The 111,172-nt window shown below is 69.2% G+C and carries 111 protein-coding genes and 1 tRNA gene (2 of these 112 cut by a window edge); 62 read left to right on the top strand and 50 right to left on the bottom strand.

All coding sequences use genetic code 11. From position 1 onward, the window contains the following. Both AXA68_RS03210 and AXA68_RS03205 read right to left on the bottom strand, forming a co-directional pair. Nucleotides 1-768, bottom strand: partial view of a DoxX family protein gene (locus AXA68_RS03210; protein ID WP_066412739.1) — the 5' portion only. Its footprint begins 336 nt before the window's first position; only the first 768 of its 1,104 coding nucleotides appear in the window; it begins with the start codon at nt 766-768; its stop codon lies off the left edge, out of view. Nucleotides 769-838: 70 nt separating this feature from the next. Continuing rightward, complete coding sequence (locus AXA68_RS03205) at nt 839-1,351, bottom strand: DUF5809 family protein (protein WP_066412733.1); 513 nt, start codon at nt 1,349-1,351, stop codon at nt 839-841. Between the two features lie 258 nt (nt 1,352-1,609). On the opposite strand from AXA68_RS03205, the gene AXA68_RS03200 reads away from it, so the two are divergent. Further along, nucleotides 1,610-2,035, top strand: coding sequence for a hypothetical protein (locus tag AXA68_RS03200; RefSeq protein WP_066412731.1), 426 nt, complete (start codon nt 1,610-1,612; stop codon nt 2,033-2,035). Between the two features lie 148 nt (nt 2,036-2,183). Here the strand turns inward: AXA68_RS03200 and AXA68_RS03195 are convergent, their stop codons facing one another. Beyond that, on the bottom strand, nt 2,184-2,663 hold the full coding sequence (locus tag AXA68_RS03195) for a DUF5810 domain-containing protein (RefSeq protein WP_066412729.1): 480 nt from the start codon (nt 2,661-2,663) through the stop codon (nt 2,184-2,186). 224 nt (nt 2,664-2,887) lie between these two features. Between AXA68_RS03195 and AXA68_RS03190 the strand changes: the two genes are divergently transcribed. From AXA68_RS03190 to AXA68_RS03150, 9 genes are all read left to right on the top strand, one after another. Further along, nucleotides 2,888-4,132 carry a translation initiation factor IF-2 subunit gamma gene (locus AXA68_RS03190; protein ID WP_066412727.1) on the top strand — a complete coding sequence of 415 codons (1,245 nt, stop codon included), beginning with the start codon at nt 2,888-2,890 and terminating at the stop codon, nt 4,130-4,132. A gap of 1 nt (nt 4,133) precedes the next feature. Then, nucleotides 4,134-4,607: a PIN domain-containing protein gene (locus tag AXA68_RS03185; RefSeq protein ID WP_269799183.1), complete on the top strand. Its 474-nt coding sequence runs from the start codon at nt 4,134-4,136 to the stop codon at nt 4,605-4,607. Nucleotides 4,608-4,720: 113 nt separating this feature from the next. Further along, on the top strand, nt 4,721-5,302 hold the full coding sequence (locus tag AXA68_RS03180; protein ID WP_066412724.1) for a DNA-directed RNA polymerase: 582 nt from the start codon (nt 4,721-4,723) through the stop codon (nt 5,300-5,302). Further along, entirely contained in the window at nt 5,302-5,499 is a 198-nt protein-coding gene (gene spt4, locus AXA68_RS03175) for a transcription elongation factor subunit Spt4 (RefSeq protein ID WP_066412722.1), read from the top strand. The genes AXA68_RS03180 and spt4 overlap by 1 nt, the downstream gene beginning before the upstream one ends. Nucleotides 5,500-5,650: 151 nt before the next feature. Further along, entirely contained in the window at nt 5,651-6,217 is a 567-nt protein-coding gene (locus AXA68_RS03170) for a GTP-dependent dephospho-CoA kinase family protein (protein ID WP_066418328.1), read from the top strand. Nucleotides 6,218-6,532: 315 nt separating this feature from the next. Then, nucleotides 6,533-6,838 carry a 30S ribosomal protein S24e gene (locus tag AXA68_RS03165; protein WP_066412720.1) on the top strand — a complete coding sequence of 102 codons (306 nt, stop codon included), beginning with the start codon at nt 6,533-6,535 and terminating at the stop codon, nt 6,836-6,838. A 12-nt stretch (nt 6,839-6,850) separates the two neighbouring features. Then, on the top strand, nt 6,851-8,617 hold the full coding sequence (locus AXA68_RS03160; protein WP_066412718.1) for a bifunctional N(6)-L-threonylcarbamoyladenine synthase/serine/threonine protein kinase: 1,767 nt from the start codon (nt 6,851-6,853) through the stop codon (nt 8,615-8,617). Between the two features lie 71 nt (nt 8,618-8,688). Next, nucleotides 8,689-8,988, top strand: coding sequence for a DUF5808 domain-containing protein (locus AXA68_RS03155; protein ID WP_066412716.1), 300 nt, complete (start codon nt 8,689-8,691; stop codon nt 8,986-8,988). A gap of 171 nt (nt 8,989-9,159) precedes the next feature. Then, nucleotides 9,160-10,155, top strand: coding sequence for a S26 family signal peptidase (locus AXA68_RS03150; protein ID WP_232745045.1), 996 nt, complete (start codon nt 9,160-9,162; stop codon nt 10,153-10,155). A gap of 28 nt (nt 10,156-10,183) precedes the next feature. On the opposite strand, the gene AXA68_RS03145 is transcribed toward AXA68_RS03150, so the two are convergent. Next, nucleotides 10,184-12,043: a Cdc6/Cdc18 family protein gene (locus tag AXA68_RS03145; RefSeq protein ID WP_066412715.1), complete on the bottom strand. Its 1,860-nt coding sequence runs from the start codon at nt 12,041-12,043 to the stop codon at nt 10,184-10,186. Nucleotides 12,044-12,652: 609 nt separating this feature from the next. Between AXA68_RS03145 and AXA68_RS17235 the strand changes: the two genes are divergently transcribed. Both AXA68_RS17235 and AXA68_RS03140 read left to right on the top strand, forming a co-directional pair. Beyond that, nucleotides 12,653-13,048: a hypothetical protein gene (locus tag AXA68_RS17235; RefSeq protein WP_232745044.1), complete on the top strand. Its 396-nt coding sequence runs from the start codon at nt 12,653-12,655 to the stop codon at nt 13,046-13,048. Between the two features lie 67 nt (nt 13,049-13,115). Further along, nucleotides 13,116-14,405 (top strand): CaiB/BaiF CoA transferase family protein, encoded by a 1,290-nt coding sequence (locus tag AXA68_RS03140; protein WP_066412713.1) that lies wholly within the window; start codon nt 13,116-13,118, stop codon nt 14,403-14,405. An 82-nt stretch (nt 14,406-14,487) separates the two neighbouring features. Here the strand turns inward: AXA68_RS03140 and AXA68_RS03135 are convergent, their stop codons facing one another. Beyond that, nucleotides 14,488-15,180: a TetR/AcrR family transcriptional regulator gene (locus AXA68_RS03135; protein ID WP_066412711.1), complete on the bottom strand. Its 693-nt coding sequence runs from the start codon at nt 15,178-15,180 to the stop codon at nt 14,488-14,490. A 149-nt stretch (nt 15,181-15,329) separates the two neighbouring features. Between AXA68_RS03135 and AXA68_RS03130 the strand changes: the two genes are divergently transcribed. Beyond that, nucleotides 15,330-16,685: an amidohydrolase family protein gene (locus AXA68_RS03130; protein WP_066412708.1), complete on the top strand. Its 1,356-nt coding sequence runs from the start codon at nt 15,330-15,332 to the stop codon at nt 16,683-16,685. A gap of 53 nt (nt 16,686-16,738) precedes the next feature. Then, nucleotides 16,739-17,626 carry a fumarylacetoacetate hydrolase family protein gene (locus AXA68_RS03125; RefSeq protein ID WP_066412706.1) on the top strand — a complete coding sequence of 296 codons (888 nt, stop codon included), beginning with the start codon at nt 16,739-16,741 and terminating at the stop codon, nt 17,624-17,626. A gap of 85 nt (nt 17,627-17,711) precedes the next feature. Here AXA68_RS03125 and AXA68_RS03120 read toward each other — a convergent pair whose 3' ends face one another. Beyond that, a complete protein-coding gene (locus tag AXA68_RS03120) occupies nt 17,712-18,476 on the bottom strand; it encodes an SDR family oxidoreductase (RefSeq protein ID WP_066412705.1) in 765 nt (254 codons plus the stop codon). A gap of 131 nt (nt 18,477-18,607) precedes the next feature. Beyond that, nucleotides 18,608-19,012, bottom strand: a complete 405-nt coding sequence (locus AXA68_RS03115) for a (R)-mandelonitrile lyase (protein ID WP_066412703.1) — start codon at nt 19,010-19,012, stop codon at nt 18,608-18,610. Nucleotides 19,013-19,152: 140 nt separating this feature from the next. On the opposite strand from AXA68_RS03115, the gene AXA68_RS03110 reads away from it, so the two are divergent. Further along, nucleotides 19,153-20,130 carry a DUF7351 domain-containing protein gene (locus AXA68_RS03110; RefSeq protein ID WP_066412701.1) on the top strand — a complete coding sequence of 326 codons (978 nt, stop codon included), beginning with the start codon at nt 19,153-19,155 and terminating at the stop codon, nt 20,128-20,130. A gap of 181 nt (nt 20,131-20,311) precedes the next feature. Here AXA68_RS03110 and sod read toward each other — a convergent pair whose 3' ends face one another. The 3 genes from sod to AXA68_RS03095 all read right to left on the bottom strand — a co-directional run bounded on the left by sod (nt 20,312) and on the right by AXA68_RS03095 (nt 22,957). Continuing rightward, nucleotides 20,312-20,914: a superoxide dismutase gene (sod, locus tag AXA68_RS03105; RefSeq protein ID WP_066412699.1), complete on the bottom strand. Its 603-nt coding sequence runs from the start codon at nt 20,912-20,914 to the stop codon at nt 20,312-20,314. 179 nt (nt 20,915-21,093) lie between these two features. After that, on the bottom strand, nt 21,094-21,771 hold the full coding sequence (locus tag AXA68_RS03100; protein WP_066412698.1) for a helix-turn-helix domain-containing protein: 678 nt from the start codon (nt 21,769-21,771) through the stop codon (nt 21,094-21,096). Between the two features lie 136 nt (nt 21,772-21,907). Then, nucleotides 21,908-22,957 carry a TatD family hydrolase gene (locus AXA68_RS03095; protein WP_066412695.1) on the bottom strand — a complete coding sequence of 350 codons (1,050 nt, stop codon included), beginning with the start codon at nt 22,955-22,957 and terminating at the stop codon, nt 21,908-21,910. Nucleotides 22,958-23,039: 82 nt separating this feature from the next. On the opposite strand from AXA68_RS03095, the gene AXA68_RS03090 reads away from it, so the two are divergent. The 6 genes from AXA68_RS03090 to AXA68_RS03065 all read left to right on the top strand — a co-directional run bounded on the left by AXA68_RS03090 (nt 23,040) and on the right by AXA68_RS03065 (nt 28,454). Next, the gene (locus AXA68_RS03090) at nt 23,040-24,110 is read left to right on the top strand and encodes a WD40/YVTN/BNR-like repeat-containing protein (RefSeq protein ID WP_066412693.1); all 1,071 of its coding nucleotides are present in this window, start codon (nt 23,040-23,042) and stop codon (nt 24,108-24,110) included. After that, the gene (locus tag AXA68_RS03085) at nt 24,111-24,530 is read left to right on the top strand and encodes a DoxX family protein (protein ID WP_066412681.1); all 420 of its coding nucleotides are present in this window, start codon (nt 24,111-24,113) and stop codon (nt 24,528-24,530) included. 262 nt (nt 24,531-24,792) lie between these two features. Continuing rightward, nucleotides 24,793-25,434, top strand: coding sequence for an Era-like GTP-binding protein (locus AXA68_RS03080; RefSeq protein ID WP_066412679.1), 642 nt, complete (start codon nt 24,793-24,795; stop codon nt 25,432-25,434). Next, nucleotides 25,434-25,841, top strand: coding sequence for a DUF2073 domain-containing protein (locus tag AXA68_RS03075; protein WP_066412677.1), 408 nt, complete (start codon nt 25,434-25,436; stop codon nt 25,839-25,841). The genes AXA68_RS03080 and AXA68_RS03075 overlap by 1 nt, the downstream gene beginning before the upstream one ends. Further along, nucleotides 25,841-26,596 carry an OapC/ArvC family zinc-ribbon domain-containing protein gene (locus AXA68_RS03070; RefSeq protein WP_066412663.1) on the top strand — a complete coding sequence of 252 codons (756 nt, stop codon included), beginning with the start codon at nt 25,841-25,843 and terminating at the stop codon, nt 26,594-26,596. Before AXA68_RS03075 ends, AXA68_RS03070 begins: the two co-directional genes overlap by 1 nt. Before the next feature lie 676 nt (nt 26,597-27,272). Then, nucleotides 27,273-28,454 (top strand): aspartate kinase, encoded by a 1,182-nt coding sequence (locus AXA68_RS03065; RefSeq protein ID WP_066412662.1) that lies wholly within the window; start codon nt 27,273-27,275, stop codon nt 28,452-28,454. A gap of 25 nt (nt 28,455-28,479) precedes the next feature. Here the strand turns inward: AXA68_RS03065 and thrC are convergent, their stop codons facing one another. The 4 genes from thrC to AXA68_RS03045 form a co-directional block, all read right to left on the bottom strand. Beyond that, nucleotides 28,480-29,763 carry a threonine synthase gene (thrC, locus tag AXA68_RS03060; RefSeq protein ID WP_066412654.1) on the bottom strand — a complete coding sequence of 428 codons (1,284 nt, stop codon included), beginning with the start codon at nt 29,761-29,763 and terminating at the stop codon, nt 28,480-28,482. A 144-nt stretch (nt 29,764-29,907) separates the two neighbouring features. After that, nucleotides 29,908-30,126 carry a DUF7569 family protein gene (locus AXA68_RS03055; RefSeq protein WP_066412651.1) on the bottom strand — a complete coding sequence of 73 codons (219 nt, stop codon included), beginning with the start codon at nt 30,124-30,126 and terminating at the stop codon, nt 29,908-29,910. Nucleotides 30,127-30,184: 58 nt separating this feature from the next. After that, nucleotides 30,185-30,862, bottom strand: a complete 678-nt coding sequence (upp, locus tag AXA68_RS03050; RefSeq protein ID WP_066412646.1) for a uracil phosphoribosyltransferase — start codon at nt 30,860-30,862, stop codon at nt 30,185-30,187. A gap of 82 nt (nt 30,863-30,944) precedes the next feature. After that, nucleotides 30,945-31,160: a hypothetical protein gene (locus AXA68_RS03045; RefSeq protein ID WP_066412645.1), complete on the bottom strand. Its 216-nt coding sequence runs from the start codon at nt 31,158-31,160 to the stop codon at nt 30,945-30,947. 606 nt (nt 31,161-31,766) lie between these two features. Between AXA68_RS03045 and AXA68_RS03040 the strand changes: the two genes are divergently transcribed. Both AXA68_RS03040 and AXA68_RS03035 read left to right on the top strand, forming a co-directional pair. Further along, on the top strand, nt 31,767-32,102 hold the full coding sequence (locus tag AXA68_RS03040; RefSeq protein ID WP_066412644.1) for a hypothetical protein: 336 nt from the start codon (nt 31,767-31,769) through the stop codon (nt 32,100-32,102). Nucleotides 32,103-32,273: 171 nt separating this feature from the next. Further along, entirely contained in the window at nt 32,274-32,513 is a 240-nt protein-coding gene (locus AXA68_RS03035; RefSeq protein WP_066412627.1) for a hypothetical protein, read from the top strand. Nucleotides 32,514-32,560: 47 nt separating this feature from the next. Here the strand turns inward: AXA68_RS03035 and AXA68_RS03030 are convergent, their stop codons facing one another. Both AXA68_RS03030 and AXA68_RS03025 read right to left on the bottom strand, forming a co-directional pair. After that, nucleotides 32,561-33,067 carry a hypothetical protein gene (locus tag AXA68_RS03030; protein WP_066412625.1) on the bottom strand — a complete coding sequence of 169 codons (507 nt, stop codon included), beginning with the start codon at nt 33,065-33,067 and terminating at the stop codon, nt 32,561-32,563. Nucleotides 33,068-33,121: 54 nt separating this feature from the next. After that, nucleotides 33,122-34,405, bottom strand: a complete 1,284-nt coding sequence (locus tag AXA68_RS03025) for a CobW family GTP-binding protein (protein ID WP_066412623.1) — start codon at nt 34,403-34,405, stop codon at nt 33,122-33,124. 135 nt (nt 34,406-34,540) lie between these two features. Here AXA68_RS03025 and AXA68_RS03020 point away from each other — a divergent pair, with 135 nt between their 5' ends. From AXA68_RS03020 to AXA68_RS03005, 4 genes are all read left to right on the top strand, one after another. Further along, on the top strand, nt 34,541-34,741 hold the full coding sequence (locus AXA68_RS03020) for a hypothetical protein (protein ID WP_066412621.1): 201 nt from the start codon (nt 34,541-34,543) through the stop codon (nt 34,739-34,741). A 95-nt stretch (nt 34,742-34,836) separates the two neighbouring features. Then, nucleotides 34,837-35,133 carry a hypothetical protein gene (locus AXA68_RS03015; protein ID WP_066412619.1) on the top strand — a complete coding sequence of 99 codons (297 nt, stop codon included), beginning with the start codon at nt 34,837-34,839 and terminating at the stop codon, nt 35,131-35,133. Further along, entirely contained in the window at nt 35,133-36,104 is a 972-nt protein-coding gene (locus AXA68_RS03010; protein WP_066412616.1) for an ArsA family ATPase, read from the top strand. Before AXA68_RS03015 ends, AXA68_RS03010 begins: the two co-directional genes overlap by 1 nt. A gap of 165 nt (nt 36,105-36,269) precedes the next feature. Continuing rightward, nucleotides 36,270-38,123: a carbon starvation CstA family protein gene (locus tag AXA68_RS03005; protein WP_066412615.1), complete on the top strand. Its 1,854-nt coding sequence runs from the start codon at nt 36,270-36,272 to the stop codon at nt 38,121-38,123. Between the two features lie 119 nt (nt 38,124-38,242). On the opposite strand, the gene AXA68_RS03000 is transcribed toward AXA68_RS03005, so the two are convergent. Further along, nucleotides 38,243-38,899, bottom strand: coding sequence for a hypothetical protein (locus tag AXA68_RS03000; RefSeq protein WP_066412613.1), 657 nt, complete (start codon nt 38,897-38,899; stop codon nt 38,243-38,245). Nucleotides 38,900-38,901: 2 nt separating this feature from the next. Then, nucleotides 38,902-39,315, bottom strand: coding sequence for a cupin domain-containing protein (locus AXA68_RS02995; RefSeq protein ID WP_066412611.1), 414 nt, complete (start codon nt 39,313-39,315; stop codon nt 38,902-38,904). A 145-nt stretch (nt 39,316-39,460) separates the two neighbouring features. Between AXA68_RS02995 and AXA68_RS02990 the strand changes: the two genes are divergently transcribed. The 4 genes from AXA68_RS02990 to AXA68_RS02975 all read left to right on the top strand — a co-directional run bounded on the left by AXA68_RS02990 (nt 39,461) and on the right by AXA68_RS02975 (nt 41,247). Further along, the gene (locus tag AXA68_RS02990; protein ID WP_066412609.1) at nt 39,461-39,700 is read left to right on the top strand and encodes a hypothetical protein; all 240 of its coding nucleotides are present in this window, start codon (nt 39,461-39,463) and stop codon (nt 39,698-39,700) included. A gap of 119 nt (nt 39,701-39,819) precedes the next feature. Beyond that, a complete protein-coding gene (locus tag AXA68_RS02985) occupies nt 39,820-40,506 on the top strand; it encodes a DUF5828 family protein (RefSeq protein WP_066412607.1) in 687 nt (228 codons plus the stop codon). 95 nt (nt 40,507-40,601) lie between these two features. Beyond that, on the top strand, nt 40,602-40,841 hold the full coding sequence (locus AXA68_RS02980; protein ID WP_066412605.1) for a hypothetical protein: 240 nt from the start codon (nt 40,602-40,604) through the stop codon (nt 40,839-40,841). Nucleotides 40,842-40,872: 31 nt separating this feature from the next. Further along, nucleotides 40,873-41,247 (top strand): helix-turn-helix domain-containing protein, encoded by a 375-nt coding sequence (locus AXA68_RS02975; protein ID WP_066412599.1) that lies wholly within the window; start codon nt 40,873-40,875, stop codon nt 41,245-41,247. A gap of 19 nt (nt 41,248-41,266) precedes the next feature. Here AXA68_RS02975 and AXA68_RS02970 read toward each other — a convergent pair whose 3' ends face one another. Then, nucleotides 41,267-43,432: a S9 family peptidase gene (locus AXA68_RS02970; RefSeq protein ID WP_066412596.1), complete on the bottom strand. Its 2,166-nt coding sequence runs from the start codon at nt 43,430-43,432 to the stop codon at nt 41,267-41,269. 84 nt (nt 43,433-43,516) lie between these two features. Beyond that, nucleotides 43,517-44,107, bottom strand: a complete 591-nt coding sequence (locus AXA68_RS02965; protein ID WP_066412593.1) for an IMP cyclohydrolase — start codon at nt 44,105-44,107, stop codon at nt 43,517-43,519. Between the two features lie 177 nt (nt 44,108-44,284). Here AXA68_RS02965 and AXA68_RS02960 point away from each other — a divergent pair. After that, nucleotides 44,285-44,357 (top strand) — tRNA-Gln (locus tag AXA68_RS02960). A 225-nt stretch (nt 44,358-44,582) separates the two neighbouring features. On the opposite strand, the gene cgi121 is transcribed toward AXA68_RS02960, so the two are convergent. From cgi121 to AXA68_RS02935, 5 genes are all read right to left on the bottom strand, one after another. Beyond that, entirely contained in the window at nt 44,583-45,257 is a 675-nt protein-coding gene (cgi121, locus tag AXA68_RS02955; protein WP_080505143.1) for a KEOPS complex subunit Cgi121, read from the bottom strand. After that, complete coding sequence (locus tag AXA68_RS02950; RefSeq protein WP_066412590.1) at nt 45,254-47,719, bottom strand: ATP-dependent DNA helicase; 2,466 nt, start codon at nt 47,717-47,719, stop codon at nt 45,254-45,256. Before AXA68_RS02950 ends, cgi121 begins: the two co-directional genes overlap by 4 nt. A 322-nt stretch (nt 47,720-48,041) precedes the next feature. Further along, nucleotides 48,042-48,248 (bottom strand): hypothetical protein, encoded by a 207-nt coding sequence (locus AXA68_RS02945; protein WP_066412589.1) that lies wholly within the window; start codon nt 48,246-48,248, stop codon nt 48,042-48,044. A 51-nt stretch (nt 48,249-48,299) separates the two neighbouring features. Continuing rightward, nucleotides 48,300-48,554: a hypothetical protein gene (locus AXA68_RS02940; RefSeq protein ID WP_066412587.1), complete on the bottom strand. Its 255-nt coding sequence runs from the start codon at nt 48,552-48,554 to the stop codon at nt 48,300-48,302. Between the two features lie 57 nt (nt 48,555-48,611). Next, a complete protein-coding gene (locus AXA68_RS02935; protein WP_066412585.1) occupies nt 48,612-49,406 on the bottom strand; it encodes a helix-turn-helix transcriptional regulator in 795 nt (264 codons plus the stop codon). Between the two features lie 198 nt (nt 49,407-49,604). Between AXA68_RS02935 and AXA68_RS02930 the strand changes: the two genes are divergently transcribed. Further along, on the top strand, nt 49,605-49,847 hold the full coding sequence (locus tag AXA68_RS02930) for a ferredoxin (protein ID WP_066412582.1): 243 nt from the start codon (nt 49,605-49,607) through the stop codon (nt 49,845-49,847). A gap of 37 nt (nt 49,848-49,884) precedes the next feature. On the opposite strand, the gene AXA68_RS02925 is transcribed toward AXA68_RS02930, so the two are convergent. After that, entirely contained in the window at nt 49,885-50,529 is a 645-nt protein-coding gene (locus AXA68_RS02925) for a bifunctional 4-hydroxy-2-oxoglutarate aldolase/2-dehydro-3-deoxy-phosphogluconate aldolase (RefSeq protein WP_066412573.1), read from the bottom strand. Between the two features lie 232 nt (nt 50,530-50,761). On the opposite strand from AXA68_RS02925, the gene AXA68_RS02920 reads away from it, so the two are divergent. The 6 genes from AXA68_RS02920 (at nt 50,762) to rpsJ (ending at nt 57,599) form a co-directional block, all read left to right on the top strand. Further along, nucleotides 50,762-52,951, top strand: coding sequence for an elongation factor EF-2 (locus tag AXA68_RS02920; protein WP_066412567.1), 2,190 nt, complete (start codon nt 50,762-50,764; stop codon nt 52,949-52,951). 729 nt (nt 52,952-53,680) lie between these two features. Beyond that, the gene (locus AXA68_RS17230) at nt 53,681-53,827 is read left to right on the top strand and encodes a hypothetical protein (RefSeq protein WP_232745043.1); all 147 of its coding nucleotides are present in this window, start codon (nt 53,681-53,683) and stop codon (nt 53,825-53,827) included. Nucleotides 53,828-54,144: 317 nt separating this feature from the next. Further along, on the top strand, nt 54,145-54,759 hold the full coding sequence (locus tag AXA68_RS02910) for an amino acid-binding protein (RefSeq protein ID WP_066412564.1): 615 nt from the start codon (nt 54,145-54,147) through the stop codon (nt 54,757-54,759). Further along, nucleotides 54,756-55,754 carry a homoserine dehydrogenase gene (locus tag AXA68_RS02905; RefSeq protein ID WP_066412562.1) on the top strand — a complete coding sequence of 333 codons (999 nt, stop codon included), beginning with the start codon at nt 54,756-54,758 and terminating at the stop codon, nt 55,752-55,754. The genes AXA68_RS02910 and AXA68_RS02905 overlap by 4 nt, the downstream gene beginning before the upstream one ends. 267 nt (nt 55,755-56,021) lie before the next feature. Continuing rightward, a complete protein-coding gene (gene tuf, locus AXA68_RS02900) occupies nt 56,022-57,287 on the top strand; it encodes a translation elongation factor EF-1 subunit alpha (protein WP_066412560.1) in 1,266 nt (421 codons plus the stop codon). A 3-nt stretch (nt 57,288-57,290) separates the two neighbouring features. Continuing rightward, on the top strand, nt 57,291-57,599 hold the full coding sequence (gene rpsJ / locus AXA68_RS02895; protein WP_066412551.1) for a 30S ribosomal protein S10: 309 nt from the start codon (nt 57,291-57,293) through the stop codon (nt 57,597-57,599). A 101-nt stretch (nt 57,600-57,700) separates the two neighbouring features. On the opposite strand, the gene AXA68_RS02890 is transcribed toward rpsJ, so the two are convergent. Together AXA68_RS02890 and AXA68_RS02885 are read right to left on the bottom strand one after the other, a co-directional pair. After that, on the bottom strand, nt 57,701-58,729 hold the full coding sequence (locus AXA68_RS02890) for a DUF7504 family protein (protein ID WP_066412550.1): 1,029 nt from the start codon (nt 58,727-58,729) through the stop codon (nt 57,701-57,703). A gap of 101 nt (nt 58,730-58,830) precedes the next feature. Continuing rightward, complete coding sequence (locus AXA68_RS02885) at nt 58,831-59,388, bottom strand: rhomboid family intramembrane serine protease (protein ID WP_066412547.1); 558 nt, start codon at nt 59,386-59,388, stop codon at nt 58,831-58,833. Nucleotides 59,389-59,515: 127 nt separating this feature from the next. On the opposite strand from AXA68_RS02885, the gene AXA68_RS02880 reads away from it, so the two are divergent. The 4 genes from AXA68_RS02880 to AXA68_RS02865 are packed head-to-tail and all read left to right on the top strand — an operon-like array spanning nt 59,516 to nt 65,429. Beyond that, complete coding sequence (locus AXA68_RS02880) at nt 59,516-60,640, top strand: lysylphosphatidylglycerol synthase transmembrane domain-containing protein (RefSeq protein WP_066412544.1); 1,125 nt, start codon at nt 59,516-59,518, stop codon at nt 60,638-60,640. Nucleotides 60,641-60,662: 22 nt separating this feature from the next. Continuing rightward, the gene (locus tag AXA68_RS02875; protein WP_066412541.1) at nt 60,663-61,844 is read left to right on the top strand and encodes an alpha-1 4-glucan-protein synthase; all 1,182 of its coding nucleotides are present in this window, start codon (nt 60,663-60,665) and stop codon (nt 61,842-61,844) included. Nucleotides 61,845-61,883: 39 nt separating this feature from the next. Beyond that, the gene (locus tag AXA68_RS02870; protein ID WP_066412538.1) at nt 61,884-63,098 is read left to right on the top strand and encodes an extracellular solute-binding protein; all 1,215 of its coding nucleotides are present in this window, start codon (nt 61,884-61,886) and stop codon (nt 63,096-63,098) included. A gap of 24 nt (nt 63,099-63,122) precedes the next feature. Continuing rightward, nucleotides 63,123-65,429 (top strand): DUF7846 domain-containing protein, encoded by a 2,307-nt coding sequence (locus AXA68_RS02865; RefSeq protein ID WP_066412535.1) that lies wholly within the window; start codon nt 63,123-63,125, stop codon nt 65,427-65,429. Nucleotides 65,430-65,891: 462 nt separating this feature from the next. On the opposite strand, the gene AXA68_RS02860 is transcribed toward AXA68_RS02865, so the two are convergent. The 3 genes from AXA68_RS02860 to AXA68_RS02850 form a co-directional block, all read right to left on the bottom strand. Beyond that, nucleotides 65,892-66,545: a dolichyl-phosphate hexose transferase gene (locus AXA68_RS02860; RefSeq protein ID WP_232745130.1), complete on the bottom strand. Its 654-nt coding sequence runs from the start codon at nt 66,543-66,545 to the stop codon at nt 65,892-65,894. Nucleotides 66,546-66,809: 264 nt separating this feature from the next. Next, nucleotides 66,810-68,468, bottom strand: a complete 1,659-nt coding sequence (locus AXA68_RS02855) for a GMC family oxidoreductase (protein ID WP_066412531.1) — start codon at nt 68,466-68,468, stop codon at nt 66,810-66,812. Next, nucleotides 68,465-69,016 carry a gluconate 2-dehydrogenase subunit 3 family protein gene (locus AXA68_RS02850; protein WP_066412528.1) on the bottom strand — a complete coding sequence of 184 codons (552 nt, stop codon included), beginning with the start codon at nt 69,014-69,016 and terminating at the stop codon, nt 68,465-68,467. Before AXA68_RS02850 ends, AXA68_RS02855 begins: the two co-directional genes overlap by 4 nt. 117 nt (nt 69,017-69,133) lie before the next feature. Here AXA68_RS02850 and AXA68_RS02845 point away from each other — a divergent pair, with 117 nt between their 5' ends. Further along, a complete protein-coding gene (locus AXA68_RS02845) occupies nt 69,134-70,741 on the top strand; it encodes an ABC transporter permease (protein WP_066412526.1) in 1,608 nt (535 codons plus the stop codon). 222 nt (nt 70,742-70,963) lie between these two features. On the opposite strand, the gene AXA68_RS02840 is transcribed toward AXA68_RS02845, so the two are convergent. From AXA68_RS02840 to AXA68_RS17025, 3 genes are all read right to left on the bottom strand, one after another. Then, complete coding sequence (locus tag AXA68_RS02840) at nt 70,964-71,413, bottom strand: DUF7346 family protein (RefSeq protein ID WP_066412523.1); 450 nt, start codon at nt 71,411-71,413, stop codon at nt 70,964-70,966. A 26-nt stretch (nt 71,414-71,439) separates the two neighbouring features. Further along, nucleotides 71,440-71,931 (bottom strand): DUF7322 domain-containing protein, encoded by a 492-nt coding sequence (locus tag AXA68_RS02835; RefSeq protein WP_066412521.1) that lies wholly within the window; start codon nt 71,929-71,931, stop codon nt 71,440-71,442. Between the two features lie 104 nt (nt 71,932-72,035). After that, nucleotides 72,036-72,209 carry a DUF7331 family protein gene (locus AXA68_RS17025; RefSeq protein ID WP_185955650.1) on the bottom strand — a complete coding sequence of 58 codons (174 nt, stop codon included), beginning with the start codon at nt 72,207-72,209 and terminating at the stop codon, nt 72,036-72,038. Between the two features lie 159 nt (nt 72,210-72,368). Between AXA68_RS17025 and AXA68_RS02830 the strand changes: the two genes are divergently transcribed. The 4 genes from AXA68_RS02830 to sufD all read left to right on the top strand — a co-directional run bounded on the left by AXA68_RS02830 (nt 72,369) and on the right by sufD (nt 78,920). Further along, entirely contained in the window at nt 72,369-75,182 is a 2,814-nt protein-coding gene (locus tag AXA68_RS02830; protein WP_066412519.1) for a DNA-directed DNA polymerase, read from the top strand. A gap of 121 nt (nt 75,183-75,303) precedes the next feature. Next, nucleotides 75,304-76,221: an ABC transporter ATP-binding protein gene (locus AXA68_RS02825; protein WP_066412517.1), complete on the top strand. Its 918-nt coding sequence runs from the start codon at nt 75,304-75,306 to the stop codon at nt 76,219-76,221. Nucleotides 76,222-76,273: 52 nt separating this feature from the next. Then, nucleotides 76,274-77,701, top strand: a complete 1,428-nt coding sequence (sufB, locus tag AXA68_RS02820) for a Fe-S cluster assembly protein SufB (RefSeq protein ID WP_066412515.1) — start codon at nt 76,274-76,276, stop codon at nt 77,699-77,701. Nucleotide 77,702: 1 nt separating this feature from the next. Next, nucleotides 77,703-78,920, top strand: coding sequence for a Fe-S cluster assembly protein SufD (gene sufD, locus AXA68_RS02815; RefSeq protein ID WP_066412513.1), 1,218 nt, complete (start codon nt 77,703-77,705; stop codon nt 78,918-78,920). A gap of 58 nt (nt 78,921-78,978) precedes the next feature. Here the strand turns inward: sufD and AXA68_RS02810 are convergent, their stop codons facing one another. Further along, nucleotides 78,979-80,310 carry an aminotransferase family protein gene (locus AXA68_RS02810; RefSeq protein WP_066412511.1) on the bottom strand — a complete coding sequence of 444 codons (1,332 nt, stop codon included), beginning with the start codon at nt 80,308-80,310 and terminating at the stop codon, nt 78,979-78,981. A gap of 118 nt (nt 80,311-80,428) precedes the next feature. On the opposite strand from AXA68_RS02810, the gene AXA68_RS02805 reads away from it, so the two are divergent. Then, a complete protein-coding gene (locus AXA68_RS02805) occupies nt 80,429-80,914 on the top strand; it encodes a rubrerythrin (protein WP_066418325.1) in 486 nt (161 codons plus the stop codon). 61 nt (nt 80,915-80,975) lie between these two features. Continuing rightward, nucleotides 80,976-81,416 carry a metal-dependent transcriptional regulator gene (locus tag AXA68_RS02800; RefSeq protein WP_066412510.1) on the top strand — a complete coding sequence of 147 codons (441 nt, stop codon included), beginning with the start codon at nt 80,976-80,978 and terminating at the stop codon, nt 81,414-81,416. Between the two features lie 30 nt (nt 81,417-81,446). Here AXA68_RS02800 and prf1 read toward each other — a convergent pair whose 3' ends face one another. From prf1 to AXA68_RS02755, 9 genes are all read right to left on the bottom strand, one after another. Continuing rightward, entirely contained in the window at nt 81,447-82,697 is a 1,251-nt protein-coding gene (prf1, locus tag AXA68_RS02795) for a peptide chain release factor aRF-1 (RefSeq protein WP_066412509.1), read from the bottom strand. Nucleotides 82,698-82,809: 112 nt separating this feature from the next. Continuing rightward, complete coding sequence (gene argS, locus AXA68_RS02790; protein WP_066412507.1) at nt 82,810-84,609, bottom strand: arginine--tRNA ligase; 1,800 nt, start codon at nt 84,607-84,609, stop codon at nt 82,810-82,812. Nucleotides 84,610-84,700: 91 nt separating this feature from the next. Beyond that, nucleotides 84,701-85,099: a hypothetical protein gene (locus AXA68_RS02785; protein ID WP_157884770.1), complete on the bottom strand. Its 399-nt coding sequence runs from the start codon at nt 85,097-85,099 to the stop codon at nt 84,701-84,703. A gap of 61 nt (nt 85,100-85,160) precedes the next feature. Next, nucleotides 85,161-86,096 (bottom strand): NAD-dependent epimerase/dehydratase family protein, encoded by a 936-nt coding sequence (locus AXA68_RS02780; RefSeq protein ID WP_066412502.1) that lies wholly within the window; start codon nt 86,094-86,096, stop codon nt 85,161-85,163. A gap of 70 nt (nt 86,097-86,166) precedes the next feature. Then, on the bottom strand, nt 86,167-86,712 hold the full coding sequence (locus AXA68_RS02775; RefSeq protein WP_066412500.1) for a hypothetical protein: 546 nt from the start codon (nt 86,710-86,712) through the stop codon (nt 86,167-86,169). Between the two features lie 800 nt (nt 86,713-87,512). Continuing rightward, nucleotides 87,513-90,206 (bottom strand): DNA double-strand break repair ATPase Rad50, encoded by a 2,694-nt coding sequence (gene rad50 / locus AXA68_RS02770; RefSeq protein ID WP_066412498.1) that lies wholly within the window; start codon nt 90,204-90,206, stop codon nt 87,513-87,515. Continuing rightward, nucleotides 90,203-91,576, bottom strand: coding sequence for a DNA double-strand break repair protein Mre11 (gene mre11, locus AXA68_RS02765; protein ID WP_066412495.1), 1,374 nt, complete (start codon nt 91,574-91,576; stop codon nt 90,203-90,205). The genes rad50 and mre11 overlap by 4 nt, the downstream gene beginning before the upstream one ends. After that, nucleotides 91,573-91,959, bottom strand: coding sequence for a hypothetical protein (locus tag AXA68_RS02760; protein WP_066412492.1), 387 nt, complete (start codon nt 91,957-91,959; stop codon nt 91,573-91,575). Before AXA68_RS02760 ends, mre11 begins: the two co-directional genes overlap by 4 nt. A 100-nt stretch (nt 91,960-92,059) precedes the next feature. After that, entirely contained in the window at nt 92,060-92,323 is a 264-nt protein-coding gene (locus tag AXA68_RS02755; protein WP_066412490.1) for a MarR family transcriptional regulator, read from the bottom strand. Between the two features lie 141 nt (nt 92,324-92,464). Between AXA68_RS02755 and pan1 the strand changes: the two genes are divergently transcribed. The 3 genes from pan1 to AXA68_RS02745 all read left to right on the top strand — a co-directional run bounded on the left by pan1 (nt 92,465) and on the right by AXA68_RS02745 (nt 94,870). Next, on the top strand, nt 92,465-93,682 hold the full coding sequence (gene pan1 / locus AXA68_RS02750) for a proteasome-activating nucleotidase Pan1 (protein ID WP_066412488.1): 1,218 nt from the start codon (nt 92,465-92,467) through the stop codon (nt 93,680-93,682). Between the two features lie 85 nt (nt 93,683-93,767). Further along, nucleotides 93,768-93,905, top strand: a complete 138-nt coding sequence (locus AXA68_RS16590; RefSeq protein ID WP_142985070.1) for a DUF7560 family zinc ribbon protein — start codon at nt 93,768-93,770, stop codon at nt 93,903-93,905. 167 nt (nt 93,906-94,072) lie between these two features. Then, on the top strand, nt 94,073-94,870 hold the full coding sequence (locus AXA68_RS02745; RefSeq protein ID WP_066412486.1) for a creatininase family protein: 798 nt from the start codon (nt 94,073-94,075) through the stop codon (nt 94,868-94,870). A gap of 96 nt (nt 94,871-94,966) precedes the next feature. Here the strand turns inward: AXA68_RS02745 and AXA68_RS02740 are convergent, their stop codons facing one another. The 3 genes from AXA68_RS02740 to AXA68_RS02735 form a co-directional block, all read right to left on the bottom strand. Further along, nucleotides 94,967-95,419, bottom strand: coding sequence for a pyridoxamine 5'-phosphate oxidase family protein (locus tag AXA68_RS02740; protein WP_066412484.1), 453 nt, complete (start codon nt 95,417-95,419; stop codon nt 94,967-94,969). Nucleotides 95,420-95,582: 163 nt separating this feature from the next. Beyond that, nucleotides 95,583-95,735 carry a DUF7560 family zinc ribbon protein gene (locus tag AXA68_RS17020; protein WP_198530012.1) on the bottom strand — a complete coding sequence of 51 codons (153 nt, stop codon included), beginning with the start codon at nt 95,733-95,735 and terminating at the stop codon, nt 95,583-95,585. Nucleotides 95,736-95,867: 132 nt separating this feature from the next. Then, entirely contained in the window at nt 95,868-96,647 is a 780-nt protein-coding gene (locus AXA68_RS02735) for a helix-turn-helix domain-containing protein (RefSeq protein WP_066412482.1), read from the bottom strand. Nucleotides 96,648-96,814: 167 nt separating this feature from the next. On the opposite strand from AXA68_RS02735, the gene AXA68_RS02730 reads away from it, so the two are divergent. From AXA68_RS02730 to AXA68_RS02710, 5 genes are all read left to right on the top strand, one after another. Further along, nucleotides 96,815-97,204, top strand: a complete 390-nt coding sequence (locus tag AXA68_RS02730; RefSeq protein WP_066412480.1) for a winged helix-turn-helix domain-containing protein — start codon at nt 96,815-96,817, stop codon at nt 97,202-97,204. A gap of 109 nt (nt 97,205-97,313) precedes the next feature. After that, a complete protein-coding gene (locus AXA68_RS02725; RefSeq protein ID WP_066412472.1) occupies nt 97,314-98,966 on the top strand; it encodes a PAS domain-containing sensor histidine kinase in 1,653 nt (550 codons plus the stop codon). Nucleotides 98,967-99,051: 85 nt separating this feature from the next. Further along, entirely contained in the window at nt 99,052-101,208 is a 2,157-nt protein-coding gene (locus AXA68_RS02720) for an acetate--CoA ligase family protein (protein ID WP_066412470.1), read from the top strand. Further along, nucleotides 101,205-102,266 carry a phosphotransacetylase family protein gene (locus tag AXA68_RS02715; protein ID WP_066412463.1) on the top strand — a complete coding sequence of 354 codons (1,062 nt, stop codon included), beginning with the start codon at nt 101,205-101,207 and terminating at the stop codon, nt 102,264-102,266. The genes AXA68_RS02720 and AXA68_RS02715 overlap by 4 nt, the downstream gene beginning before the upstream one ends. Nucleotides 102,267-102,408: 142 nt before the next feature. Continuing rightward, entirely contained in the window at nt 102,409-103,461 is a 1,053-nt protein-coding gene (locus tag AXA68_RS02710) for a DUF7139 domain-containing protein (RefSeq protein ID WP_066412457.1), read from the top strand. Between the two features lie 667 nt (nt 103,462-104,128). Here the strand turns inward: AXA68_RS02710 and AXA68_RS02705 are convergent. Beyond that, the gene (locus AXA68_RS02705) at nt 104,129-105,238 is read right to left on the bottom strand and encodes a DUF373 family protein (RefSeq protein WP_066412455.1); all 1,110 of its coding nucleotides are present in this window, start codon (nt 105,236-105,238) and stop codon (nt 104,129-104,131) included. Nucleotides 105,239-105,317: 79 nt separating this feature from the next. Next, nucleotides 105,318-106,049 carry a DUF6517 family protein gene (locus AXA68_RS02700; RefSeq protein WP_066412452.1) on the bottom strand — a complete coding sequence of 244 codons (732 nt, stop codon included), beginning with the start codon at nt 106,047-106,049 and terminating at the stop codon, nt 105,318-105,320. Between the two features lie 139 nt (nt 106,050-106,188). Here AXA68_RS02700 and AXA68_RS02695 point away from each other — a divergent pair, with 139 nt between their 5' ends. From AXA68_RS02695 to pheA, 4 genes are all read left to right on the top strand, one after another. Further along, nucleotides 106,189-107,187 carry a radical SAM protein gene (locus AXA68_RS02695; RefSeq protein ID WP_066412449.1) on the top strand — a complete coding sequence of 333 codons (999 nt, stop codon included), beginning with the start codon at nt 106,189-106,191 and terminating at the stop codon, nt 107,185-107,187. Between the two features lie 76 nt (nt 107,188-107,263). Further along, a complete protein-coding gene (locus AXA68_RS02690) occupies nt 107,264-108,286 on the top strand; it encodes a M48 family metalloprotease (RefSeq protein WP_066412446.1) in 1,023 nt (340 codons plus the stop codon). Continuing rightward, nucleotides 108,286-109,635 carry a PQQ-binding-like beta-propeller repeat protein gene (locus AXA68_RS02685; RefSeq protein WP_157884769.1) on the top strand — a complete coding sequence of 450 codons (1,350 nt, stop codon included), beginning with the start codon at nt 108,286-108,288 and terminating at the stop codon, nt 109,633-109,635. The genes AXA68_RS02690 and AXA68_RS02685 overlap by 1 nt, the downstream gene beginning before the upstream one ends. A gap of 65 nt (nt 109,636-109,700) precedes the next feature. Then, nucleotides 109,701-110,507: a prephenate dehydratase gene (gene pheA / locus AXA68_RS02680; RefSeq protein ID WP_066412437.1), complete on the top strand. Its 807-nt coding sequence runs from the start codon at nt 109,701-109,703 to the stop codon at nt 110,505-110,507. Between the two features lie 76 nt (nt 110,508-110,583). On the opposite strand, the gene AXA68_RS02675 is transcribed toward pheA, so the two are convergent. Continuing rightward, nucleotides 110,584-111,172, bottom strand: the 3' portion of a protein-coding gene (locus AXA68_RS02675) for a hypothetical protein (RefSeq protein ID WP_066412435.1). Its footprint extends 395 nt past the window's final position; the window shows 589 of its 984 coding nt (coding positions 396-984); its start codon lies off the right edge, out of view; it ends in the stop codon at nt 110,584-110,586.

The following is a 111,172-nucleotide window of genomic DNA, read 5'->3' as shown; positions in this document are numbered from 1 at the left end:
CGCCAGCTTCTGGATCAGCCCGAGGTAGACGAACGTGACGCCCATGCCGACCCGGAGCAGCGTCGGGACGTACTCGCGGAGCGGGGCCGTCGACTCGTCGAGGAACGCCTTCAGGTGGTGGACCGGGTCGACCCGGCCGTAGTAGGTGCCGGGCGTGCTCGCGACCTCTAAGAGCATGTCGTCCGCGCTCGGCCGGCCGCCGCCGAGGACGAGCAGCGCGAGGAGGACGGAGACGTACTCCATCGCGATGACGACGCCCGGATCGACGGCGAGGAGGACCCACGCGAAGGTCAGGAGGCCGACCGCGGAGACGATCCGGGTCGCGAGCCCGAAGAGGACACAGAAGCCGATCCCGATGAAGAGTACCCGGAGGACGGGGCTCGAGGCGGGCTCGAACGTCAGCGTCGGCGCGAACAGGTACCCCTGGAAGCCCGCCCCGACGAGCGGGAGCCCGATCGAGAGCCGCAGCATCCACGGGACCAGGTCGCCGTAGCCGGCGAGCTTCTCGCGGAGCACGACGACGTCGCGGATCGTCGGCCGCACCCACAGGTACGCCGCGATCCCGGCGACGACGACGAGTCCGGAGCCGGCGAACACGGCGGCGTTGAACGGCTCCGAGAGCACATCGACCAGAAACGCGACCGCGTCCACCGGGTCGCCGGAGTTCTCGGTGACGTAGTCGACGTGGGCGGCGACCGGCCGGGCGGCGATCGCGATCAGGGACGCGACCGCCGCGAGGAGGGCGACCGGGGTCGATCGGTTGGGCATGGACCGCCTACGGCCCACAGCCACCTAAGGTACGTGTCGGATCCGCGTCGCGAACGACCGCGAAGCGGAGCTATTCGTCGGCGTCGGATCCGTCGACATCCGCCCCGTCGGCGTCGGACCCGCCAGCGTCGGACCCGGCGCCCTCTCCGTCGGCGTCGTCGGCGAAGACGTCGCGATACACCCGGCCGAACGCGTTGCGGCGGAGAGTGCTCGCGGCCGCGTCGGGGCCGTCCTGGAAGGTAGTCGCGACCACGACGCCGGCGAAGGGGACGGGGTGCCACGCGACCCGGTCGACGTGTTCGGAGCCGAGTTCGACGACGTCGTCGGGGTCGAACTCGGCGTCCGCCAGCCACGCGTCGAACTCCTCGCGGCCGGCGAGGTGGACGACGAGCAGTTCGGCGAAGGTCGCGTCGCGGGCGGTCTCGACGACCGCCGAGGTGACGCGATCGGCGTACTCGTCGGCGTCGAACTCCATCGCCTTCGCCGTCTCCCGGACGATCACCTGCGCGGCCGGACCGATCTCCTCGTAGCGCTCCCTCGCCTCCTCGCGGGTCGCCGGCGCGAACACGCCCCTCGTTTCCATACGGGGTCGTTGCCGTCGAGGGGAAAAGGGCGTTCGATTCCACCTTTTTCTCGTCGGGTTCCCTGCGCTCACTCCGTTCGCTTCGGGAACCGCTCCTCGAAAAACCTGGAGGGAAAAAGCCGACTCCGCCGTCTTCGACGGCTCCGTCGGTGAACCGCTCGCTTCGCTCGCGGATGCTCAGTACAGTCCATCTACGGATCGATCCATACCGACGGTGGGATGGTGGTTTTATGTGTCACAGATTACACAGTAGCGATAATGGAACGAAAGGTGGCGGAAGTACGGGGGACAGCAGTAGCGGAGCTGCCGGGGTCACTGTACAACGTCCTCCACGAGACCGACGAGGAAGAAGAGAAAACGGTACAGCTGGGTGGGTCACTGTACGGGAGTTCAGATCAGAGCGACGGGAGATCCGTAGTGAGACATTCAGGCGATGGATTTGATGTCATCGTAGCCGAACAGTACTACTTGCGGACGAACTCGGATCTCCAGGCGACGATTGTGATCGAGCAGAAAGACACGAATCAGGCGTCTGTAACGGTGATCGCAGGCGGCGGCGCAACCGGACTGGGGCCTTTGAGCTGGGACCTGGGTTCGGAATCTGCTCAAACCGACACTCTCGTTTCCCTGCTCGAAGACGTGTGCGACCAGTTGGGTTTGTCGCTCAACCCAGATGAACGGTGATTCTACTCTACCGTAACCACCTGTAGTTCAGTGGAATATACGTCTTGCCTCTGGTACACTCGCACGATCGATCGAGCGGGAGGATCGCCGACTGACGAGCTGAAACGATCCGGGAGGAATCACCGTCGGACGAACGAACTCGTCGATATCAGTTGCCGTCGCCGTCCCCGCCCTCGGCGCGACTCTCACCGTCGGCGTGGTCCCCGTCGTCAGCATCGGTCGCTCCCGCGCCCTCCTCGTACATCTCGCGCGTCAGTTCGCGCGCCTCCTCGACGGCGGCCGCCGTCTCGGGGTCCATCCCGCCGGAGCCGCCGTGACCGCGGGCGTGGCCCGAGTGGTCGTGGGCGTGGCTGTGTGTGTGTCCGCCGCCCTCGCTCATCCCGGCGTCCACCGCCGGCCGGCCGCGGTCGGTCGTGTCCTCGAACACCTCGTGGTACTCCGCGGGCTCCGCGTGCTCGACGACCTCCTCCGCCAGCGCCGCCGGCTCGGCCGCGGCCCACTCCGGGGCGTGCTCGTCGAGCCACGCCTCGTGGTCGTCGCCGTGGAGCATCGCCGTGAACGCGAGGTGGTGCGCCAGGTGCTCGCCGTCGCGCTGCGGGGTCGCACACACCGGACACGCGTATCCCATCGTGGCCCCGGCTACGGGCGTGAGCCGTATATCGGCGTCGGAACCGCGGGGACGGCATCGGTCCGGTTCGGGTTCGCACCCGGCGTCGATCCCGACCGACGCCGGAGGACACGGATCGACTCGAAACGGGGGAGACGGGGAGTCCTGACGCCGCTATAACAGCAACTTTATCACTCGCACGGGGCGAAAATCCGGGTAAGACTGCTCCGTTAGGAGGGAACACAGTGACCCAAGCCAACACACAACCGGAGGTGAACATCGGTCTCGTCGGTCACGTCGACCACGGGAAGACGACGCTCGTACAGGCGTTGTCCGGCTCGTGGACCGACCAGCACAGCGAGGAGATGAAACGCGGGATCTCGATCCGGCTCGGGTACGCGGACGCGACGTTCCGCCGCTGTCCCGGCGTCGACGAGCCCGAGTGTTACACGACCGACGAGGAGTGCCCCGACGGCTCCGAGAGCGAGCCGATCCGGACCGTCTCGTTCGTGGACGCGCCCGGCCACGAGACGCTGATGGCGACGATGCTCTCGGGCGCGTCGATCATGGACGGGGCCGTCCTCGTCGTGAGCGCGACCGAGGACGTCCCGCAGGCACAGACCGAGGAACACCTGATGGCGCTCGATCTCATCGGGATCGAGAACATCGTCATCGCCCAGAACAAGGTCGACCTCGTCGACCGCGACCGCGCCGTCGACAACTACGAGCAGATCCGCGAGTTCGTCGAGGGCACCGTCGCGGAGGGCGCGCCGATCGTCCCCGTCTCGGCGGGCCAGGAGGTCAACCTCGATCTGCTCATCCAGGCGATCGAGTCGGAGATCCCGACCCCCGAGCGCGACCCCGACGAGGACGCCCGGATGTTCGCGGCCCGGTCGTTCGACATCAACCGGCCGGGCGCGACCGCCGAGGAGCTGAAGGGCGGCGTCGTCGGCGGCTCGCTCGTCCAGGGCGAGCTGTCGGTCGGCGACGGCCTCGAGATCCGTCCCGGCCGCGAGGTCGAGGAGGAGGGCCAGACGGAGTGGCGGCCGCTCGAGACCTCGATCCGGTCGCTCCAGGCGGGCACGCGGAACGTCGACTCCGCGAAGCCCGGCGGCCTGCTGGGCGTCGGAACGGGGCTCGACCCCAGCCTGACGAAGGGCGACGCGCTCGCCGGCCAGGTCGCCGGCGAGCCCGGAACGCTCCCGCCGACCCGACACGAGTTCGAGATGCAGGTCGACCTCCTCGACCGCGTCGTCGGCAAGGAGGACGACGAGAGCGGCGAGAGCGACATCGAGGAGATCTCGACCGGCGAGCCGCTCATGTTGACCGTCGGCACCGCGACCACCGTCGGAGCCGTGACGAGCGCGCGCGACGGCGAGTGCGAGGTCAGCCTCAAGCGCCCGGTGTGCGCCGAGGAGGGCGCACAGATCGCGATCAACCGCCGCGTCGGCGCGCGGTGGCGGCTGATCGGCGTCGGGACGCTGTCGTAGCGTGTCCGACGCGACCCCCGGCGGCGACGACCGTCCGGCCGGCGGCGACGATCGCCCTGCGGATGCCGGCGACCACCCCGCGGACGCCGACGACCGCCCCGTCGTCGCGCTCGACGCGAGCGCGCTGATGGCCCCGGTCGAGGCGAACGTCCGGCTGTTCGAGGAGCTCGACCGGCTCCTCGGGAGCTACGATCCGGTCGTGCCGTCGGCGGTCGTCGAGGAGCTCGCCGACCTCGGATCGGGCGCCGGGAAGGCGGCGACCGCCGCGAGCGTCGGGGCGGACCTGGCGGACCGGGCCCGGACGGTCGACGTCGAGGGCGCGTACGGGGACGACGCCCTCGTCGACCTGGCTCGGTCGGGCCGGGCCGCGTACGTGGTCACGCTCGACAGGCCGCTCGTGGAACGGGTACTGGACGCGGACACACCGGTAATCTGTTTACGGGGGCGGAACACACTCACGGTAACGGACCCGTAGCGGAGGCGGGCTGAACGGCCACCGCGGCGGCTCGGAGAGGTACCGGCGGAGGAACGACGGAGACGACACGCGCGATCGGACGACACACGCGATCACAGACACAACCCACGCACATGTACAAACGAGTTCGACTCAAGGACACGGTCGAGGTCCCGCCGGAGCACCTGGCGGACGTCACCGACGAGCGGGTGAAGGCCCTGCTCCAGGACAAGCTGGAAGGACGAATGGACGAGGAGGTCGGCAGCGTCGTGAGCGTCATCGAGGTCCACGACATCGGCGAAGGGGCGGTCCTCCACAACCGCCCCGGCGTCTACTACGAGGCCGAGTTCGACGCGCTCACCTTCGACCCCGACATGCAGGAGGTCGTCGACGGGACGGTCGTCGAGACGGTCGAGTTCGGCGCGTTCGTCGGGATCGGCCCGGTCGACGGCCTGCTCCACGTCTCGCAGATCACCGACGAGTACCTCACCTTCGACGGGGCGAACCAGCAGCTCGCCTCCTCGGACTCCGATAAGAGCCTCGGCGTCGACGACGCGGTGCGCGTGCGGGTCGTCACGAAGAGCGTCGACGAGCGGAACCCGCGCGACTCGAAGATCGGGCTCACCGCCAAGCAGCCGGGGCTCGGCAAACACGAGTGGCTCGAGAGCGACCGCCGCCGGCGGGCCGAGGCCGGCACGACCGGGGAGGACGACTGATGGCGGAGGATCGGCTCGCCTGTCGGGAGTGTCACTACGTCAACGACCCGGACGCACAGACCTGTGAGCTCTGCGGCTCCTCCTCGCTGACGGAGGACTGGGCCGGCTACGTCATCGTCACGAACCCCGAGGAGAGCCAGATCGCGGAGGAGATGAACGTCTCGAAGCCGGGATCGTACGCGCTGAAGGTCCGGTAGCCGCCGACTCCGATAGCCGCCGGCACCCATAGCCGCCGACCCGCTCGTCCGCGCGGTTCGTCGGAGCGTCCCCGAACGGTCACAGAGCGCCCCCGAACGATCACACCACTCTTCATACGCCGCCGCCGTACGACTCGCCATGTCGACCCCGATCGTGACCCTTCCGGACTCGCTTCGAGACGCGTTCAAGGAGCCGATGGGCCCGGTGACGACCGACGCCGACGCGCTGCTCGCGGCCGCGGCGGAGAGTCGCGAGGAGCACGACGCTCCCGACGCGCCGATCGTCGCCGTCGGCGACGTGGTCACCTACCACCTCCGGGAGGCCGGTCGCGTTCCGGACGTCGCGCTCGTCGACGGGAAGACCAAGCGGGAGGCGGTCCGGGCGGCGGTCTCGGACGCGCTCGCGGCGGGCGACGAGAGACGCGTGCGCGTCGAGAACCCCGCCGCGACGCTTTCCGTCGCGCTCCTCGAGGCGCTCGTCGACGCCCTCGCGGACCCGGATCCCGTCACGATCGAGGTCGACGGCGAGGAGGATCTGGCCGCGCTGCCGGCGATCCTCGCCGCTCCCGACGGCGCGAGCGTCGTGTACGGACAGCCCGGCGAGGGGATGGTCCGGGTCGCGGTCACCCCGGAGAGCCGGCGGGAGGGACGCGAACTGTTCGAGAGGCTCGACGGCGACGTCGACGCCGCGGTCGATGCGCTCGGGCTGACGGAATGAACGCGATCCGGTCGGGTTCGGCGGCCCGCGACCTCCAGTAGCGATCCGCGCGACCGAGACGGTCCGGAGCGAAAGTGTTCGTCCCGGATCGGAGAGGAGCTCGTCGGGTCGAGGATCGCCGTACCGAGGCGGTTCGTACCCGGTCACCCTCGGGAGTTCCAGTGGAAGACAAGGGGTTCGAGCGACGGGACGCGAACCGAACGACCGAACCGGCGATAGACCTCGGCCGAACCGGCGGCAGACCCGTGCGGACGGCCCTCCACCCGCTTCGAAATCCTTTTACAGCGTTCGGAGGGTAGTACACGTAACTGAACCATGGACGTCGACATCATTTCCGAGGAAGAAAACCCCATGTTGCACCGGACGGACATCCGCTTCGAGACGGTTCACGACGAGGCGACCCCCTCCCGCCTCTCGGTCCGCGACTCGCTCGCCGCCAAACTCGACAAGGCCTCCGAGGAGGTCGTCGTCCACGAGCTCGACACGAAGTTCGGGATGCGCAAGACCGTCGGCTACGCGAAGGTGTACGACTCCGCGGCGGACGCGCTCGACGTCGAGCAGGAATACATGCTCGAACGGAACAAGATCGGTGCCGACGGCGACGACGGCGAAGAGGCCTGAGACGACGACCGAATGCGGGTCCTCGGCATCGAAGGGACGGCGTGGTGCGCGAGCGCCGCCCTCCACGACGCCGGGACCGACGCGACTTTCATCGAATCCGATCCGTACGAACCCGATAGCGGCGGCATTCACCCGCGCGAGGCCGCGGAACACATGTCCGAGGCCATCCCGGAGGTCGTCGAGACGGTCCTCGACCACGCGGAGGCCGAGTACGGCCCGGACGCGATAGACGCCGTCGCCTTCTCGCGCGGGCCCGGACTCGGGCCGTGTCTGCGGACGGTCGGGACCGCCGCGCGCTCGCTCGCGGGCGCGCTCGACGTGCCGCTCGTCGGCGTCAACCACATGGTCGCTCACCTCGAGATCGGCCGCCACGAGTCGGGCTTCTCGAACCCGGTGTGTCTGAACGCCTCGGGCGCGAACGCCCACCTTCTGGGGTATCACGACGGCCGATACCGCGTCCTCGGCGAGACCATGGACGCGGGCGTCGGCAACGCGATCGACAAGTTCACTCGCCACGTCGGGTGGACCCATCCCGGCGGACCGAAGGTCGAGGCCGCCGCCGCGGAGGCGTCGGGAGGTGACGCCGCAACCGAGGGAAGCGACTCATCGAGTGCGACCGACCTCCTCGAGCTGCCGTACGTCGTCAAGGGAATGGACTTCTCGTTTTCGGGGATCAGCTCTGCGGCGAACGACGCGTACGACGCCGGCGAGCCGGTCGAGGAGATCTGTTTCTCGCTTCAAGAGCACGTCTTCGCCATGCTCACGGAGGTCTCCGAGCGGGCGCTCTCGCTGACCGGGGCCGACGAGCTCGTGTTGGGCGGGGGCGTCGGCCAGAACGACCGGCTCCGCGAGATGCTCGCGGAGATGTGCGCGGCCCGCGGCGCGGCGTTTCACGCGCCCGATCCCCGGTACCTCCGCGACAACGCCGGAATGATCGCGGTGCTCGGCGCGCAGATGGCGGCGGCGGGCGACACCCTCGCGGTCCGCGAGTCGCGCATCGACCCGAACTTCCGGCCGGATCAGGTGCCGGTGACGTGGCGGGACGACGAGTCGTCGGTCGCTCGGGTCGGAAGCGACCGTGGACGCGACCGCGGGAACGACCTCGACGGCCGAGGGGCCGAGGCGATCGTCGAGGTCGTCGACGCCGACGACGCCGGACTCGTCGAGGGGATCGTCGACGGAGCGATCGTTCGGAAGCGCCGGATCCCGAAGGAGTACCGACATCCGGGGTTGGACCGTTCGCTCCGGCGGGATCGGACGGTCGCCGAGGCTCGGCTGACGAGCGAGGCGCGTCGGGCCGGCGTGCCGACGCCGCTCGTGTACGACGTCGACGTACCGGAGGCGACGCTGACCCTCCAGTACGTCGGGGACCGCGACCTCGCGGCGGATCTCCGCGACGACGAGGAGAGAGACCAGGAGAGTTCGGCGACGCGGACGGTTCGGGCTGTCCGGTCCGTGGGTCGACACCTCGCGCGGCTCCACCGCGCGGGGTTCGTTCACGGCGACCCCACGACGCGAAACGTCAGGATCGGGAACGACGGATCCGACTCCGGGAGCTCCCACGCTCCGACGTACCTCATCGACTTCGGTCTGGGATACCACACCGGACACGTCGAGGACCACGCGATGGACCTCCACGTGTTCGAGGGGTCCGTGACCGCGACGGCGACGGGGTCCGATCGGCTCGTGGACGCCTTCGAGGAGGGATACGAGGAGGAAGGAGAGGAGGCGGTCCTCGACCGACTCCGCGAGGTTCGGCGTCGGGGTCGGTACCGCTGAGGGGTCGGAACCGTACCGCCGAACGGTCCGCCGCCGACACGATTTTTATCCCCGGCGCGTGAAGTACGCGTATGGCAGACAAACCGTCGTCGGGAGAGATACTCGGGATCCCGTACAACTTCGATCGACCGAGCCTCGGTCGGCTCCTCTCGTCGTACTGGCAGCCGGAGAAGGGAATGTTGGTCGAGAAGCCGTTCGGGATCGGCTACACGCTGAACCTCGCGAACTGGCGTTCGTGGGTCGTCCTCGCGGTCGCGGGCGGTCTCTACTGGCAACAGAAGGGGTCGGAGACGGCCGGATCGGGAGGGACCCCGAGCGAGTCCGACGACGAGGACTCCGGTCCCGTCGAAGTGATCGTCGACGACGACTGAGGCTCCGCCGGGAACCGGCGTCTCGAACGAGAACCGACGCCACGGGAGAACGTCGGCGTTCCGCGCGCTTTTCTACCGCGGTCGATGACGGTCGACGCCTCGGAAGCCGTGGGCGGACCGCTCGAGCGATGACCCGGAAGCTTATGACCGGAAACCGCCAAACCCGGAACGATGGACCCCGAAGATCGGCCGGCGTCGAGCGGGGACGACTCGCTCGACGACGATCCGGCCGACGGCGGCTCGGATGGAGGCGATCCGGTCGCCGTCGACGACTCGCTCGACGGCGACGACTCGTTCGATGTCGACGACCCGACCGACGCCGACGAGCCGGTCGACCGTGATCCGAGCGGTATCGATCCGATCGACGACGGCTCCTCCGACGACGACGAACTGACGAGGGGAACCGGGATCGACGACGGGGATCCGGGGCTGTTCTACCGGTTCCGTCACGACATGGAGGGGCCGCTCATGTGGCTCCGGGAGATGCTCTCGAGCGTCGCGGTCGTGCTCCTGATCGGAGCCATCCTGTTCGCGGTCAGCGGGGTGTGGCCCCCGATGGTCGCGGTCGAGTCGCCGAGCATGGAGCCCAACATGAACACCGGCGATCTCGTGTTCGTCACCGAACCCGGACGGCTCGCACCCGACGCCGCCGACAACGACCTCGGCGTCGTGACCCACGAGACCGGCGAGGAGAGCGGGTACCGAACCTTCGGCGACTACGGGTCGGTCGTGATCTACCAGCCGCCGGGGAGGCAGGCGTCGCCGATCATCCACCGCGCGATGTTTCACGTCGAGGAGGGCGAGAACTGGTACGATCGGGCCGACGACCGATATCACAACGCCGACGACTGCGGTGAACTCCGGAACTGCCCCGCGCCGCACGCCGGGTTCGTCACGCTCGGCGACAACAACCGCCAGTACGACCAGGCCAACGGCCTCGCCGAACCCGTCGCCGCCGAGTGGGTGACGGGGGTCGCCAGACTCCGGGTGCCGTACCTCGGATACGTCCGGCTGATCACGACCGGACAGGCGGAAGTGAGCGACGTGCTCGGCGCGGTCGTCGTGTCGCCGGGGGGCGGCATCGTCGCGTTCTCGGGAGGCAGTACCGGCGCGTCGCCGGGAGGCGGTGCCGTCACGTCGCCAGCGATCGATTCCGTCGCCGCGTGAGCCGGGGTCCGGGCTTCGGTCGCCGGAGTCAGTTGTCGAAGCGAGCCTGAACGAACGGCTGCGCGTTCTCGATGTCGCCGAGCCGCGAGTCGGACAGGAGGACCGCCTCGGTCTCCTCGACTGGCACTGAGAGCCCCATCTCCTTGGTTCGGCCGTACCGCCCCTTCGAGACGACGACCGCGTTGACGATCCCCAGCATGTCGAGCTCGCTGATGAGGTCGGTGACGCGGCGCTGGGTGAGCACGTCGGCGTCGATCTCCTCGCAGAGCCGCTTGTAGATGTTGAACACCTCGCCGGTGTTGATGTTGTGGACGCCGTTCTTCTCGAGGAGGATCACGGCGAACAGGACGATCTTGCTCTGGGTCGGTAGAGTCCGGACGACCTCGACGACGCGGTCGAGCTCGATCTTGTCTTGGGCCTGTCGGACGTGCTTCTCGGCGACGATCTCCGCCTGGGAGCGCTCCGCGAGCTCGCCGGCGGTCCGGAGGAGGTCGAGCGCGCGGCGCGCGTCCCCGTGTTCCTGGGCGGCGAACGCCGCACACAGCGGGATCACGTCGTCGGTGAGCGCGTCACCCTTGAACGCGATGTCGGCGCGGTGCTGGAGGATGTCACGGAGCTGGTTCGCGTCGTACGGCGGGAAGACGATCTCCTCCTCGCCGAGGCTGGATTTGACCCGCGGGTCGAGGAAGTCGGTGAACTTCAGGTCGTTCGAGATCCCCATGATCGAGATGCGGGAGTTGTCGAGCTCGGAGTTCATCCGCGAGAGGTTATACAGGGTGTCGTCGCCGCTCTTCTCGACGAGCTTGTCGATCTCGTCGAGCATGATCACGACCACGCGCTCGTGGTAGTCGACCGCCTCGAAGAACGTCGAGTAGACGCGGTCGGTCGGCCACCCCGTCATCGGGACCTCCTCCATCTCGTCGGCGTCGGCCTCGAGCGTCTCGATGCGATCGTCCAGTTCGTCGACCGAGTCGAACTCGGTGTCGGCGAGCGCGGCGGCGCTGTCGCGGGTCGCGTCCGTGGCGTCGACTGTCGCGTCCGGCGTGGCTTCCGTCGCGTCCGCCCGAAGCTCCTCGAGCCGGGCGAGCCGGTCGGCGATGACCGTCTGGTTCTCCTCGATGAACGTGTTCGCGAGCTGGGCGAGGACCCGGTACTGCGTGTCGGTCACCTCGCAGTTGATGTACTCGACCTCGCACGGCACGTCGTACTTCTGTGAGGTCGATTCGAGCTCCTGGGAGACGAACTTCGCCGAGGCGGTCTTTCCGGTCCCCGTCTTCCCGTAGATGAGGATGTTGGAGGGGGTCTCACCACGGAGCGCGGAGACGAGGATCGTCGCCATCCGGTTGATCTGATCGTTTCGGTGGGGAAGCTCGTGGGGGGTGTACGACGGTCGGAGAACCTCCTTGTTCTCGAATATCGGCTCGCCGGAGAGGAGGTCGTCGAACAGCCCCTGATTGTCGTCGTCATCGTCGTTGTCGAGGACGACGCCGTCGAAGTCGACGTCGGGTGACGAGCGGTCGCGGCCGCCGTTTCCGAGCCCCGACGCTTCGGGTCCGGTCTCCGGAGTTCGGCCGGAGTCGTCGGACGCGACGGCGTCCACGTCGACCTCGCCGACTACATCGACGTCGTCACCGGGATCGGATTCGATATCGGATCCGGAACCGGAGCCGTTTCCGTCGAACGTGTCGGCGTCCGATTTCACTCGATCCGTGTCGGCGTCCGATTCCACTCGATCTGCCCCCGTTCGGTCCAACGACGATGGGGATGGCTGCGGAGACGAGGATCCGGTCGAGCCGTCGCTATCGTCGGATTCCTCGCCGTCCGACTCCTCGCTGTCGGCCGGTGTGATGTCGCCGTCGACCCCCGATGTGTGCTCGCCTTCGTCCATGTGAACCCCCTTGTTTCAAGTGGAGACGATGATCGCAAGTGCGGGTTTAGGCCGTCTCCGGTCTGAAACGTGAATTCGTGGTCGGGTTCGGCGTCGACCACGTCCAGTTGATACACTCGAACCGCACGAAGAGTAGGTACAAAAATGTTCCTCTCTGGAGTTGAAACGGTCCCCTCTCGCGGACCGGCTCGATCGAGGAACTCACACGGATCGCGTCTACCGATACTGGAACCACGTCCACGACTCGCGGCCCGTCAGTTTCGCGGCGGTCGGCTTCCGGTGTGGAGCGATCGACGTTCGAAGTCGACTATCTCGATCGGTCACCGACCGATCACTGATCTCTCGAACCGATCCCGCCGGCGTCCTGGACCGATCTCCCGTCGACTCGTCGCCGATCCGAGGTCGTCAGCTCGTCCGTGCGGTCGATCCTTTCCATCCGTTCGTATCACCGTCATCCGTTCGTATCACCGCGTCGTTTCACCACTCCATCTCGTCGGTTCGTGTATCCGACACGTCACCCAACCCCCCACCCCTTCGTTTCGGGTGGAACGCGTTGAGGTGGGGGTGGGGTGTGAGATGGGTTTCTGATATCGGTGGATTTATGTTATAATGACCGAAACAGTACCCTCGATAATACACAAAAGATATTATTGTTGTTTCAGTTGTTGTTTTTGCTTTGTTGAGGGAGATATAATCCTCTCCGAGCAGATCGTGACGCCACCACCGCCAGGATCTCCGCCACCCCTCCACTCCCGTGCCTCGTTCCACTCGAAACGAAGGGGTGGGGGAGGGGACGAGTGGAGAGAAGAAGGAGAAACGGATGGAGGAAAAGGGAGGAAAAGGGAGGAAAAGGGAGGAAGGAGGAAAAGGGAGGGAAACGAGTGGAGGGAAGAATGGGTGGAGAAGAGAAGGGATCTGCCGGCCCGAGCGAAGACGATTCGATACCTGTCACGGTCGTCGTCGATAGTTTTACCGTCCGATCAACAAACGGTAGGACGCACATGAGTACAGATCCACACGGGTCCACGACGATCCTGACGATCCCGACGACCACGATGGGGGCGCGAAAGCGATGACCGCCCACGACGGGGATGCTGCCCGGTCCGGCAAGATCCTCGAGGGGGTCACCGTCCTCGACCTCTCGACGTTCGTCACCGGCGGGTTCTGCTCGGCGATGTTGGCGAACCAGGGCGCGGAGGTCGTCAAGATCGAGCAACCGGGATACGGCGACGCCGTCCGGCATTCCGGTCCGCCGTTCATCAAAGGCGAATCGCCGTACTACTGGACGTTGAGCTACGGAAAGAAGAGTCTCGAGCTCGACCTGAAGAACCCGGAGGCGAAGGAGGCGCTGTACGAACTCGTCGAGGAGGCGGACGTCTTCATCCAGAACTTTCGACCCGGCACCGCCGAACGTCTCGACGTCGACTACGACACCCTCTCCGACCACAACGAGAATCTGATCTACCTCGCGATCTCGGCGTTCGGACAGACGGGACCGTGGCGCGAACGCTCCGGCTACGACCTCCTCATCCAGGGGATGAGCGGGATCATGAGCGTCACCGGCGAGCCGGACCGCCAGCCGGTGAAGGTCGGATTGCCGATGACGGACCTGATCACGGCGATGTGGGCCGCGTTCGGCGCGACGACCGCCCTCTATCGCCGGGAACGGACGGGGGAGGGCGAGTACATCGACCTCGGCATGCTGGAGGCGACCCTCCCGTGGCTCACCAAGCAGGCGGGGATGGTGTTCGCGGGCGAGGAGACGAAGCGGATGGGGACGAAGGACCCCGTCCTCGCCCCCTACCAGACGTTCGAGACGAAGGACGGCTTCATCAACATCTGTATCCTCAACGAGAAGCTCTGGGGAGAACTCTGCGAGGCGCTCGACCGTCCCGACCTCCCGGAGGACGAGCGCTTCGAGATGAACGCCGACCGCGTCGAGCACCTCGACGAACTGGAGGCGGAGATCGAAGCCACCCTCGCCGACAAGACCACCGACGAGTGGATCGAGGTCATCGCCGAGGACGCCGGCGTGCCGGCCGGTCCCGTCTACAGCGTCGAGGAGGCGCTCGAGAGCCCACAGATCGAAGCCAGAGGAACGATCACCGAGATCGACCATCCCGAACTCGGCGAGGTCCCCGTGATCGAACACCCGCTCAAGTTCCGCAACGCCGACAGCGGCTTCGAGCTCCCGCCGCCGTTGCTCGGCGAGCACAACCGCGAGGTGTTCCGCGAACACGGCTACTCCGAGACGGAAATCGACCGCCTCGCCGAACTCGGCGTGTTCGGCGACGACCCGGAGAACCCCGTCGACGACGACTCCACCGACGTCGACGACGACTCCACTGACAGCGAGTCCTGACGCGTGTGTCTGCGGCGAGGGACACACTTGAAGACGCACGCCGTTGACGATTGAAGACCCACGCCGATGACGACCGTTTCGGCTACTCGGTCCGCTCTAGCGACTCCAGAATGAACTCGTCCATCGCCTCTCGCGCCTCCTCGGGGGCGTCCTCGTGGCCGAGCGAGATCCGGCGGCCGCGGGCGGCGTGGATCACGTCGGTGATCAGCTGACCCATCCGTTCGGCGTCGACGTCGCGGAAGACGCCCTCCTCGATCCCCTCCTCGACGACCTCGACGATGCTGCCACGGATGCGCTCGTAGTGTTCGTTGAACACCTCGCGGTGCTCCCCGTCGTTTTGCGCCTGCGTGTACAGCTCGTGGTACACCTTCATCCGGTCCCAGTGGCCGAACTCCTCGAACTCGGGACCGAAGAGACACTGGTCGACGCGCGCGCGGAGCTCGGTCCGCGGGTCGGCGTCGTGTTCGACGACCACGCTGCCCTCGTACTGGTCGATGATGTGTTCGAGAAACGAGGACATGAGGTCGTACTTCCCGTCGAAGTGGTAGTGGATCACCTGCCGCGTGAGGTCCATCTCCTCGCCGATGTCGCGCATCCGGAGGTCCTTGTAGCCGTGCTTGCTCAGCGCGCGGAAGGTCGCCTCCATGATCACCTCCTTCGTGTCCTTCGAGGAGACCGCGTCGTCCGCGGTGGACTCCTCGGAAGAGGACCCCTCGGAGGCGGATTCGGCGGATTCGACGGACTCGTTCGCCGATCCGCTCGATGATTCGCTCATACCGATACTCTACGTGTGACGTACATAATACGATTGCTCCGATCGCACTCCCTTCACCGCCCGGCAAACAACCTCATCCGCGCCCGCGATACCGCTCTCTTTACCGCCCGGTAAACTTTTAACCTCTTGGTCAAACCTTATCATCGAACATGACACAAACGATCGTGCGGAACGGGACGGTCGTCTCGCTCGACCCCGAGGTGGGCGACTTCGACGAGGCCGACGTCCTGATCGAGGACGGCGAGATCGTCGAGGTGGGTCCCGGACTCTCGGCGTCGAACGCCGAGGAGATCGACGCCAGCGACCACGTCGTCGTCCCCGGCTTCGTCGACTCGCACATCCACCTCGCACAGACGCAGGTCAGGGGCATCGCCGGAGACTGGTCGCTCATGGGCGAGTACTTCGACCACATGCTCGGCAACATCACCGGGCTGTACCGACCCGAGGACATGTACCTCGGCGGCCTCTTCGGTGCCTTCGAGAAACTCCACACGGGGACGACCACGGCCCTGGACTGGTCGTACCCCAACACGCTCGAACACGGCGAACGCGCCGTCGACGCGCTGAAGGACGCCGGACTGCGCGCGGTGTACACCTACGGTCCGCCGGGCGACGACGCGGCGAAGTGGTGGTACGAGAGCGACGTCGGCCTCCCCGAAGCGAAGATCCGCGACCTCGACGAGGAGAAGATCCGCGACGACGACCTACTCGACCTGGGGATCGGACTCCGCGGCCCGGACTTCTGTACCGACGAGACCGCCCGCGGCGACCTGGAACTGGCCCGAGACCTCGACGCGCTCGCGACGATCCACATGGGCGCGGCGTTGTGGCCCTCCTCCGTCTACGGCGGGGACTACCAGGGCTTCGGCTGTCTCGAGGACCTCCTCGGTCCCGACGTCAACGTCGCCCACGGGAACCACTTCGCCCAGGAGGAGGTCGATCACGCCGTCGAGCAGGGGGTCTCCTTCTCGTCGACGCCGGAGGTCGAGATGCAGATGGGTCACGGCATCCCCGTCACCGGGAAGGTGCTCGAGGCGGGCGGCCGCCCGACGTGGGGCGTTGACGTCTGCTCGAACGTCAGCGGCGACATGGGCAGCCAGATGCGGATCGGCATGCAGCTCCAGCGGATGTTCGACAACCAGGCCGTCCTGGAGGGCGACGAGGAGGTCACCGGGGTGAGCATCACCGCGCGCGACACCCTCGAGATGGCCACCATCGAGGGCGCGAAGGCGCTCGGCATGGACGACGAGATCGGCACCATCACGCCCGGCAAGCGCGCCGACCTCGTCTGCTTCGACGCCTCCGACTTCATGACCGCGCCCTCGCACTCGCCGGTCCAGACGGTCGTGTTCCAGTCGGACCCCTCCCACATCGACACCGTCCTCGTCGACGGCGAGGTCGTCAAACGCGACGGCGAGCTGACGAACCCGAAGGTTCACGAGGAGTTCGACCGGTTCGTCGCCTCCGGCGAGCGCCTGATCGAGGAGGCCGGGATCGATCTGTAACTGCCGGATCCCAACGTTTCACTACCTCCACCACGGTATCATTACCCAAACTCATGCGAATCGGACAATACCGAACGACGGACGCGGAGACCCCCTGGAGCGGCATCAGAACTGACGACGGCGCGGTCGTCGACCTCGCCGAGGCTGGGGAGGCCGCCGGGATCGACATCCCCGCCCGAACGAGCGACCTCCTCGCCGACTGGGAGTGGCGACGGAAGGTCGACCTCGCGGTCGAGTACGCCGCGGAGACCGGCGTCGGAACCCGCGACCCGGCCGACCTCGATCGCGCCGCCCCCGTCGACGACCCGCAGAAGGTCGTCTGCGTCGGGCTGAACTACCGCGACCACGCCGAGGAGGGGGACAATCCCATCCCGGACGAGCCGGTCCTTTTCTCGAAGTTCCCCACCTCGGTCGTCGGCCCTGACGACCCGGTCCGGTGGGACCCCGACTACACCGAGAAGGTCGACTACGAGGCGGAACTCGTCGCCGTGATCGGCGAGCGCGCCCGCCGGGTCGACCCCGAGGAAGCCATGGACCACGTGGCGGGGTTCACCGTCGGCAACGACGTCTCCGCGCGCGACCTCCAGCACGGCGACGGCCAGTGGGTCCGCGGCAAGAGCCTCGACACCTTCGCGCCGACCGGTCCCGACCTCGTCACGACCGACGAGATCGACGACCCGCACGACCTCGAGATCTTCGCCGAGATCAACGGCGAGCGCCTCCAGGAGTCGTCGACCGCGAACCTCATCTTCGGCGTCGACGAGCTGATATCGTTCTGTAGCCGAGCGTTCACGCTCGAGCCCGGCGACCTCGTCTTCACAGGTACGCCGCCCGGCGTCGGCGTCTACCGCGAGCCGCCGGTCCTGCTCGGCGACGGCGATACGGTGACCATCGGCGTCGAGGGCGTCGGCGAACTGACGAACTCGTTCGAGACGGAGTGAGCCGGCGGCTCGACGCGAGCCCGCACGCTCGCGAGGACCACCGGCACCCGACGGTTCCGATGGATCGAGCGCCGTCGGAACGGGATCAGGGCTGGACCTGATCGAGCGGGCGGATCAGGACTTCGTTGATGTCGACGCGCTCCGGTTGCGTGACGACGAAGGTGATGGTCCGGGCGATGTCCTCCGGCGCGAGCGCGTCCATCGACCCGACGTACTCCTTGACGCCCGCCTGGAGCTCCTCGTCGGGAATGTGGTCGAGGAGTTCGGTGTCGACCGCGCCCGGCTCGATAGTGGCGACGCGGATGCCCGCGTCCGCGATGTCGAGGCGGAGCGAGTCGCCGAACGTCTTCACGCCCGCCTTCGCCGCGTTGTAGTGGGCGCTGTTCTCCTGGAGGAACCGCCCGACGACGGAGGAGAGGTTGACGACGTGGCCGCTCCCCTGTTCCATCATCGTCGGAACGACGGCGTGTGTGAGCGTGATGAGCCCGCTGAGGTTCACGTCGATGGTCGTCTGAAGCGTCTCGCGGTCCGCCTCCGCGATGTGTGCGAGCGGCATCACGCCGGCGTTGTTCACGAGGATATCGATTCGACCGTACTCGTCGAGCGTCGCCTCGACCAACTCGTCGATGTCGTCGTCGTCGGTGACGTCCGTCGGGACGACGAGCGCCTCGCCGTCGCCTTCCTCGATACGATCGGCGAGCGCCTCGAGTTCGTCCCTCCGTCGAGCGGCGAGGACGACGCTCGCGCCTCGGGTCGCGAGCGACTCGGCGGTCGCACTGCCGATGCCGGAGGAAGCGCCGGTGACCACCGCGACCTGTCCGTCCAGTTCCGAACCGAACTCCGTTGTCATCGATCGAAGGGACGCCGCTCGGAGGCTTCCCCGTTCCCCTATACTGAAAGCACCTTTAAATGCCGTCGGCGCGCGGAGAACACGTCGCCGTCGCGACGGACCGGACCGTGGACCCGGTCGCGGCGGTCGGGTTACCCCTCCGAATCCGGGTACTCCTCGTCGGTGACGTGTTCCAGCCAGGTCACGGCCTCCCCATCCCGTTCCTCCTGAACGGCGATGTGCGTCATCGCGTTGTCCGGCGTCGCACCGTGCCAGTGTTTCTCGTCCGGGGGGAACCAGACCACGTCGCCCGCTCGGATCCGCTCGATCGCTCCGCCGTCGCGCTGGACCAGCCCACAGCCGCTCGTCACGATCAGCCGCTGTCCGAGCGGATGGGTGTGCCACGCGGTCCGAGCGCCCGGCTCGAACGTGACGTTCGCCGCCGTCGCGTTAGCATCGTCGTGTGCGTCGAACAGCGGATCGATCCGCGTGTCGCCCGTGAAGTACTCGTCGGGACCGTCGACGGAGGGCCGTGAGCCGATTTCGATGACGTCCATGTCGATCCGTCGTTTGAACGTCGCGCGCCTTGGCTGCGATCCTATACAGAAAGGGTGGTTAAGTGAGCCGACCGAACGCGAGGACGGCCCTTGCGAACGATCACCAATAGGTTTACCGGGAAGCCAGCGCGACATCAGATATGAGCCGGTTCGGCCACGAGGTGGACTCCGAGAGCGAGATCGACGACGATATCGAGGAAAACTCGCAGTCCCTCCCGGAGGAGGGACACCTCGGAACGGAGTTCACCGACGAGGGGATGCTTCCCGCGGAGGCGTTCTCGCTGCTCGGGAGCGACACCCGTATCGAGATCCTCCAGGCGATGTCGGCGGCGAACGCCGACGCGTCGCCGGTGGGCTTCACCGAGTTGTTCGAACGGGTCGACATCGAGGACAGCGCCAACTTCAACTATCACCTCCAGAAGCTCACTGGCCACTTCATCAAACGGAGCGAGGACGGCTACGAGTTCCGTCATCCCGGTCGAAAGGTGGTCAGCTCGATCTTTGCCGGGACGCTCACCGACCGCACTCAACTCGGGTTCTTTCCGGTCGACGGGGACTGTCACCGCTGTGAGGGGGACCTACACGGGTGGTACGTCGACGAGGTTCTCACGATCGCCTGCGTCGATTGCGCGACGGTTCTCGTGAGGTATCCGTTTCCTCCCGGCGGGATCGACGAGCGAACGCCCGCGGAGCTCCTCCAGGCGTTCCATCACTACGTTCGCCACCACTACTGTATGGCCGCGGACGGCGTCTGCCCCGAGTGTACCGGGTCGGTCGACACCGAACTCGTCTACGAACCGGCACGAGACGGACGCCTCGACGTGATCGTCGAGCACACCTGCCAGCGATGTGGATACGATCTCCAGTCCAGCGTGGGCGTGAATCTGCTCGATAACGCCGAGGTACTCATGTTCCACTCCGAACGCGGTATCGACCTGAGCACGGAACCGTTCTGGCACTTCGAGTGGTGTGTGAGCGATGAGCATACGACGGTGGTGTCGGAGGACCCGCTACGTCTACGCATCAACATCCAGTGTGACGGCGACGAACTCCGTATCGTGCTTGACGATTCCCTCTCAGTGATCGAAACGGCACGACACGAACGGCTCTCGTACTGAACCGAGCGGTTCCACGACTCACTGAACCGAGCGGTTCCACGGCTCGTGTTTGACGTCGAAAACGGCCGGCTTCATCAGCCGGCCGACGAAATCGGCCGATGACGCCTACCGACGAAACCGGCCGATACGCCCACCGATGATGCCCACGGTGGAGGACGAAGTGCTATCCGTCGCTGTACAGCTATTCGAACAGTTCGACGGCCTGTTCGTAGCGGGCGGCCGGCTCCTCCCAGTCGACGACCTCGAAGAAGTTGTCGACGAACTCGCCGCGGGCCGGGCCGTAGTCGTGGTAGTAGGAGTGTTCCCAGACGTCGAGCGCGAGGATCGGGTGACCGCCCCAGATCGCGCCCTGGTCGTGTTTGTCGACCACGACGTTGCGGAGTTGGTTCGAGAACGTGTCGTAGACTAACAGCGCCCAGCCGCCCGCCGCGGAGGCCGCCGCCTCGAACTCGCCCTTCCAGGCCTCGTAGGAGCCGAAGTCCTCCTCGATGCGGTCGGCGAGCGCCCCGGTGGGCTCGTCGCCGCCCTCCGGCGACATGTTCTGCCAGAACAGGTCGTGGAGGATGTGCCCCGAGGAGTTGTGGGTCACGTTGCGGATCGCGCCGCCCGACGAGGAGAAGTCACCCTCCTCGCGGTTGGCCTCGAGCGTCTCCTCGGCCGAGTTCCACCCGTTTACGTACCCCTGGTGGTGGGTGTCGTGGTGCCATTCGAGCACCTGCTCGGAGATGTGCGGTTCCAGCGCGTCGTACTCGTACGGAAGCGGATCGAGTTCGTAGTCTGCCATGCTATCGCCAGTATCGATCACGGGGGAGAGAGACATGAGCGTTTTCTGTATCTCGTTATGGTAGCTGATGTGTCATGTCTGGGACGCGAACGGCGGGCTCGGCTTCGAGGCCACGAAAGCTCTCTCCGAGCGCGGCGCGTTGCCGATGATCCGCGCCGCGACCGATCGGTTCGGCTCGGTCAGGAGGACTCGGCGATGTCGGGCGCTCGTCCCTCGAGCGAGGCGGTGAGGAGCCGACGCTCGCCACGCCGAAGCAGACTCGACAGGGACGGCTGGGAGATGTCCAGCTCCTCGGCGAGCTCCGCGGCCGTGACCTGTCGCGGGCTCTCGTAGTAGCCGCGAGAGACCGCGAGCTCCAGCGCCTCCCGCTGTCGGTCCGTCAGCCCGTCCCTCGCCGCGTCGTTGGGCGGGAACTGGTCGGACGTGATCGAGATCAGATCGACCGATATCCCGTGGTTCTCGAAGGTAGTGTGGAAGTCGTGGAACGTCTCGTAGTCTCTGAACTCCTTCGTCTCGCGCCACCCGTCCGCGGTGATGGTCGTGGACTTCATCTTCGCACCGTCGAATCGCTCGGGGTCGAACGCCGGCGCGATCGCGTCGTCGAGTTCGACCGTGAGCTTGAACGCCGATCGCTCCCGCCGCTCTCCGAGCGGCGTCACCGTGACGACCTCCTCGAGCGCGTCGAGTTCCGCCTCGGAAACGTCGTGTTCGGCGTCGATCTCGACGTGAAACACCCGCGCGTCCGGCTCGAGACAGAGCGCGTGGGTACACTCGATCTCCTCGGGCGGGAGGGTCGCCGGGATGCTGACGAGCGGGAGCGCGGCCGAACGAAGCCGAAATTCCGTTCTGACGGTCATGGCGGTGAAATACGCGTCGCGGACAATTAAGCGTCGTGACGCTCCCGGCGACGATCCCTGGATCCGACCGCTTCGGTTCCTCCCGGCGTCGGCCGGACTCTCGTCTCCGTTCGATCCCGGGCTCTCCTCGACGGGACTACTCCGCCAGCCCGAACACGTCCCGCGGGTTCTCGTACACGACGGTGCGGATGTCGTCGACGTCGATCCCGTAGCGGTACAGCTCGAAGACGGCCCGCTTCACCGCGTACGGGTCGGTCCGGAGCACGTTCGCGCAGTCGGTGTCGACGGTGATCCGCTCGGGGCCGTACTCGTCGATGGCGTTCGCGACGTCCGCGGCGTCGACGCCGATCAGCCACGAGTGGCCGATGGTGAAACTCAGGTAGCAGTCCGTCTCCGCCATGAGGTAGTCGACGTTGTTCGCGTCCGCGTGCGAGGCGACGATCCGCTCCTCGTCGAGCCCGGCGTCGCGGGCCGCCTCGAGGTCTCGCTTTACGGCCTCCAGCGCCGGGTTCTCGCCGTCGAGGACTGGCTCCGCGCCGAGCCCCGCGTTCTTCTCGTAGCCGGGCGTGACGCCGAGGTCGTCGCGGTACTCGCGTTTCGATTCGCCCGACGTGTTCGGCGTGTGGAGGAGGACGGGGAGGTCGTGCTCGGCGGCGAGTTCCATCTGCGCTTCGACGACCGCCTGCTGTTCGTCGACGTCCCAGCGCTCGACGTGCTGGCTCGGCGTCACGCCCGTCTCGCCGACGGCGACGACCTCCTCGAGCGCGCAGTAGTCGTCCATCGCCGCCAGGACTTCGTCGGGGTCCTCGATCCGGACGCCCGTGTGGACGCCGAGCCCCAGTTTCGCCTCGAAGAAGTGGTTGCGCTCGATGGCCCGTCTCCGGTTGATCGCGTCGTCCCACAGGAACCGAACGTCGCTCGCCTCGACGGGCTTGTACGGGGTCCAGTGGTACCCCGACGACACCATCAGCATCGACCGACAGCCGGAGAGCGCGTACCGCTCGCGGTCCGACCACGAGAGCGTCTGCGCGTGGTTGTGCGGGTCGATCCACGGCAGATTCAGCAGTTCGGACGGGAGGTCCGGCAGCGATCCGCCGTCGGTCGTCTCGGGCGACCGCTCGGCGAGGTACGCGGCGTCGGTCGGTCGCCTCGTCGGACTGGACGTGGGGGGGTCGGACGCGGGCATGAGTTTCCCGTTGTGACCCCGTCCACTTAGCGTTTTACGGCTTGGTAAAACTTTAGTATGCGTCGGACTCACGTACCGACGTATGACACTTTTGATCGGGACAGACGAGGGCCTGTACCGAGCCGACGACGTACCGTTCGACCGCGACGACCTCGAACTCGTTCTCGACTGCGGCGTGGTCACCGCCGTGAAGTCGTGGGACCACACCGCGGGGGTGTTCGTCGCGTCCTCGACGGGCGCGTACCGCTCGGTCGACGGCGGCGAGACGTGGACGGACCTGGAGGTCCCGCTCGGCGACCGCTTCTGGCACGCCGGGCAGAGCGAGGTGTGGGCGATCCTCGCGACCGCGGACGGCGCGCTGTACGCCGGCACCAACGACCCCTACCTCTTCCGCTCGGTCGACGGCGGCGAGACGTGGACCGAACAGAAGGGGTTCCGCGAGCTCCCCTCTCGGGGCCACTGGGAGTCGCCGATCGACCCGCACTACGCGCGCCTGCGCGCACTGGAAACGGTCCCCGGCCGCCCGGACCACCTGATCGCGGGCGTCGAGGCCGGCGGGATCCACGTCAGCCGCGACGGCGGCCGCACCTGGTCCGACCACCGGGACGCCATCGTCGACGACGTCCACCAGGTCCTCCCGATCTCGGAGGACGTCTGGCTGGCGGCGACCGGCTACCTCGACCACGACCTCGAGAACCTCGGGCTCGGTCACGCGGTCGGCGAGGGCGGCCTCTGGCGGACGACCGACGCCGGCGAGTCCTGGACCCGGATCGACGCCGGCAACGACTTCTCGTACGTCCGGCGCGTGTTCGTCCACGACGGCCGGGTGATCTTCTGCGGCGGCGAGGAGGCACCCCCCGCCTGGGTGAACGACGACCACGGGGTCGCGCTGTTCGAGTCGACGAACTTCGGCCGCGACTTCGAGCGGGTTCCATTCCCCGGGGAACCCCACGAGGTGATCGAGACGTGGGCCGTCCACGACGGCGACGTGGTCTGCGGCTCCGGCCTCTTCGACGTGCCCGACCAGCGCGACGACGTCGAGGGGCGGATCATGCGCCGCGTCGCCGGCGGCGGCGACGGGACGGACGACGGCCCGACCTACGAGACGGTCGGTCGCGTCGACGCGAACGTCAGCCGGATCGAGGTGGTCTGAATGGGTGACGAGAGCGACCCGGCGGCGGATCCCGCGGAGCGTCGCGACCTCCCCTCGCTTCTCGGCCGGTCGCTGTACGGCGGCGTCCTCGCGTACATGGCCGTCGACGGCTTCCGGAACAACGACAAGCGCGTCGCGATCGCCGAAGAGAAGGGCGTCCCGGTGCCGGATCTGCTCGTTCCCTTCGTCACCGGCATGCTGTTCGTCGCCAACCTCGGGATCCTCCTCTGGCGGCTTCCCCGGGCGGCCGCGGGTGCGCTGGTCGTCTTCTTTCTGGGGACGACGCCCGCCATCCACGACTTCTGGAACATGGAGGGGAAGGAGCGTCAGGGCAACAAGATCAACTTCCTGAAGAACCTCGCGCTGCTCGGTGCCGCCTTCGTCTTCCTCGACGCCGCGAGCGACCGCGACGAGGAGTGACGCGGCTCCGATCCCGGTCGATTCCCGTGGTCGCTTCCGGTCGACTTCCGCTTCCGGTCGACTCCCGTCCCCGATCCGCGTTCGGGTCCCCGATTTCGCCGCCGTTCGGTGCCGACGCCTCCGATCGACGGCGTCTGACGCAGTTCTTAAGTGAGAGCGGCGTGGATGCTACCGTAATTCCCCGGACGGGCGTCGGACGCTCGGGCTGGCGGCATCGGATCGCACACAGCGTTCGGGAGAGAACACAGGACCAAGGGTCAGAATGGGATTGTTAACGAGCCTCAAAGACAGCATATCACGGGTCACGGACGGACTGTTCGCGGCCGACGAGCCCAAGCGAATCGGGATCTACGGACCGCCGAACGCCGGAAAGACGACCCTCGCGAACCGTATCGCACGCGACTGGACCGGCGACGCCGTCGGCCCCGAGAGCCACATTCCACACGAAACCAGGCGGGCCCGACGGAAGGAGAACGTCGAGATCGAACGGAACGGCCGGAAGGTCACGATCGACATCGTCGACACGCCGGGCGTGACGACGAAGGTGGACTACAAGGAGTTCCTCGACCACGACATGGACAAGGAGGACGCCGTCCGCCGGTCCCGCGAGGCGACCGAGGGCGTCGCGGAGGCGATGCACTGGCTCCGCGAGGACGTCGACGGCGTCATCTACGTGCTCGACTCCACGACGGACCCGTTCACGCAGGTGAACACGATGCTCATCGGGATCATCGAGTCACAGGACCTCCCGGCGCTCATCCTCGCGAACAAGACGGACCTCCCCGAGTCGGACGTCCAGCAGATCGCCAACGCGTTCCCCCAACACGAGACCATCCCGCTGTCGGCGTTGGAGGGCGAGAACATGGACGAAGTGTACACGAAGATCGCGGAGTACTTCGGATAATGCCGGGTGCCACTCCGGACGTCGACGGCGGCGACGACCCCGCCGACGACGGCGTCCGCATCGACATGATAAGCGGGGCCCGGATGGAGGGGCTCACGAGCATGGAGAAGATCCGGCTCATCCTCGACGGGGTCCGCGAGGGCAACATCGTCATCCTCGAGGAGGGGCTCTCGCCCGACGAGGAGTCGAAGCTCATCGAGGTGACGATGACCGAGATCAGCCCGGACGACTTCACCGGCATCGAGATCGAGACGTACCCCAAACCGGACTCCGGGAGCCAGAGCTTCCTCGACAGGCTGATGGGACGCGAGTCGACACAGAAACTCACCGTCATCGGCCCGGCCAACCGGATCGAGACGCTTCACAAGGACGAGAACCTGATCAGCACGCTCGTCTCCAGGAAATAATGCCCCACCAGTGTATCGAGTGCGGCCGGACGTTCCCCGACGGCTCCAAGGAGATGCTGTCGGGGTGTCCCGACTGCGGGGGCAACAAGTTCCAGTTCAAGCCCGGCGGCGCGACCGACTCCCCGGAGCCCGCCGCCGACTCGGGGGCGACCGCGGGTTCCGATCCGACTCCGAGTTCCGATCCGACTCCGAGTTCCGATCCGACTCCGAGTTCCGATCCGACTCCGAGTTCCGATCCGACTCCGAGTTCCGAACCGGCTCCCGGTCTCGACTCGAGCCCAGAAGCCGACCCCGAGGGTCCATCGTCGCGGTCGGACCCGGTCGGATCGGACACGGCGGATCCGGACACTGGAGGCCCGAACGCGCGAGGCCCGGACACGACGGACCCCGTCGAGGGCGACGCCGAGCGAATCGACGACGAGCAGGCGGAGGACACCGCGCAGGCCAGCGCCCGCTCCGACGTCGTCACGCCGGACGAACTCGACCGCGCGGCTCGGGAAGGTTCCTCGAGCGCGGCTCGCGATCCCGCCGAGGGCGACGCCGAGTCGATGGAGCCGCCGGCGTCACAGCCCGGCGTCGACGAGCTCCGCGACGAGCTCAACGAGCAGTTCGAGAGCATCAAGATCGTGAGCCCGGGCCAGTACGAGCTCAACCTGATGGAGCTGTACGACCGCCAGGAGTACATCATCTCCTTACAGGAGGACGGCCGGTACGTCATCGAGATGCCGGACGCCTGGGGCGTCACGGACGAGTAGGTGGGAGAATCGGCGGACTGGCCGGTTCGTCGCGGACGGACGACTCCGATCGACGCTCCTCTTTCGGCGGGTTCCCGTATGAAACGGCCGTTATATTTCGAGTGCTAGTTGTACGGGTGTTTCGGTGGGAAATTGGATGGATAGAAAGAGATCGTTGCTGTCGCGGTGAACGCGACTACGACGAACACGTCCAAAGCCCCAGCCACGACGACTCGATGCGCTCGTTGCGGTCCTCGCTCAGTCGCTACGCTCCTTCGCTGCGGTCCTTACGTCGCACGTCTTCGCCCTCGTGGCTGCCCCTTTGAGTCCCACCCGACCGCCCCGCAACCGCACCTCACCAGCCTCGTCGCTGGCGCGGTTCCGCGCCAGCGACTCCCTCGCGGGCTCCTCGCGCCTCTCCGGGGCACTCGGAGGCGCGCCACCGCTCGGGCGATCGTTCGTTCCTTCACCTGTACCGAGCGTATCGGACCGTGCTCGTCGCTGGACGGCTTGGGGCGACCCTTGTCGAAGTGGACACAGTTATCCGGTCCCCTCCGTTACGGGGTCGCATGTTTAGTGACAGCCACGCTGTTTCGAGCCCCCGCCCGGGGGACTTCGGGGGCTCTCCGGCCGCGCCGCACGCTCGACGACGATCGAAAGACGGGTTCGGCGGGATCGACGGGCTCGGGGGTCTCGAATGCGCGTAGTCGCGAAGTTCGGCGGGACGAGCCTCGGGAGCGGCGACCGGATCGACCGCGCCGCCGACTCGGTCGCCAACGCGGTCGAGGCCGGCCACGAGATCGCCGTCGTCGCGAGCGCGATGGGATCGACCACCGACGACCTCCTCGACGACATCACCTTCGACACCAACGACGCGGACCGCGCGGAGATCGTCTCGATGGGCGAGCGGACCAGCGTCCGCATGCTGAAGGCCGCCCTCTCGGTCCGCGACATCGACGCGGTCTTCCTCGAGCCCGGCCACCCCGACTGGCCGGTGATCACGAACGAGCTCGGCGAGGTCGACGTCGAGGAGACGCGCCGGCGCGCCGAGGCGCTCGCCGAACGGCTCGACGGCGTCGTCCCGATCATCACGGGCTTCCTCGCCGAGGACCACGACGGCAACGTCACCACCCTCGGCCGCGGGGGATCGGACACCACGGCGGTCATGCTCGGCAACTACATGAACGCCGACGAGGTCGTCATCGTCACCGACGTCGAGGGCGTGATGACGGGCGACCCGCGGGTCGTCGAGGGGGCCCGAAACGTCGGCCGGATCACCGTCGACGAGCTCCGGAACCTCTCGTTCCGCGGTGCCGAGGTCGTCGCCCCGTCCGCGCTGTCGTACAAGAGCGAGGAGCTCGCGGTCCGCGTCGTCCACTACCAACACGGCGACCTGCTCAGGGGCGGCACGCGGATCGAGGGGCAGTTCGAGAACCTCATCGACATGCGCGAGACGCCGCTCGCGTGTCTCACCGTCGCCGGCAGGGCGATCCGCAACCGACCGGGGATCCTCTCGAATCTCTCGGACGGCCTCCAGCGCGAGGAGATCAACATCGACGCGGTCGCCTCCGGGATGGACTCGGTCACCTTCTACGTCGACGTCGAGGTCGCCGAGCACGCCGAGGCGGTGTTACACGAGACGGTCGTCGAGGACGAGACGCTCTCGTCGGTGACCGTCGACGACCCGATCGCGGTCATCCGCGTGACCGGCGGCGAGCTCCCGAACCAGTCGGGCGTCATCCAGGAGATCATCGGGCCGCTCGCCGAGGAGGGGATCAACATCATCGACCTCATCACGAGCGCGACCTCCGTCGCGGTGTTCGTCGCCTGGGACGACCGCGAGGCGGCCCTGGAGATCGTCCAGTCCTGTTTCGACTGAGCCGCTCGGTTCCGTTCCGCGCGAACTACCCGTCCAGGTGCTCGACCACCGCGTCGACGTCGTTGGGGACGGGCTCGGGGTCGCCGCCGGCCTCGTAGGCGGCGTCCGGGTCCTTCAGCAGGTGGCCGGTCGTGAGACAGACCACCCGCTCGTCGGCGTCGACGACGCCCTCGCGGCGGAGCTTCTTCAACCCGGCGAGACTCGCCGCGGAGGCGGGCTCGACGCCGACGCCCTCGCCCGCGAGCTGGCGCTGCGCCTCGGTGATCTCGTCGTCGCTCACGGCGACGGCGGTGCCGCCGGTGTTTCGGATGCCGGGGATGGCCTTCGGCGCGTTGACCGGGTTGCCGATGCGGATCGCGGTCGCGCGCGTCTCGACCTCCTCCCAGCGGCGGACCTCGTCGTTGCCCTCCTCGATCGCCTCGACCATCGGCGCGGCCCCCTCGGCCTGAACGCCCGTCAGTTTGGGCACCTCCTCCACCGAGAGCGCGCTGGACTGGACCAGCTCTCGGAACCCCTTGTACAGCGCCGAGGTGTTGCCCGCGTTGCCGACGGGGAGGACGATCCGGTCGGGGAACGTCCCGTAGTCGGCGTAGAACTCCTCTAAGATCTCGAAGCCGATCGTCTTCTGGCCCTCCAGGCGGAACGGGTTCAGCGAGTTGAGCAGGTACGCCTCGCCGCGGGCGGCGAGCGCCTGGACGATGTCGAGGCAGGCGTCGAAGTTGCCGTCGACCTCGAGGATGCGCGCGCCGTGGAGGCTCGCCTGCGCGACCTTGCCGGCGGCGACCTTCCCCTGCGGGAGCAACACGAGCGTCTCCATCCCGCCGCGGCCGCCGTAGGCCGCGAGCGCGGCCGAGGTGTTGCCGGTGGAGGCGCAGGCGAGCGCGCCGACGCCGAGCTCCTCCGCGACCCGGACGCCGACCGTCATCCCGCGGTCCTTGAACGATCCGGTGGGGTTCATCCCCTCGTGTTTGATCCGGAGCGCGTCGACGCCCACCGACTCCTCGATCCGGGGGACGCGGTGGAGCGGGGTGTCGCCCTCGGGGAGCGTGACGCCCAGGTCGAAGGGGAGTCCCTCGCGGTAGCGCCACACGCCACGGTCGGGGCCGTCCGTGGATGCGCCCGCGCCGAACTCGTCGAACGTCGGCGGGTCGGCGTAGCGGACCTCGAGCAGGCCGTCGCAGTCGTCGCAGGTGTACCGGACCTCCTCGAACGGGGCGAACGTCTCGCCGCAGGCGATACAGGCGAGCCAGGTCCCGTCGTCCGCACAGTCGGGCGCGTCGGGAGTCGCGGCGTCGATGGCGAGGCTCATTGAGTCACCGTCCGTCCCGCCGTGCCTTAAGCCGGCCGGTGGGGACCGACGGTGCCGGGAGAGTAGACGGGCGGGACGGGCGAGGCGGGCGAGACGAGTGAAGCGGTCGGGACGGGTGAGACCGGCGTCGGATGCGCTCTCCGGTCAGTCGACGATGATCTCGGAGTCGGACCCGTCCGTCGAGTCGCCGCCGTCGCCCATCTCCGCCTGGTACCGCTGGATCCAGTCGGCGAAACACTCGGGGCAGAGCCGCTGGGTGTCGATGTTCGCCCGGTCGACGCTGAGTCGAACCGTCCGGGCGAGCGCGTCCGTCGTCGGCTCCCCGCAGGCGTCGCAGGGTTCGGTCGTCGGCGCGTCGCTCATACGGGCCGCTCGCGGCGCGAGCCCTTAAAAACTCGTCACGGGCGGCGAGACGAGCGGGTCACGTCGTCCGGAACGCGCGGTCGCCGGCGTCGCCGAGGCCGGGGACGATGAAGCCGTCGTCGTCGAGGCGGTCGTCGATGGCGACCGTCAGGAGGTCCGCCTCGGGGAAGGTCTTCCCGACGCGGACCAGCCCGTCGGGCGCGGAGACCGCCGAGAGCACGAACAGGTCCTCGAAGTCGTCGGCCTCCGCGAGGATGTGCTCGAGGACGGCACACATCGTCGAGCCGGTCGCGAGCATCGGGTCGGCGACGATCACGGTGTCGTCCGCGCCGATCTCCGGCAGCTTCACGTAGTCGATCGTGATCGGGAACTCGCCGTCCTCGTTCATGCCGGCGGTCTCGTCGCGCCCGGCGGAGATGATCCCCTGTTTCGCCCGCGGGAACGCCTTCAGAAGTCCCTCGACGAAGGGGGTCGCCGCCCGGAGCACGTTGATTATCACCACGTCGTCGAGCCCCTTCACGCGCTCGCCGGTCGTCTCCGCGAGCGGGGTCTCGACGGGCACGTACTCGGTTCCCATCGCGCCGTCGATGACCTCGTAGCCGCAGATCCGGCCGAGCTTCACCAGTCCCTTCCGGAAGGCGACCTGCTCGGTCTCGACGTCCCGGAGCCGCGAGAGGGTGTCCTTCGCCAGCGCGTGGGTGATGAGGTACGCGTTGTCGCGGTCCTCGATGGTCATTACCCGGCCAGTCGTGGCGTTCGGTTTAAAAGGTTGTCACGCGAGGTCGGGTCGGCGGGTCGGTGGGTCGGCGGGCGGGCCATCACTGTAACACGACGACGTACGTCAACGCGAAGATCGCGAGCGAGACGCCCGCGACGGTGCCCATCCCGTACTCCAGCACCTCGAGGATGTCGAGCCCCCAGACGACCGTCCACCCCAGCCACAGCGATAGGACGGCGTTCATCGCGAGCAGCACCCGCGGGTCGCCGCGCGACTCCTCGACGCCGTCCGAGAGCCCCTTCCGCTCCTCGCTCATACGTGGAGACGGGAGCGACCGACACTTAGGTCTTCCACCTTTTTCTCGTCGGATCCCCTCGCTCACTGCGTTCGCTTCGGGGACCACTCCTCGAAAAACTTGGAGGGAAAAAGCCGCCGGCTCGGCGTTCACCTCGCCGGTGGTGAACCGATCGCTTCGCTCGCGGATGCTCAGTACAGGCGAAGGAGTGAGCGATCGCCGGAGCGGTGGCGCGCCGGTGAGTGCCCGGAGGGCACGAACCCGACCGCGAGGGACGCGGCGAGCGGAGCGAGCCGCGAGGCTGGGGAGGTGTGAGGTGCGGTGCTGGGCGGTTGGGCGGGACTCAAAGGGGCAGCCGGCTCCGGGAAGACGGCCGACGCAAGCACCGCAGGAGCGAGCAACGCGAGCGACGAGGAGCACAGCGAGGCCCTCAACCGGAGCCGGCTGGGGCTTTGAAAGAGTTCACCCCGCCAGCAGCGATCTCTTTTTTTATTACTTCTAGAATTCACGAAACACCCGTTCTACAACACTCGAAATATAACGGCTACCCAGAGGATCGGACTGAAGCTCACCCGTTCGATCCGCCGCGTACCACCCGTTTTTGGTCGTGTGGACCCATGTGGGAGTATGAGTCGGCCGGATCGGCCGAGATTCGCGCGAAACCGACGGGGCGAGCCGGTCGACCCGGTGCCGTTCCTCGTGAGCGTCGGCCTCGCGTTCATGCTCGCCTTCTCGATCGGGCCGATATACGGGCTCGCCTACGGCGTCTCGCTGTCGATGTCGCTGGCGGCGTCGGGGCTCGCCTTCGCCGGCATCGCGGCCGTCGCGTACGCCCAGTTCGTCAGGGGCGCGCCCGCCGTCGACGCCGGACCGCTCCCGACCGCGCCCCGGTTCGAGCGGCTGTTGTACGCTGCGCTCGCGTTCGGCGTGGTCCTCGCGGGGCTGACGCTCCCGCTGTTGTGAGCGTCCGCGCGCCCCGTTACCGTCTCCACGATCGGTCACCGTTAGCTCCCGTGACCTCGTCACCCGACCTCCGTCGGCGCGACCGCGGAGATCCCTCGGTCGCCGATCGGCTGTGCGCAACGTTCACACAGCACCAACAGGATAAGGCGCGTCGAGTTCGGATCGGCGGGCATGGGAATCCTCGACACCGTCACGGAGACGCTCGCGTCGTCGACGCAGCGCGCGCCGGGCGACGGCGGCGACGACGGCTCGGAGGGGGCGTACTGGTGTGACGACTGTGCGACCCGCGTTCGCGACGTCGAGGTCGACGCCGAGGGACTCGACCGCGACGCGGAGGGTACCCCGCTCTGTCCCGACTGCGGGGAGGCGATGCGGTTCGAGCGCGCGAGCGACTCCGGCTGCGCCTGTTGAGGACGGGCCGGAGGCGAGAGGACGGCGAGCGTCCCCGTCGCTCCCGGTCACTCGAACCAGTCGCCGAGCACCGCGCCGAAGCCGACGGCACCGACCACGAGCGCGACCAGCGCGCCGACCCCGATCGCGGCGAGCGCCCCGTTCAGCGCCGCGGCGACGAGCACCGCCTTCGTCCAGCCGTCGCCGTGGCCCACCAGCCGGTCGGCGACCGCGAGGTACGCCACCGCCGCGCCCACCGCCCACACCACGTACGCCGCGACGAGCAGCGGGATCGCGACGAGGAGGCCGATCCCCGTGATCGCGAGCGCGAGCACCGAGACGAACAGCGCGACGAGCAGAAAGAGCCCGTAGAGGAACGCCGACCCCGGCCGATCGAGGACGACCTCGGCCATCCGTTCGACGTACGCCGGGCGGACCGCGACGAGGATCGCGGCGACCGCCAGCGTCGTGAGGAAGGCCCCGACCGCTCCGCCCGCGACTCCCTGCCCGACGGTGACGTCGAGGCCGGGAACCGGGTCCAGCGGCGACGAGGCCACCGCGGAGAGCGCGTTCATGCGACCGGGATACGCCGTCGAGCGAGATAAACCGGCCGCTCGGGATCCACGCCGCTACGGCTCCCGGAGGACGACCTCCTCGCCGCCCTCGGTCGGGAACGGGTCGGCCGCGTCGAAGTCCTCGCCGGCCTCGACCCGCGCCCACTCCTCGTCGGTGACGAGCGCGTCGTCGAGCCGACCGCGGAGGTCCGCCTCGTCGAACTCGGTCCCGATGACGACGTAGGCCGTCTCGCGGTCGCCGTGGTCCTCGTGCCACTCGAGGTCGGGACGGTTCGACCGGAGCATGTCGCGTTCGACCGGCGGCCGGCTCGCGATCCACGGCCCCGGCGCGGTCACCCGGACCGACGGTCCGGCCTGGCCAACCTGCTGACGGACCTCGTTGCCCGCGATCCAGAGGGTTCCCTTCGAACGAACGACGCCCTCGGGGAGGTCCCGGAGGACCGCCGCGATCCGCTCGGGGTGGAACGGGCGACGGCGGCGATACGTGAACGAGGTGACGCCGTACACCTCGTCGGGGTGGCGGTGTCCGTGGTCGTCGTCGCCGTGGGCATGGTCGTCGTCATCGTGGGCATCGTCGCCGGTATCGTCATCGTCGGCGTCTCGCGTCCCGTGACCCCCGTGTCCCTCGTCCTCCAGCGCGCGCTTCCAGCCGGGGAGCGTCGACACCGCCCGCTCGTCGAAGAGGTCGACGGCGAGCAGTCGGTCGGGGTCGACGGCGGAGAACTCGGTGCGGATCGTCTCCGCGTCCGGCTGGAGCGCGGCCACGAGCTCCTCGGCGCGCTCGAGCTCCGCGTCGGTACACAGGTCGGCCTTGTTGAGGAGGACGACGTTCGAGACCTCGACCTGCTCGACGAGGAGATCGGAGAGGGGACGACCCTCCGCGTCGGTGCCGCGGCGCTCGAGGTCCTCGGCGTCGGAGAAGGAGTCGAGGAACAGCCGGGTGTCGAGCACGGTCACGAGCGCGTCCACGCGATAGCGGGCGGCCGCCCGCGACTCGGTCGTGAACAGCCGGGCGACCGGCGCGGGTTCGGAGATCCCCGACGACTCGACGACGAGGTGGTCGAAGGAGCGCTCGTTCGCGAGCCGCACCACGGCGGTCTCGAGGTCGTCCTGGAGCTCACAGCAGATACAGCCGTTCGACAGCTCCGTGACCCCGTCGTCGACGTCGAGTTCGGACCCCTCCGCGATCAGCTCCGCGTCGACGTTCACGTCGCCCATGTCGTTGACGAGCACGGCGATCTCGCGGTCGCCCGCGTTCGAGAGCAGGTGGTTGAGGAGGGTCGTCTTGCCCGCCCCGAGGCTGCCCGACAGCACGGTCACCGGGATCCGGTCGCTCATGGGGGCGAATCCGACCCGCCGGCCCTTCAACTCCCCGGAGCCGGGGATATCGCGAGTCGATCGACCGCTCGGGGCCGTCGCTCGGTCTCAACGAAAGCCGATACGTTGATACGCCGCCCCCACCGAGTGCCGGGCATGAACGGTCTCGTTCCCATCACCGGGATCGCCGCGGTCGTCGCGACGGTATCGATGGTCTTCGCCATGCTGTACCTGGTCTGGCTCTCGATGGGCGACGAGACCCACGCGCCGAGCCCGGACGACGGCGACCGCCCGGAGCTCGACGACGGCGACGGCGAGGAGAGCCAGCCCGAGGTCACTGACGGCACCTCGGCCTGAGACGACGCGGTCGCCCGCCTGCCGCTCCCGTCTTTTCCGTGCGTCAGTCTCACGACCGCGACAGGTTTACGGCGGTCGCCCGGCCATGAACGACGATGACAGTCGCAGACCGGATCGCGGCGTTCCGCGCCGCCCTCGAGGAGTGGCTCCGCGGTCTCTACCACGGGATGATCACCCATCCGGCCTACGAGAAGATCGAGAAGGAGGCCGAGGACGCCGAGGACGCGTTCATGCTGGCGTGTTTCCCCGACGCCTTCGGGATCCCCTCGCCCGTCTCCTACTACACCGCCGAGCTGTTGCCGTACCTCGAAGACGAGTTCGAGGCGTGGGAGCGCCGGCTGTGGGACCGTGACAGCCTGATCGAGCGCAAGGGCCAGCAGTACCACTTCTGATGGAGCAGTTCGTCTTCTTCGGCGGGAAGGGCGGCGTCGGCAAGACGACCGTCTCGTGTGCGTACGGCTACAAGTGTGCCAACGCCGGGCTCCGGACGCTCGTCGTCTCGACGGACCCCGCCCACTCGGTGTCCGACGTCTTCGACCAGTCGTTCGGCGACGACCCCGCCCCCGTCGAGGGCGTCGACGGACTCGACGCGATGGAGATCGACCCGGACGACGAGGTCCAACGACACCTCTCGGAGATCCGCGAGGGGCTCTCCGAACAGGTCTCGGCCGCGATGGTCAACGAGATCAACCGCCAGCTGGAGATGTCCCACGGGACCCCCGGCGCGTACGAGGCCGCGCTCTTCGACGCGTTCGTCGGCGTGATGCGCGAGGAGGGCGAGCCGTACGACCGGGTCGTCTTCGACACGGCACCCACGGGCTCGACGCTCCGACTGCTCGGGCTTCCGGAGTTCCTCGGCGACTGGATCGACCGGCTGATGTACAAGCGGAAGCAGTCGATCGACCTCTTCGAGAAGGCGGCGATCGGCGACATGGAGGCCAGACGAATGATGGAGGGTGACCCGGTTCTGGCGCGACTGGAGGACCGAAAGGAGTTCTTCGAGTTCGCCGGGGAGGCGCTTCGGGAGGACGCAGCCTTCTTCCTCGTGTTGAACCCCGACCAGCTGTCCGTCAACGAGACCGAGCGGGCGATCGAGGCGTTCGCCGACCGCGACCTCGCGGTGCGCGGGCTCGTCGCGAACAAGCTCACGCCCGAACCCGACGACGACGAGGAGGGGAGGGGTGCCCGGTACCTGCGCGAGAAGGTCGCCACCGAGCGCGAGCGGATCGGACAGGTCGAGGAGGGGTTCGACCCGCCGCTGCTCGCGGCCATCGAGTCGCGCACACGCGAGGTCCGCGGCGACCTCCTCGAGGAGGTCGCCACCGAGCTCGACGTCGATCCCGCTCCGCCCGAGCGCGCGTGATTGGTATCCTCAACTCCGATCGAAAAACCAACTTTTCGAGATAAGAAAACAATTGGAGACGCCGTCCGGTAACCCGATTACGCGGTCGTCGTTCCCGTAACTATCACGGATGATGGGAATATTTAACACGTACTTCGAAAATTCGTAGCACGAGGCAGTTACCCAATGACAAACGTAATCTGGATCGTCGTCGCGGTGCTGGCCACGTTCACCGTCGGGTACATGGGGTACTCGCGGTACCTCTCGCGATTCGTCGATCTCGACGACGACCGGGAGACGCCGGCACACAAGTACGAGGACGGACAGGAGTACGTACCGGCGAAGAAGCCGGTGCTACTGGGGCATCACTTCTCGAGCATCGCGGGCGGCGCGCCGATCGTCGGCCCGATCACCGCGGGGGCCATCTGGGGATGGGTCCCGGCGCTGCTGTGGGTCGCCATCGGCAACCCGCTGATGGGCGCGGTCCACGACTTCATCTCCCTTTCCGGGTCGGTCCGTCACGAGGGGCGGTCGATCGGGTACATCGTCGGCCAGTACGTCGGCGAACGGGGGAAGGACCTCCTGTTGTGGTTCGCGTTCCTCACGATCATCCTCGTCGTGGCGGTGTTCGCGCTCGTAGTGGGCATCGTGTTCAACGCGTTCCCGCAGGTGACGACCGCGAGCTTCGTGTACGTGCTGCTCGCGCTCGGTTTCGGGGTGTACCTCTACCAGCTCAACGGGCCGTTCGTTCCGGGAACCGTGCTCTTCGTCGCCGGCGTCTTCGCCGGCGTCTGGGTCGGCATCCAGTTCCCGTTCGCGCTGTTCGAGCTGGCCGGCGACGCCAGCCACCCCGCCGGCACGTTCGTGCTGTTCAGCGGCACTGGCTCGTGGGTTCCGGGCGCGGCCGCGCTCGGCGGCAACACCGCCGCGTGGGTGCCCGTGATCATGGTGTACGGCGCGATAGCGAGCGCGCTCCCGGTGTGGGTGCTGCTCCAGCCGCGCGACTACCTCTCGTCGTTCCTGCTGTACACCGGGGTCGGCGGCGGCGTGCTCGCGATCATCGCCGGCACGCTGTTCGCGACGTCCGCGGAACCGCTCGTCATCGACTCGTCGATCGCGCCGTTCCAGGGCTTCTGGGGCGTCGAGGCCGCGGGGCTGTACCCGCTGTTCCCGCTGCTTTTCATCACCATCGCCTGCGGAACGATAAGCGGGTTCCACTCGCTCGTCTCCTCGGGGACGACGGCGAAACAGCTGAACAAGGAGAGCGACGCCCGGCTCATCGGCTACGGCGGCATGCTCGGCGAGGGAATGCTCGCCGCGCTGGCGCTGTCGACGCTCGCGGTCGCCGGGTTCGCCGGCGACGCGGCGGCGGGCGGGATCGGCGGTGCGCTCCCGAACTTCGCGACCGGCGGGGGGATGATCCTCACGAGCTTCGGCGTCCCCCAGACGATCGGCTCGGTGTTCATGGCGCTCGTCCTGGTGAGCTTCCTCCTCACCTCGACGGACACCGCGGTCCGGCTGGGGCGGTACATGATGGAGGAGATCGTCGGGATGGACGACGGCATGACCGTCAGCGGGCTCTCGGGCGGCATCGGCTCGTTCGCCCGCGGCCGGTACACCAATCCGCTGATCCAGATCGGGCTCGGCTACCTCCTCGTGATCTCCGGACAGTGGGCGACGCTGTGGGCGCTGTTCGGCGGCGCGAACCAGCTGCTCGCCGCGCTGGCGCTTCTGACCGCCACCGTCTGGATCGCCAACTGGGACGACTCCAAACAGCTCGTCTCCACCGGCGTCCCGATGGCGGTGATGGTGACGATCACCGTGCTCGGGCTGCTCTGGCTGGCGGTGTTCCAGAACCTCTATCTCAACCTCATCCAGGGCGGTGCCGGAACGATCGGCGCGCAGATCTCCTCGGTCGTCCAGATAATCCTCGCGCTCGTGTTGATCGGGCTCGCGCTGTCGCTCGTCCGGCTCGGATACGGCAACCTGAAGTCGGTCCGGGGCGGTAGCCAGCCGACCGCCGAGCCGGGCGACGACTGAGTCGTCGACGACCGGATCGCGGACGCCGACCGCCCGCGACGGGCGACCGCTCGCGGACCGGTCCGCGGGACCCGTTTTTTCGACCGAACTCCTTCGACCGAACTCCTTCGACCGAACCGCTACCGCCAGAACCGCTTGGCGAACCGCGAGAGGAACCCCTCGTCGGGCTCCTCGACCGGCTCCCAGAGCCGGAAGGCGCCGGCGATGCCCGCCGCCTCGCTTTCGACGATCGACTCCGTCTCGGGGGCGACGACGACCAGGTTCACCTCGTAGTGGCCGTAGTAGCCGAACTTCAACAGGGTGCGGTCGCGGAAGCCGTCGACGAAGTCGGCGACGTCGTCGGGGAGGTGGTCGCCGACGAGCACGAAGGTCACGTCGGTGCCGTAGTGCTGTTCGTCGCCCTCGACGCGCTCGTCGGCGACCTCGTGGCCGAGGTCGACGAGCCGCTCCAGCTCCCCGACCGTCGGGGTCGACACCCGCCGGGCGAACAGGTACTCCTTCGTCTCGTGGTCCGCGTAGCTCAACGCGGGGTGGAGGAACTGCTTCTGGTTGCGCATCCGCATCTCGGCGTACAGCTCGAACCGCTCGCCGCGGACGGCGTAGTCGGTCTCGAGGTCGTAGCTGTACATCAGCCGGTCGGAGACCCGGTCGAGGTACTCGTCGTCGTAGTCGGGGACGCGCTCGCGGATCTCCGGCGGGAGCTCCTCGGAGTCGTGACGCGGGCCGTCCCCCGGCTTCGACTCCGCCGCGTCGTCGGCCGCGTCGCGGTCGGACATCGTCACGCGTCGGTTCCCGCGTCGTCGCCGGCGTCCGCGTCCGCCGTCGGATCGTACGCGACCGCGTCGCCGTCGACCGGGGGCGCGCCGATCGCGAGGATCTCGACCGGCCCGTCGGCGTCGGCGGGGTTGTGCGCCCGCTGAGGGCTCCCGGGGTCGACCGCGAACAGTTCACCGGCGTCCACCTCGTAGGTCCGGTCGGGCGTCTCGACCGCGAGCGTGCCGGAGAGGACGTAGAAAGCCTCCTCCTGGGTCTCGTGGTAGTGATACGCGAGCGGGACCTGCTCGCCCGGCGCGGCGCGGAAGCGGTTCAGCGCGACCTCGTCGAGTCCGGCCGGCCCCGTCAGCTTCCGGCACTCGCAGGGGCGGTCCGGCTCCGGCTCGACCGACTCCGTGTCGACGACGCGGTATCCCATGCGTGGCCATACCAGACGCCCCATAAAAGCGCGTCGGGCGACGCGACGACGATCGCAACCCCTCGAACGCCCGAAACCGGTCGTGCGTGCCGCACCGCCGACACGGTTTAGTGAACTCGCACACACGATCGTGACAGAAAGCGCCATGACCGACGAAGCGAACGCGAAACGGACCGAGGCGTGCGGCCGGTGTTCGATGTCGACCGTCGTCGACGCGGTGAACGGCGACGAGTCGCCGGAGGACCGCGCCGAGCGGGACCCGTTCGCCGGCGACCGGATCGAGGTCGACGAGTCCGCGATCCGCCGGGTGTCGCCCGCCGGATTCCTCGGCGACCTCAAGTCGCGGCTCGACGAGGTCGCGCGCCGGATCGCCTACGGGAAGTAGCCCGCCGCGTGCGCGGCATCGACGGGGGAAGCGCCGTCGGAAAGTCACACGTCGGTTATCAGCGCCGAGACGCCGACGGGGAGACTTATACTCGTCCGACACGTCGGTTGTGGTAACCAATGGAAGAGAGCATCTCCGGGTTCAAACAACGCGGGGACTGGGGCGACGTCGTCGAGCACGGCGAGCGGATCACGCTCGCGCTCCGGGAGGCCGGCGTCGACGGCGACGCCTTCCACGAGTTCGACGACTGGCGACCGAAGGCCCACGAGCGGATAGACGAGGACGTCTCGGAGAAGACCGCGAAGCAGGCGTCGGTGAGCGAGGGCGACGGCGAGAAGGCCGGCAAGACGCCGGGCGACGACCTCCAGACGGCGGGCGAGAAGCTCACCGAGTCCTACGAGAAGGTCGAGGAGGACGACACGGAGGGCGCGGTGGAGCGCTGGGGCGAGTCGATAAACCACGTCGCCCGCGCCGCCGACTCGGCGGGCCGGAAGGCGATCCGGAAGGTCGAGGACACGGTGTACCGGAAGGTGATGACCCAGATGGCCCCGTACTACTTCGACAACGAACTCATCAGCGCCAACGTCACCGAGGTCGCCCGCGGCGACGACGGCGAGACGTTCGAGTTCGAGGTGAACGTCAACGACGACGAGTTGAAATCCGAGGTGAGCGACATCCTCGCGGAGTACGAGTCGGAGATCGACCGCTGGCACGTCGAGACCGAGAAGCGGACCGAGGACGTCGCGGCCGCGGAGGGCGTCGAGCCGCCCGAGGAGGAGGGCGGTCCCGAGTCGACGATGACCTGACTCGACCGAATGACCTGACTCGGCGACGGCCGGGGGCGGCGACGGGTCCGACGCGGCACGGGAGCTTTATCCATCGACCCCCCGAAACCGCGTCCATGACGCCTCCGCTCCGGATCGAGCCCGGGGAGCGCCCCGCAGACGAGATCATCGCCGCGTTGCGGGAGGGACGGCGGGTCGTCCTCGACGTCGAGGTGGCCGGAAGCGCCCACGAGGTGGTGCTCCGGTACGACGGCGAGACGTACCACTGTGACACCCCGACGAGCCTCCACAGGCACACCGAGGAGGCGGAGATGCGCGCCTGCCTCGACCGCATGGGGTACGCAGCGGAAGACTGATCTTTAATCCGCTCGCGGACGACACGTCACCATGGCCGAAGCAGAGATCGAGGACCTCGTCGGCGACGTCTCCCCGTCGTTCGAGCACGTGCTCTCGTGCGTCTTCGGCATCCGAGACCACGAGAGCAGGACGTATCTGACGCTGATCGAGTACCGGGGCAGCACCGTCGCCGAGCTGGCGGACGCGCTCGACCGCGACCGCTCGAACGTGAACCGCTCGCTGTCGACGCTCCGCGAGAAGGGGCTCGTCGAGCGCCGCCGCCGTCTGCTGGACTCGGGCGGGTACGTCTACCAGTACACCGCGATCCCCGTCCCGGAGGCGAAGCGGCTCCTCCACGACGCGCTCGACGAGTGGGTCGCCGGCGTCCACGAGTCGATCGACGCGTTCGACCCCGAGGAGGCGTAGGTCGTCGGGGAACGCCCGGTCACGCGTCCTCGCCCGCCGCCGATTTCCCGTCGTCTCCCGCCGACTTCCCGTCGTCCCCCGCCGACTCCCCGTCGTTCGCCGTCAACCCCGCTCCTTCCGGTCGGTCGAGCGCGCGCGGCGCGTCGTGGTGGTCGGAGTAGCCGTCGAACCAGCGGACGATCCGCTCGATCCGGTCGACGACGTGGCCGGGCTCGCCCGAGCGGGAGAGCTCGTGGCCCTCCCGCGGGTAGCGGACGAACCGGGTGTCGACGCGGTTCTTCCGGAGGATCCGGTGGAACAGTTCCGCCGTACAGATCGGGGTGCGGGTGTCGTCCTCGGCGTGGATCAGGAGGGTCGGGGTGTCGACCGCGTCGGCGTGCCCGGTCGGGGACTGCTCCCACAGCCACGCGGGCTCCTCGGAGGGGACGGCGTCGAAGTCGCCCTCGAGCAGCCGGTACGCGCCGTCCGTCGAGCCGTAGAAGCCGGTGAGGTCGTACACGCCGCGCTGGGCGACCGCGGCGCGGAACCGGTCGCTCCGGCCGACCGCCCACGCGGTCATGAACCCGCCGAAGGAGCCGCCGGTGACGAAGACGTTCGACTCGTCGATCGGGTACCGCGCGACCGTCTCGTCGACGCCGGCGGTCACGTCGGCGAAGGTCACGTCGCCCCAGTCGCGCTCGATCGCGCGCATGAACGCCTCGCCGTACCCCGCCGAACCGCGCGGGTTCGACCAGAAGACGACGTAGCCGCGGGCGGCGAGCGTCTGGAACTCGTGCCACATCGTCCCCGATGTCGACCACATCGCGTGCGGGCCGCCGTGGATCTCGACGGCGAGCGGGTACCGATCCCCCGAGTCGGGGTCGAACTCGGGCGGCGTGAGCACCCATCCCTGGATCTCGACGCCGTCGGAGTCGAACCGGATCTCCTCGGGCTCGCCGACGTGGCGCTCGGCGAGGAGGTCGGCGTTGAGTTCGGTCAGCCGGGTCGTCGTCCCTTCCGCGGCGTCGTGACGGAACACGTCGCCCGGGTGGTCCCACTCGCTGCGCGCGAGCGCGACGCGGACCGCGCCGGGCCCGCCCCCGTCTGACCCAGTCCCGTCGCCGCCGACCGTCGCGCCGGAGACGGTGCCCTCCCGGAGGAGCCGCCGGGGGTCGGCGCTCCCGTCGGCGGGGACGTGCCACAGCGCGGTCTCGCCCTCGTCGGGCGTGGCGAAGTAGAGCGTCTCGCCGTCGGGCCCCCACTGCGGGGTCACGTCGTCGTCGAGGTCGCGGTCGAGGTCGGCGGTGAGCGACGTCACCGAGCCGTCCGCCCGGTCGAGGACGTGGAGGTCCGTCTGTCGGAGCGACATTCGGTCGGGGTCGGTGCGGGTGAACGCGACCCGGCCGTCCGCGGTCGCCGCGATCGGCGACGCCCACCCCGTCGTGGTGTGGACCCGTTCGACCGCGTCGGCCGCGAGGTCGTGGGCGTGGATCGCGATCTCGGCGGAGTCGTCGGGGTCCTCGCCGACCGACTCGGCGTAGTAGAGCGTGTCGGCGTCGCCCCACTCCGGCGCGGCGAAGTCGGCGTCGCGGCCGGTGACCCGCTCGACGGCCGAGTCGTCGGCACGCGACCGGTCGCCCGCGACTCCGTCCGCGACCGCCTCCGCGTCGACGACGTAGATCCCCGACCGCCGCCCGTCGAAGTACTCCGCTCCCGAGCGGAACACCGTTCGGTCGACCACCCGCGGGTCGGGATGATCGTCGGGCTCGTACTCGTCGGGGACGGACAGGTCGCGTCCCGCCTCCCGGTCCTCGGCGGTGACCGACTGAACGAACGCGATCCGCTCGCCGTCGGGCGACCAGGCGATCTCCGTGACGCCGCCGACGACGTCGGTGACTCGACGGGCCTCGCCTCCGTGAACCGGGAGGACCCACAGCTGTCGGCGGTCGTCGTCGTCCCCGCGCGTCGAGGTGAACGCGATCCGGTCGCCGGAGGGGCTCCAGCGCGGCTCCGCGTCCGCCCCCTCGGCGAGGGTGAAGCGCCGCGGCTCGCCGCCGTCGGCGTCGACGAGATACACCGTCGACTCGCGCTCCTCGTCGCCCTTTGGCTGCCGTCGGAGGAAGGCGACCCGGTCGCCGTCCGGGGAGATCCGGGGGTCCGCCGGCGTCGCGATGTCGTGATACGTCGCGGCCGTGACTCGCTCCATACCCGACCGTCGGCCCGTCCGCTCAAAAGCCGTCGGGAGCCGGAAGCGGCGGGAGCGGTTCGAACCGACGCCTCGGCCGCGGGGTCACTCCCCGTTGTCGAACGCCAGCGAGACGCCGTCGCCGTCGACGGTCGCGCCGGCGGCACACACCGGGTGCTCGAAGTCGGCCTCGAGGACCTCGCTCGCGGCGGCGCCGGCGTCCGCGGCCGCGAGGTCGTAGGCTCCGGGCGCGTCCCGCTCGTAGGTCGCCACGAGCGTCGGCGCGTCGACGGACTCGACGAGCAGCGCGTCGCGCCGGACGGTGCCGATCGTCGCGGTCTCCGCGCCGACCACGCCGGCGACCCGCGGCGTGTCGTAGTCGTCCTTCTCGAAGTCGAGCGCGAGGAGCGGCGTCGCGAGCGCGTCGCGGGCGGGGTAGCCGAACTCGAGCTTCTCCGCTATCGGGTCGACGTGCGAACCGTTCCCGAGAACCGCCAGCGGCTCGTCGGTCGGCGTCCGGACGCGGCGCGCGCAGTTGTACGAGACGTACGGGTTCTCCGTCTCGGGCGCGTCCGGCGTGGGTCCGACCGTCAGCGTGTCTCCCCGATCGATCACCCGCCGGTTCGGGAACGACCGCGAGGAGACCCGATACGCGCCGATTCCGGGACCGACGACGACGAACCGTCCGATGTACATACACGGCCGTGGGTATTCTCTCGGTTAAAACACGTCGATCGATCCACGTCCGGCGACAGCGTCGGGGTGATCGGGCGGACCGGTCGGCGACTCGGCCCGAATCGTGTGCGAGCGCGTGACAGGGAGAACGCGACGCGCAACGCTTACAAACACGCGTGGAGTAGCGACGGTGCGCACAGTCCATTGGGGTAGTGGCCAATCCTGAAGCCTTCTGGGGGCTTCGACCCTGGTTCGAATCCAGGATGGACTATCCGTCTTCTCCGCGGCCGCTTCACGCGCCGTTCCCCGCGTCCTCGGTTATCCCCCGTTTCTCGCCGCTTTTCGCTTCTCCCGTTCCTCCGTTTCTCCTGCTTCTACTGGAACGATATCCCGTCTCTGTCTTGCGGTTTCCAACTGAAGAGAGGGGGTGTGTGACGGCGTGGCGACCGCGAACTCGACGCGACCGCGGGACCGTCGAGTCGTCGTCGCTCTCCGATCACTTCTCGACGTCGAGCAGGGCGACCCGCTCGCGGACGACGTCGGCGAGGTCGCCGACGGTCGCGTCGAGTTCGCGGTCGGTGACCCCGTAGTAGTCGCGAACAGCCTCGTCGTCGAACTCGCCGAGCGTCGGCTCCGGCCCCGCCGCGAGCAGGTCCTCGACCGCCGCGACGGCCGTCTCGAGGTCCGCGGTCCGGCGGGCGTCCCCCTCGATATCCGTGTCCCCCCCGACGTCCGCGCCGGCGTCGACGATGTCACCGAAGTCGGCGACGACGAGCGCGGCCCGTCGCTCGCCCGGCGAGACGCCGAGGTCGAGCGCGCGGTCGATCTGTCGACGGCCCGCGGCGTACAGCAGTATCTCGACCGCGGGGTCGCGTGCGACCGCCTCGCCGCGCGCGACCGACCGGGCGGCGAGCCGGGTCGCGAGCCGGAGGTGTGCGGCGTCGACGACGCGGTCGGCGTCGAACGCCTGGACGACCGCGCCCGTCTCCTCGCGGATCGCCTCGAGGTCGGCGAGGAACGCGTCGAGGTCGTCAACGGCGAGAACGCCCTCGACGAGGCGGGTTTCGGGGTTCGGACGCGAGTGCTCCGTCGTCGTGGGGTCGACGGCGCGGGTCGAGCCCCCGGAGCCGGCCGGATCGCCGGAACCGACCGGATCGCCGGAGCCGGTCATCGGAAGTCACCCAGGCTGGCCTGTCCCTCGTCGTCGCCGCTCCCGGCCGTCGCCGCCGCCGAGGCGGACCGGTCCGCGTCGATCCCGTCCATCGAGGGGTCCTCGCGTCCGGCGTGTTCGAGGATCCGCTCCGCGGTTCGCTCGCGGCCGCGGAGCGCGCCGAGCACGACGCCCTTGTCCGCCTCCCGCAGGTCCGCGCGGGTCTCCACGCCCGCCTCGTACAGCCGGCGGGCGCGCTTCCGGCCGACGTTCCGCACGCCGGCCAGGTCGAGGAGCTGCTCGCGGACGCCGTACTCGACCCGCTTTCTGGCCCGCCGGACCGCGAGGACGGCGTCGCCGTCGACCCCGTCCACGTCGGCCGCGAGCGTCTCGGCCGCACGCAGCAGCCACTCCGCGGTGTCGACCTTCCCGCGGATGTCGCCGGGACCGACGCCGTAGCGCTCCGCGATCCGGTCCTCGTCCACCTCGTCGGCCCAGTCCTCGAGCAGCCGGGCGGTCTTCAGCGCCGCGAGCCAGTCCTCGAAGCGGACGTCCTCGTACTCCGAGGGCACGTCGCCGAGGAACTCCGCCTCGCGCTCGTAACAGACCTCGGTGTACCTCTCGCGGTCCCCGGATTTGAGATAGAGCTCGTACATGTCAGGGGTCCGGCTCACCAGGTGATAGAGCCCGAGCGGGGTGATCTCGGACGCGGGGTCGGCGTCGTCGGAGTCGGTCCCGTCGTCGCCGGCGTCTTCACCTCCACCGCCGCCACCGCCCTCGACCCGGCTGTACGTCCCGAATCCGGGCTCCTCGCCGTCGTCCGCCGCGTCCGTCGTGACCGATCGCTCGTACGCCCCGGCCTTCGTCCCCTCGTCAGCCGCGTCGTCGGCCGCACACGCGTCCCGCAGGCCGTCGATCATCGTCGCCGCGCTCATCGGGTCGAGGTAGAGCCGCGAGACGGTGTGACCGATCCCGGTCGCCGAGAGCGACTCCGTCCCGCCCTCGCGGTCGCGCTCGAGGAAGCCGTTGACCGCGAGGTACTCGAGGACGCTGTCCGTGACCGCGGCGAGCCGCCCCGCGTCGTCGGTCTGGGTGGCGTACAGGGTGTTGTCGAGGAACTCGAGGAGGCCGCCGCGCGTCGAGGCGAAGCCGGAGGCGACCGTCGCGAGCACGTGGGTCCGCAGCGCGGGCTCGGCGGCCAGCTTCGAGCGGACGGGCTCGGCGTCGGCCCAGACGTACCGGTCGAACAGCTCCTCCTTGGTGTCGGCGTCGCTCGCGAGCAACACCGCCTCGCCGTACGGGTCGAGCCCGGGGCGGCCGGCGCGGCCGCACATCTGGTGGACCTCGAGGACGTCGAGCGGCTTCATCCCGCCGAACTCGCCGTCGTAGCGCCGCCAGTCGCGGACGATCACCCGCCTCGCGGGGGTGTTGACGCCGGCGGCGAGCGTCGGCGTCGCGGAGACGCACTTGATCAGCCGGTCGCGGAAGGCGTCCTCGATCAGGCTGCGGTGCTCGGCCGCGAGCCCGGCGTGGTGGAACGCGGAGCCCCGCTCGACCGCGTCGGCGAGGTCCTCGGAGGTGTCGGTGTCGGAGACGCCGCGGACCTCCTCGGCCAGATCGCGGAGCCGGTCGCGCTCGTCGGCCGTGAGCCGCGACCCGGTCACGTCGGCGAGCTTCCGGGCCGACGACTCGGCGTTCCGCCGGGAGTTGACGAACACGAGCGAGGAGCCGCCCTGGCCGTCCTCCTCCGTGTCGAGCGCGTCGGCGACGAGCCGGGCGGTCTGCTCCTCGCCGCGGTCGACGGGGACCTCCCGTTTGCTCCCGTCGTCGAAGTCGATCGCGTTGCCGAAGTGGACGCCGACGCGGAGGTCGATCGGCCGCCACTCCGACTCGACGAGCTCGGCGTCGAGCCACTCGGCGATGACGTCGGCGTTGCCGACGGTCGCCGACAGCGCCACCGTCTGGAGGCCGGGGTTCACCTTCCGCAGCTTCGCGAGCGTGACCTCGAGGGTCGGACCGCGGCTCGCGTCGTCGACGAGGTGGACCTCGTCGCTCACGACGCAGGTCAGGTCGTCGATCCACGGCGCGCCGTTGCGGATCAGCGAGTCCACCTTCTCCGAGGTGGCGACGATCACGTCGCGGGTCGCGAGCCACTCGCCGTCGGAGTCGTAGTTGCCGGTGGAGACGCCCACCGTGACGCCGTGTTCCTCCCACCGCTCGAACTCGGCCTTCTTCTCGCTCGCGAGCGCGCGAAGCGGGACGATGTACAGCGCCTTGCCGCCGCGCTCGATCGCCGACAGCATGGCGAGCTCGGCGATCAGCGTCTTGCCGGAGGCGGTGGGGACGGCCGCGACGAGGCTCTCGCCGTCGAGGACGCCCGCCTCGACGGCGGCCTCCTGTGGCGGGTAGAGGTCGGCGACGCCCTCGGCCTCGAGCGCCTCGCCGACGCCCGCGGGGAGCCCGGAGAGGGCGGTCGGTTGCATTGGCGTGCCTTGGTCGCCGACGCGATTTAAACCGTCGGAACGGGGGCGGCGAGGCGCTGGAGGGCGCGGGTCGTTCTGGTCGTTGGTCGTCCTGGTCGTTGGTCGTTCGGTCCGCTCCGGCGCGCGTGAGACGAGGGACGGAGTCCTCAAGGACCGCGCGAGGGAGCAGCGACCGCGACGCCGAGCGGTTTCCGGCGTCGCGGTCGGTGCGAGGTTGGGGAGGCGTGAGTGCGGAACGGTCGCGGATCCGGCTACCCGTGCCCGCGATTCCCGCGACGCTCGACGCGGTGTCGGGGTGAACCGGGGAAGCGTCGAACGGGAGTCACGATCGAAGAGCGCCCCACAGGTACACCCCGACCGCGGCGAACGCGACCGTGGTGAGCCACACGGCCTCCATCTCGGAGGCGAACGGCTCGACGAGGTGAACGGTGAACAGGTACCCGAACGCCCCGCCGACCGCGCCGGCCGAGACGACGATCGAGACCGCGTGGTTCACGGGGACCGTCGTCGCTCCCTGCGCGTCTGCCATGGTGGTTCGTCGTCGGAAGCGCCTCTAATAGCTTACCCACCCCCGGACCGCTCACACCGTGTCGTCGAGGTCGTGCTCGGCGGCCATCCGCGACGCCTCCGCGGCGAACCGCTCGACCTCCTCCGGTGGGGCCTCCCCGAGCGCGTCCTCGTCGACGTCGCGGCCGGCGGTGACCCCGCCGCCAGTGACCAGCCGCTGTTCGGCCAGCTCCTTCGTGTGAACGCGCTCGCCGTCCTCGGTCGCGTACGTCAGCCGGACGAGCCCCTTCGAGTCGAACTGTCGGTCGACGAGCCAGACTGCGGTCATCGTCGGCACCTCGCCCGCACCGGTCTTAAACCGGGTGGTCTGTGAACCGGTTGCTCGCTACACCGGGCGGTCGACGGGGGTCGCTCGCTCCCGGTACGACGCCAGTTCCGCGTTCGCCCACGCGACCGCCTCCGGCGAGTCGTTCGTCACCAGTCCGGTGACGTCGCCGGTGCCGCGGAACGTGATCCCCGCGCGGTCCGCGTCGGGCGTCTCCATCACCCACAGCGCGTACGGGAGCGGTCCCGCGCTGCGGTACAGATCGAAGGAGTCGCGCGCCAGCAGCGTCGCCACGGGCGTGTCCGACAGCTCCGAGAGCGCCTCCACCACCGCGGGCTCGGCGACGATCGACACCTCCAGATCCTCGCGGTCCAGCTCCCGGTCGATGATGAACACGTCCGACTTGAGCACGGTCGGGGCCAATCCCCGCATCGCGGTCGCCCGCCCGAGGAGCCGGCTGCTTGCCGTCGACGCGCTCGAGGGCGCGTGGGGGTCCGCGACGCTCACCGTCGCGCCCTCGAGGAAGACCGAGGGAAGCGTCGTCCCCTCGGGGAGGCCGTTCAGCAGGTCGCTCGCCGCCTCGACCGTTCGCGTCGCCGCCGCATAGCGGTCGCGTTCCGCGAGCGCGAACCGGCCGGTCGCGGTGAGCGAGTAGGTCCCGCTCCGCGACTCGACGCAGTCCGCGTCCGCCAGATCGTCGATCGCGCGATCGACGGTCGACCGCGAGCTGGACAGCCGATCGACGAGCTCCGGCTTGCTCGCCGGCGACGCCTCGAGCGCTCGAAACACGTCCGCGCGCTTGTGGAGCACGTCCCGGAGCGCGCGTCCGTCCGAGCCACTACCGTCCGGGTCCATGGCGAGAACGCGCACGGAAGGGATAAAAACGGCCCGGCCGAGAACGACGGAGGGCGTCGGCGTCAGCGGGCGGTTTTCCGAACGGTCGGCACGGACATACCCTCATCGTCCGGGAGAACTCCCGGTCTGCGGGAACGGGCCTCCCGAGTCGACGAGCCCGCCCGCCACCGCTTTGTACCCGCTTCGCGTAGCCGGGGTATGCGCGTCGAGTTCGACCGGGACACCTGTATCGGGATGTACCAGTGTGTCGCCGAGTGGGACGGCTTCGAGAAGGACCTGAACGACGGGAAGGCCGACCTCGTCGGGAGCGAGGAACGGGAGGAGGACGTGTTCGTCGTCGACGTTCCCGACGGCGAGGAGTTGGACGCGAAGTTCGCGGCGCGGGCCTGTCCCGTCGACGCCATCGCGGTGTACGACGACGACGGCGAGCAGGTGATCTAGCGAAGGTCCCGAAGAGCGTGGCGGCGACCCGGCCGTCTCACTCGTCTCCCCGCGCCTCCTCGACGACCCGCGTGAACTCGCGGGCGGTCTCCGTGATCGCCTCGTACTCGCCCCGTGCGGCCGCGTCGTAGTCGACGAGCGCGCCGCCCGCGCCGACGGCGAACGCGCCGGCCTCGACGAAGTCGCCGGCGTTGTCGGGACCGACGCCGCCGGTCGGCATCATCGGGATCTGGCCGAGCGGGCCCTTCATCGCGCCGACGTGGGCCGGCCCGACGGTCTTCGCGGGAAACACCTTCACGAAGTCCGCGCCGGCCTCGTAGCCGCGGATCGCCTCCGTCGGCGTCATGACGCCGGGCGCGCTCACGGCCCCGTAGCGGTTACACGTCTCGATGACGTCCTCGTGGAGGCTCGGCGAGACGACGAACTCTGCGCCGGCCATCAGGGTGGTTCTGGCGGTCTCGCTGTCGAGGACGGTGCCGGTACCGATCACCAGTTCGTCGTCGAAGGAGCCGGTCACGTCGCCGAGGAGGTCGGCCACGTCGGGCGTGTCGGCGGTGATCTCGACGGCGGTGACGCCGCCCTCGCGGAGCGCCTCCGCGATCGCGATGAGCTCGTCGGCCGGGACCCCGCGCAACACCGCGACGACGCCGCTGTCGACGATCCGCGAGAGCGTCTCGTTCATGGATACCCCTTCCCGACCGATCACTTAAATCCGTCCGGGTCCGCCGTCGACCGGTCGCGCCGGTCGGTGGGCGGTTCGCCGCGGATCGGTGAGCGGTTCGTCGCGGAGCGAGACCCGGATCGATCGTGCGAGCGATCGACACGAAATCGGCGGCGATCGGGGGTGATCCCCGGCGAAACGGCCGCGGAGAAACACTACCCTTTTGACCCTGCTGTCGGTAACACGCGGTATAATGGGCCGACGCAAGAAGATCGTTCAAGAGTGCGAGCGGCTGATGGACAACCCGGAGCATATCCGGAACATCGCCATCGCCGCCCACGTCGACCACGGGAAGACGACGCTCTCCGACAACCTGCTGGCGGGTGCGGGCATGATCTCCCAGGACACCGCGGGCGAGCAGCTCGCGATGGACACGAAGGAGGACGAGCAGGAGCGGGGGATCACCATCGACGCGGCGAACGTCTCGATGACCCACGAGTACGAGGACACCAACCACCTCATCAACCTCATCGACACGCCGGGCCACGTCGACTTCGGGGGCGACGTGACCCGCGCGATGCGCGCGGTCGACGGCGCGCTCGTGGTCGTCGACGCCGTCGAGGGCGCGATGCCCCAGACGGAGACGGTGCTCCGCCAGGCGCTGCGGGAGGGCGTGAAGCCGACGCTGTTCATCAACAAGGTCGACCGCCTCATCTCGGAGCTCCAGGAGGGGCCCCAGGAGATGCAGGAACGCCTGCTGTCCGTCATCGCCGACGTCAACGAGCTCATCCGCGGGATGGCCGAGAACATGGACGACATCCCCGAGGACTGGACCGTCTCCGTCGAGGACGGCACGGTCGGGTTCGGCTCCGCGCTGTACAAGTGGGGCGTCTCGATGCCGTCGATGCAGCGGACCGGCATGGACTTCGGCGACATCATGGAGCTCGAACAGAACGACAAACGCGACGAGCTCCACGAGCGCACGCCGCTCTCGGACGTCGTGCTCGACATGGTCTGTGAGCACTTCCCGAACCCCGTGGACGCCCAGCCCCGCCGCGTCCCGCGCATCTGGCGCGGCGACCCCGACTCCGAGCTGGCCGAGGGGATGCAGCTCGTCGACGAGGACGGCGAGGTCGTCTTCATGGTCACGGACATCTCCATGGACCCGCACGCGGGCGAGATCGCGACGGGGCGCGTCTTCTCCGGCACGCTGGAGAAGGGCCAGGAGCTGTACGTCTCCGGCACCGCGGGCAAGAACCGCATCCAGAGCGTCGGCCTCTTCATGGGGTCGGAACGCGAGGAGGTGGAACACGTCCCGGCCGGGAACATCGCCTCCGTCACCGGCCTGCGCGACGCCATCGCCGGCTCGACGGTCTCCTCCGTGGAGATGACGCCGTTCGAGTCGATCGAGCACATCTCCGAGCCGGTCATCACGAAGTCCGTCGAGGCCCAGAACATGGACGACCTGCCGAAGCTCATCGAGACGCTCCAGCAGGTCGCGAAGGAGGACCCGACGATCCAGATCGAGATCAACGAGGACACCGGCGAGCACCTCATCAGCGGGCAGGGCGAGCTCCACCTCGAAGTGATCACCCAGCGGATCCGCGACAACCAGGGCATCCCGGTCATCACCGGCGAGCCGATCGTCGTCTACCGCGAGCAGCCCCAGGAGGCGTCCCGCGAGGTCGAGGGCGTCTCGCCGAACCGCCACAACAAGTTCTACATCACCGTCGAGCCGATGGCCCAGGAGATCGTCGACGCCATCCAGCTCGGCGAGGTCTCGATGGACATGCCCGAACTGGAGCGCCGCGAGGCGCTCCAGGAGGCCGGCATGGACAAGGACACCTCCCAGAACGTCGAGGACATTCACCGGACGAACATCCTCATCGACGACACGAAGGGTATCCAGCACCTCAACGAGACGATGGAGCTCGTCTTAGAGGGGCTCCAGGAGGCGCTCGACGACGGCCCGCTGGCCGCCGAGCCGGTCCAGGGGTCGCTGTTCCGCCTCCACGACGCGAAGCTCCACGAGGACACGATCCACCGCGGTCCGGCGCAGGTCATCCCCGCCGTCCGCGACGCGGTCCACCGCGCGCTGATCGACGGCGAGGTCCGCCTGCTGGAGCCGATCCAGGACGTCCGGATCGACGTGCCCAGCGAGCACATGGGCGCGGCGTCCGGCGAGATCCAGGGCCGCCGCGGCCGCGTCGACGACATGTACCAGGAGGGCGACCTCATGGTCGTCGAGGGCATCGCGCCCGTCGAGGAGATGATCGGGTTCTCCTCGGACATCCGCTCCGCCACCGAGGGCCGCGCCTCCTGGAACACGGAGAACGCGGGCTTCCGCGTGCTCGTGGACAACCTCCAGCGCGAGAAGATCATGGAGATCCGCGAGCGCAAGGGGATGAAGCTCGAACTCCCCAGCTCGATCGACTACATCTGAACTGACACCGTCGGCGGCTCCGGCCCGCGGTTTTTCGGTTTTCTTCGCTCTCTCCCTTTTCGGCTGTTTCCGTTCTCTCGACTCTGCTGAAATCCCCCTCTTCAGATGTCTCTCCGTCCGAAACGGTTGATCGATGGAGAGTGCTTATAGAGCGGATATTTCGTGGATTCTAGAGGTGACAAAAAAGAGATCGTTGCTGGGGCGGTGAACTCTTTCAAAGCCCCAGCCGGCTCCGGTCGAGGGCCTCGCTGCGCTCCTCGCTCACTTCGTTCGCTGCGGTGCTTGCGTCGGCCGTCTTCCCGGAGCCGGCTGCCCCTTTGAATCCCACCCGACCGCCCCGCCCCGCACCTCACGCCTCCCCAGCCTCGTCGCTCACTGCGTTCGCGACGTCCCTCGCGAGCGGTTCGCGGGTGCTGTCGCACCCGCTCACCGGCGCGCCACCGCACAGCAGGACCGCTCGTTCCTTCGACTCTACTGACCGAAGCCACTCACCACAGTAGGGCGGGCTCTCGCCAGCCGATTTGGTGGAGAACAGCCGCTCACTAGGTGTACGAATCCATCGGGGCAAGCGCAGCAGTATTACGTGTGACGTGTCGTCTAGTGTATATGCATCCCTCCAGATTGGTCGCCGTCTGTTTCCTGTTCGTTAGCGTCTTATTACTCGCTCAAGTCGGAATCGCCGGAGAACTACGGGTAACGGCCGGTACTGCGCTACAGCTCATCGGAGGTGTGTTTCTGTTACTGGCCAGCCTGTTCGGACTGATCCGGTACGAGGAGAACCCCATCGTCAGCGAGTACGGGCCGATAACGTATCTCCTCGTCTTCGGTCTGGCGATCTGGGCAGTCGGACTGCTCCTCCGACTGGTCACCGCTTGATCCGTATCGAGCACACCTCGGTCAGGATATCCCACTCGTTGCGGGTCTCGACGGAACCCGTTCGATCCGTTTCCACCCGGCCTTCTCGCACCGCTCTTGATTCCACGGAGTTCCGCGGGAGGCGGTTGAGGCGTGTGTTCACACGGCACGAAGGCAACGACTGCCATCGCCGAAGGCTTATACCGATCCCACCGACTCCTTTCGGGTATGCAGACGGGCACGATCCCCGATCGGCGCATCGGCACGGAGCAAGCGAGCGGCCGCTCCGCGCCGACAGGAACGTGCCTGACGGCGGCGGGTTCGCGGGAGGTGGTCGTGTGAGCGACGTCCGCGACGGCGCGCCCGAGGAGGCGGTCGACGGCGAGTCCGCGGACGCTGGAGACGAGACGGACCCGGCGGCCGACGGCGGCCACGACCCGGCCCCGTCGACGCACACGGTCCGGCTCGAGCTCGTCGACGAGCCGGGCCAGCTGCTCGCGGCGCTCCAGCCGATCGCGAACAACGGCGGCAACCTGCTGTCGATCTACCACGAGCGCGGGAACAAGACCCCGCGCGGCCGGATCCCGGTCGAGGTCGACTTCGAGGCGACGACGGAGCGCTTCGAGGGGATAGTCGAGGCGCTCCGCGCGGAGGGGATCACGGTGATGCAGGCGGGCACGGAGCGGTACGCCGAGGAGATCACCCTCGTGCTCTTCGGCCACCTCATCGACACCGATCTCTCGGACACGCTCTCGCGGATCGAGGCGTCCGCGTCGACGTCGGTCGCGGACGTGTCGCTCGCGGCCCCGCAGGGGACGGAGGAGGTCTCGAGCGCCCGGCTCCGCCTGGAGGCGCGGTCGGGCGAGACGGCGGAGGCGATCGCGGCGGTCCGCGAGATCGCCGAGGAGAAGGAGCTGCGCGTCGTCGCGCCGCTCGCGGGGGTGGAGGCGTGAGACTCGCCGTCGTCGGCGCGGGCGCGGTCGGGCGCTCCGTGGTCGAACTGGCGGGCGAACACGGCCACGAGGTCGTCGCCGTCGCGGACTCCTCGAGCGCGATCGTCGCGGACGGGAGCGGAGCCGCCGGCTCCGACGGCCCGACCGGCGTCGACGCCGAGGCGGTCGTGACCCGCAAGGCGGAGGCCGGGATCGTCGGCGACGACGACCCGGCGGACGCGCTCGCGGCCGACTACGACGTCCTCGTGGAGGCCACTCCGACGACGCTGGGCGACGCCGAGCCGGGCTTTTCCCACGTTCGGACCGCCCTCGAGCGGGACCGCCACGTCGTGTTGGCGAACAAGGGCCCGGTCGCGGAGCGGTACGGCGACCTCCAGGCGCTCGCCGCCGACAGCGCCGGCGACGTGCGCTTCGAGGCGACGGTCGGCGGGGCGATCCCGGCGGTGTCGACGGTCGAGGACATCGAGCCGAGCCACGTCACCGCGGTGCGCGGCGTGCTCAACGGCACCGCGAACTTCATCCTCACGCGCATGGCCGCGGAGGGGCTCGACTACGACCACGTGCTCTCGGAGGCGCAGGACCTCGGCGTCGCGGAGGCGGACCCGTCCTTCGACGTCGACGGGACCGACGCCGCCCTCAAGTGCGTCATCCTCGCGAACGTGCTCTCCTTCGGCGGGGCGGACGACCCGGCCGACGCGCGGGAGTTCACCCTCGCGGACGCGTCGGTCGAGGGGATCCGCGACGTGCCGGGGTCGGTCCTCCGGCTCGCCGCCGAGGACGGCCGGACGGTCAGGCTCATCGGCGAGGCGACCGGCGAGACGGTGCGGGTCGCGCCGCGGCTCGTCCACGAGAACGGGACGCTCGCGGTCTCGGGCACCCAGAACATCGTCCAGATCGAGACCACGCACGCGGGCCGGCTCAACATCTCCGGGCGCGGCGCGGGCGGCCCCGAGACGGCGAGCGCGATCCTCGGCGACGTGGGCCGGCTGGGCTGATTCCGGTTCGGATCCCGTCCCGTCTCTGTCTCCGTCCCCGTTCCCGTCCCACTCCGTCTCCGTTCCCATGCCGCTGGCCGGCGACTTCCTCGTCGGCGGACACCGCGATGTGCGATCGTCGCGAGCCCTCCGTGTGTCGCGATGCCGTGGCCCGCGGTGACGGGAATCACCGGACAGCGGCGTTCTCGCCTGTGGTGCGTATCGAAACCGTTTTAGTGGAATCAACCGAAAACGTACTCACAGAGCGCCTTAGCGCGTGATTACCCCATGAGTGACAAACCGCACCAGAATCTGGCCATTATCGGCCACGTCGACCACGGCAAGAGTACGCTCGTGGGTCGACTCCTCTTCGAGACGGGGAGCGTCCCCGAGCACGTAATCGAGCAGCACCGCGAGGAAGCAGAAGAGAAGGGCAAAGGCGGCTTCGAGTTCGCCTACGTGATGGACAACCTCGCCGAGGAGCGCGAGCGTGGCGTCACGATCGACATCGCCCACCAGGAGTTCGACACGGACTCCTACTACTTCACCATCGTCGACTGCCCGGGCCACCGTGACTTCGTGAAGAACATGATCACGGGTGCCTCGCAGGCCGACAACGCGGTGCTCGTCGTCGCGGCAGACGACGGCGTCGCGCCCCAGACCCGAGAGCACGTGTTCCTGGCCCGCACGCTGGGTATCAACGAGCTCATCATCGGCGTCAACAAGATGGACCTGGTCGACTACCAGGAGTCCTCCTACAACGAGGTCGTCGAGGAGGTCAAGAACCTGCTCAACCAGGTTCGCTTCGCGACCGACGACACGACGTTCGTGCCGATCTCGGCGTTCGAGGGCGACAACATCGCCGAGGAGTCCGAGAACACGCCCTGGTACGACGGCCCCACGCTGCTGGAGTCGCTCAACGACCTGCCGGAGTCCGAGCCGCCGACGGACGCGCCGCTCCGACTCCCGATCCAGGACGTCTACACCATCTCCGGCATCGGGACCGTCCCCGTCGGACGCGTCGAGACCGGCATCCTCAACACGGGAGACAACGTCTCCTTCCAGCCGTCCGACGTGGGCGGCGAGGTGAAGACGGTCGAGATGCACCACGAGGAGGTTCCCAAGGCCGAGCCCGGCGACAACGTCGGGTTCAACGTCCGCGGTCTCGGCAAGGACGACATCCGTCGCGGCGACGTGTGTGGTCCCGCCGACGACCCGCCGAGCGTCGCCGAGACGTTCAAGGCGCAGGTCGTCGTCATGCAGCACCCGTCGGTGATCACGGCCGGCTACACCCCGGTCTTCCACGCCCACACGGCGCAGGTCGCCTGTACGATCGAGTCCATCGATCAGAAGATCGACCCCTCCTCGGGCGAGGTCGCCGAGGAGAACCCGGACTTCATCAAGTCGGGCGACGCCGCGGTCGTCACCGTCCGCCCGCAGAAGCCGCTCAGCATCGAGCCGTCCGGCGAGATCCCGGAGCTCGGCAGCTTCGCCATCCGCGACATGGGTCAGACCATCGCGGCCGGGAAAGTGCTCGAAGTCAACGAGCGATAATCGATGCAGCAGGCACGCGTCCGCCTCGCCGGCACGAGCCCCGAGGACCTCGACAACATCTGCGACGACGTCCGCGAGATCGCGGACTCGACGGGGGTCGCCCTGTCGGGCCCGATCCCGCTCCCGACGAAGACGCTGGAGATCCCGTCGCGGAAGTCCCCGGACGGTGAGGGGACGGCGACGTGGGAGCACTGGGAGATGCGCGTCCACAAGCGGCTGATCGACATCGACGCCGACGAACGTGCGCTCCGTCAGCTCATGCGCGTCCAGGTGCCCAACGACGTCAGCATCGAGATCGTTCTCGAGGACTAAGCGCTAAGGCGCGTTCGCGCCACGCTCTCCGTTTTCGCTTTTCAGCCCGGACAGCGCCGGCGTCGCCGTCTCCGTTCGCGTCACCACGGCCGGGTTCGCGTTCAGCCTAACTCGATCGTTTCGACGTATCGGAGGAACGACTCCAGTCCCCGGTTCTCCGTGTAGTGGACCGTCCCGGCGTCGGCGTCGTACCTGGCGATCCCGGCCTCCTCGAGCATCGGGAGGTGCGTCTCGAGGAGTTCCTCGCGGATCGCCTCGGGCGGGGACGAGTCGCGGGTCGGCAGCGACCGATCGATGTCGTGGACCGCCTCCACCAGCCGGTCGAGCGGGACCACCTGGTTCGGTTGGTTCTTCAGGTGATACAGGAGCGTGCGCCGGCGCGGGCACGACAGCAGGTCGAGTATCGTCTCGAAGGAGTGCCGCATCGGCACCGTCTCGGGACGGTCCGGATCCGTTCTCGCCGCCCCGCCCGGCGGCGTCGTCGTCGAACGGAACGACGGCGTCGGCGTCTGTTCCTCGCGCTCCGTCGGGATCCAGCCGTCTGTCGGGGTGTACTCGACGACCGTGTCGTACAGCGGGCGAAGGGTCGAAAGCGTCTCCTCGTCGTGTGCGTCCGGGTCGACGTGGCTGTGCGCGCTCACGCCGAGCCGCTCACAGAGGTCGTTGAGGGCGGTGAGGAGGCCGATCACTTGATCGGTGTCGTGGGCCGCGAGCAGGCGCGTCACGGAGTGGAGACACAGGACCGTCGTCTCGTCCGCGTCCTCCCACGCGCCGAGCTGGCTGGCGATCGCGAGCCCGACGTCGTAGAGGTCCGCGTCCTCGGGAAGCCCCCGCACGGCGATCGATCCCGATTCGGAGACCGGGAGCCCGTCGCTTCTCATCTCCCGTCTCCCGTCGATGATCGTCGCCCGCGTCGGGAGTTCGCCGCCGGCCTCGCGCTGCCAGACCGACAGCCGCTCGGCGGGGGACGCCGAGAGCGTGACGCTCACCACGTTGGTGTCTTCGGGCGGATCGCGAGTCAACAGATCGATACAGGCGTCGTCGTCGGGGGGTTCATGCAGGGGAGCGAGCAGCAGAACGGACGTCGATCGGCCGATGTAGTCGTTTAGCGTGCGATCCGAGTCCGTCACTGACACCATTCAGTATCTGGTTGACATAAACTCATCGTTCAACTTTCACGTTGCTACTCACGGCCACGGTCGGCGACGCGGTACACCGCCCGAAGTCGGGGCTACCGCTCCAGCAGCCGGGCTCGACCGGCGAGCAGCCCGACGAACGCCCCGGCGGCGTGCGCGATCAGCGCGACGCCGGGCGCGGCGGTCGCGAGCGTGAGGAGGACGGCGACCCCGGCGAAGAGGGCGAACTGCGCGCGCGCCGTGAGCCGGAGCCGGTCGAAGAGCGTCGCCGCGGCCGCGTTGCCCGCGAGGAGGTAGCCGCCGAGCGCGAAGACCGCACCGCTGATCCCGAGCACCGCGGTCGGCGGGCCGACGAGTCCGCCGAGGATCACCTGCGTCGTCCCGGCGAGCGCGCCGCTCGCGACGACGAAGGCGTGAAATCGGGGTCGCGTGGTCCGGCGCTCGACGAGCGGGCCGACGAGGAGCAGCGCGAGCGCGTTCGCGAGCAGGTGGCCGACGGATCCGTGCGCGTAGACGCTCGTGAGGACCGTCCAGGGCGCGACCGACAGCGGGGCCGAAAGCGCCAGCGCCGACCCGAGACCGACGAGGCTCAACGCGGCCTGCGCGAGGCCGACGACGCAGACGATCCCGAGGGTCTCGAGCGTGGCGCGCATCGTCGCCTCCTTCGGCCCGACCCGAGTTAAACTCGCGGCGACCCGTTCGTTCGAACCGGTCGACGAGCCGTCCCGTCGCCGGTCGAACCGCCAGCGTTATATGATTTAGGCCTACCTAAACGAGTGTATGTCGGACGAACGGCTGCGCGACCGGCTCTCCCGCGGGCGACTCACGCTCCTCGGGACCGTCGTCGTCCTCGCGCTGGGGGTCGCCGTGCTCGCGCGGACCGTCGACGCGGACGCGCTCCTCGCGGCGGTCGCCGAGGCGGACCCGCGGCTCCTCGCGCTCGCGCTCCTCGCGTACCTCCTCTCGTGGCCGCTCCGCGGGCGGCGGTACGGCGACGTGCTCGCGCCGATGGACCGGCGACACGGCGTCGGCTTCCTCACCGCCGCCGTGTTCGCGAGCCAGACGGCGAACCTCGTCGTCCCGGCGCGCGCCGGCGACGGGGTGCGGGCGTACCTCCTCAAGCGACGGCGCGCGGTCCCCTATCCCACCGGCGTCGCCTCGCTGGCGGTCGAGCGCGGCTTCGACCTCGTGGCGATCGCCACGCTCGGCGGGACCGCCCTCGCGCTGCTCCTGCTCGGGGACCGTTCGGTCGGGACGACGGGCGCCGCGACGCCCCTCGCGGCCGCGGGCGCGCTCGCCGTCGTCGCGGTTCTCCTCGCCGTCTCGACGGTCGCGGTCGCGCGGAGCGACCGGGAGTTCGGCTCCGCGCTCCGCGCCCGCGTCGAGGACTCGCGGCTCTCCGGGAGCTCCCGGCTCTCCGGCGTCGTCGACGCCGCGGTCCGATTCGGCGCGGCGGTCCGCGTCGTCGCCGTCGCGCCGCGCGGGCTGGCTCGGGTCTACGTCGGGAGCCTCCTCGTGTGGGGGCTCGACGTCCTCACCGCGGTGCTCGTGCTCGCCGCGCTCGTCGGGGGGTTCGGCGGGACGGTGCCGGCGCTCACGCTCGTGACGGTCGGGACGCTCGCGGTCAGCGCCGGGAACCTCGCGAAGGTGCTGCCGCTCTCGCAGGGCGGCATCGGCCTCTACGAGGCGGCGTTCGTCGGGCTCGTCGTCGGCACCACCGCGATCCCCGTCGAGACGGCCGTCGTCGCGGCGGTCCTCGACCACGCGCTGAAGAACGCCGTCACGCTCGGCGGCGGCGGCGTCGCCGCGCTCGTCTTCGACCGCCTCCCGACGGCCGGCCCCGAGGAGGGAGAGCCCGCGACCGGCGAGGGCGACCCGTCCGCCGCCGGACCGCCAGATTTTTAGGCCAGCCTAAAAACTTGGAGGCATGGACGAACGAAGCACGCGGGGGGACACACGGGACGTCTGTGTGATCGTCCCCACGATCCGGGAGTACGAGTGTATCCGCGCCTACGTCGAGAACGCCCGCACGCACGGGTTCGACGTCTCGAGGCTCCACTTCGTGTTGGTCACCGAGGACTTCTGTGACGTCGCGGAGATGCGCGAGATGCTCGACGATCTGGACGTCTCCGGCAAGGTCTTCGACGGGACCCGCCGCGAGGAGTGGTACGAGGCCAACGGGGTCGCGGAGTACGGCCACGTCGTCCCGGCCGCGAGCCACGCCGAGACGAGCTTCGGGCTCCTCTACATGTGGGCGAACCCCGAGTTCGAGTACGGGGTCTTCATCGACGACGACACGCTCCCGCACGACGACGAGGACTACTTCGGCCGCCACATGGAGAACCTCGCGTTCGGCGGTTCGATCGAGCGCGTTCGCTCGGACGAGAACTGGGTGAACGTCCTCTATCAGAACGCCGACGAACACGGCCTCTACCCCCGCGGCTACCCCTACTCGGCGATGGACGAGACGGTCGAGACGGACGCGGTCGACGTCGATGCCGGCGAGGTCGTCGCCTCCCAGGGGTTGTGGACGAACGTCCCCGACCTCGACGCCGTCCGGATCCTGATGGACGGCGACCTGGAGGGACAGGCGCAGACGCGGACGACCGCCGACGACTTCGGCGAGGACTTCGTCGCGGCGCGCGGCAACTACCTCACCGTCTGCTCGATGAACCTCGCGTTCCGCCGCGAGGTCATCCCGGCGTTCTACCAGCTGCCGATGGACGACAACGAGTGGGACGTGGGCCGCTTCGACGACATCTGGTCGGGGCTGTTCTTGAAACGCGCCTGCGACGTGCTCGGCAAGCGGATCTACAACGGCGGGCCGCTCTGTGAGCACAACAAGGCCCCGCGCTCGACGTTCGACGACCTCGCGAACGAGGTGGCGGGGCTGGAGCTGAACGAACACGTCTGGGAGGTCGTCGACGGGGCGGGCGAGGACGCCGACTCGTTCTCGGCGGCGTTCGCGGAGATGGCCGACGCGCTCGCGGAGGGCGACTTCTCCGAGTGGAACAACGGCGCGTTCCTCAACCACTGCGGCGAGTACATGCGCGACTGGCTCGACTGCCTCGACGCGATCCGGCGGACGCCGGCCCCCGCGGACGACTGAATCGACACGATTAAACGTATTTAGGCAAGCCTAAAACACATGACCGGACACGAACTCGACGGACACGACGAACGCGACGGCGGCGGACGCGACGACGGGAGAAACGTGCGACGACGGCGCTTCCTCGCCGCGGCCGGCTCGGTCGGCGTCGCCGGGATCGCGGGCTGTTCCGGCAGCGACGACGAGGGCGCGGGCGGCGACGGCGAGGCCGGTGACGGCGGCGGCGGTGGCGGCGGCGACGGCGACCCCGAGTCGCCGGTCGGCCAGATCGGCTCCGGCCGCGAGGGGCGCGGGGCCCCCGGCGGGACGCCGATGGCCGAGATGCCCGAGCTGTCGGGCGAGCTCACCGTCTACTCCGGGCGCGGCGAGTTCCTCGTCGGCGAGCTCGTGAGCTACATCGACGACCTCTACGACGACCTGGACCTGAGCGTTCGCTACGCCGGCTCGACCGACCTCGTGAACCAGATCGTCAACGAGGGGCAGGGGTCGCCCGCGGACGTGTTCTACTCCGTGAACGCCGGCGCGCTCGGGGCGCTCGCAGACGCGGGGCGCACGCAGGCGCTCCCCGACGACGTGACCGGGAAGGTCCGCTCGGAGTTCCGCACCGAGCAGTGGGTCGGCACCTCCGGGCGGGCCCGGACGGTCCCGTACAACACGAACGAGTTCTCCGAGAGCGACCTGCCGGACGACGTCATGGACTACCCCGAGGAGTTCCCCGGCGACCTGGGGTGGGCCCCCTCCTACGGCTCGGCACAGGCGTTCATCACCGCGATGCGGCTCCTCGAGGGCGAGGAGGCGACGCTCGAGTGGCTCGAGGCGATGGTCGAGCGCGGCGCGACGACGTACCCGGACGAGTTCCGGACCTGCCAGGAGATCGCCGACGGCGCGATCGACGCGGCGTTCACGAACCACTACTACATCCAGCGCGTGCTCGACGGCAACCCGAACGCGCCGATCGCCACCGCGTTCACCGAGGGCGACGCGGGCGCGATGTTCAACGTCGCCGGCGCGGCCGTCGTCGACACCGCGAGCGACGCCGACCTCGCGTCGAACTTCGTCCGCCACCTGCTGTCGGCGGAGGCGCAGGACTACTTCGCGCGCTCCACCTTCGAGTACCCGCTCATCCCCGGCGTGGAGCCGATCGGCGACCTCCCGACGATCGACGAGCTCGACGTCCCGGACATCGACCTGGCCGAGCTGTCGAACCTCGAGCCGACGATCGACCTCATGCGCGAGGCCGGCGTCCAGATCTGAACGCCCCCTCCATCACCACCGTTCGTGTCAGTTCTTCCACCGTCTCTCCACCCGCGTCGGCTCACGGCCCGTCTCCGCAAGCGGCTCGTTCGCGCCGACCGGGTCACCGCGGCCGCGGCGCTCGTCTCGGTCGCGGCGGGCGTCCTGACGTTCGCGATCGCCGTCACCGTCTTCTCGCACCACTCCGCGAACCACGACGAGGGCGTCTACCTCACGCAGGCCGCGCTACTCTTGGGCGGCCAGCTGGAGTTCCACGCGGGACCGCTCGCGGACGCCTTCCACCCGTGGTTCTTCGTCGAGGACGGCGGCCGGCTCTACCCGAAGTACAACCCCGTTCCGGCGGCGACGTTCGCGGTCTCGATGCTCCTGTTCGGCGAGCCGCGCGTGACGCTCGCGGCGGTCGCCGCCGGCAACGCCGCCTTAGTGTACCTGCTCGGGTCGCTCTCGTTCGGCCGGCGGGCGGGCCTCGCCGCGGCCGTCCTCTTCGCGGCGTCGCCGATGGCGATCGCGACCTCCTCCGCCTTCCTCCCGTACGCGCCGACGACGCTCTTCAACCTCCTGTTCGCGGTCGCGTACCTCCGGAGCGTCCGCGACGACTCCCTCCGGGCCGCCGGCGTCGCGGGCGTCGCGATCGGGATCGCCTTCTTCGCGCGGCCGTACACCGCGGTGCTGTTCGCCGCGCCGTTCATCTGCCACGCGCTGTGGCGGGTCGGGAGCGCGGCCGCGCGCGTCGAGGACCCCTCGTCGTCGACCCTCTCGTCGCTTCCCGACCCGATCCGCCGGCACGGGCTCACGGCGCTCTTCGGGACCCTCTTCGTCGGGATCACGCTCGCGTACAACGTCCGGATGACGGGCGAGGTTCTGACCTTCCCGTATCAGGCGTTCGCGCCGATGGACGGCCCTGGCTTCGGCGAGCGGCGGATCCTCGGGCACTCCGTCGACTACACGCTCGGACTGGCGCTGGAGTCGAACCGGTACGCCCTCCAGGAGATCGCGACGCGATGGCTCGCAGGCGGCTCGCTCGGGACGGCGCTCGCGCTCGCCGGCGGCGCGGTCGCGGTCCGCGGCTGGCGCGCGAGCGGGGACCCGAGCGACCTCGCGGCGGTCGCCGCCGACGAGGCCGACGGCTCCTCGGACTCCCCCGGCTCGCCCCGGTTCCGACGGACAGCGGCGCTGCTCCTCGTTGGCGTGGCGGTCGCGGTCGTCGTCGGCAACCTGTTCTTCTGGGGGACGCACAACGCGCTCGCCGACCTCTCGGACCCGACCGACGGGCTCGCGTCGCTGTTCGGCCCGTTCTACCACTTCGATCTCCTCGTCCCGCTGTCGGTCTTCGGCGGGCTCGGCGTCGCCGCCGGGTGGCGGGCGCTCTCCGCGGCGCGCGAGCGACTCGCCGAGCGGCTCGCCGCGTCGGAGGTCGGGTCCCCGCGGCTCGACCCCTCGAGAGTCGCCCGCGTCGCGGTCGCGGCCGTCGTCGTCGTCGCGGTCGCGGTCGCGGGCGTCGCCGCCGTGGACGCCGCCTCGGAGCCGATCGACCGGAACGCCGCGATCGACGCGAAACACGAGGCGGCGTACGCGCCGATCGACGCGACCGACTTCGAGGACGGACTCGTCTTCCTCCCGACGCCGTACGGCGAGTGGCAGAACCACCCGTTCCAGTACCTCCGGAACGGGCCGGGGCTCGACGGCGACGTCGTCTACGCGCTCCATCGCGACCCGGTCGAGGACTTCGCGGTGCTCGACGCGTATCCCGACCGGACGCTGTACCGCTACGGCTACCGGGGCACCTGGACCCCGAACCCCGACGCGTACGTCACGCCGAAGCTGGAGCCGCTCGACCGGCGGTCCGGCCCCGAACTCGCCGCCGAGACGACCATCGGCGTCCCGGACCGCGTCGCCCGCGCACAGGTGCGCGTGGACCCGCGTCGGGGCGGAGAGGGCGGTCCGGACCACGCCTCCTACGTCGTGACGGGTCCCGGAGAGTCGCTCGCGGTCGACTGGACGGTGACGCCGGACGGCGTGCGGCTGCCCGGCGCGGCGGCCGCGGGTGACCCCGAGTCGAGCGAGCCCGTCCCGTTTGACCCCGAGGGCGACGTGGTCGCCGTGACGGTGACGCTCGTCGACCCCGCGGGCGCGACGTTCACCTACCGACAGGAGGTGACGGTTCGGGTGACGGAGGGCGGGGAGAGCGTCGAGGCCGTCTGGCCGCCCGAGCGCTCGACCTGTCGGCTCGTCACGGAGTGCGGCAGCGAGGGCACCTACCTCCCGAACGAGCCCGACGCCCATCCCGAGTGGGTCGTCTTCGAGACGGACGCCGAGACGAGCGACGAATAGGGCGCGTGCCCGTGGATCGCTACTGGCACGGTTACCACCGCCAAAGCCCCAGCCGTGAGGCGGGCGCACGCTCGTTGTCGTTCGAGACGGCTGAGCCGTCTCGTGATGACGAAACGGCTTCGCCGTTTCGAACCACGCTCCTCGCTCGCGTTGCTCGCTGCGATGCTTACGTCGCCTGCGACCGCCTCGCGGCTGCCCCTTTGAGTCCCACCCCGCACCGCAACCGCACCTCACGCCTCCCCAGCCTCGTCGGTGGCCCTCCGCTTCGCTCCGGACCACCGACTCCCTCGCGCGGTGCTACTCGGCCGCGGGGCGGCCTCGCAGGCACGCGCCGACCGCATCCGCGCATTTATTTATTAATAGCCGGCGCTGTCGCTCACGATCTTAAAAACGTCGCCGGCGGCGGTCCGGGATGCCCACTGTGTGTGGACCGCCGTCCGGTTCGAAATCGAGGCGGTCCCGTCAGAACCGCCGCAGCTGCTCCTCGAGACAGACGGTGACGATCGACTTCGCGATGGCCGCGCCGCCGCCGATCGGGTCGAGCTTCGTGTCGCCGAGCCGCTCGGCGTAGGCGATCGGGCGCTCGCGCACGTCGTAGCCGCGCATCAGCGGGCGGATCAGCAGTTCGGCGGAGAGCCCGGTGTTCTCCGTCCAGCCGATCTCCTCGACGACCTCGCGGCGGTACGCGCGCATCCCCGTGGTGGTGTCGTGGACGCGCTCGCCCATGAGCAGGCTCGCGACCGCCGCGAACGCGTGGTTGCCGAGGCGGTTGAACGCCGGCATCGCCTCCGCGCCGTGGTAGAGCCGGTCCCCGCTCACCACGTCCGCGCCGTCGTTGATCTCGGCGAGGAACTCCGGCAGCGCCTCCATCGGGTAGGTGTCGTCGCAGTCGGTCGTGACGACCACCGGACGATCCGGCGTCAGGATCGCCTCGCGCACCGCCACGCCGTACCCCTGCGGCTCCTGTTCGATCACGCGCGCGCCGTGCTCGCGGGCGATCTCCGGCGTGCGGTCCGACGAACCGTCGACGCAGACGACCTCCGCACGCCCGTCAGTGACCTCGTCGATGTCCTCCAACACCGTCGCGATGGCCTCCTCCTCGTTGTAGGTGCCCATCACGACGCTCAGGTCGTCGAAGGTGTACTCGCCGGCGTTGGCGCTTGCCGCGCCATCGGTCGCGGCCGCCCCGTCGATCGAGTCCCCCTCGTCGGTCGAACCCGCCTCGTCGGTCGCGTCCGCGTCGAACGCGCTCGCCGTCCCGTTCGTCGTGTGCGCTGAGTCGCTCATTACCCGCACCTCACGTCGCACGCACTTGAATTTTTAGGTTTGCCTAAAACAACTGTGTGCTGCCGTCACACGCCCGCGCTTGGCGCGGCCGCCTCACGCCCCGGAGAGCCGGGCGTCCACGTCGTCCGCGACCCGGAGCGCGAGCGCGGCGATGGTGAGCGTGGGGTTCATCGCGCCGCTCGTCGGGAAGACGGAGCTGGAGGCGATCCAGCAGTTCCCCAGGTCGTGGGTGCGGCAGTCGGCGTCGACGACGCCGGCCGCGGGGTCGTCGCTCATCCGCGTCGTGCCCATGTGGTGGTAGGCGGGGCCGGTCGCGTCCGGGCCGGCGACCCACTCCACGTCCGCGCCGAGCTCCTCCAAGATCGCCACCTGGATCTCGTTCGCTCGCTCGATCGTGTCGAGCGCGCGGTCGCCCACGGTCCACTCGATCCGCGGGACCGGGTTGCCGTGGTCGTCGGTGCGGTCGTCGGCGAGCGTCACCCGGCTGTCGGCCTGCGGGGCCTGTTCGACGAGCCCGCCCATCGCGACGTGGTTCCCGTACCCGTCGCGCAGCCGCTCCAGGAGCGAGTCGCCCCAGTCCTCGCCCGACAGCGCCATCTCCACCGGCGAGGGGCCGGCGTAGTTGAAGAACTCCAGTTTGAACGGGGCCTGCGTCTCGTCGGCCTCGTCGTAGAACTGGTCGCAGGCGCTCGTGTAGAAGCCGACGTGGTTCTGCCGGGTCGGCTCGTCGAGCGTGCCGCCCGCGCCCGCGAACAGGTGGTCCATGAAGAACTCGCCGACGTGGCCGCTGGAGTTCGCGAGCCCGCCCGGATACCGATCGGAGGCGGAGAGCAGGAGGAGCCGCGGCGTCTCCACGCCCCCCGCGGCGACGACGAAGGCGTCGGCCTCCTGTCTGTGCTCCTCGCCGTCCGGCGTCGTGTAGACCGCGGCCGTGACCGAATCGTCGTCGTCGTGCGCCAGCGACCCGACGCTCGCGCGGTCGATCACGGTCGCGCCCTTCTCCTCGGCGCGCTCCACGTGGACGGTCGCGTCGTATTTGGCCCCCGAGGGACAGACGGGCTGGCAGGTGCCGTAGCCGACGCAGGGCGACCGGTCGTCGTACGGCTCGGAGTTGCGCGCGTTCGGCACGGAGTGCATGTCGATCCCGAGCGACTCGCAGGCCTCGGCGAAAAGCGAGTCGCTGTAGGAGGGCTCGAACGCGCGCATCGGGTGCGGCTCCTCCCGGGGCGGCGCGTAGGGGTTGTCCGACGCGCCCGCGACGCCGAGTTCGCGCTCGGCGTCGGCGTAGTAGGGCCGCAGGTCGGCGTACTCTATCGGCCAGTCCGGCCCCACGCCCCGCTCGCTCCCGGAGTTGAAATCGTCCTCGTGGAGCCGCATCACCATCCCCTGCCAGTGGAGCGTCGACCCGCCGACCCCCTTCACCCGGGCGTGGTTGAGAGGATAGCCCCACTCGCCCGCGTTCTCGTAGGCGTCCCGCTCGCCGCCGACGCCCCACACGTCCGGGCGGCCGTAGAAGGGGCGGATCGCCCGCTCCTGTCTGGCGAGCCGGTCCGCGGGGTCGAACCGCGGTCCCGCGTCGAGCACCACGACCTCGTGGTCGGCCGCCAGCCGGTCCGCAACGAGCGCGCCCGCCGGTCCGGCCCCCACGATACAGACGTCCGCGTTCGGGACCGGCGTGCGGTCGACGCCGTCGTCTCGCGCCCCGTCCCCGGCGCCCGATCGACCGTCCCCGACGCTCTCGGCACCGCTCACGGCGGCCCCCGCGTGTAGCTCTCGGCCCCGCCGGCGTACCCCTGCGGGTTCTCGATGCCGACGAGTTCGCCCCCGGTCGGCGAGGCGTACAGCGCGAGCAGGAGCTCGTTGACGACGTAGTACCGCACCCGCTCCGCGGTCGTGCCGTGCGGGTGCTCCTCGGCGGTGTCCACGCCCAGATCGCGCAGGAGCTCGTCGCGATCCCGGACGGACAGGTCGGTGACGGGAGCCCCGAACCAGGCTCGCGCCGCCGACTCCAGGTCGGCGACCGCCGCCCGGATCCCGTCGTCGTGCGCGGAGCCGTCGAGGCGGCCGTCGAGGAAGCCGTCGACGAACGCGTCGATCCCCGAAACGGTCTCCGGGTAGACCGCCGTCGCGGTCGCGGCCATCGCCTTGCGGACGTCCTCGTCGTCGGGGCGACGCTCGCCGTCGGCGGGGGTGTCTCCGGCCGCACTCTCGTCGGTCGCTCGACGGACGCCGAGCGCGACGCCGCCCGTCGCGCCGATCGCGGCCAGCGCGGCCGCCGCGTCGCGTCGCGTCAGTTCCATGGAAGGTTTTAGGTGGCCCTAAATCCTTATATCCGTCGGAGCGCGTTCGCCGGACGATCGGAACCACTAACGCCGGCCGCGCCCTCGCTCGAAGAGAACGACTCCGCCTCCCGCACAATGACCCTGCGACACCGGCTCCGCGACCGCCTGACCGACGGCGACGACCGACTCCCGCTCGGACTGACGCTTCTGTGTGCGGCGATCGCCGCGACGCTCGTGTTCCCGCTGGCGTGGCTCGTCATCGAGGCGGCCGCGGTCGAGCGGGAGCGCGCGACCGACCTCGTGTTCAGCGCGGCCACCGCCGAGGTGCTCGCCAACAGCCTGCTGTTGATGGCCGGCGTCACCGCCCTCTCGATCGCGGTCGGCGTCCCGCTCGCGTACCTCACCACGCGGACCGACCTCCCGTTCCGTCGGTTCTGGTCGATCGCCGCCGCGCTCCCCCTCGTCGTGCCGAGCTACGTCGGTGCCTTCTCGTTCGTCTCCGCGTTCGGACCCCAAGGCGAGTTCCACGAGGTGCTCGCGCCGCTCGGCGTCGCGCGCGTGCCCGAGATCAGCGGGCTCTCCGGCTCGATCCTCGTCATCACGCTGTACACGTACCCGTACGTCTACCTGACGACCCGGGCCGCGCTGCTGTCGTTCGACACGACGCTTCTGGAGGCAGCGCGCACGCTGAACCACGGCCGGCTCGCGGCGTTCCGCCGGGTGACGCTCCCGACGATCCGGCCGGCGATCGCGGCCGGATCGCTGCTCGCGGCGCTGTACGCCGTCTCCGACTTCGGCACGCCGTCCATCATGCGCCTGCCGGTGTTCACCCGCCAGATCTACGTCGAGTACAACGCGTTCGGCCGCGACTACGCCGCGCTGCTCTCCTTGCAGCTGCTCGTCGTCGTGCTCCTCGTGCTCGCGCTGGAGTGGGCCGTCCGCTCGGACCGGAACGCGACCGGCGACGACGCGGGACGGACGAACGACCGAGTGTCGCTCGGTCGGTTGCGCTGGCCGGCGACGCTGCTTCCGGCCAGCGTCTCCGGGTTCGCGCTGCTCGTGCCGCTGTGGATCCTCGGGCTGTGGCTGGTCCGGTCGGAGGCCGGTCGCCGCCCGTCGATGGCCTTCGAGCCGGTACAGGTGCTCAACTCGGTGTCGGTGTCCGCAGCGGCGGCCGTCGTCGCCGCATTGGCGGCCATCCCCGTCGCGTACTTCGCCGCGAACCACGAGTCGCCGCTCGCGACCGTCTTCGAGCGGGCGACGTACGTCGGGTTCGCGGTTCCGGGGATCGTGTTGGCGCTCGCGTTGGTCTACTTCGGCTCCGGCTACGTGCCGTGGCTCTACCAGACGCTTCCCCTCCTCGTGTTCGCGTACGTCGTCCGCTTCCTCCCGCAAGCCGTGGGGTCGACCCGGACGTCGATCCTCCAGGTCGACCGGCGGCTCGTGGAGGCGGGCCGAACGCTCGGGGAGTCGCCGACCGGCGCGTTCAGGCGCGTGACGTTCCCGCTCACGCGCTCCGGCATCGTCGCCGGCGCGGCCCTCGTGTTCCTCACGACGATGAAGGAACTCCCCGTGACGCTCGTGCTCCGCCCCTCCGGGTTCGACACGATCGTCACGCAGATCTGGCGCGCGCAGGCGACCGCGCTCTACCAGTACGCGGTCGTCCCGACGCTCATCCTCCTCGTCATCTCCGGGCTCTCGATGGTGGTCATCCTCGCACAGGAGGGCGAGGAGGGGATCTGAGACGTCGCGAGTCGAACCCGCGTCTTCGTCGTCTTCCCCCGCGATCCCGTCCCCCGTCGGTGAGCCACTTGATCTTCAGTACAGTCAAAACAAGCGGCTCATTGCGGTGGCGCGCGAGAGGGAGGCGGCGGGCCGGCGCGGAGCGGTACGTCCCGCGCGGCCCGTCCGCCGAGGCTGAGGGGGCGTGAGGCCCGCGGTCGGCGGTCGGGAGCGGTCGCCTCCCTACGACTCGTCGGTGGCGGTCTCCGGATCCCCGCGCAACAGCCGAACCGCCGCCTCGGCGACCGGCGTCGCCGCGTATCCTCGGCGACCGCCGGCGTCGACCTCCTCGATCAGTTCGGCGACGCGGAACTCCGCGAGCCGGCCGTGGAGATCGGACTCGCACATGTCGTAGGCGTCCATGAGCTCGCGGACCGACAGCGGTCCGCGGTCGACGAGTTCGACGAGCAGCCCGAGCGTCCGGTCGTCGTTGACCGCCCGGACCGTCCGACGGACGGGCTCGGGGACGCCCGTCGCGGCGGTCTCGAGCGGCGACTCCCCCTCGACCGCCTCGAGGGTCGCGTTCTCGACGTACCGCTCCTCGCCGGTCTCCGGGTCGCGGACCCGGCTCGACTCCCCGGACCGTTTCACGAGGAGGTACGTCTCGCCGTCGGCGTCTCGAACCGTTCGCATGGGTCGGAGAAGGGGAACGAGACGGATTACGGTTCCGGGGCGGGGCGGTCGTCAACGTCTCCGTCGTCGTCAACGTCTCCGTCGGCGTCAACGTCTCCGTCCTCGCCCACGTCGGCGGCGGCATCGCCCGCGGCGGTTTCGGAGTCCGTGGCGGCGTCCGCGTCCCCGGCCTCGTCGTCCCCTCGCGACCGGTCCCACGACCGGTACGTCTGGTACGTCCGGACCCCGGCGAGAAGCCCCGCGACGAGCAGGGCGATCCCGATCCGGCTCCACCCCTCGAAGAACCAGACGAGCGGGCCGAGACTCACCAGGAGGACCGCGAGGTTCGCGTAGATCACGGCGACGACGAACGCGCGGAGGGTGTCGCCGTCCACGTCGCCGGCGGCCGAGAAGTCCCCGTCGTCGTCGAACGACTTCACCGAGGGGGCCTTCGGGACCTCCGGCGTCATCTCGCGCTCGGCGTCGGAGCTCTCGCCGAAGGAGACCTCGCCCTCGTCGTCCTCGTCGAAGGGGAACACGCCCGCCGGTAGGGGGCGGCGGGGCAAAGGGGTTGTGTCCGGCGGTCGCGGGCGAGGACGTCGAAGCGCGTCCGAGACGCGTCGGAATCGCGCCGAGACGCGGCTCAGGCCGCGTCGGCGAGTCGCACCGTTCGGCTGGCCTCGACCCACGCGAGCGGGTTCTCCGCCTCGAAGAGCACCACGTTTCCGTCGTCCTCGTACACCTCCACCTCGGCGTCGGCCGCGTCGTGGTCGCCCGAGCGGTGCGTCCCGTCGTCCCGAAGCGGGTTCGAGGGCATGGACCGTGGTAAGTCGTTACACGATATAGGCTTTTCCGTGGGGGTGAGTGTCACCGGTCGGGGCCGCCGCTCGAGGTCGATCCCGCTCCAGCGCGACCGGCGAGCGACGGGGCCGCGAACGAACGCCGGTCTTTTAGCCGGGTGCGCCGAACGGAGCGTATGACTCAGTCGGGGCTCTCGGACTTCTCGTCGCCCGCAGGATCGGAGGCGGGCGACGACGGCAGCACCCGCGACGACCTCGCCGCCGAGGAGGCGAAAGTCGTCGCCGGCGGCGGACACGGACGCGTCAGCGACGTCGTCGACGTCGACGAGGCGAAGTTCCCGGACTCGACGGGGACCGTCGAGCTGATGATCACCCAGATCGACTACGCGGTCGAGGGGTACGGCACCGACGAGTACCCCGTCGTCCACGTGTTCGGCCGCCGGCCGGCGGAACACGTCGACGAGGACACGGACCACGACGTCGTCGAACACCTCCGCGTGCTCGGCGTCGAGCCGTACTTCTACGTCCCGACCGCCGAGCTCGATAGCGATCCCGTCGAGGCGTACGACGTGGTTATCGGCACCCGCGAGGAGAACGCCGAGGGCGAGCCCTACGAGAGCATCCGCGGCGAGCCGCTCACCCGGATCGTCACCCGGACCCCGCGCGACGTGGGCAACATCCGCGACGACTTCGAGACCACCTTCGAGGCGGACATCCTCTTCCCCAACCGCTTTCTGATCGACAACGGACTCAACGGCGGCCTCCGCGTGGAGGAGCGCCGGCTCGACGACGGGGAGGGGACGATCCAGGTCCACGAGGGGATGTTGGAGCCCGCCGACGTCGACGCCGAGATGCGGGTGAACACCTTCGACATCGAGGTCGACGACCGGCGCGGCTTCCCCGAGGACGGCGAGGAGCCGATCGTCTGTCTCACCAGTCACGACTCCTACGACGACGAGTACGTCGTCTGGCTGTACGACGCGCCGGAGGCAGACATCCCGCCGCCCGAGGACCTTCCCGACTACGAGGGGATCGCGGCGAGCGGGGACGCGACCGACGGGAACGACGCCGAGCTCGACTTCCGCGTCGAGGTCTTCGAGGAGGAGGCCGCGATGCTCGACGCGTTCGTCGAGTACCTCGACGACACCGACCCCGACGTGCTCACCGGGTGGAACTTCGAGGACTTCGACGCCCCCTACGTCCTCGACCGGCTGGAGGTGCTCGACGACGGCAGCGAGTACGACCTCTCGATCGAGCGGCTCTCCCGCATCGGCGAGGTGTGGCGGTCGAGCTGGGGGGGTCCCGACATCAAGGGCCGTGTCGTCTTCGACCTGCTGTACGCCTACAAGCGCACGATGTTCACGGAGCTGGAGTCGTACCGGCTCGACGCCGTGGGCGAACGCGAACTCGGCGTCGGCAAGGAGCGGTACGCCGGCGACATCGGCGATCTCTGGGAGCGGGACCCCGAGCGCCTGCTCGAGTACAGCATCCGCGACGTGGAACTCTGCGTCGAGATCGACCGGGCGCAGGACGTGATCGCCTTCTGGGACGACGCCCGGAAGATCGTCGGCTGTAAGCTGGAGGACGCGACGACGCCGGGGGACGCGGTCGACATGTACGTGCTCCACATGGCGTTCGGGAACTTCGCGCTCCCCTCGAAGGGCCAACAGGAGGCCGAGGAGTTCGAGGGTGGCGCGGTGTTCGACCCGATCTCCGGGGTCCGCGAGATGGTGAGCGTGCTCGACCTGAAGAGCCTCTACCCCATGTCGATGGTGACGATCAACGCCTCGCCGGAGACGAAGGTCGATCCGGACGAGTACGACGGCGAGACGTATCGGACACCGACGGGCGTCCACTTCCGCAAGGAGCCGGACGGGATCATCCGGGAGATGGTGAACGAGCTCCTCGACGAGCGCGAGGAGAAGAAGGCGCTCCGGAACGAACACGATCCGGGGACCGAGGCGTACGAGCAGTACGACAGACAGCAGGGAGCCGTCAAGGTCCTGATGAACAGTCTATACGGCGTGTTCGGGTGGGACCGGTTCCGCCTGTACGACCGCGAGATGAGCGCGGGCGTCACCTCGACCAACCGGGAAGTGATCGACTTCACCGCCGGCGTGACCGAAGAAATTGGAAGAAAAGTTACATATGGGGATACTGACAGCGTCATGCTATCTCTCGGTGATCTCTCGAAAGAAAGCGCCATCGAGACCTCCTTCGACATCCAGGAGCACATCAACGACCGCTACGACGACTTCGCGCGCGAGGAGTTGAACGCCGACGCCCACCGCTTCGAGATCGAGTTCGAGAAGCTCTACCGGCGCTTCTTCCAGGCGGGCAAGAAGAAGCGGTACGCGGGCCACATCGTCTGGAAGGAGGGGAAGGACGTCGACGACATCGACATCACGGGCTTCGAGTACAAGCGCTCGGACATCGCAGGGATCACGAAGGAGGTCCAACAGCACGTCATCGAGACCATCGTCACCGGCGACGACATCGACGAGGACCTCGAGGCGATCACGACGTACCTCTCGGGGGTCATCGACGACTTCCTCGCGGGGAACGTCGACGTCGAGGAGGTCGGGATCCCCGGCGGGATCGGCAAGCGACTCGACGCCTACGAGACGCCGACCGCGCAGGTCCGGGGCGCACAGTACGCCAACGAGCTGTTGGGGACGAACTTCGGGAGGGGCTCGAAGCCCAAGCGGCTCTACCTGGAGAAGGTCCATCCCGACTTCTGGGAGCGCATGGAACGCGAGGAGGGGTTCGATCCCCAACGCGACGGGCTCTACGGCGAGTTCAAACGCGACCCCGACGTGATCTGCTTCGAGTACGCCGACCAGATCCCCGAGGAGTTCGAGGTCGACTGGGAGAAGATGCTCGAGAAGACGCTGAAAGGCCCCATCGAGCGGATCATCGAGTCGCTCGGCACCTCCTGGGAGGAGGTCAAGACCGGTCAGGAGCAGACCGGACTCGGCTCGTTCATGTGATCGCAAAACACGCTTTTCGACCTCGAAAGAATTCTTCTCGAAACGGTGATTTTCGGCGGGATATTCGTAACTATTAACCTCGAGAACACCTACGATACACCCACGAGGCATAACCCTACATATGGCAACTCTCGAGATCAGCGACCTACACGTGCGGGTGGCCGAAGAGGGCGGTGAACGGATCCTTCGGGGCGTCGACCTCGAGGTCGAGTCCGGGGAGATCCACGCGCTGATGGGTCCGAACGGCTCGGGCAAGTCGACGCTGGCGAAGGTCATCGCCGGACATCCCGCCTACGAGGTCACGGACGGGAGCGTGGCGCTCCACCTCGACGAGGCCGACCTGGCGGATGTCGAGGCCGACCTCGACGACGATGACTACCACTGGGAGCTGCTCGAACTCGAGCCCAACGAGCGCGCCGCGCTCGGGATCTTCCTCGGGTTCCAGTACCCCGCGGAGATCGAGGGCGTCACGATGACGAACTTCCTCCGGCAGGCGCTCAACGCGAAGGCCGACGAGCGCGAGGAGCTGTTCGAGGACGAGGAGGACGACGAGGAGACGGAGGCCGACGACGAGGGCTACGACACCTCCCCGATGGAGGGCCCCGCCGACGACGGCGAGATCGGCGTCGCCGAGTTCCAGGAGATCCTCTCCGAGAAGATGGAGCTCCTCGACATGGACGAGAAGTTCATGCAGCGGTACCTCAACGCCGGCTTCTCGGGCGGCGAGAAGAAACAGAACGAGGTGCTCCAGGCCGCGATGCTCGAGCCCGCGATCGCCGTGCTCGACGAGATCGACTCCGGGCTCGACATCGACCGCCTCCAGGACGTCTCGAAGGGGATCAACGCGCTCCGCGACGAGCAGGGCACCGGGATCCTCCAGATCACCCACTACCAGCGCATCCTCGACTACGTCGAGCCCGATCACGTCCACGTTATGTTGGACGGCGAAGTCGCGAAGAGCGGCGGCCCGGAGCTCGCCGAGAAGCTCGAGGACGAGGGGTACGACTGGGTCCGCGAGGACGCCTACGGAACCGCGTAATGGAACGTGGTTACGCGCCAACGCTATACAACCGGAGCCGTAAACAACTGACATGAGTTCACAAGACCACCTCAAAGAGACCGACACCGAGGCCCGCTTCGAGTTCAAAAAGGAGGAGAAGTCCGCCTTCAAGACCGAGAAGGGCCTCACCGAGGAGACGATCCGCGTCATCTCGGAGGACAAGGACGAACCGGAGTGGATGCTGGAGCGCCGCCTGCGCGCGCTCGAGCAGTTCAAGGCGATGCCGATGCCGACCGACTGGCCCGAAGCGCCGGACCTCTCGGAGGTCGACATCGACCAGATCGTCCCGTACATCCGCCCCGACATCGACGTCCGCGGGGGCGTCGACGACTGGACGGACCTCCCCGACGAGATCAAGGACACCTTCGACAAGCTGGGCATCCCGGAGGCCGAGAAGAACGCGCTCTCCGGGGTCGGCGCGCAGTACGAGTCGGAGATCGTCTACCAGAACATGCAGGAGCGCTGGGAGGAGAAGGGCGTCGTCTTCTGTGACATGGACAAGGCGGTCCAGGAGCACGAGGAGCTCGTCAAGGAGTACTTCATGACGAAGGCCGTGCCGCCGAGCGACAACAAGTTCGCGGCGCTTCACGGCGCGATCTGGTCGGGCGGCTCGTTCGTGTACGTCCCCGAGGACACCACGGTCGAGATGCCGATCCAGGCGTACTTCCGGATGAACTCCGAGGGGATGGGCCAGTTCGAGCACACGCTCATCATCGCCGAGGAGGGGTCGGAGGTCCACTACATCGAGGGCTGTTCCGCGCCCAAGTACTCCGCGTTCAACCTCCACTCCGGCGGCGTCGAGGTGTTCGTCGGGGAGGACGCACACGTCCAGTACTCCACGGTACAGAACTGGTCGAAGAACACGTACAACCTGAACACCAAGCGCGCCATCGCCGAGAAGGGCGGGCGCATGGAGTGGATCTCGGGGTCGATGGGGTCGAAGGCGACGATGCTGTACCCCTCGACGATCCTGAAGGGCCGCGGCGCGTCCGACAACCACATCACCATCGCCTTCGCGGGCGAGGGCCAGGACATCGACACCGGCGCGAAGGTGTACCACAACGCGCCCGAGACCAAATCGACCATCGAGTCGAAGTCGATCTCGAAGGACGGCGGCCGCACCAACTACCGCGGGCTCGTCCACATCGCCGACGGGGCCGAGAACTCCTCGACCGCCGTCGAGTGTGACGCGCTGATGTTCGACAACGAGTCGACCTCCGACACCATGCCGTACATGGAGATCAACGAGTCGAAGGTCGACGTCGCCCACGAGGCGACCGTCGGGAAGATCGGCGACGAGGACATCTTCTACCTCCAGTCGCGCGGTCTCGACGACGACGACGCGAAACAGATGATCGTCTCGGGGTTCATCGAGCCGATCACGGAGGAGCTGCCGATCGAGTACGCCGTCGAGCTGAACCGGCTCGTCGAGCTGGAGATGGAGGGTTCGCTCGGATAACATGAGCACGAAAGCAATCGAGAGCCTCTCGGAGGACACGGTACGACGCATTGCGGAGGAACGCGACGAGCCCGAGTGGCTCCTCGAGACCCGTCTGAACGCGCTCGAGGCGCTGGAGACGGCCGAACTGCCCGACGTCATCCAGACGCCCGGCCGGCGCTGGACCGACCTGGAGGCGCTGGACTTCGAAGCGCTCGTCGACCCGCTGAACCAGTCGGACACGACCGAGCGGACGGCCGGCGACGACGAGGTCGTCGTCGCCCCGTTCACGGAGGCGTTCGACGAGTACGGCGACACCCTCGAGGAGCACTTCGGCACCGTGCTCGACCCCGAGCACAACTACCTCACGGCGCTGTCGGTGGCGCTTTTCACCACCGGCACGTTCGTCTACGTCCCCGAGGGCGTCGACGTCGAGGACGTGAAGATCCGCGCGGAGATGAACTCCCGCTCGCTGTTCAGCCAGACGCTCGTGGTCGCCGAGGAGTCGTCGTCGGTGACGATCCTCGAGTCGATCGCGTCGGGCGAGGAGAGCGACGTCGAGGGCGACCGCTACTTCTCGAACCTCGTCGAGGTCGTGGGCGGCGAGAACGCCGACGTCCAGTTCGGCTCGCTCCAGAACCTCGACGACGACACCTACACCTACTCGCTGAAACGCGGGGTCACGGACACGTACGCCACGATCGACTGGATCGAGAGCAACTTCGGCTCGAAGCTCACCCGCTCGGACGTGGAGACGGAACTGAACGGCGACGGCTCCGAGAGCCAGATCGTCGGGACGTTCTTCGGCAGCGAGGACCAGCACTTCGACGTCAACGCCCGCGTCTGGCACCAGGCCGAACACACGACGGCCGACCTCGTCACGCGCGGCGTGCTCGACGACGTGGCGCGCTCCGTGTACGAGGGCGTTCAGGACGTCGGCGAGGACGCGTGGAGCACCTCCAGCTACCAGCGCGAGAACACGCTGATGCTGTCGGACGACGCCGAGGCGGACGCGTCGCCGAAGCTGATCATCCACAACCACGACACGGAGGCGTCACACTCCGCGACCGTGGGCCAGGTCGACGCCGAGGACCTGTTCTATCTCGAGAGCCGTTCCATCGACTCGAAGACGGCCCGGAACATGCTCGTCGAGGGCTTCTTCGTGCCCGTCCTGGAGGAGATCGCGGTCGACGAGTTCCGCGAGGACGTCGAGGACCTCGTCGTTGAGCGGCTCCAGTAGGGTCGCTCGCGACGGAGACGCACGAGTTCGATTTTTGCGGTCGCGGTCGGTTTCTCCCCTAGTATCCCTCCTCGTCGGCGACCCGGTTCACGGCCGAGACGACGGCCTCGCCGATCGCCTCGATGTCCGCGTCGTCGACCGTGAGCGGCGGCGCGAGCATGAGGTGGTCGCCCGCCTGCCCGTCGACGCTGCCGCCGCCGGGATACGTGTACACGCCGTTCGCGAGCGCGGCGTCGTAGACCCGGTCGGCGACGTCGGCGTCCGGATCGAAGGGGGCCTTCGTCTCCCGGTCGGCGACGAACTCGATCCCGATCTGGAGCCCGACCCGCCGGATCTCGCCGACGATCGGGCTCTCGGCGAGCGGCTCCAGGGCCGCCTCGAGCCGCCGCCCGCGCCGCCGAACCGCCGCGAACAGGTCCTCCGTGTAGCGGTCGAGCACGCGGTCGGCCACCGCGGCCGAGATCGGGTTCCCGCTGTAGGTGTGGCCGTGCTGGAAGGGGTGGTCGTGGTCCTCGAGCGCCTCGACGACGCCGTCGGCGACCATCGTCGCGCTTATCGGGGCGTAGCCGGCGGAGAGGCCCTTGCCGAGCGCCAGCAGATCCGGCGTGACGCCGAGCCCCTCGCAGGCGAACGACTCCCCGGTTCGGCCGAATCCGACCATCACCTCGTCGGCGATGAAGAGGAGTCCGTACTCCGAACAGATCCGCCGGATCTCGCGGTAGTAGGCGGGATGCGGACGCGTCGCGGGGATGCTCGAGCCGCCGACGGGTTCGGCGACGAACGCGGCGACCGTCTCGGGGCCGCGGCGACGGACGAGCCGCTCCAGTTCCCGGGCGGCCGCGACCGCCTGCTCCTCGGGCGAGCCGTCGAACTCCCAGCGGTAGGGGTACGAGGGGCCGATCTTCGGCCAGTCCCGGAGGAGCGGGTCGTACGTCGTCCGCCGGCCGGTGTTGCCCGAGGCGGCGAGCGCGCCGAGCGTCGCGCCGTGGTACGAAGTCCACCGGCCGATCACCGCCTCGCGCGTCGGCTCGCCGCGGGCGACGTGGTAGTCGCGCGCGAGCTTGATCGCCGACTCGATCGCCTCGCTGCCGGAGTCGACGAGGAAGGCGGCGTTCAGCGACCCCGGCGTCATCGCGGCGAGCTTCTCGCCGACCGACTCGACGGCCGGGGTCGAGAAGTGCGACGTCGAGACGTAGCCGACCCGCTCGGCCTGTTCGGCCATGGCGTCGGCGACGCCCTCGAGCGAGTGGCCGAGGTTGACGACCGCCGCGCCCGCGGCCGCGTCGACGATCTCGTCGCCGTCCGCGGTCACCAGCGTCGAGCCGTGCGCGTCGACGATCTCCGGGTGGCCGGGGTCTCGGCCCGCTCCCCACTTGTAGAACACGCCCATGGAAACCCTCCTCGCGGGTGGGCGGCATAAATCGATCCCCGAGGGAACCGCTTAAGTCGGGGAGGCCCCGACGTGACACCATGCGAACGGGCGTATCGAACGGCGACGGGTGGTCGAGGTGAGCGTCAGCCAGCGGATCACCTCCGACGACCAGCTCGCCAGACTGCTACAGATCGGGATCGTGTTGGAGGAGGTCGTCGAGGCGCGGGCCCACCACCACTACGAGAGCCTCGACGCGGAGCTCGACGAGGAGGTCGAGAACCTGCTCTCGGACGCCGCCGAGGAGTCCGCCGAGCACCGCGCGCGGCTGGAGGGGCTCATCGAGGGGCTCGGCGTCGACAGCGTCCCGTTCGACGAGATCGAGTCGCTCGTCGACGCGCGGTACGGGCGGACGCAGCCGGACGACTTCGACGGCGTGTTGTACGACCAGCTGTGTAACGAGGAGACCGCATACAAGTTCTACGACGACCTCATCGAGGCGATCGAGGGCGCGGACGCCGAGTTCTCGGTCGACCGCGACGAGCTGCTCGACACCCTGGAGGCGATCCGCGAGGAGGAGGCCGAGGGCGTAAGCGAGGTCACGGAGGTCATGGAGCGGCGATGAGCCGGAGCACCGAGCCGACGAGCGGACCGAAGAGGCCGACGACAACGGAGGGAGGCGAACCGTGAACACCGCAGACCAGTACCTCAAGACGATCTACGTCGTACAGAAACAGGAGGACGGCCCCGCCTCGACCGGGTCGATCGCCGACGCCCTCGGCGTCAGTCCGGCGAGCGCCAACGAGATGATCGGCAAGCTCGAGGAGCGCGGGCTCGCCGAACACGAGAAGTACAAGGGGGTCCGGCTCACCGACGACGGGATCGTGAAGGCGCGCGACGCGCTCCAGACCTACTGTATCATCGAGCGCTTCCTCGCGAACGTGCTGGCCGTCGAGGAGTTCCGCGAGGAGGCCCACGAGCTGGAGGCGGTCATCGACGACACGGTCGCCGATCGGCTCGACACGATCATCGACCGCCAGCCCGAGTGTCCGGACTGTTTCGACCCCGAGACGGACGCCTGCGCGTGTCTGGAGGTCGCGGCGGTACCGGCGGAGCCGGAGCAGTAGGACGGCGAGAACGGGAGGCGTTTCGGCGCTTTACACGCCGGTCGAGTAGCGGAGGATGCCCGCGACGCCGCCGAAGGCGTCGAGCAGCTGTTCGCCCTTCTCGAAGTCCGTGGAGATGAACTTGGTGTCGGTCCCGCGCTGTTCGGCGATCGCCATCAGGTGTTCGATGACGTCCTCGCGCTCGTCGACCGCCGCGTCCTCGCCGCACTCGGAACACTCGTGGTCGGGAGTGGAGTGTCGCGAGTCGACGACCTCGAACTCCTCGTGGCCGTTGGGGCACTCGTAGACGATCACGTCGGACCGGAGGTCCTCGGAGATGAGCAGCCGGTCGACGGAGCCCATGATCAGGTTCCGCCGGGTCTGCTCGAAGCCGTAGGTGGCCTCCTCGCCGGTGTGGAGGTTCTCGAAGAACTCCTCCATGTGGCGTTTGTCCTCGACGATCTCCTGGTCGGAGAGGGCCTCGCTGCCGGCGTCGACGAGGTCCTTCAGCCCGGATTCGTCGGTGTAGGCCACGTCGAACTTGCCGAGCACCTTGTCCTGGAGCTCGTGGTGGAGGTAGTCGCCGTCGAGGAACTCGTCTTTCGTCGGCGAGGGACCGCCGACGAGGATGCCGTCGAGCTCGTGGCGCTTGTCGACGAACAGGTCGTTGGCCATTCCCGCGACCTCCTGGTAGAAGTTGTCGATGGCCTCGAGCCGGAGGCGGGCGAACCGCTGGGCTGACTGGCCCCCTTTGCGCTGTTTGCCGGGCACGAGCGAGGAGGCGGACTTGACGGGCTCGACGCGCTTGCCTTTGAGCCAGCCGACGTTGGCCTCGCGGCGGTCGAGCACGATGAGTCCGAAGAGCCCGGAGTCCGCGAGCATGTGTTCGAGCGGCTCCGTGAGGAACGCGGAGTCGCAGTGGTAGCGGAACGACTGGACGGGGTTCGGCGGCGACTCCAGCGTCCGGGTGACCATCTCGGTCCGGCCGCCGCCGGAGTCGACCGCGCCGGAGAAGATCACCATCCCGTTCTCGGGCGGGTAGGTGTCGTAGTAGCGGAGGCGGTCCTTGATGCTGGTCAGCGCGTCCTGGACGTTCGTCCGGGTCTGTTTGGACTTGATGTTGGACGCCTCGCTGTGTTCCTGGGTGACGTGGGCGACCACGTCCGAGATCTGCTTGTCCTCGGGGATGTAGATGGTGACGAGCTGCGTGCCGGAGCCCTCGAAGTCCTTGAGCTCCTCGATGACCTTGCGGAACTCGTACTTCCGCCGGTCCTCGCTCGCCTGCTGGGCGTCGCTACTCATTGTCTCCACTACGGCGTGGCGCGTGTAAGTAACCTTTGACCTCCGGGTCACCGCGAGACGACCGCGATCCCGGCCGGCGACGGCGGCGCTCGCGACGTGAGGCGACCCCGCCCTACATCGACTCGGGCGCGGAGACGCCGAGCGCGTCGAGCGCGTTCGCCATCGTGTATCGCGCGGCCGCGACGAGCGCGAGCCGGGCGTCCCGAAGCTCGTCGCTCTCGGCGGTCACCACCGGACACTCGCGGTAGAAGGCGTTGTACGCGTCCGCGAACTCGCGGGTGAACGTCGCGATCGTGTGCGGCTCCAAGTCCTCGGCGGCCGACTCGATCACTGCGGGGAAGCGCGCGACCTCCCGCAGCAGGGTCTCGGCCTCCTCGGTCTCGAGGGCCGCGGCGTCGGCGTCGAAGGCGTCGCCGGAGGCGGACGCGTCGCCCGGCTCGGGCACGTCGAACCCCGCGTCGGCCGCTTCATCGAGGATCCCGCAACACCGCGCGTGGACGTACTGGACGAACGGGGCCGACTGCGCCTCGAAGTCGAGCGCCTCCTCCCACTCGAAGGTGATCGCCTTCGCGGGCTGTTTGGAGACGATGTCGTACCGCACCGCGCCGATCCCCACCTGGTGGGCGATGCGCTCGACGTCCTCGTCGGTGAGGTCGTCGTCGCGGATCCGGTCGTCCATCCGGCTCTCGACCGCCTCGCGGGCGCGGTCGATCGCCTCGTCCAGCAGGTCGTCGAGCATGACGCCGGTCCCCTGCCGGGTCGACATCTTCCCGTCGGGCAGGTTGACGTACGAGTAGATGACGTGACCGAGCCCGTCGGTGTCGTTGCCGAGCAGTTCGAGGGCTGCTCCCAGTTGATCGGCCTGTAGTTTGTGGTCCTCGCCGAGCACGGTCACGGCGCGGTCGTAGTTGTCGAACTTCCACTCGTGGTGGGCCAGGTCGCGGGTGGTGTAGAGGCTGGTGTCGTCGGAGCGGAGGAAGACGAGGTTCTTGTCGATCCCCCACTCGTCGAGCTCGAGCTGCCAGGCGTCCTCCTCGTAGACGGCGTGTTCCGTCTCCTTGAGCCGCGCCGCGATGTCGTCGGTCGAGCCGTCGCGCATGAACCGCGTCTCCTTCACGAACTCGTCGAACTCCGCGGGCAGCCGGGCGAGGCAGTCCTTCATGCCGCCGAGCACCGCGTCGACGACCTCGCCGACGCGCTCGTAGGTCTCCTCGTCGCCCGCCTCCAACCCCTGGAGGATCGACCGGATCTCGGCCTCTGCGGCCTCGACCGCGTCGGCGTCGGCCTCCTCGAGGTAGGCGTTCCCCCGGCGGTAGTAGCGCACGAGGTCGTACTCGGCGCGGTCGCGGGCGGGCTCCTCCTCGAGGTCCGACTCGTCGAACGTCTCGTACGCCCAGGTGAACACCGCCATCTGACGGCCCGCGTCGTTGACGTAGTAGTGGCGGTCCACGTCGTAGCCGGCGTACTCGAGGACGTTCGCGACCGCGTCGCCGACGATCGGATTGCGTGCGCGACCCACGTGGACCGGCCCCGTGGGGTTCGCGCTCGTGTGCTCGACGACGACGCTCGTGTCCCGGTCGGGGAGGACGCCGTACGTCTCGTTTCCGGCCGCGGCCGCGAGGGTGTCCGCGAGGTAGCGATCCCCGACGTGGAAGTTGACGTACGGTCCGGCGGTGTCGACGGAGACGAGGTAGTCGTAGGGGGAGACGTCGATCGCCCCGGCGACGTCGCTCGCGACGTTCGGCGGGGCGTCGCCGACCTCGCCCGCGAGCCGGAAGGCGACGCTGGAGGCGAGCGTCGCGTCCATCTCGTCCGGCGGGCGTTCGATGCCGAGGTCGTCGGTCGGGAGATCGAGGGCGGCGAGCGCGTCGGAAAGCGCCGCCTCGACCTCCGACCGGAACTGTCTGAACATACCGTCCGTTCGACCGGCGGATTAAAAGGGCCTTCCGAAGCGGCTCGGGAGGGATCGGCGTGATCCCGCGGGGAAACGAAACCGACGGCGACTACTCGTCTCTCCTCCGGACCTCGCCCCAACGGATCAGATACGCGAGAAGGAACAGCCCCAACGAGACCATGAACCCGCCCGCGGCGCTGGTGACGATCTCGCTCGAGACGTCGACCCGGTTGCTCGCGATCCAGACGGCCGCGGCAAACGAGAGGACGACGGCGATCCGTCCCCCGACGCCGATCCCCCGGAACCACGCTCCGACCCGTTTCCCGCCCCGTGAGTTGGCGAGCGGGCCGACCGAAACCACGCCTATCGCCGCGCCGCCGACCACCCAACTCCAGTGGATCGTCCGGAGCGACCCGAGGTTGATCGGTATCCAGAGCAGGACCAGAACGCCGACGAGCACGTCGGTCCACGTCGGCGGGCGGTCCGGATACCACGTTGACGGGATCATCATCCACGGATCGCCGGACCGCGACCATAGGCGTTCCGACGGGAGGGGACGCGGTAGCCGCTCACTCGACGATCTCGTCGATCAGCTGTCGCGCCGCGCGCCGGACCGCCTCGTCGCTCTCGATGGACGGCTCCCAGCCGAGGGCGGCGAGTTTCTCGATCGACAGGCGCATCTTCGGCACGTCGCCGGTCCAGCCGCGGTCGCCGCCGGTGTAGTCGTACTCCGGATCCACGCCGAGCTCCTCGCTCACGACGTCCGCGATCCGGGTGACGGAGGTCGTCGTCCGGGTCCCGAGGTTGTAGACGTTGAGGTCGTCGTCCGCGTGCTCGACGACGTGGCGGATCGCGTCGACGCAGTCGGTGACGTGCATGTACGACTTCTCCTGGCGGCCGTCGCCGAGGATCTCGAGTTCGGTCGGGTCCTCCTCGAGCTTCTCGATGAAGTCGGGGATCACGTTGCCGCGCTGGTGGGGACCGACGATGTTCGCGAACCGGAACACCCACGACTGAACCCCGTAGGAGTGGGCGTACGTGGAGATCAGCGCCTCGTCGGCGAGCTTCGAGGAGCCGTAGATGGAGATCGGCTCCATCGGGGCGTGGTCCTCCGGCGTCGGGCGGGGGGCCTCCCCGTAGACGGTCGACGAGGAGGTGAACGCGAAGCGGTCGACGCCGACCTCGGCCACCCGCTCTAAGACGTTGTACGTCATCTCGGTGTTCGCCTCGAACAGTTCGCGGTCGTCGTCGTAGTTCGTGTCCGTGTACGCGGCGAAGTGGAAGACGACGTCGAGGTCGGCGGTGACGACCGCCGCGACGTCGTCGGGGTCGGTCACGTCCGCCTCGACGAACTCGGCCTCCTCGGGGACGCGGTCGCGGTCGCCCTTCGAGAGGTCGTCGGCGACGCGGACGGTCGCGCCCGCCTCGAGGAGCCGGGCCGCGAGGTGGCTCCCGACGAGCCCCGCCCCGCCCGTGACCAGCACGCGTGAGTCGGCGAGATCCATACGCGTCCGTGAGCGGTGGCGGATAAGTACGTGTGGAATTCGGACGAGCGGGCGGGATCTGACGACCGCGTCAGAATCCCCAGCGGATCCCGGACATCGTCCCGAGGATGGCGATCATCAGGAGGAGTTCGACCATGCTCAACATCCCGTACTTCTTGTTCAACTCGGCGAGCCGCTCGTGGTCGGTGTCCTCGGCGGCGATCTCGTCGAACATCCCGGAGGTGAACGCGTGGAGCGGGCCGAACCCGAGCACGAGCAGCGCGGCCGCGAGCACGAGCGCCGCCCACAGCGACGGCGAGGGCGAGGCCAGAAGCCCCATCATCGAGGCGAGCCCGATCCCGGAGCCCACGACCCCGAGCGAGACCGGCTCCATGAGGAGGTTCATCTTCGGAACGAACCCCTCGGCGAACTCGACGTTCGCCCCCTCGGAGAGCGACCCCATCACGGGACCCAGGACGACCGCGCCGAGCACCGCGGTGCCGAACCAGAACGCGCCGAGGAAGAGGTGGACGGTGAACATGGCCCGGACGTCGCCGGAGAGGTAGCCGAGGACGGGCAAGAGAAGGGGGACCGCGATCGCGCCGACCGCGAACGGTCGGCTCGCGGCGTCGGCCATCAGACGGTACCGTTCGCGACGGGTCGACGGTCTGTGTGCGTCGGCAAGTGACATGTCGGATCGCTCAGTGACGGATCGACCGTGTAGTATCGGATCCATAAGTGGTTTGGTTGGTACGAATACATGTGTGTACGTTCGCGGGAATCGGATCCTTTCGGTAAGGTTTCGAGTGAAAAAAAGCGTTACGTTTCGGGTGCCAGCGGCACGGGCGTTTCAACGGAGATCCGAGCGATACAACTGCGATCGTTGCTAGCGCGGTGAACACGTCCAAAGCCCCAGTCGTGAGGACTCGGGATCCTTGCCGTCGTTCGAAACGGTGAGAGGTGCCTTTGGCGATGTCGTCAGAACGCCTCGGAATCTGACCCCTAGCCGGACGCAGTCCGACAATGACGAAACGGCTGAGCCGTTTCGAACCACGCTCCCCGCTCGGTCGCTGTCTCCCTCGCTACGGTGCTTACTGCGCGGCCGCCGTCGTCCTCGCGACGGCGAGGCGCTGCGCGTCTCCCGCAGCCGACGGCGGAAGCCGGCGGCGACCTCGCGGGCTCCTCACAGCTTCCGGGCCGCTCGGAGGCGCGCCACCACGGACGCGTCGGTCGTTTCGGTCGTCCGCTTCGGCCGTCCCTTCGTCTTCGATTTCCCTTCCGACTCAGTCGTCCGCGAGCGACGCGATGTCGACCCCGGCGGCGACCTCGCGGGCTCCTCACAGCTTCCGGGCCGCTCGGAGGCGCGCCACCACGGACGCGTCGGTCGTTTCGGTCGTCCGCTTCGGCCGTCCCTTCGTCTTCGATTTCCCTTCCGACTCAGTCGTCCGCGAGCGACGCGATGTCGACCCCGGCGGCGTCCTCGCGAGTGACGGTCGAGCGGTTCGTCCGCGGGTCCTTCTCGACGGTCACGAGCTCGTCCGCGGCCCCCACCAGCTCGTCGTCGTGGCTCACGATCACGATCTGTTTGACGCCGAACCCGCGCATCTCCTCGACGAGGTCGACGAGCCGGGAGACGTGTCCGGAATCGAGGAAGACGGTCGGCTCGTCGAGGATCAACGGAGGTGTGGGCGCGGCCCCCTCTATCCCCTCCGCGAGCAGCCGGTAGATCGCACAGCGCAGCGAGAGGTTGAAAAGCGCCCGCTCGCCGCCCGAGAGCTGCTCGGGGTCGAGCGCCTCCCCGTCCTTCTGGTACACCGTGAGCGCGTACTCGCCGTCGAGCTCGATGTGCGAGTACGCGTCGTTGCCGTACACCAGCTCGAACGTCTCGTTGAGCGTGCGCTCGAGCTCCCGGACGTTGCGCTGGCGCAGCTCCGCGCGGAGGTCGCCGTAGGTCGCCTCCAGCTCCGTCGTCTCCTCGTGGAGCGACTCGAGCGCCGCGACCGTCTCGGCGAGCGCCTCGCGCTCCTCGCGGAGCTCCTCTAACGCCTCGATCTCGCCGCGCGCCCCGCCGATCGCGTTCTGGAGTTCGGTCCGCCGCTCGTCGAGCCGGTCGAGCTCCGCTTCGACCCGCTCGAGGTACTCCTCGGCGTCCTCCTTCCGCTCGCGTGCGGCCTCGACCGCCTCCTCGTCGACCGCCTCGCGAAGCTCGTCGCGTCGCTCGCGCTTGTCCGCGAGCCGGTCGCGGCGCTCGTCGTTCACGGCCTCCAGGTCCGCGCGCTTCTCGCGTCGTCGCTCGATCTCCGCCTCCAGCTCCTCGATCTCCGCGAGCCGTTTCTCGACCGCGTCGACCGCCCCGCGGGCGTCCGCGACGCGCTCGAGCGCCTCCTCCAACTCCGCGACCCGCTCCGCGGTCGCCGTCGCTTCCTCGCGTTTCTCCTCGGCGACCTCCCGCGTCGACTCGGCCTCCTCGCGCTTTTCGGTCGCCGCCTCGCGCTTTTCGGTCGCCGCCTCGCGCTTTTCGGTCGCCGCCTCGCGCTTCTCCGCGGCCCGCTCCTCGAGGATCCCGGTCGTCTCGTCGATCTCCGCGAGCCGCTCGGCCGCGTCCGCGAGCGCGTCGACCTCCGCGAGCCGCTCGTCGAGGTCGCTCGCCCGCTCGCGCGCGGATTCCAGTTTCCCCTCCAGCTCCCCGACCCGCTCGCGGTCCTCCTCGATCCCCGTCGCGTGGGGGGCGTCCTCGACCGGCTGGCCGCACTCGGGACACTTGCCGGCGGCGAGCAGCTCCTCGGCCTCCGCGACGCGCTCGCGGGCGTTCTTCAGCTCCGTCTCCAGCCCCGCGATCCGCTCGCGGATCTCTCCGCGGCGTTCCCGCAGCGTCTCGCGGCGGTCGGTCACGCCCTCGCGGTCGACGTCGGCGTCGGCCGTCTCGAACCGCTCGCGGAGCGTCTCGGCCTCCTCGCGGAGCTCCTCGATCGAGGTCTCCCGCTCGTCGGCCTCCCGCTCTGCCGCGTCGGCCGCCTCGGCGAGTTCCTCGGCCTCCTCCTCGAGCCCGTCGGCGCGCTCGGCGAGGTCGTCCGCCTTCGCCGCGAGGTTGGTCGCCTGGTTGCGGAACGCCTCGGCTCTCACCCGCCGGTCGTCGAGCTCCTCGCGGATCTCCGCCTCCCGGTCGTCGAGCTCCTCGCGGCGCGCCGCCATCGCCTCGTCGGTCGCGACCTCGAGCCCGGCCGCGTCGAGCCGGTCGTCGATCGCCGACTCGAGCTCCGCGACGCGCTCGCGGGTCTCGCGGATCGCCTCCCGGTGGTCCTCGCGGTCGCGTTCGGTCTCGCGGATCGCCGTCTCGATCGACTCGACGTCCTCCTCGACCGCCGCCAGCTCGGACCGTTTCTCCTCGTGGGTCTCGAGCGTCTCGGCCGCCGCCTCCCGCGTCTCCCTCGCGCGCTCCCGCTGGGTCTCGTAGTGCTCGATCCGGTCGGTCACCTCGCCGAGGTCGCTCTCGAGCCCGTTGAGCCGCTCGTGGAGGTCCTCCCCCTCCTTCCGCTCGATCCGCGTCTCCTTCTCCTCGAGGACGGCCCGCTTCGCGTTCAACACGTCCTCCACACCCAGGCGGGCGTCGCCCGCGCGCTCGCGATACTCCTCGAGCGTGCCGAGCTGGAGGAGGTCGTCTATCACGTCCTGACGCTGGCTCGGCGTGGCGTTGATGAGCGCGTTCACCTCGCCCTGTCGGACGTACGCGCAGTTGACGAACGCGTCGGCGTCCATCCGAAGCAGCTCGGTCACGAACCGCCTCACCGCCGTCGCGCCGTCTCGCGTCGCGTCGCCGCCGCCGGTCGTCTCGAGGGAACAGTCGTGGTCGACGCGGTCGTCGTATCGGCGGAGCCGCCGCTCGACGTGATACGAGACGCCGTCGTGGGTGAACCAGAGGTCCACCTCCGTTTCCTCCTCGCCGTTCGTGATCACGTCCTCGAGGGTTCCCTCCAGCGCCTTGGAGCCGTACAGCGCGAAGAAGCAGGCCTCGAGCAGCGACGACTTGCCGCTCCCGTTGATCCCGTGAATGACGGTGACGCCCTCGGAGAGCCGGAGGTCGGCGTCGCCGTACGGCTTGAAGTTCGAGAGCCGGATCCGGTCGAACCTCACAGGTAGTCCTCCATGGAGACCTGCCCGTCCGCCGGCGTGGACCGGTCGGATCGATCGTTTTCGTCGTCGGTCGCGTCGTCGTCGGCCGATCTCTCGTCAGCCGATCCTTCGTCGGCCGTGTCGGCCTCGGTCGCATCGTCGTCGATCGGGTCGCGTTCCGACGCTTTCTCCGGATCGCCGTCACCTCCCGACGCCTCCTCGCGGCCGGTGTTTTCCGCGTCGCTCTCGCCTTCGGCGTCGTCCGCGGCGGCGAACGCGGATGGGTCGTCGAGCCGCTCCTCGACGCGGTTCTTCACGGTCTCGCGGACGTTGGCGTCGGCGATCGAGTCCGACCGGACCGCGTCGTCGACGTCGAGCCCGGCCGCCGAGAGCCCCATCTCCGCGATCCGCTCGCGGACGGCCGCCTCGGGGTCGGCGAAGCTCACGTTGAACTCCTCGTCGGTCTCCACCGTTCGGCGGTCGGTGACGCGCGCGACGAGTGCGCCCTCGGCGTCCGCGAACTCCTCGACCGCGGCCGGGGTGACCGGGTCGCCCTCACCGGTTATCTCGACGAGCACGACGGCGTCGGCGAGGTCGTGTTCGCGGACCCGCTCGCGGACGCGCGCCTCGCCCTCGTCGGGTCCGAGTTCGACGCTCACGAAGACGAACTCGCGGGTGTCGAGCGCGCGTCGGCGGATCTCCACGCGGTCGTCGCCGCCGACGGACGCCTCGTCGAAGCTCACGAGGTTGTAGCCGCGTCCCTCGCGCTCGCTCGCGCTCGCGCGCTCGGTCGACCCCGGATAGGTGACCCACGTCCCCGCGACCTCGGCGCTGTCGGGGGTGTGGTTGTCGCCGAGGAGCATCGCGTCGAAGTCGACGTCGCTCTCCGCGAGGACGGTCTCCGTGTCCCAGTCGGCGTGGGCGAACGGCTCGAAGAGGCCGTGTGCGACGAGCGCCGCGTAGTCGGCATCGTGCGGCTCGAAGTCGTACTTGAGGTCGTCGCGGCGGGAGACGGGGACGTGATCGAGGCCGTAGAAGGCGACGTCGCCGACGACGGTCGGGGCGTCGCCGAGCCGGGTCGCGAGCCCGAGCCGTTCGAAGAGGTCGAGCCACTGGCCTCCCCGCGTCGACTCGTGGTTGCCCACGACGGCGAGGAACGGGATCCCGGCGTCCGCGAGCCGCCGGAGGACGGCGATGGTCCCCATGAGGTCGGGGAGTTCGGGCCGCCGGTCGTGAAAGAGGTCGCCCGCGTGGACGACGGCGTCGACGTCGTCGTCGACCGCGTCGTCGACGACGGCCCCGAACGCGTCGAGGAAGTCCTGGCGTCTGACCGGCGAGTGGTACTGCTGGTACCCGACGTGGGTGTCGCCGGTGTGGATCACCCGTGTCATCGGCTCGACGGTTGGCCCGTGTCGGGTTTAGGGGTTCCGGGCCGGTCGGATGGATCGAGGCGGTCGGGTCCGTCGGGACGATCGGGATGCTCGGATCGACCGGGAGGGTTCCCCGATCCCGACGCGACGGCCCGGTACCGGCGGTACGCCTCGAGCGCCTCGCGCCCGCGGGCGGCGAGGTCGGCGTCGCCGTCGCGGTCCGCCTCGTCTGCCGCCGTCTCGAGCCGGTCGAGCCCGACGGCCTCGACGAAACCGGCCGCTCGGCGGAGATCGGTCCGGGCGGCGTCCGCCTCGGCTATCACCGCCGCGTACGGGCGGGTCGCGGTGTCCGTTCGGGTCGCGAGCGCGGCGAGCGCCCGTTTGACGTCGTCCGTCGAGACCATGCGGCGGCTGGGTCGACATCGGGTTTAGACCCTCGGGGGCTCGCGGGCGGGAGCGGAGCGGGATCGCGGCTCTCGGTCGGATCGGGCGGCGAGCCGCCGATCAGACCGCCAGCGAGTACAGCCGCTTGCGGGCGTCGGTAAAGGAAAAGCGGGAGTCGATCACGTCCTCCTCCTCGAGCCGGGAGAGCGCGTACCGGACGGTCCGCGGGGGGAGAAGCGTCTCCTCGGCGAGTTGGCTCTGGGTCAGCGTGTCGTTGTAATCGAGGACCTTCGCGACGAGCTTGGCGCTCGGCGGCAGGTCGCGAACGGCCTCCCAGCGGTCCGAGACGTCCTCGTCGGCGGCGACGGCTTCCGTGGTGCTCATGCGTGGTCGTCAGTATATCATGCCGTTAGATAATATTTACTATCCTGTTTTATTACTATAGGGAATATACATTCGCGGCGGAACGGATCTCGAGTGCCCCCACCCGAAGCCTCTTATCCGCGAGACGCTTTATTACGGGTAATGAGTGACACCGTCGACGACGTCGACATGCCCTACGACGAGGGATCGGCGTCGAGACAGGAGAAGATCGAGACCCTCCAGGAGCGGCTGGAGGTCCTCGAGACGCAGAACGAGGAGATGCGCGACAAGCTCCTCGACGCCAACGCCGAGAACAACAAGTACCAACAGAAGCTCGAGCGGCTCACCCACGAGAACAAGAAGCTCAAGCAGTCGCCGCTGTTCGTGGCCACGGTCCAGGAGCTCACGGAGGACGGCGCGGTCATCAAACAGCACGGCAACAACCAGGAGGCGCTGACGGAGATCACGGAGGAGATGCGCGAGGAGATCGGCCCCGACGACCGGGTCGCGGTCAACAACTCGCTGTCCGTCGTCAAGAAGCTCGAGAAGGAGACGGACGTCCGCGCCCGCGTCATGCAGGTCGAACACTCCCCGGACGTCACCTACAACGACATCGGCGGGCTCGAAGACCAGATGCAGGAGGTCCGCGAGACCGTCGAGATGCCGCTCGAGCGTCCCGAGATGTTCGAGGACGTCGGCATCCAGCCGCCGAGCGGCGTCCTGTTGTACGGCCCGCCGGGGACCGGCAAGACGATGCTGGCGAAGGCGGTCGCCAACGAGACGGACGCCACCTTCATCAAGATGGCCGGCTCCGAACTCGTCCACAAGTTCATCGGCGAGGGCGCGAAGCTCGTCCGCGACCTCTTCGAGGTCGCCCGCGAGAACCAGCCCGCCGTCCTGTTCATCGACGAGATCGACGCCATCGCCTCGAAGCGGACGGACTCGAAGACCTCCGGCGACGCCGAGGTCCAGCGCACGATGATGCAGTTGCTCTCGGAGATGGACGGCTTCGACGAGCGCGGCGAGGTGCGGATCATCGCCGCCACCAACCGCTTCGACATGCTCGATCCCGCCATCCTCCGTCCCGGCCGCTTCGACCGGCTCATCGAGGTACCCAAACCCGACACCGCGGGCCGGGAGATCATCTTCCGGATCCACACCCGCAAGATGAACCTCGCCGACGGGATCGACTTCACGGAGCTCGCCGGCATGGTCGAGGACGCCTCCGGCGCGGACATCAAGGCGATCTGTACCGAGGCCGGGATGTTCGCGATCCGCGACGACCGGACGCAGGTCACGCTCGAGGACTTCCTCGAGGCCTACGAGAAGCTCCAGGAGACCGACGAGACCGACGCCGACGACTCGCTCGCGTTCGCGTAGGTCGCCCGACCGCCCCCCGCCGTCCCGGCCGAAAGCCGGTGGTTTATATCGCCCGCCGCCGTTCTCGGATCAACGAGGGACCATCGTGACGACCGCAGAGTTCTCGTGTCCGGGCTGTAACCAGACCATCGAGGTGAACGACGAGATGCGCGAGACCATCCTCGAGGTCGGCTGCCCCGTCTGTACGACCGCCGTGAGCGACGACGACTTCGCCGAGGCGTAGCCGCCTCGGTCCGCGCCTCCCGATCGAACTCGTCCGTTCGCCTTCCCCGGCCGTTCGTCTTCCTCGCCCGTTCGCCTTTCCCGGCCGTTCGCCTTCCTCGCCCGTCCGCCCTCTCGCTTTCCCGCTCGTCCGTTCGTCTTTTTCTTCCACGCACGCGAAGCGCCCGCATGAACGACTCCCCCGGCCTCGAGACGAGCCGGCTCGACGAGCTGACGTGGCGCGAGGTCGACTCCGCGCTCGAGGAGACCCGGACGCTGCTGCTTCCGGTCGGCAGCGTCGAACAGCACGGCCACCACCTGCCGCTCGGCGTCGACGTCTTCATGCCCGAGGCGATCGGGGCGCTCGTGGCCGAGCGCGTCCCGGCGCTTCTCGCCCCGCCGATCCCGTACGGTGTCACTCCCCACCACACGTTCAAGCCGGGGACGGTGACGGTGTCGACGGAGACGTTCCAGCGGTACGTCTTCGACGTCTGTGACTCCGCGGCCGACTGGGGGATCGAACACGTCCTGCTCGTCAACGGCCACTACCTCGCCCAGGACCCCGAACTGGAGATCGTCGTCCGCCGGCTCCGGACCGAAAGCGACGTGGAGGCGTTCCACGTCCCGCTCGTGGAGCTGTTCGCGGACGTCGCCGAGGAGATACGGACGGGCGAGGTGTCGTTTCACGCCTCGGAGTTCGAGACGAGCATCATGCTGGAGCTGTTTCCCGAACTCGTCGACATGGACGCCGCGACCGCGGTCGATCCCCCCGCGGAGTCGCTCCCGCTCACCGACTACGACGCGCTCGGCGAGAACGAGGTCGGCTGGGCGTTCACCGCCGACGAGATGGCGTCGATCACTCCCGCGGGCAACGTCGGGGACCCGACGGTCGCGACGGCAGAGAAGGGGGCGGCGCTCGTCGACGCGGCGGTCTCCGACGTGGTGACGCTGATCGAGGAGCTGGAGCGTCGGCGACGCGAGGAGTGAATCGAGACGGGAGACGGAGCGAGAGGGAACGGAGTCGAGAGACGGGACGCGAGGAGTGGACGGAATCGAGAGGCGAGGAAGCGGAGGTCCGGGGAACTACTCGTCGCGGTCGACGACGACGGTGCGGCCGGTCAGCCGGTCGGGAGCGAGCCGGTAGAGCTGGATGTCGAGGTCGGGCTTGCCGTCGGCCCAGATCTCGAAGAGCGGCCGGCGGGTCTCGCCGTACTGGGCGATCGTCTCGGGGGTGAGCGTCGCGGGGTCGACCCGCTCGAGCGTCCCGACGGCGACGACGCTGGTGTAGCTCCCGTCGTCCTCCTCGTACACCACGATCCGGGCGTCGGGATCGGAGCCGAGGAACTCGCGTTTCTCGCTGTCGACGGTGGAGACCAGCCGCAGGAACGCCTCGCGTGAGTTCTCGTCGTAGCCGTAGGAGATCGGGATCGCGTACGGGGTGTCGTCGCGGGCGAGCGAGAGCACGCCGGTCTCGTGGCGGGCGAGGAACGCGTCGATCTCGGACGCGGACATCTCAGCCTCGCGCTTCGTCGTCATACGCTACGTCTCTACACACGGGGGCATAAACCACACGAGACCGGCCGACGCCCCCGGCGCTCGCGGGACGCGTGACGGTCGCCGCCGGCGACCGAGGAGGGGCTCTCCGCCGGCGGTCAGGGAGGGGCCTCCGACGGCGAGTTCGGGGAGTTCCGACCGCCGATCACTCCACCGCGGGGGCGGTGAGGTCGGCGTCGACGACGGGCGCGCCGCAGACGACACAGCCGGCCTCGAGCAGCGCCTCCCGCATCGCGTCGTCCACCTCGAACGAGCGGCGACACTCCGGGCAGACGAAGGTGTGTGTGGGTGTCGTCATGGATGCGAGTACGACGGCCGTCCCTATCAAACGATCATCGTGTTCCCACGCCGTCAGAATCCGGCCGGTCGGGTCCCGCGACGACCGCGCCGGTCTCGCGTCGCGCGGCGGCCCCGCGGCCCCGGGACGTCGTCAGTCGAGCACCGTCGCGAGGATCTTCCGCTGGGCGGCCGCGATGTGCTCGCTGAACGTCGAGCGGTCGATGTCGAGCTCCGCGGCCACCTCCCCCGCGTTCGCCCCCTTCGGGTGATCGAAGTAGCCGGCGTCGTAGGCGGCCGAGAGCACCTCGCGCTGGCGCTCGGTCAGTTCGCTCCGGTCGAAGGTGACCAGGTCGCTCTCCTCCGGCGTCGTCGACGACTGTAACAGCCGCAGCACCCGCATGTCCGCACAGGACTCCTGGAGGTCCTCGAGGACCCCCCGCAGCGTCGGGAGATCGGTCGCGTGAAACGTCACGAGGAGCCGGCCGTCCCGGACCACCGTCTCCGTCGCCGGGACGCCGTGGCGGTCGAGCACGGAGAACGGCGACTCGTCGGCACACGGCACCTCGAACCGGTAGGCCGCCTTCCGGCCGTAATCGAACACCGTCTCGACGCCCTCCGGGACCTCGAGGTCGGCGTCCGCGAGGAACTCGATCACGACGGTGTCGCCGGCGGCGTCGGCGGGGACGCCGGGGTCCCGTTCCTCGCCGTCGTCGGGCGTCCCGTCGTCTGGCACCCCGTCGTCCGGCGTCTCGTCGTCCGGCATCCCGCCATCCTCGCCGTCGTCGCCCGCCGGACGGTCGTCAGCGGCCGGCTCGGGGGCGATCCGGCTCCGTGCCACGCTGTAGATCGGGGTCGACCCGTCGACAACGCCGTCGAACGGCGACGGCGACGACGTCGGCAGCGAGACCTCCGCCCTGATGCCGGCTCCCATCGTTCGTTCCTCCCTGCCGCCGGACAAAACGTTGACGGCCCGTCCGCCGCCACCGTTCGGCGGGCGAACGCTCCCCGCCGTCTCCCCCGCGCCCTCGTCGATAGCTTATAAAACACCCCGCATATACAGGGACGGGGTTCGGGGGGACGGAGGGCGGATCTATAGATATGAAACGAGACCCGTCCCGCCTGGGTGGCCCGACGACGCTGACGGAGGCCGACGACGACCTGGACACCGCGTTCGACGCGCTCTCGGATCCCGACTGTCGGCGCATCCTCGCCGCGGTGGACGAGCCGATGACCACGAACGAGATCGCCGACGACTGCGACATCGCTCTCTCGACGGCCTACCGCAAGGTCGAGCGACTGAGCGAGACGCCGCTTCTCGCCGAGGGGGTCCGGTTCGACCCGAACGGCGACCACGCGGCCGAGTACTCCCGCGGCGTCACCGACGCCACCGTCGAGCTCTCCGACGCCGGCGTTCGGCTGACGATGGAGTCCGCGGACGCCGACGCGTCCATCGCCGCCTTCGACGCGCCCGGCGTCTCCGCGGACTGAGCCCGCCGAGCGGTCGCCGTCGACGGCGGTACCCCGCCTCCTGCCGTCGTTTTCGATCCTGAGAACCGGACGATCATCATTATACGTCCCGTTGGCCGACGGTTGGCGTATGACCGACTCGCCGGAACCCGAGACCCTTCTCGATCTCGCGGGGGAGACGGTCGTCGTGCTCGACGAGGAGGGAGCCTTCCGGTACCTCAACGCGACCGTCACCGACGTTCTCGGGTTCGAACCCGCCGATCTCGTCGGCGAGAGCGTCCTCGAGTTCGTCCACCCCGACGACGAGAGACGGGTGGAGCGGCTCTTCGCGACCGCCGTCGACGGCGTGCCGCCGGAGGAGACCTTCGAGTACCGGTACCGAACCGCAGACGGCGAATGGGTCTGGCTCCAGAGCGACCTGTACCCGCCCGCGGAGACCGGCGTCGACGGCTACGTGATGAGTTCGCGGAACGTCACGGGGGAGGTCGAGTCGATCCGCCGGCTGGAGACCATCGTCTCGACGTCGCCGGACGTGCTCTGGATGTTCGACGCGGACTGGTCCGAGCTGCTGTTCGCGAACGACTCGCTCGGAACCGTGTTCGGGATGACTTCGGCCGACCTCCGCGCGGATCCGAGTCGGTTCCTCGACGTCGTCCACCCGGACGATCGCCGCGCGGTCGAACGCGCGATGGCGCGGCTCTCGGCGGGAGAGCCGGTGCGCATCGACTACCGGATCGAGCCCTCGACGGGCGAGGCGAAGTGGGTCCGCGTGCCGGCCGAACCGGTCTACGAGGACGGCGGCGAGGGGATCGTCGCGATCTCCGGATTCGCTCGGGACGTCACCGCCGAGTACCGGCGGAACCGCCAGCTGACGGTGATGGACAACCTGTTGCGTCACACCATCCGGAACGACATGAACGTCGTGATGGGGACCGCAGAGCGGATCGCCGACCGAACGACCGACGGGCTCGAGACCCACGCGGAGACGATCCGCCGCGTCGCCGCGGAGCTCCTCGACACCGCGGAGAAACAGCGGGACGTGATCGATCTGCTGGGGGAGAGCGGAGCCCCGCGGCCGCTCCCAGTCGAGCCGCTGGTCTCCGAGGCGGTCGAGCGGGTTCGGACCCGCGATCCCCGCGCCGAGTTCGACGTCTCGTGCGTCACGGAGGCGACCGCGGTCGCGGTCCCGGAGCTCCGGTACGCGATCGACGAACTCGTCGAGAACGCGGTCGAGCACGCCGAGTCGGCCCCCGTCGTTCGGATCGGGGTGGGCCGCGAGGACGAGCGGGTCGCGATCGCGGTCAGGGACAACTGCCCGCCGATCCCGACCGAACAGCGCCGAGCCGTCACCGACGAGTGGGAGATGGACCGCCTCAGACACACCGTCGGGATGGGGCTGTGGCTCGTCTACTGGATCGCCGAGCGGTCCGGCGGGAGTCTCGCGTTCGACACCCACCCGAACGGGAACGTCGTCACGCTCTGCCTCCCCGGCGCGCGGGAGACCGCGTGTGAGTGCGCCGTGGAGTCGACGGGGACGCGAGAGCCGACCGGAGCGGAGATCCCGGCCGAGGCGCGAGAGCCGACCGGGACGTGGATTCCGACGGGACCGATGGAGGCGACGGCGGAGGCGACGACGCGGGGGTCAGATCCCGCGTCGCGGCGGTCGTTCGACTCCGAGCGCCGGAGCGGGGCCATCGACGACCGGGGAAGTGAGACGGTCGACCTCGACCGGGAAAGCGGGACGATCGACCGCGACCGACGGGACGGGATCGCGCGCGAGTGACCCACGCTCGCGGACGATCGTGCGGATTTCGGGCCTCGAGGAACAGTCACCGATATTAAATCGGGCGTCCGCGTAGGTGGAACCGATGGGTACGCTCAACGAACTGTTCGACCCGGACCGGGTCGCGGTCGTCGGCGCGACGGCCCGCGAGGGCGCGGTCGGCCGCGCCGTCACGTCGAACCTGCTCGCGGACTTCGACGGCGAGACGGTCCCCGTCAACCCGAACTACGACGAGGTGCTCGGGACGCCCTGCGTCGACGCGGTCGGCGACGCCGACGCCGACGTCGCGGTCGTCGTCGTCCCGCCCTCGATCGTGTTGGACGCCATCGAGGCGTGCGGCGAGGCGGGGGTCGGCAACGTCGTCGTGATCACCGCGGGGTTCGGCGAGACGGGCGAGGACGGCGCGGACCGCGAGCGTCGTCTCGCCGAGATAGCCGACGAGTACGACCTGAACCTCGTCGGCCCGAACAGCCTCGGGATCATGTCGACGCCCTCGGGAATGAACGCGACGTTCGGCCCCGAGAACGCCCTGCCGGGCGGGCTCTCCTTCATGAGCCAGTCGGGCGCGTTCGTCACCGCCGTCCTCGACTGGGCCAACGACAACGGCGTCGGCTTCAAGGACGTGGTCTCGCTCGGGAACAAGGCCGTCCTCGACGAGACGGACTTCGTCGACCACTGGGGCGACGACGAGGGGACGGACGTGATCATCGGCTACCTCGAGGGGATCGAGGACGGCCGCGAGTTCATCGAGACCGCCCGCGAGACCGCCGCCGACACCCCGATCGTGGCCGTGAAGTCCGGTCGCACGAGCGCCGGCGCGCGGGCGGCCTCCTCGCACACCGGCACGCTCGCCGGCTCCGAGAGGGCCTACGAGGCCGGTCTCGACCAGGCGGGCGTCATCCGCGCGGAGTCGGTCGACGAGCTGTTCGACGCCGCCGGCATCCTCGGCAGCCAGCCGCTGCCCGACACCGACAGCGTCGCGATCGTGACCAACGCCGGCGGCCCCGGCGTGATGGCGACCGACGCGGTCGGCGACGCCGGCCTCGAGCTGGCCTCGTTCACGAGCGGGACCACGGAGGCGCTCCGCGAGTCGATGCCCGAGGAGGCGAACGTCCACAACCCCGTCGACGTGATCGGCGACGCCGACGTCGACCGGTTCCGCGAGGCGCTCGAGACCGTCATCGCCGACGAGAACGTGGGTGCCGCGCTCGTGTTGGCCGCGCCGACCGCGACCCTCGAGTTCGACGAGCTGGGCGAGGCGGTCCGCGAGACCGTTTCCGAAACCGACGCGCCGGTCGCCGCCTGCCTGATGGGCGGCGACCGGACCCGCGAGCCGAAACGGCGGCTTCAGGCGGCCGGGATCCCCTGTTACTTCGACCCCGCCCGCGGGATCGAGAGCCTCGCGACGCTCGCGGAGTACCGCGACATCAGGGAGCGCGAGTACGCCGACCCGATGTCGTTCGACGTCGACCGCGAGCGCGCCCGCGAGGTGCTCGCGACGGTCCGCGACCGCGAGGACAACCGCCTCGGCGTGGAGGCGATGGAACTGCTCGACGCCTACGGGATCCCCACGCCCGCCGGCGAGATCGTCGACTCGCCCGAGCGCGCGAGCGAGGTCGCGGCCGGGATCGACGGCGACGTGGTCATGAAGATCGTCTCGCCGGACATCCTCCACAAGTCCGACATCGGCGGCGTCGCGGTCGGCGTCCCCGACGCGGACGCGGCGGACACCTACGAGGACCTCGTCACCCGCGCGCGAAACTACCAGCCGGACGCGACGATCCTGGGCGTCCAGGTCCAGGAGATGGTCGATTTAGAGGACGGCGTCGAGACCATCGTCGGGATGAACCGCGATCCGCAGTTCGGCCCGCTCGTGATGTTCGGGCTCGGCGGGATCTTCGTGGAGGTGATGGAGGACACGGCCTTCCGCGTCGCGCCCGTCTCCGAGCCGGAGGCCCGCGAGATGACCGAGGAGATCCGCTCCGCGCCGCTGTTGCGCGGCGCTCGCGGCCGCGACCCGGTCGATCTGGACGCCGTGATCGAGACGATCGGCCGGCTCTCACAGCTCGTCACCGATTTCCCCGCGATCCTGGAGCTCGACATCAACCCGCTCGTCGCACTGCCCGACGCCGACGGCGGCGCGAACGCCGCCGCCGTCGACGTCCGACTCACCGTCGACCCCGAGGAGCTCGACCTCGATGACGGATCCGAAGCACTCGCCCCCGAGGAACCCCACCAATGACAGACACCACCACCACACTCGTCACCGCGACCGGAGAGGGAGCCGGAAAGACCGCCATCACCGTCGCGCTCGCGCGGCTCGCCGCCGACCGCGACGCGAGCGTCGGCTACATGAAACCGAAGGGCACCCGGCTCCAGTCGAACGTCGGCAAGACGCTCGACCGGGACCCGATGCTCGCCCGCGAGGTGCTCGGGCTCGATGCCGAGATGCACCAGATGGAACCGGTCGTCTACTCGCCGACGTTCGTCGAGGGCGCGGTCCGCGGCACGGAGGACCCCGAGGCGCTCCGCGAGCGGATCCGCGAGGAGTTCGACGGGCTCGCCGCCGACCGCGACCACCTCTTCGTGGAGGGCGGCGGCGACTGGACCACGGGCGGCGTCGTCGACCTCACCGACGTGGACGTGGCCGAACTGCTCGACGCGCGCGTCGTGCTCGTGGCCGAGTACGGGACGCCGGGCGACCTCGACGCGGTGCTCGCCGCCGCCGACGCGTTCGGCGACCGGCTCGCCGGCGTCCTCTTCAACAAGGTCGACGACGCCGCCTTCGACTCGCTCGATCACGACGGGATCCCCTTCCTCGAGTCCCGCGGGATCTCGGTCTTCGGGGCGCTCCCGCACGAGAAGGAGCTCGCCGGCGTCACCGTCGCCGACCTCGCGGACGAGCTGGGCGCGGAACTGCTGACCGACGGGCCCACCGACGCGTTCGTCGAGCGGTTCCTCGTCGGCGCGATGGGCGGCGACGAGGCGCTCCGGCACTTCCGGCGCGCCCGCGACGCCGCGGTGATCACGGGCGGCGACCGCGCGGACGTCCAGACCGCCGCCCTCGACGCCTCGGGCGTCAAGTGTCTCGTGCTCACCGGCGGGCACCGCCCTTCGGGCGCGGTGCTCGGGCGGGCCGCGGAGGCCGGAACCGCCGTGCTCGCGGTGAACACCGACACCGCAACCGCGATCGACCGCGTCGAGGAGGTGATAAGCGGCGGCCGGACCCGCGACGCCCGTACCGTCGAGCGGATGGCGGACCTGCTCGCGGCGCACGCGGACGTGGACGCGCTCGTCTAGCTCGGCGCGTCCTCCAGGTCGACGCGTCCCTCGGTCGACGCGTCCTCCGGCCGCAGAGCCCACCCGTCGATCCGCGGCGTGGCCCGTCGGATCGCGTGAGCGTCTGACGTACTGTTTTCAGGGTGGGCGACGAAGGGGGCGTATGACCAGTCTCTCGGAGGCGTACGGGGGGAAGGGACGCTCCGAGGTCGACCCGCGGCGGCTGTCGCTCGGTGCGGGGCTGTTCGTCGGCGGGACGCTGCTCCTCGTCGCGGGGATCCTCGTGGCCGCGGAGGTGCTTCTGCCGAGCGGGTACACCTCCGGGGCGGCGCGACGCCTCGGCGGGATCCTCGGCGGGATCGGCGTGCCGCTCGTCACGCTCGGCGTGATGACGGTGCTGCCGGCCGACCGGCGAACCCGCGCGGCGGCGGTCGTCGGCGCGGCGATCATGACGCTCGGCGTCGCGCTGTTCTCGCAGGCGTACCCGAACCACTGGGTCGGCGGCCCGCGCCCGGAGCTCGTGGACCTCACGCTCCCGACCGCCGGCGTCTACTTCCTCGGGGCCGCGACGACGATGTGGTGCGTCTTCGTCGGCGTCGCCAACTTCAAGACCCGCAACGACCCCGGCGGAACGGTGACGATGGAGGTGACCCACAAGGGGGAGACGAAGGTGATCGAGGTCGAACGCGACCAGGTCGCGGGACTCGGCGGCGGCGTCGGCCTCCTCGGCGGCACCCCCGACGGGGACGTCGAGACGCAGACGAACCGCTCGGAACCGACGGAGACCGCGGACGTCGGCTCCGGGTCGGCCCCCGATTCACGGTCGAAGGACGGCTCCCACTCGGTACCGACCGGCGAGTCCGGCACCGGCCCGACCGGCGGGTCCGCGCCCGCCGACTCGCTCGGTCTCACCTCGGCCGCGCCGTCGGGGCGCAGCGACGGCGGAAGCGCGGAGACGGACCTCTCCTCGCCGCTCGACGCGCCGTCGGAGCCGGACGCGGCGGCCGACTCGTCCGCGCCGAACGGGCCGGAGGGCCCGGAAGCCGGGTCGCCGACGACGGAGGCGGCCGCACGCGACGGCCCCGGCGACGCCTACTGCGGGAACTGCGCGGAGTTCGATTACGTTCGGACGGACGACGGGATGCGACCCTACTGCGGCCACTACGACGAGGTCATGGACGACATGGAGGCCTGCGAGCAGTGGACGCCGCGGTGACCGCCCCATCCGGCTTCGTTGAAATTCTCACGAGTGAATGATTTGGGCCCGTTCCGGTCAATCCAGCCACCTTTTTCATCGTCGGGTGCCCTCGCTCACTGCGTTCGCTTCGGGAACCACTCCTCGAAAAACCTGGAGGGAAAAAGCCGACTCCGCCGTCTTCGACGGCTCCATCGGTGAACCGCTCGCTTCGCTCGCCGATGCTCACTCCAGCCGAAAGAATGAGCGATCGATTGCGGTGGCGCGCCTCCGAGCGAGCCATCGGCTCGCGAGGAGCCCGCGAGGGACGCTGCGAACGAAGTCGTTCGAAAGACCTCCGGTCTTTCGTGATGACGAAAATCTCCGATTTTCGAACCATGAGCAGCGAGGCTGGGGAGGTGTGAGGTGCGGGGTGGGACTCAAAGGGGCAGTCGCGAGGGCGAAGACGCGCGATGCAAGCACCGCAGGGAGCGAGTGAAACGAGCGACCGAGGAGCACAGCGAGCGCATCGAGTCCTCGCGACTGGGGCTTTGGAGATGTTCACCACGTCAGCGACGATCCCATTCTTATCACTCCGATCACACACGAAACATCCGTTCTATTAGCACGCAGGATAGATCGGATGTTTCTGCCAACTAATATTCCGAAAACAAAGTTCCAACGGGATCTCCCGTCCCACGTTCGGCGTTCAGGTCGGCTCCCCGGACGGGAGCTGTGACTCCGCGATCGCGAACGTGAGCGTGCTCAACACCCCGAGCAGCGTCCCGGCCGCGAGCGCCATCGCCAGGTCCGCGAGCGCCAGGGAGGTCACGCCGGGGGCCGCCGGGAGGAAGAAGCCCGACACCGCGTACAACACCACCGCGATGGCGACGACGTAGAAGGGCGCGTTGAGGTACCGCCAGCGGAAGCGCCCGGCGAGGTACTCGTCGGTGATCTGCCCGAGGCTGGAGGTCACCCCGGCGACGGCGAGCCACTGGACGAAGCCGTGGACGAACGCGGTGACGGTCGCGCTCGCGGGGAGGCCCCCGTCCGTGACGCCGCGGACGGCCTCGACGGTCTCCGTCCCCTGGACCCCGCCGACGAGGATCAGCGCGAGCGCGACGACGTACGTGATGAGCGTCACCCGTCCGGCGTAGAGCACGTTCCGGACGGAGTCGGCCGCGCCGTCGACGGTCTCCTCCAACCCCAGCCCCCGGAACAGCGAGTAGAGGCCGACGCCGCCGGATATCAGGCCGAGCACGGCCGCGCCCTCGACGTCGAAGAGGTTCGCGACGACGACGAGCGGGTAGATGAGCAGCAGGATCCCGAGCGGCACGAGGATGGTGCCGCGGGTCTCGGGGTCCGCGAGCACCTGCTTGATGGTGTAGTACAGCGACTCGAGGTCCTGTGCCTGCCTGACGACGACGCGGCGGACCCCGTCGATCCGCATCCGCGAGCGGATCACGGGGAGCACCGACTCGTCCTGTGCGCCGTCGGTGATCACGATGGCCGAGACGTCCTCGCCGGTCGACAGCTCCGCGAGGACGCGGTCGACCTCCGCGCCGACCGCGCGGTTGGCCTTCACGTCCGGGCCGTCGACGCCGGTGACGGCCGCGACCTCGACCGCCTCGCCCTCGGCGGCCAGCTCGTCGTGGACGGTCACGCCCTGGAACAGGACGTTCACGTCGGAGTCCTCGGGGTCGGCGGTGGCGAGCGCGACCGCGGCCTCGGTGACGTCGTCGTCGCCGATGACCGGGGTCGGGATCCCCGTCTTTCGGCCGAGGTCGTCGTCGAGGTCGACACAGAGGACGAGCAGCATTCACCGGGGGTATGCGAGGGGTCGGCATATGCTTTCGGCTCGCAGCGTCGCCGCCCGGAAGGCGGGCGAGTCCCCGACGTTACGCCGGGTCGTGTTCGATCCCGTTCATCATCCGGCGGACGTTCTCGCCGTCGCTGAACGCGGCGGGGTACGCCGCCAGCGGGAGGACGAAGTCCCCGCCGGCTTCGACCGGGCTGCCGACGTGAAGCTCCAGCTCGGTGCTCACGCCCGTTCCCTCGATCTCGCCGTCGACGGTAAACACGACGACCTCCGCGTCGGCGTCGAGCACCGTCGTCGTGTACTCCGACCCCCGTTCGAGCTCGCCGACGTTCTCGTACCGGCTCAAGACGATCTCCGCGAGCTCTCGGGCCTCGAGGTCCGCGACCGGGTTGAACGCCTGACCGAGCACCCGGACCTGCGGCGTCGCCACCGCCGCGAAGACGGCCGCCTGGTACCGCTCGCCGAGCAGCTCGACGGCCTTGTCGTACTCGGCGACGCTGTTCGTCACCCGGACCTCGCGGGTCGTCCCGGCGACCTCGACCTCCCTGGAGACCGTCTCCTCGGTCACCTCGTTGAGCTCGTACCCGCTCTCGTCGAGCGTGGCGTCCCCGACCGTCGCGGTGCCGGCGGTGAACTCGGCGGGCTCGCCGGTGGCGACGTCGAGCGCGGTACAGCCGGCGAGGCCGGCGATCCCGAGCGACCCGGCGGCGGCGAGCGCCCGGCGTCTGGTGACGCTTCCGTCCGCGTCGCCCTCGCCGTCGCGGCCGTCTCGGCTCTCGGTCGTCTCCGGCGCGGTCGTGGTGCGTTCCATACCATCCCTCCGAGCGAGCGGGGGTACATACTTTGTGTTCGCGACCGGCCGGAACCGCCCTCGCGGCCCGTGCGGGGGGTTCACGCCCGAGACGGCGCTTCGGACGCTTTTTCACGTCGGAGCGAGTATCGGGGCGTAGATGATCTCCAAGGGCTGTGAACAGTGCGCCAAGGGCGGCAAGATGGTGCTTTTCGTCTACGGCTACTGTGACCAGCGGGACTGTTTCTACTGCCCCCTCGGGGAGAACCGGAAGAACGTCACCGACGTGTACGCCAACGAGCGGAAGGTGGAGTCCGACGAGGACGTGATCGAGGAGGCCAAGCGCATGAGTGCGCTCGGCACGTCGATCACGGGCGGCGAGCCCCAGGAGGCGATGGCGAAGACGACGCGGTACCTCCGACTCCTGAAAGACGAGTTCGGCGAGGACCACCACACCCACCTCTACACCGGGATCCCCGGCGGCCGCGAGAACATGCGCCGGCTCAGCGAGGCCGGCCTCGACGAGATCCGCTTTCATCCGCCCTTGGAGCTGTGGGGCGACATGCACGGCACGGAGTGGGAGGAGATCCTGTATATCGCCCGCGAGGAGGGGCTCACGCCCGCCTTCGAGATCCCGGGCATCCGCGCGGAGCCGGAGTTCCTCGAGTTCCTCGACGAGGGGGCCGCGGAGTTCTGTAACGTCAACGAGTTCGAGATGAGCGACGGCAACTACCGCCGGATGCAAGAGGAGGGCTTCGAGCTCCAGGAGGGCCACATGTCCGCCGTCGAAGGATCGAAGGACGCGGCCATCGTCGAGGAGATGGCGAGCCACGAGAAGGTGTACTTCTGTACGTCGGTGTTCAAGGACGCCGCCCAACACCGCAACCGGCTCAAGCGGATGGCCCGGAACGTCCGCCGCGAGTTCGACGAGGTCACGGACGACGGGACGCTCGTCTACGGCAAGGCGTTCGCCGCCCCCGAGCGGTTCGAGGCGCTCGGCGTCCCCGAGGAGTTCTACACGGTCAAGACGAACCACGTCGAGGTCGCCTGGTGGCTCCTCGAGGAGATGGTCGAGGACGGAGACCTCGAGGAGGGCGAGATCGTCGAGCAGTACCCGACCGTGAACGGGACCGTCGTCGAGCGGACGCCGGTCGCGTAGGGACCGTCGCCGTTCCGCGTCGCGCCGCCGTCGACGCGCGCGGGATTTTTATCGGACCGCTCACAACGCGCGAGCGATGCCCTCCACCCTCCCCGAGGACCCCAGCCTCCGGCGTCGCCTGCTCGTCGCGACCGCGCTGGTCGCCGTCCTCCCGTTCGCGTTCATCTACGCGTTCGTGTTCGTGACGAACCAGATCGTCCTCCCGCTGTTGGAGTGGCAGGGGGGCGGCCCCTACCACGGCCGGGTGTACGTCGACCCCCTGTTCGCGATCGTCGTCGTCGCCGGCGGGCTGGCGCTTCAGGCGTGGAAAGGTCCCTCGATCGTGCTCGGCAGCGTCGGGGCCCGCCGCGTCGACGCCGACGAGTATCCCGACCTTCACGCGCGCGTCACGCGTCTGGCGCGGACGGCGGACGTCGAGCCGCCGGACGTCGCGGTCGCGCACAACGACGCGCCGAACGCGATGGCCGTTCAGGGCCCCCGCGGCGCGGTCGTCGTCGTCACCACGGGGCTGCTCGACGCCCTCGACGAGCGCGAGCTGGAGGCCGTGGTGGCCCACGAGGTGTCACACCTCGCCAACGACGACGCCACCGTGATGACCGTGGCGTGGCTGCTGCCGACGGTCACCTACTACCTCGCGACCGCGGCCGCGTACGTCATCTACGGGATGGCGCGGACGATGGGCCACGGCGGCGACGGCGACGGCGGCGACGGCGCGGCGAAGGCGATCATCGTCCTGCTCGTCACCGCGGTCGTCACGCTCGCGGTCTCCGCGATGTTCTGGGCGGCGAGCGTGCTCGTCCACCGGGTGCTCTCGCGGTACCGCGAGTACGCCGCCGACCGGGGCGCGGCCGCGATCACTGGCGACCCGACCGCGCTCGCGAGCGCGCTCCGGGCGCTCGACGAGCGGATGGCGGACGTACCCGACCGGGACCTCCGGTCGCTCGACGGCGGCGCGGAGGCGCTGTACGTCGCACCCCTGGAGGGGAGAGCCTTCACCGACGCGGAGCTGGTGTCGACGGACGTGTTCCCGGCCACGCACCCGTCGACGGCCGATCGGATCGACCGGCTTCGGGAGATGGCCGGGGAGCTCGAGCGATGATGAACCGACGACGATTGCTCGCCGCGCTCGCGACGGGGTCGGCGGCGAGCCTGGCGGGCTGCGGGTACGCCTACGGCGGCGGCGACGTCCGCGCCCGCGAGCTCGCGGGCGGGTCGGGCGTCTTCATGGCCGGCTGGAGCGCCCACGCGACCGCCGGGGACCGGATCGCCTTCGCCGAGTCGGGCGATTCGCCCTTCGAGGGCGAGCGGACCGCCGTCGACGTGGTCGACCGCGACGCCGAGGCGATCGGGTCCTTCCGGCACGACCGGTTGAGCGTCGGGCTGGCGCTCGGCTCCGCCGGGGAGCGGGCGTACCTCCGCGAGTCGACCGGGAGCGTGGTCGCCGTCACGCCCACGGACGACGACGCGGCCGGGACGGCCACCGCCGGCGACGAGACGGGAGACGGCGACGAGACGGGGGATGGCAATGAATCCGGCGACGGGAGCGGGTCGGGCGGCGGAACCGCCGACGACACCGACGCCGACCGCGTCGACGACGCGGACGGGAGCGACCCCGACTTCTCGCCGCGGGTCGACGCGCCCGACTGGCGGGCGTCGATCGCCGACGCGGCCGGGAAGTCGACGGGCGACTGGGTGGGGACCGATCCCGTGGAACGGCGCGAGTCGGAGCCGATCGCGGCCGACGGACTGGGCGCGTACGTCGGGAGCGGTTCGGTCGTGATCGCCGCCCGAGAGGGTGAAGTCGACTGGGCGGTCGAGGTCGGTGGGGAGGTCCGCGGGCTGTGGTGTGGCGACTCCGGCGATTCCGGCGATTCCGGCGGTTCGGACGGACTCGACGGCGTCGTCGTCGCGGCGGCCGACGCGGTCGTCGCGCTCGCTCCCGACGGCTCCCGCCGATGGCGTCGCGAGTCCGGGACCGGATCGGCCCTCGTCGTCGACGGCGACCTGGTCCTGCTCCGCGAGGGCGACGATCTGCTCGCGCTCACGCGTCCCGACGGCGCGGAGGCGTGGCGGACCGGGGTCGGCGGCGGCGGTCCGCCCCCGACGGTGACGGGCGACCGCGTCGCCGCCGTGAGCGGGGGCACGCTTCGCGTCCTCGACCGGGACTCCGGCGACCCGCTGTGGCGGAGCGGGATCGCACCCGCCCGCGACCGACGCCGCTCCCTCGTCACCGACGCGGGGCGCGCGTACTTCGTCGACCGGGACGGGGAGGCGGTCGCGGTCGGTTCCGAGGATTCCGGCGGCGGCCGGGTCTGGACGCGGGAACTCGAGATCCGATCGTCGACGGTCGTCGACGGCTGGATCGACGGCGACACGGTCGCGTTCGCGTTCGACACCGGCGAGTTCGTGTGGCTCCAGCGGTACGACGAGGACCCCGGACTGCTGTGAGGCTCGCCCGGGACCCCGTCGCCGTCCCACCACGCTTTTCGCACCCGGCCGTCTACGTCGACGCGATGAACGCCGTCACGCTCGGTCCCGCCGGCACGTACTCCCACCGCGCGGCGCGGGCCGTCGCCGCAGAGGTGTCGTTCCGCGAGTCGGTCACCGCCATCGTCGACGCCGTCGCGAGCGGCGAGTTCGAGCGGGGGGTCGTCCCCATCGAGAACAGCATCGAGGGGTCGGTCTCGGAGAGCCTCGACGCGCTCGCCGACCACGAGGTCGCGGTCACCCGCGAGGTCGTCACTCCCATCCGGCACGCGCTGCTCGCGCAGTCGCCGGAGTTCGAGCTCGTCGCCAGCCACTCGCAGGCGCTCGCGCAGTGTCGCAACTGGCTGGAGGCGAACCACCCCGACGCCGGGCTGGAGGCGGTCGCCTCGACCGCCCGCGGGGTCGAGCGCGCCCGCGAGGACGCCCGCGTCGCCGGCATCGGCCACCCCGACAACGCCGGCGACGACCTCGAGATCCTCGCCGCGGACATCCAGGACCGCACCTCGAACGCGACCCGCTTCCTCGTGGTCGGACCGACGAGCGCGCGCTCGGAGGCCGGCGGGAAGACCACGCTCATCGTCTACCCGAACGCCAACTACCCCGGCCTCCTGCTCGAACTGCTGGAGGCCTTTGCCGACCGAAACCTCAACCTCTCGCGGATCGAGTCGCGCCCGAGCGGCGAGCGCCTCGGCGACTACCTCTTCCACTTCGACGTCGAGGCCGGCCTCTACGAGGACCACATGGCGAAGGCGGTCGAGGACATCGAGGCGATCGCCGACAACGGCTGGGTCCGGGTGTTGGGGTCCTACGACACCCAACACGTGCTGGAGTAGTCACACGGTCGGGCCTCGTTCGTCCGCCTCGCGACCGCGTCCCTCCGTCTCCCCTGCTGGACGACGCCGTCCGCCCTCACCACTCGTCTTCCCACCAGTCGTCCGGTCCGGATTCGGCTCTGGCCCGGTTCGCCTCCTTTCTCCACTCCTGGTACTTCTCCTCGTGTTCGACGTCGAACTCGTCGAGGCGTCGGCCGGCCGGATACGGCCGGTCGCTCTCCTCGTAGTGGGACAGGATCTCGCCGGCCGCGTTCCGTAGCCCGGCAACCCGCGAGTCGCGGAGGTCCCGTATCGCCTCCTTCGCGCTCTCGTCGTTGGCGGCGAGTTCGCCCAACGCGAGCACCCCCCACAGTTCGGACTTGCTCCCTTGTGGGTCGAGCATCTCGACGACCTTCGGGGCGTATCGCTCCGCGCTCCCGGGAAGCTCCCGGCTGATGTGCGCCAGGACGAGGGCCGGGATCGTCCAGAAGCGCTGGTGTCGCGGCCGCCAGTCGTCGAGCGCGACGCCCTCCCGCTCGCGGTCCGGGTCCAGTTCCGCCAGCAGCGTCTCCTCGTACGCCCTGGCCTCCAGGGGGGCGTCGCGCGCCAACCGCTCGACGACCAGCAGCAGTTGCTTGTTCCGGTGTTGCGAGTAGAGGCCGAACAGGCGCTCGTACACCTCCCCG

It is taken from the genome of Halorubrum aethiopicum (genome assembly GCF_001542905.1).
Lineage (GTDB): Archaea > Halobacteriota > Halobacteria > Halobacteriales > Haloferacaceae > Halorubrum > Halorubrum aethiopicum.
Note: the sequence above shows the minus strand (reverse complement) of the source record. Positions and strands in the feature narration are given on the sequence as shown.

Bases quoted from the DNA above. Each gene is read 5' to 3' on its own strand.
- AXA68_RS03205 (WP_066412733.1), bottom strand. From the start codon at position 1,351: ATGGAAACGAGGGGCGTGTTCGCGCCGGCGACCCGCGAGGAGGCGAGG.
- AXA68_RS03200 (WP_066412731.1), top strand. From the start codon at position 1,610: ATGGAACGAAAGGTGGCGGAAGTACGGGGGACAGCAGTAGCGGAGCTG.
- AXA68_RS03195 (WP_066412729.1), bottom strand. From the start codon at position 2,663: ATGGGATACGCGTGTCCGGTGTGTGCGACCCCGCAGCGCGACGGCGAG.
- AXA68_RS03180 (WP_066412724.1), top strand. From the start codon at position 4,721: ATGTACAAACGAGTTCGACTCAAGGACACGGTCGAGGTCCCGCCGGAG.
- spt4 (WP_066412722.1), top strand. From the start codon at position 5,302: ATGGCGGAGGATCGGCTCGCCTGTCGGGAGTGTCACTACGTCAACGAC.
- AXA68_RS03165 (WP_066412720.1), top strand. From the start codon at position 6,533: ATGGACGTCGACATCATTTCCGAGGAAGAAAACCCCATGTTGCACCGG.
- AXA68_RS03160 (WP_066412718.1), top strand. From the start codon at position 6,851: ATGCGGGTCCTCGGCATCGAAGGGACGGCGTGGTGCGCGAGCGCCGCC.
- AXA68_RS03155 (WP_066412716.1), top strand. From the start codon at position 8,689: ATGGCAGACAAACCGTCGTCGGGAGAGATACTCGGGATCCCGTACAAC.
- AXA68_RS03150 (WP_232745045.1), top strand. From the start codon at position 9,160: ATGGACCCCGAAGATCGGCCGGCGTCGAGCGGGGACGACTCGCTCGAC.
- AXA68_RS03145 (WP_066412715.1), bottom strand. From the start codon at position 12,043: ATGGACGAAGGCGAGCACACATCGGGGGTCGACGGCGACATCACACCG.
- AXA68_RS17235 (WP_232745044.1), top strand. From the start codon at position 12,653: ATGACCGAAACAGTACCCTCGATAATACACAAAAGATATTATTGTTGT.
- AXA68_RS03140 (WP_066412713.1), top strand. From the start codon at position 13,116: ATGACCGCCCACGACGGGGATGCTGCCCGGTCCGGCAAGATCCTCGAG.
- AXA68_RS03135 (WP_066412711.1), bottom strand. From the start codon at position 15,180: ATGAGCGAATCATCGAGCGGATCGGCGAACGAGTCCGTCGAATCCGCC.
- AXA68_RS03130 (WP_066412708.1), top strand. From the start codon at position 15,330: ATGACACAAACGATCGTGCGGAACGGGACGGTCGTCTCGCTCGACCCC.
- AXA68_RS03125 (WP_066412706.1), top strand. From the start codon at position 16,739: ATGCGAATCGGACAATACCGAACGACGGACGCGGAGACCCCCTGGAGC.
- AXA68_RS03120 (WP_066412705.1), bottom strand. From the start codon at position 18,476: ATGACAACGGAGTTCGGTTCGGAACTGGACGGACAGGTCGCGGTGGTC.
- AXA68_RS03115 (WP_066412703.1), bottom strand. From the start codon at position 19,012: ATGGACGTCATCGAAATCGGCTCACGGCCCTCCGTCGACGGTCCCGAC.
- AXA68_RS03110 (WP_066412701.1), top strand. From the start codon at position 19,153: ATGAGCCGGTTCGGCCACGAGGTGGACTCCGAGAGCGAGATCGACGAC.
- sod (WP_066412699.1), bottom strand. From the start codon at position 20,914: ATGGCAGACTACGAACTCGATCCGCTTCCGTACGAGTACGACGCGCTG.
- AXA68_RS03100 (WP_066412698.1), bottom strand. From the start codon at position 21,771: ATGACCGTCAGAACGGAATTTCGGCTTCGTTCGGCCGCGCTCCCGCTC.
- AXA68_RS03095 (WP_066412695.1), bottom strand. From the start codon at position 22,957: ATGCCCGCGTCCGACCCCCCCACGTCCAGTCCGACGAGGCGACCGACC.
- AXA68_RS03090 (WP_066412693.1), top strand. From the start codon at position 23,040: ATGACACTTTTGATCGGGACAGACGAGGGCCTGTACCGAGCCGACGAC.
- AXA68_RS03085 (WP_066412681.1), top strand. From the start codon at position 24,111: ATGGGTGACGAGAGCGACCCGGCGGCGGATCCCGCGGAGCGTCGCGAC.
- AXA68_RS03080 (WP_066412679.1), top strand. From the start codon at position 24,793: ATGGGATTGTTAACGAGCCTCAAAGACAGCATATCACGGGTCACGGAC.
- AXA68_RS03075 (WP_066412677.1), top strand. From the start codon at position 25,434: ATGCCGGGTGCCACTCCGGACGTCGACGGCGGCGACGACCCCGCCGAC.
- AXA68_RS03070 (WP_066412663.1), top strand. From the start codon at position 25,841: ATGCCCCACCAGTGTATCGAGTGCGGCCGGACGTTCCCCGACGGCTCC.
- AXA68_RS03065 (WP_066412662.1), top strand. From the start codon at position 27,273: ATGCGCGTAGTCGCGAAGTTCGGCGGGACGAGCCTCGGGAGCGGCGAC.
- thrC (WP_066412654.1), bottom strand. From the start codon at position 29,763: ATGAGCCTCGCCATCGACGCCGCGACTCCCGACGCGCCCGACTGTGCG.
- AXA68_RS03055 (WP_066412651.1), bottom strand. From the start codon at position 30,126: ATGAGCGACGCGCCGACGACCGAACCCTGCGACGCCTGCGGGGAGCCG.
- upp (WP_066412646.1), bottom strand. From the start codon at position 30,862: ATGACCATCGAGGACCGCGACAACGCGTACCTCATCACCCACGCGCTG.
- AXA68_RS03045 (WP_066412645.1), bottom strand. From the start codon at position 31,160: ATGAGCGAGGAGCGGAAGGGGCTCTCGGACGGCGTCGAGGAGTCGCGC.
- AXA68_RS03040 (WP_066412644.1), top strand. From the start codon at position 31,767: ATGAGTCGGCCGGATCGGCCGAGATTCGCGCGAAACCGACGGGGCGAG.
- AXA68_RS03035 (WP_066412627.1), top strand. From the start codon at position 32,274: ATGGGAATCCTCGACACCGTCACGGAGACGCTCGCGTCGTCGACGCAG.
- AXA68_RS03030 (WP_066412625.1), bottom strand. From the start codon at position 33,067: ATGAACGCGCTCTCCGCGGTGGCCTCGTCGCCGCTGGACCCGGTTCCC.
- AXA68_RS03025 (WP_066412623.1), bottom strand. From the start codon at position 34,405: ATGAGCGACCGGATCCCGGTGACCGTGCTGTCGGGCAGCCTCGGGGCG.
- AXA68_RS03020 (WP_066412621.1), top strand. From the start codon at position 34,541: ATGAACGGTCTCGTTCCCATCACCGGGATCGCCGCGGTCGTCGCGACG.
- AXA68_RS03015 (WP_066412619.1), top strand. From the start codon at position 34,837: ATGACAGTCGCAGACCGGATCGCGGCGTTCCGCGCCGCCCTCGAGGAG.
- AXA68_RS03010 (WP_066412616.1), top strand. From the start codon at position 35,133: ATGGAGCAGTTCGTCTTCTTCGGCGGGAAGGGCGGCGTCGGCAAGACG.
- AXA68_RS03005 (WP_066412615.1), top strand. From the start codon at position 36,270: ATGACAAACGTAATCTGGATCGTCGTCGCGGTGCTGGCCACGTTCACC.
- AXA68_RS03000 (WP_066412613.1), bottom strand. From the start codon at position 38,899: ATGTCCGACCGCGACGCGGCCGACGACGCGGCGGAGTCGAAGCCGGGG.
- AXA68_RS02995 (WP_066412611.1), bottom strand. From the start codon at position 39,315: ATGGGATACCGCGTCGTCGACACGGAGTCGGTCGAGCCGGAGCCGGAC.
- AXA68_RS02990 (WP_066412609.1), top strand. From the start codon at position 39,461: ATGACCGACGAAGCGAACGCGAAACGGACCGAGGCGTGCGGCCGGTGT.
- AXA68_RS02985 (WP_066412607.1), top strand. From the start codon at position 39,820: ATGGAAGAGAGCATCTCCGGGTTCAAACAACGCGGGGACTGGGGCGAC.
- AXA68_RS02980 (WP_066412605.1), top strand. From the start codon at position 40,602: ATGACGCCTCCGCTCCGGATCGAGCCCGGGGAGCGCCCCGCAGACGAG.
- AXA68_RS02975 (WP_066412599.1), top strand. From the start codon at position 40,873: ATGGCCGAAGCAGAGATCGAGGACCTCGTCGGCGACGTCTCCCCGTCG.
- AXA68_RS02970 (WP_066412596.1), bottom strand. From the start codon at position 43,432: ATGGAGCGAGTCACGGCCGCGACGTATCACGACATCGCGACGCCGGCG.
- AXA68_RS02965 (WP_066412593.1), bottom strand. From the start codon at position 44,107: ATGTACATCGGACGGTTCGTCGTCGTCGGTCCCGGAATCGGCGCGTAT.
- cgi121 (WP_080505143.1), bottom strand. From the start codon at position 45,257: ATGACCGGCTCCGGCGATCCGGTCGGTTCCGGCGATCCGGCCGGCTCC.
- AXA68_RS02950 (WP_066412590.1), bottom strand. From the start codon at position 47,719: ATGCAACCGACCGCCCTCTCCGGGCTCCCCGCGGGCGTCGGCGAGGCG.
- AXA68_RS02945 (WP_066412589.1), bottom strand. From the start codon at position 48,248: ATGGCAGACGCGCAGGGAGCGACGACGGTCCCCGTGAACCACGCGGTC.
- AXA68_RS02940 (WP_066412587.1), bottom strand. From the start codon at position 48,554: ATGACCGCAGTCTGGCTCGTCGACCGACAGTTCGACTCGAAGGGGCTC.
- AXA68_RS02935 (WP_066412585.1), bottom strand. From the start codon at position 49,406: ATGGACCCGGACGGTAGTGGCTCGGACGGACGCGCGCTCCGGGACGTG.
- AXA68_RS02930 (WP_066412582.1), top strand. From the start codon at position 49,605: ATGCGCGTCGAGTTCGACCGGGACACCTGTATCGGGATGTACCAGTGT.
- AXA68_RS02925 (WP_066412573.1), bottom strand. From the start codon at position 50,529: ATGAACGAGACGCTCTCGCGGATCGTCGACAGCGGCGTCGTCGCGGTG.
- AXA68_RS02920 (WP_066412567.1), top strand. From the start codon at position 50,762: ATGGGCCGACGCAAGAAGATCGTTCAAGAGTGCGAGCGGCTGATGGAC.
- tuf (WP_066412560.1), top strand. From the start codon at position 56,022: ATGAGTGACAAACCGCACCAGAATCTGGCCATTATCGGCCACGTCGAC.
- rpsJ (WP_066412551.1), top strand. From the start codon at position 57,291: ATGCAGCAGGCACGCGTCCGCCTCGCCGGCACGAGCCCCGAGGACCTC.
- AXA68_RS02885 (WP_066412547.1), bottom strand. From the start codon at position 59,388: ATGCGCGCCACGCTCGAGACCCTCGGGATCGTCTGCGTCGTCGGCCTC.
- AXA68_RS02880 (WP_066412544.1), top strand. From the start codon at position 59,516: ATGTCGGACGAACGGCTGCGCGACCGGCTCTCCCGCGGGCGACTCACG.
- AXA68_RS02875 (WP_066412541.1), top strand. From the start codon at position 60,663: ATGGACGAACGAAGCACGCGGGGGGACACACGGGACGTCTGTGTGATC.
- AXA68_RS02870 (WP_066412538.1), top strand. From the start codon at position 61,884: ATGACCGGACACGAACTCGACGGACACGACGAACGCGACGGCGGCGGA.
- AXA68_RS02860 (WP_232745130.1), bottom strand. From the start codon at position 66,545: ATGGGCACCTACAACGAGGAGGAGGCCATCGCGACGGTGTTGGAGGAC.
- AXA68_RS02850 (WP_066412528.1), bottom strand. From the start codon at position 69,016: ATGGAACTGACGCGACGCGACGCGGCGGCCGCGCTGGCCGCGATCGGC.
- AXA68_RS02845 (WP_066412526.1), top strand. From the start codon at position 69,134: ATGACCCTGCGACACCGGCTCCGCGACCGCCTGACCGACGGCGACGAC.
- AXA68_RS02840 (WP_066412523.1), bottom strand. From the start codon at position 71,413: ATGCGAACGGTTCGAGACGCCGACGGCGAGACGTACCTCCTCGTGAAA.
- AXA68_RS17025 (WP_185955650.1), bottom strand. From the start codon at position 72,209: ATGCCCTCGAACCCGCTTCGGGACGACGGGACGCACCGCTCGGGCGAC.
- AXA68_RS02830 (WP_066412519.1), top strand. From the start codon at position 72,369: ATGACTCAGTCGGGGCTCTCGGACTTCTCGTCGCCCGCAGGATCGGAG.
- AXA68_RS02825 (WP_066412517.1), top strand. From the start codon at position 75,304: ATGGCAACTCTCGAGATCAGCGACCTACACGTGCGGGTGGCCGAAGAG.
- sufB (WP_066412515.1), top strand. From the start codon at position 76,274: ATGAGTTCACAAGACCACCTCAAAGAGACCGACACCGAGGCCCGCTTC.
- sufD (WP_066412513.1), top strand. From the start codon at position 77,703: ATGAGCACGAAAGCAATCGAGAGCCTCTCGGAGGACACGGTACGACGC.
- AXA68_RS02810 (WP_066412511.1), bottom strand. From the start codon at position 80,310: ATGGGCGTGTTCTACAAGTGGGGAGCGGGCCGAGACCCCGGCCACCCG.
- prf1 (WP_066412509.1), bottom strand. From the start codon at position 82,697: ATGAGTAGCGACGCCCAGCAGGCGAGCGAGGACCGGCGGAAGTACGAG.
- argS (WP_066412507.1), bottom strand. From the start codon at position 84,609: ATGTTCAGACAGTTCCGGTCGGAGGTCGAGGCGGCGCTTTCCGACGCG.
- AXA68_RS02785 (WP_157884770.1), bottom strand. From the start codon at position 85,099: ATGATCCCGTCAACGTGGTATCCGGACCGCCCGCCGACGTGGACCGAC.
- AXA68_RS02780 (WP_066412502.1), bottom strand. From the start codon at position 86,096: ATGGATCTCGCCGACTCACGCGTGCTGGTCACGGGCGGGGCGGGGCTC.
- AXA68_RS02775 (WP_066412500.1), bottom strand. From the start codon at position 86,712: ATGGCCGACGCCGCGAGCCGACCGTTCGCGGTCGGCGCGATCGCGGTC.
- mre11 (WP_066412495.1), bottom strand. From the start codon at position 91,576: ATGACACGGGTGATCCACACCGGCGACACCCACGTCGGGTACCAGCAG.
- AXA68_RS02760 (WP_066412492.1), bottom strand. From the start codon at position 91,959: ATGGTCTCGACGGACGACGTCAAACGGGCGCTCGCCGCGCTCGCGACC.
- AXA68_RS02755 (WP_066412490.1), bottom strand. From the start codon at position 92,323: ATGAGCACCACGGAAGCCGTCGCCGCCGACGAGGACGTCTCGGACCGC.
- pan1 (WP_066412488.1), top strand. From the start codon at position 92,465: ATGAGTGACACCGTCGACGACGTCGACATGCCCTACGACGAGGGATCG.
- AXA68_RS02745 (WP_066412486.1), top strand. From the start codon at position 94,073: ATGAACGACTCCCCCGGCCTCGAGACGAGCCGGCTCGACGAGCTGACG.
- AXA68_RS02740 (WP_066412484.1), bottom strand. From the start codon at position 95,419: ATGACGACGAAGCGCGAGGCTGAGATGTCCGCGTCCGAGATCGACGCG.
- AXA68_RS17020 (WP_198530012.1), bottom strand. From the start codon at position 95,735: ATGACGACACCCACACACACCTTCGTCTGCCCGGAGTGTCGCCGCTCG.
- AXA68_RS02735 (WP_066412482.1), bottom strand. From the start codon at position 96,647: ATGGGAGCCGGCATCAGGGCGGAGGTCTCGCTGCCGACGTCGTCGCCG.
- AXA68_RS02730 (WP_066412480.1), top strand. From the start codon at position 96,815: ATGAAACGAGACCCGTCCCGCCTGGGTGGCCCGACGACGCTGACGGAG.
- AXA68_RS02725 (WP_066412472.1), top strand. From the start codon at position 97,314: ATGACCGACTCGCCGGAACCCGAGACCCTTCTCGATCTCGCGGGGGAG.
- AXA68_RS02720 (WP_066412470.1), top strand. From the start codon at position 99,052: ATGGGTACGCTCAACGAACTGTTCGACCCGGACCGGGTCGCGGTCGTC.
- AXA68_RS02715 (WP_066412463.1), top strand. From the start codon at position 101,205: ATGACAGACACCACCACCACACTCGTCACCGCGACCGGAGAGGGAGCC.
- AXA68_RS02710 (WP_066412457.1), top strand. From the start codon at position 102,409: ATGACCAGTCTCTCGGAGGCGTACGGGGGGAAGGGACGCTCCGAGGTC.
- AXA68_RS02705 (WP_066412455.1), bottom strand. From the start codon at position 105,238: ATGCTGCTCGTCCTCTGTGTCGACCTCGACGACGACCTCGGCCGAAAG.
- AXA68_RS02700 (WP_066412452.1), bottom strand. From the start codon at position 106,049: ATGGAACGCACCACGACCGCGCCGGAGACGACCGAGAGCCGAGACGGC.
- AXA68_RS02695 (WP_066412449.1), top strand. From the start codon at position 106,189: ATGATCTCCAAGGGCTGTGAACAGTGCGCCAAGGGCGGCAAGATGGTG.
- AXA68_RS02690 (WP_066412446.1), top strand. From the start codon at position 107,264: ATGCCCTCCACCCTCCCCGAGGACCCCAGCCTCCGGCGTCGCCTGCTC.
- AXA68_RS02685 (WP_157884769.1), top strand. From the start codon at position 108,286: ATGAACCGACGACGATTGCTCGCCGCGCTCGCGACGGGGTCGGCGGCG.
- pheA (WP_066412437.1), top strand. From the start codon at position 109,701: ATGAACGCCGTCACGCTCGGTCCCGCCGGCACGTACTCCCACCGCGCG.